Here is a 115343-nt window from a genome sequence, read left to right on the forward strand (position 1 = left end):
GTTCATATTATTATCCACTGGATTATGATCGTAACTGGGTATTACTCGCTCGTGGTCGTGTAGGTTATGGTAGTGGTTTTAGTGGTAAAGAATTACCATTCTATGATAACTACCGTGCAGGTGGTTCTTCAACTCTGCGTGGCTTTAAAGCTAATACTGTTGGTCCAAAAGCAGTTTATTTTAATAATAGTTGTAATCTTTCTAATACAACAGGTTGTACAGCATCTTCAGATGCCGTTGGTGGTAATGCAATGGCATTCGCCAGTTTAGAGATGATTGTGCCAACACCGTTTGCCAGTGAAAAATACTCTAATTCAATCCGTACGTCAGTCTTTGTGGATGCAGGTACTGTGTGGGATACAGAGTGGGACTTAAAAGGTCGTGATATTCCGGATTATAGTTCACCATCAGACATTCGTGTATCTGCTGGTGTGGCTGTGCAATGGATGTCACCACTTGGTCCATTGATCTTCTCTTATGCACAACCGATCAAGAAATTTGATGGTGACTCTGCGCAAGAGTTCCAGTTTAATATCGGTTCTACATGGTAGTAGTTTAGTTATTTGATGTTTTATCAATTAAGGAGTTTATGTGAAAAAGTTTATTTATGCAGCAGGACTTAGCGTTGCTTTATTATTCTCAGGTGTGGCAATGGCAGAGACTAAAATTGCTATCGTTGACGTGATCGCTGTTCTGCAACAAATGCCACAGCGTGAAACTGTTGCTAAAGCACTTGAAGCTGAATTTGCTCCAAAAGCAAAAATCTTAGAAGCTGAAGAATTAAAAGCTAACGATGCAGCGCAACGTTTAAAGAAAGATGCATTAACACTTTCTGCATCTGAAAAAGCGAAATTGACAGCGGTTATTACAGCATTTGAAGATAAAGCGAAAGAATATACTCAAGAATATCGTCGCAGAGAGAGCGAAGAAGCGAACAAATTACTGGTTAAAATTGAAGCCGCAGTGACTGCGGTTGCTAAAGAAGGCCAATATAACTTAGTACTTAAAGCTGAAGCGGCTTTCTATGCAGAAAAGTCAGTGGATATTACGGAACAAGTTTTACAGCGAGTTAAATAATGTTTGCATATCGTTTAAAGGATTTGGCTCAGCAACTTGAAGCAACTGTTCATGGTGATGGTGAAATTATTATCACAGGCGTTGCTTCAATGGGAAGTGCTAAAGCGGGTCAAATAGCATTTCTTTCTGATAGTAAATATCAGGAACAATTACCTGCGTGTCAGGCAAGTGCCATGGTACTTACTCAGGAAAGTCTACAGTACTGGACGGGTTCTGCGTTAGTTGTGAAAAATCCTTATCTAACGTATGCCAAATTAGCTCAGTTACTTGATACAACACCATTACCGGCTAAAGATATTGCGCCTTCGGCAGTGGTTGCGCAAGATGCTAAACTTGGAAATAACGTTGCCATTGGTGCCAATGCAGTAATTGAGTCAGGTGTTGAACTGGGCGACGGTGCAATTATTGGTCCGGGTTGCTTTATTGGTAAAAATACTAAAATTGGTGCCGGCACTAAGCTGTGGGCCAATGTTTCTGTTTATCATAACGTCACGATCGGAGCAAATTGTCTGGTTCAGTCCGGGACTGTGATCGGTGCTGATGGTTTTGGTTACGCCAATGAACGTGGTAACTGGATTAAAATTCCTCAGCTTGGTACGGTACGTATTGGTGACAATGTTGAAATCGGTGCCTGTACTACAATAGATCGTGGTGCGCTGGATGATACGATTATCGGTAATGGCGTCATTATTGACAATCAATGCCAAATCGCTCATAACGATATTATTGGTGATCACACAGCGGTGGCTGGTGGCGTTATTATGGCTGGCAGTCTGAAAATTGGTCGTTACTGTATGATCGGTGGGGCGAGCGTGATCAACGGTCATATGGAGATTTGTGATAAAGTGACTGTCACCGGTATGGGCATGGTAATGCGTCCGATTACTGAGCCTGGCGTTTACTCTTCAGGCATTCCGCTACAGCCAAATAAAGTCTGGCGTAAAACGGCATCTCTTGTTCTGCATATTGATGAAATGAATAAGCGCCTGAAAGAAGTAGAGAAAAAATTTAAATAGAATAAAATCACAAATACTCGACGTAGGCAGCAACGATCGGTATAATGCTCGCCTATTTTGTCAACTTTTTAGTGTGTTTAGTGGTCAGAGCCGTGAGCTTAATCAGAGTACATTAAACACTTTTTATGATTTTTGAGGTAGAAAAATGCAAGTTTCTGTTGAAACAACTCAAGGTTTAGGTCGTCGTTTAACAATTACAATTCCTGCTGCAGATATTAGCAAAGCTGTTGACGCTGAACTTGTAAAAACAGCTAAGAAAGTCCGTATTGACGGTTTCCGTAAAGGTAAAGTGCCTTTAAAAGTAGTTCAACAACGTTACGGTGCATCTGTGTTACAAGACGCATTAAGCGATCTAATGACACGTAACTTCATTGAATCAATCATTCAGGAAAAATTAAACCCAGCTGGTTCACCGACTTATCAACCAACTGAATATAAAGACGGTCAGGATTATACTTACCACGTTGAGTTTGAAATCTATCCAGAAGTTGAAGTGAAAGACATCGAGAAAATCGAAGTTGAAAGACCAGTTGCTGAAGTTCAAGAAGCGGATATCGATGCAATGATCGATACTCTTCGTAAACAACAAGGTGTCTGGAAAGAAGCTGCGCGCGAAGCGAAAGATCAGGATCGCGTAGTATTTGATTTCAATGGTACTGTTGATGGTGTTGAATTTGACGGCGGTAAAGCGAGTGACTTCGCTCTTGTACTTGGTCAAGGTCGTATGATCCCAGGTTTTGAAGAAGCTATCCTTGGTCACAAAGCCGGTGACGAGTTTGATATTGATGTGACTTTCCCGGAAGATTATCACGTTGATAACTTAAAAGGTAAAGCTGCTAAATTCGCTTCTAAACTGAAAAAAGTTGAAGAACTTGAGTTACCAGAATTAACGAAAGAAGTGGTTAAACGTTTTGGTATTGCTGACGGTTCTGTTGAAAAATTACGTGAAGAAGTTAGTCGTAATATGCAACGTGAGCTTAAAGCTGCACTACGTAACCGAGTAAAAGCACAAGTGATCGATGGTTTAGTTAAACATAACGAAGTTGACGTACCAGTTGCACTGGTTGATCGTGAAATTGACGTATTACGTCAACAAGCGGTAACTCGTTTTGGTGGTAACAATAAACAAGCGATTGAATTACCAAAAGAAATTTTTGAAGCTGAAGCTAAAAAACGTGTTACTATCGGTTTATTGTTCAGTGACATCATCGAGAAAAACAGCATCAAAGCTGAAGAGTCTCGAGTTAAAGCATTAATCGATGAAATCGCAACAGCTTATGAAGATCCTAAAGATGTGGTTGCTTACTATAGCAAAGACAAAAAAGCGTTAGAAAATCTTCGCGCAGTGGCGGTTGAAGATCAGGTGATTGATTTATTACTAGAGAAAGCGAAAGTAACGGATAAACCAGCTTCATTCTCTGAAATAATGAATCAAGCTCCAGCAGTATAATCAGAGAGTTATCTGCTGTAGTTCATAATCAAGAATTCATAATCAATTAAGATTATAGTCAATTTGATTGATGATAGCCCAAATAAGATAATATCTTTTTTGGGCTGTTTTCTTATAGTTAGGAGATAAATATGTCATACATTGAGCCAAATATGAGTGTGATACCAATGGTGGTAGAACAGAGTTCGCGCGGTGAGCGGGCTTATGACATTTATTCAAGATTACTTAAAGAGCGCGTTATTTTTCTGAGTGGTCAGGTTGAAGATAACATGGCTAATCTTATCGTTGCTCAGTTACTATTCCTTGAAGCAGAAAATCCGGAAAAAGATATTTTTTTATATATCAACTCACCGGGCGGTGTGATCACTTCTGGTATGTCAATTTATGACACTATGCAGTTCATCAAACCAGATGTCAGTACAATTTGTTTAGGGCAAGCGTGTTCAATGGGAGCATTCTTATTAACCGCTGGTGCTAAAGGCAAACGTTTTTGTTTACCGAATGCGCGTGTGATGATTCACCAACCGCTTGGTGGTTATCAGGGGCAGGCATCAGATATTCAAATTCATGCTCAAGAGATGATGAATGTAAAAAATCGTATGAATCAATTAATGTCTCTCCATACAGGTCAACCACTGGAAGTGATTGAACGTGATACCGACAGAGATAATTTTATGTCTGCTCAGCAAGCCGTGGAATATGGCTTAGTTGATGGTGTTTACACAAAAAGAGATTAATGATTCGTCGCCAAGTTAAGAATTTTAGGTAGGTTAACGTGGATAAAGAGAATTCAGGGAAATTACTGTATTGTACTTTCTGTGGTAAAAGTCAGCATGAAGTGCGTAAACTGATTGCAGGTCCATCATCAATTTATATTTGTGATGAGTGCATCGGTCTGTGTAATGATATTTTACATGAAGAAGGTAAAGATTTTCCGGCTAAAGATGAGTTTGAAAAAACGGCTTTGCCAACACCGCACGAAATCAGAGATCATCTTGATGAGTACGTGATTGGTCAGGAACATGCCAAAAAAGTGCTAGCCGTAGCTGTTTATAATCACTATAAACGTTTACGTAATAACAGAAATAACGGTGAAGTTGAGCTGGGTAAAAGTAATATTTTACTTATCGGGCCAACCGGTAGTGGTAAAACATTACTGGCAGAAACACTAGCACGTTTGCTTGATGTTCCATTTACTATGGCTGATGCGACAACGCTTACTGAAGCGGGTTATGTGGGGGAAGACGTTGAAAATATAATCCAAAAACTGCTGCAAAACTGTGAGTACGATGTTGAAAAGGCACAGCGTGGTATTATCTATGTGGATGAAATTGATAAGATTTCTCGTAAATCAGATAATCCGTCGATTACCCGTGACGTTTCTGGTGAAGGTGTGCAACAAGCATTATTGAAACTGATTGAAGGAACCATTGCAGCAGTGCCGCCAAAAGGTGGACGTAAGCATCCTCAGCAAGAATTTTTACAAGTTGATACTTCAAAAATTCTGTTTATCTGTGGGGGGGCATTTGCAGGTCTGGATAAAGTGATTGCTCAGCGTGTCAATACTAATGCCGGTATTGGTTTTGCCGCTCAGGTGAAAGGTGAAAATCAAAAAGCGACAGAAAGTGAGCTGCTGGCTCAAATTGAACCGCAGGATCTGATTAAATTTGGTCTAATTCCTGAATTTATTGGTCGCTTACCTGTCGTAGCCACGCTTTCTGAACTGGATAAAGATGCGTTGATTCAGATCTTAACTGAACCTAAGAATGCGCTGACTAAGCAATATAAAGCACTGTTTGATCTGGAAGGTGTTGACCTTGAGTTCTCAGAAGATGCACTGGTTGCTATCGCCGAAAAAGCAATGAAACGTAAAACTGGTGCTCGTGGGCTACGTTCAATTGTAGAGAATATTTTGCTTGATACCATGTATGATTTACCATCACTGAAAAATGTTAAAAAAGTGATTGTAAATAAAGATGTGATCGAAAAAAATGCCGCTCCTGAGTTGGTTTATTCTAAAAAATAACCCATCATTTCTACTAATGAGCCGTGATTAATTATCATTAAAAACGGCTCTAAATTTTCTGTAAATAAATCAAAGCATTACAAAATAAATTTTTATTTAATTATTTGATTTATTTGCAAAAACCACTAAAAAGCAGATAAAATATTTAACCTAAAAGAAATCAATTATCTGGTTTTGTATATCTGGTAAGTATCACTGTAATAGGTGAATATTAACTAATATATATAGTATCTTAAACTTGATTAATTTGTTATTGGCCTTATATATCTAACATAGCGTTACTTCGTATTAGAGAGAAATTTATGAGTATTAAACGAACGAAACAGATGACAACAATGCCAATACTGCCACTGCGTGATGTGGTGGTTTTCCCACATATGGTGATTCCACTATTTGTTGGTAGAGAAAAATCGATCCGTTGTTTAGAAAGTGCTATGGAAATGGATAAACAAGTCTTTTTAGTCACTCAACGTGACGCAACGAAAGATGAGCCAGCACTGGACGATTTATATGCGGTAGGGACAATCGCAAATATTTTACAATTACTGAAACTACCTGACGGAACGATTAAAGTTCTGGTTGAAGGTGTGAGTCGCGCAAAACTTATCGATCTGGTTGAACAGGATGAAGTAGGTTATGCGGTGGCTAAAATTGATCGTTACCCTGAATCAGCACTGCTGCATGATAATGAAGCGATGGTGCGTGTGGTAACGACTAATTTTGAAGAGTATGCCAAGTTAAATAAAAAGATCGCTCAGGACGTTATTGATTCAATTCGTCTGATTAAAGATCCGGCACAACTGGCTGATGCCATTGCTGCAACCCTTTATTTAAAAGTAGAGCAAAAACAGCAATTACTGGCTTGTGCTGATTTAATGGAGCGTTTTGAACTTCTGATGTCGATGATGGAATCAGAAATTGATCTATTGCAAGTTGAAAAGAATATTCGTCAGCGTGTGAAACAACAGATGGAAAAAGCGCAGAAAGAGTATTATCTCAACGAACAGATTAAAGCGATCCATAAAGAGTTAGGTGATATTGATAATAAACCTGATGAATATGAAGAGCTGCAAACTAAGATCAATCAGGCCAAAATGCCAAAAGAAGCTAAAGAGAAGACACTGGCTGAACTTAATAAACTTAAGATGATGCCGGCAATGTCTGCTGAGGCGACGGTTGTGCGTGGATATATTGACTGGATGCTTCAGGTGCCATGGCATAAGAAGAGCAAAGTGAAAAAAGATTTAGCGGCTGCTGAGCAAGTGTTAAATGCTGATCACTATGGTCTTGATCGTGTGAAAGATCGTATTTTAGAGTATTTAGCAGTTCAAGGTCGTGTGAATAAGATAAAAGGGCCTATCCTTTGTTTAGTAGGACCTCCTGGTGTGGGTAAAACGTCACTTGGTCAGTCTATTGCGCGGGCTACGGGTCGTGAGTATGTGCGTATGGCGCTGGGTGGTGTGCGTGATGAAGCAGAGATCCGTGGTCACCGTCGTACTTACATCGGTTCTATGCCGGGTAAATTGATTCAACGTATGGCAAAAGTTGGTGTAAAAAACCCGTTATTCTTACTGGATGAGATCGATAAGATGTCATCAGATATGCGTGGTGATCCGTCATCAGCTTTACTTGAAGTGCTTGATCCGGAACAAAATAACACATTTAACGATCACTATTTAGAAGTGGATTATGATCTGTCAGATGTAATGTTTGTCGCGACAGCGAACTCAATGAATATTCCTGCACCGCTGCTTGACCGTATGGAAGTGATTCGTCTGTCAGGTTATACCGAAGATGAAAAACTCAATATTGCTAAGCAACATTTAGTAGGCAAACAAGTTGAAAACAGTGGCTTGAAACCAAATGAGATCGTTATCGATGATAGCGCTTTAATCGGTATCATTCGTTACTATACTCGTGAAGCGGGTGTGCGTAGCCTTGAACGTGAGATTGCTAAAATTTGCCGTAAAGTAGTGAAACAGCTATCACTTAACAGCCGTCTGAAAAAAGTAAAAGTCACTAAGGATAACTTAAAAGAGTTCCTTGGTGTACAGCGCTTTGATTATGGTAAAACAGATAACGAAAATCGTATCGGTCAGGTGATCGGTTTGGCCTGGACAGAAGTAGGTGGTGACTTACTGACCATTGAAGCTGTAAGTATTCCGGGTAAAGGGAAATTAACTTATACCGGATCGCTTGGTGACGTGATGCAGGAGTCGATTCAGACTGCGTTAACTGTTGTACGTTCACGTGCAGAAAAATTAGGTATTAATCCTGATTTCTATGAAAAACGTGATTTACATGTGCACGTACCAGATGGCGCGACACCAAAAGATGGCCCAAGTGCAGGTATTGCAATGTGTACCTCATTAATCTCTGCCTTAACCGGTAATCCTGTCAGAGCTGATGTAGCGATGACTGGTGAGATTACTCTGCGCGGTGAAGTTCTGCCAATTGGTGGGCTGAAAGAAAAATTACTGGCTGCTCATCGTGGTGGCATTAAAACGGTGATTATTCCAAATGATAATAAAAAAGATTTGGAAGAGATCCCGGATAATGTAAAAGCCGAGCTTAAAATCCATCCGGTTAAATGGATTGATGAAGTGCTAACCATTGCACTGCAAAACAATCCATTTGGTATGGAAACGATTACGCTGGACGAGTTACATAAAGCAAAAGCACCAGTAAAACGTGCAGTGAAAAAGATTAAGAGTCGGGTTTCTATCGCTGATTCAATAAATTAATCATTCAGGCTTTCATTTCTCAATAGCACATCTTTATAGATGTGCTATACTTTTGCCCATTATTTTTGTAATCCGTTTATCGTCGATAAAGTTTATTGTGTGGAGAATCGCGACCTATGATGGAAAAAATTCGCGTAGCAGCAAATCATCTTGTTGTGAAGATTATTTTTGCGGTAATTATTTTGTCTTTTATTTTTGCTGGAGTGGGCGGTATTTTTAGCTTTGATTCAAGCGAAAATGATGCCAACATGTACATTGCTAAAGTGAATGGTGAAGGCATCAGCCGTCAGGCATTTGAGAATCAGGCTCGGGCAGCCGTTGATCGTGCGGCATCACTAAATTTAACGGGTAACTCTTCCTCTTTTGAAAGAGATATTCGTCGTGGTGTACTTGGACAACAAATTGATAACTATCTGGCTTATCAGTTCTCAAATGAAGTCGATGCTAAGATCAGTAATGATCAGGTAAAAGATGCGATTCGTCAGCAAACAGTATTCTTTGAAAATGGTCGTTTCAGTAATCGTGTTTATTTAGAAGTGTTAGCGGCTAACGGATATACGCCTGAAATTTATGGTAATGCACTAAGAACTGAAATCCAGCAAAAACAAGTGATGAATGCGCTGGTTACCAGTGACTTCACTTTGCCTGTTGATGAAAATATTGCCTTACTGGATAATCAGGTTCGTTCAGGTTATATAGCAACCGTTACACCAGATATCGTAAATTTGGATGATGTTGAAATCACAGAAGAAGACGCACTAAATTATTACAATACCAATCAGGATCTGTTCAAGCATCCGGAGAGAGCAAAAATCAAATTTATTGCTAACTTCCGTCCGGATATTGATTTCGCTGCTGAATCAATGGTAACTGAAGCAGACGCTAAAGCATATTATGAAGCAAATAAAACAACTTACACTGCACCGGAGCAACGTGCATTTAGCATCATTTATACTGCAGATATTGAAACAGCGAATGATGTTTACGCAGCTCTACAGCAAGGTAAAAATTTTGATGAGTTAGCTAAAGAAACAGCGGGCAGCTCAGTTTATGGTGCGCATAATGGTTCACTTGGCTGGTTTACTGTCGATGGAAATTTACCCTCTATTTTAGTGAGTGCTAACTTAACTAAGAAAGGTGAATATTCTAAACCAGTTCAGGAAGATGATGGTAGTGCTGCAATTGTTCGTTTAGATGATATTAAAAAGCCGGAAGCTCAGCCGTTTGCCCACGTGAAAGCGGATATCACGAAACAATTAATTGCAGAGAAGGCAGAACAAGTCTTTACAGCTAATAATGCTAAATTAGTTGAAGCACTGGCTAATAATCCGGAATCTATTGAAGCATTAGCTCAGACAACTGGTTTACCTCTGCTTGATTCTGACTGGAATACCCGTAATGAGAGATTCTCTCTGGCACGTTTCCCGGAAGTTCGTGATGTATTATTTGATAGCAGTATGATTGATGAGGGTAAACCAACAGGTAGTCTGTCTGATATTATTTATGTTGATCAGGTAGCAAGTACTTATGTTATTCAGGTGACTGCTTACGAGCCGGAAGGATTTGAAGCGTTTGATAGTGTGAAAGAGTCAATCATTGCTCAACTAAAAGACAGTACGGCTAAAGAGCGATTTGCTACCGCAGTTAAAGAGTTAGTGGCTAATTTACAGAATGGTACAAATAAACTAAATGTGAGCTTTGGACAACGTTTCAGTGTTAATCGTAGTTCTGATTCTTTAGATAAAGACGTCGTGAATATGATCTTTACACTTGTTCCTTCTGCAACAGGCAATAGCGTATATGGTGCTGCAATTTCTAAAGATAATGTAGCAACAATTGCTGCGATGACTAAAGTTGAAACTCCGGAAATAACGGAAGAGTCATCTGCAATGTCTGAGAAACTACTTTCACAGCGTATGCAGGATACCATTTACTTCTTATCTAACGATTTGCGTTCAAAAGCAAAAATTGAAATTATGCCAAACGCAAATATGTGATATATCTCGAAAGATTATCTCGTTATTTGAAATTTAGAAAGGTCACTTTGGTGGCCTTTCTTATTTTGGGGATTTATTCACATTATCTTTAAGACAATCTGGCAAATTGAGCGTGCTAATTCAGCATTTACTTAAGGATTGTTTTTATGAAAGTTATTCAGGCATCACTACTATTTTGTTCATTGTTTATTTCCGGTTTGGCAGTGACTTCTACTGCACTGGCAAATACTACAAATCCATCACAGCAACAGGAACAAGTCCAGCAAATCAGCATTAATAACGCATCAGCAGAAGAGCTGGCAGCAAAATTAAATGGTGTAGGACTTAGTAAAGCGCGCCGTATTGTTGAATATCGTGAAAAGTATGGCGCATTTACTACTATTGAACAGCTTAAAGAGGTTTCCGGGATTGGGCAGTCTATTTTAGATAAAAACCGAGCAATTATGACATTGTAATTATTCTTGTTATTCGCCGGAATGAAATTATTGGGCAATCCCAGCCCAATAATTGTTGAACTCATGTTATAATTTTTGCCATATTGTTTATTTATGGTAACTGTTTATGGCATCTTGGAATATCGCAATTGTTGGAGCATCAACTCTGGTTGGTGAAGCGATGGTTGAACTCCTGCAGGAAAGAGGATTTCCTGTTGAACAACTATTTTTATTAGATAGTGATGAAGGAGAAGGGGAATTTGTTCGGTTTAATGGTAAAAATCTGACGATTGAATCAATATCTGATTTTGACTGGTCATCGGCTAATCTGGCGTTTTTTGTTGGTGGTAATGAGCTTTCATCTCAGTACGCGGAGCAGGCAGCAAGTTCTGGTTGTCTGGTAATAGATTCCAGTAGCCATTTTGCGGATAACCCAAATATTCCGCTGGTTGTACCTTATATTAATAATGATGTACTGAGTGATTACCGTAATCACAATATTATCTCGATCGCCAGCGGGATTGTAACGCAGTTACTACGTGCGGTGTTTGCAGTGGCTCAGCCACATGAAATTACTCAGCTATCAGTCAGTAATTTAATCCCAGCTTCATTTTATGGTAAAGCCGGCGTTGATGAGCTGGCAGGACAAAGTGCGAGGCTATTAAATGGCCTGGCGGTTGAAAATGATCTGTTTACTAAACAGCTGGCATTTAATTTACTGCCTGCTTTTGAACAACCGGCTTATTTTATTAGTGAACAGGATATTGTTGATCAATGTCGTCGTGTTCTTGGTGATTATCAGTTGCCAGTCTCTGTTGACTCAGTGAATGTTCCGGTATTTTATGGTTTAGCACAAACCGTACGTATTATGACAACCTACCCAATTATGATTGATGATCTGGAACAACGGATTCCTGATAATTACTCAATTATGCTGGCTGAGAAAGATGATTATCCAACACCTGTGACAGAGCTGGACTCTTCATTAACACTTAAAATTGGTGATGTTCGCTATAGCTACGGAGTGCCGGAGCAACTACAGCTTTGGACTGTCTCTGATAATATTCGTTATTTAGGGGCGTTAATGGCAATTGAAGCTGCTGAATTATTGATTAATGAATATCTATAGAGTGTTTTTGTGAAGATTGCACTGGGAATTGAGTACGACGGTAGCCGTTTTTTTGGCTGGCAAAGACAGCAGGAAGTAGTTTCAGTACAGGCTGCGCTTGAAAAAGCCTTGAGTCAGGTGGCGAATGAGCCTATAGAGGTCTTTTGTGCGGGCAGAACAGATGCGGGAGTACATGCAACTGGTCAGGTGGTTCATTTTGAAACAAATGCTCCCCGGGCTGACGTAGCCTGGACTTTGGGTGTAAATGCTAATTTACCTGATAGTGTGGCTGTGCGCTGGAGCACAGAAGTCAGCGATGACTTTCATGCCAGATTTAGCGCTACGGCAAGACGTTATCGTTATGTTATTTGTAATCAGAAATATCGCCCAGCTATTTTAAGTCAGGGGATGTCACATTATTATCATCCCTTAGATGAACAAAAAATGCATCAGGCTGCACAGTATTTGCTGGGGGAAAATGATTTTACCTCTTTTCGGGCTTCTCAGTGTCAGTCTAAAACGCCATGGCGCAATATTCACCATATTAAGGTAACCAGACAAAATCAGTATGTTGTGGTCGATATTAAGGCAAACGCTTTTGTACATCATATGGTACGTAATATTGTCGGCAGTCTGCTTGAAGTTGGCTATGGTAATAAGCCTGAGTCATGGATTGCTGAGTTACTGGCGGCTAAAGATAGAACACTGGCGGCAGCTACTGCAAAAGCAGAAGGACTTTATCTGGTTAAGGTGGATTATCCGGAAAAATTTGCTTTACCTGATTGTGTTTTAGGACCATTATTCATTCAGGATATGGCATGATTTGATAAAAATCATTTATTAATCAAATTGTTATTAAATTAATTGAGAAATGGCCTGAAAGAAAAGAACAAATAGTTAAGTATTCATGGAAAATAATATACAATAGCGCAAGTCAATAGAGGCGATAAAAGGTTAACAATGAGCTGGATTGAGAAAATTTTAAATAAAAATACCATTTCTGCTGATCATAAAGCCAACATCCCGGGTGGTGTCTGGACTAAGTGTGACGGCTGTGGACAAGTTATTTATCAGGCGGAACTTGAGCGTAATTTAGATGTATGTCCAAAATGTGACCATCATATGCGTATTCCTGCCCGAGTTCGTTTATACCGTTTCCTTGATGACGGTTCAGAAGTTGAACTGGGCACGGATTTAGAACCAAAAGATATCTTAAAATTTAAAGATGCTAAAAAATATAAAGATCGCTTAACCGCAGCGCAGAAAGAGACGCGTGAAAAAGACGCGATGATTGCGATGCAAGGTACACTACATAATATTCCTGTGATTGCTGTTGCATTTGAATTCTCCTTTATAGGTGGTTCAATGGGATCGGTTGTTGGTGCGATGTTTGCGCGTGCAGCAGAAAAAGCAATTGAAGAAAAACGTGCATTAATTTGTTTCTCTGCCAGTGGTGGAGCGCGTATGCAAGAAGCGTTATTCTCTCTAATGCAAATGGCTAAAACTAGTGCGGTACTGGCTAAAATGCAAGATGCAGGCTTGCCGTATATTTCTGTTATGACGGACCCGACACTGGGTGGCGTATCAGCAAGTTTAGCAACGCTAGGTGATTTAAATATTGCAGAGCCTAAAGCACTGATCGGTTTTGCTGGTCCGCGCGTTATTGAACAAACAGTTAGAGAGAAGCTACCTGAAGGCTTCCAAAGTAGTGAATTCTTACTTGAGAAAGGTGCTATCGATATGATTGTGCATCGTAAAGAGTTAAGACCACGTATTGCAGCTATTCTCGCAAAACTCATGAATTTACCTGATCCATTTATGGAAGAGACTGCAGCAGAGAGCGAATCTCTTGACGGCTAAATGTTAGAACACTATGTCAGTAGATGAAATAATTAAACCAAATGCCATGTCGACACTCTCAACATGGCTTTGTTATTTAGAGCATATCCATACTCAAACAATTGAACTTGGGCTAACCCGGGCAAAATTGGTTGCAGACCGACTCAGCATTAATAAACCTGCCCCTTATGTGTTTACCGTCGCTGGAACGAATGGGAAAGGGACAACGTGCCACACGCTTGAAATGATCTTAATGGCTGCAGGTTATAAAGTTGGTGTATATAGTTCTCCGCATTTGATTCGTTATACTGAGCGTGTACGGATACAAAATAAAGAGGTTGCTGAAGCTGAGCATGTAAAAACATTTGCTGAGATTGAAAAAGCCCGTGGCGATACATCTTTGACCTATTTCGAATTTAGTACTTTATCGGCACTGTTATTATTTAAACAAGCAAATGTTGATGTGGCTATTTTAGAAGTTGGTTTAGGCGGCCGTTTAGATGCAACTAATATCGTGGATTCTGATGTGGCTGTTGTTACTTCCATCGCGCTTGATCATACTGACTGGCTTGGCGATAACCGGGAAAGTATTGGCCGGGAAAAGGCCGGCATTTTCCGTGCAGGTTGTCCGGCTGTTGTTGGTGAGCCAGATATGCCAATGTCTATTGCTAATTATGCAAAGCAGCTAGGAGCTCTGCTTTATCCATGTAAACCAAATTCGGCAGGCGTCTGGAGTTACCAGTTAGAGTCAGAGAGTAGCTGGAGTTTTACAGCACCTAAGCAGCAATATCAGCATCTTCCTGTTCCTACTGTTCCAGTGATGAATGCAGCAACAGCACTGGCTGCTTTAAGTTATTCAAGTCTCACTGTACCAAGAGAAGCAATTGATGCCGGATTACGTAATGCCAGATTGCCGGGACGTTTTCAGATTATTCAGCAAAAACCATGGCTTATTTTGGATGTGGCACATAATCCGCATGCCGCGATTTATTTAAATTCTCAATTAGATAAGATGTGTAAAAACCATTCTGTTGGAAAAGTAAGAATGGTGATTGGTATGTTGAAGGATAAAGATATCGCTTCCACGCTGAGTCACTTACAGGCAGATAAATGGTATTGTGCTTCACTTTACGGACCAAGAGGAGCGTCTGCAGAGCAGCTAACAAAATATTTAGCAGACAAAAAGGCTGATTTACAGGCTTTCTCTTCTGTTGTTGATGCGTGGCAATGTGCTATGCAAGAAGCACAGGATGATGATATTGTAGTCGTTTGTGGGTCGTTTCATACTGTTGCTGACGTAATGAGTCATTTAAATCATGAAGAATAAAACGCGTAATCAATTAATTGGATTAATTACAGTTATCCTGCTGGCGATAATTTTCTATCCTTATATTATTAAAAATAAAAAAGAATTTAATGAATCAACTATCCCGCTGGTTAATACCGAATTACCGGGTGATATCATCGTTGATGATACTCAGATTTCTATCTTACCAGATGAAATTGTAGGTACAGATACCACAACAGATAATCAGTCTGATGATATTCAGGATATCATTAACCGTGTGACGGTAGAATCGACGACAGTACAGATACCAAATTCTGGTTCGTCGGCTGCATCAGCTACAACATCAGGAACTACAACAAGTACAGCGATTACTCCAACGGCAACTAATGACAAGGGTTATAGTATTCAGCTTGCTGCATTAAAAAACCGCCAAAAGATAGAAGAATTGGTCGCGATGTTACGTCTGCATAATTATGATGTATACACTGATCCTGCTGTACCAAAACAAGATCAGATTATTCGCTTACTGGTCGGACCTTATCCATCTAAAGAGCAGGCTGAGCTTGTTTCCTTAGATTTAAAGAATTTAACTAAATTAAATGGATTTATTGTTTCTAAATAGGAATAGACAGATATGATGAACTGGATTGATTATGCCATTATTGGGGTGATTGTATTTTCTGCGATTGTGAGCATTATTCGCGGCTTTGTTAAAGAAGCCCTATCTCTCATAACCTGGATATGTGCATTTTTTGTTGCGAGTAAGTTCTATTTCTATATTACTGATTATTTAACTTATTTTCAGGATGAGTTTGTCCGTAATGCGGTGGCGATTGGCATTTTATTTATCGCGACATTGCTTGTTGGTGCAATTGTTAACTATATTATTGGTGAACTTGTTCATCGTACAGGACTCTCTGGTACTGATCGGGTTCTTGGTGTGTGTTTTGGTGTGTTGCGTGGTGTGCTTATCGTCGCGGCTATTCTGTTTTTTGTGGATACGTTTACACCATTATCAAAGAATAGTGACTGGGAAGAGTCAGTTTTAATTCCACATTTCCATTATATTGTGCGCTGGTTCTTTGACTATTTACAAAGTACATCTTCTTTCTTATTGCCAGCTTAAATCATTTGAGGTGAACCTATGTGCGGTGTTGTTGGGATAGTAGGACGTAGTTCTGTTAATCAGGCAATTTATGATGCCTTAACTGTTTTACAACATCGTGGGCAGGATGCAGCCGGTATTGTCACAATTGATGAAGAAAACCATTTTAAGCTCAGAAAATCAAATGGCTTAGTCAAAGATGTATTTTTAGAACATCATATGCAGCGTCTGCAAGGGAATATGGGTATCGGCCATGTTCGTTACCCAACAGCAGGTAGTCCGAGTGTGTCAGAAGCTCAGCCATTTTATGTTAACTCTCCTTATGGTATTACTCTGGCGCATAATGGTAATCTTACTAACACTGATGATTTACGTGAAGCTATCTTTAAATCAGCTAAGCGCCATGTAAATACCACCTCTGATTCAGAAGTATTGTTAAATATTTTAGCCAGTGAATTGGATAAGTTTCCTGATTACCCACTCACTGCGGATAATATTTTTACTGCGGTGAGTGCCGTACACAAAATTATTAAAGGTGCTTATGCTTGTGTGTCTATGATTATCGGGCATGGTCTGGTGGCGTTTCGTGATCCAAACGGAATTCGTCCTTTAGTTCTTGGTCGTCGTGCGCTTGCAGATAATCAGTTTGAGTATATTGTTGCCTCCGAAAGTGTAGCGTTAGATATTTTAGATTTTGAATTTATGCGTGATATTGCGCCGGGTGAGGCTGTTTACATCACTGAAGATGGCCAGCTATTTACCCGCCAGTGTGCAGAGTATCCAAAATATTCACCGTGTATTTTTGAATATGTCTATTTTGCTCGTCCTGATTCACTTATGAATGGGGTATCTGTTTATCAATCCCGTATCCATATGGGGCAAATGCTCGGGCGTAAGATTGCCAGAGAGTGGGCACACCTGGATATTGATGTAGTGATCCCGATTCCTGAAACATCCTGTGATGCAGCGCTTGAAATAGCCCGAATTTTAAATAAACCTTATCGACAAGGATTTGTAAAAAACCGTTATATTGGTCGGACCTTTATTATGCCAGGACAAGTGGCTAGACGTCAGTCAGTACGCCGTAAACTGAATGCTAATCGTATTGAGTTTGAAGGTAAAAATGTACTATTAATTGACGACTCAATTGTGCGTGGAACGACTTCTGAAGAGATTCTGGAAATGGTACGCTCTGTTGGTGCTAAAAAAGTTTATTTAGCATCAGCCGCACCAGAAGTGCGTCATCCAAATGTTTATGGTATTGATATGCCAAGTGTCAATGAATTGATTGCATATGATCGTAATGTTGATGAAATCGCTAAAAAGATTGGTGCAGATGCACTGATTTTTCAGGATTTAGATGATTTAATTACCGCAGTGAAAATGAGTAATCCAAATATTGAACATTTTGATTGTTCAGTTTTTGATGGCATCTATGTGACTAATGATATCACTCAACAGTATCTGGATGATTTAGATGCCAGACGTAACGACAAAAAGAAAACGCGTCAGGCACAAAGAGAAGCTGAAAATTTAGAAATCTATAATGAAGGACAATAGAGTATGAGTACCACAGACACTAATGCAAAAAAACGAATTATTGTTGGAATATCGGGAGCCAGTGGTGTTCTGTTTGCTATTCGTCTGTTGGAGATACTTAAACAACTCGATAATATTGAAACACATTTAGTCATTAGTAACTCAGCTAAACGAACGATTGAGCTGGAAACAGACTATACGCTCGACTATATTCATGCTCAGGCAGATGTTGTTTATGATATTAATGATATTGCAGCTTCGATTTCTTCGGGCTCATTTCCCGTCTATGGTATGATTGTTCTTCCATGTTCAATGAAAACCTTATCAGGGATCGCTAATAGTTATAGCGATAACTTATTAATCAGAGCCGCTGATGTCACGCTTAAAGAACGCAGACCACTGATCTTAAGTGTACGTGAAACTCCTTTACATTTAGGTCATCTACGTTTAATGACCGCTGCAGCAGAGATTGGTGCGATTATCATGCCTGCTGTTCCTGCCTTTTATCACACACCAAAATCAATTAATGACATGATTAATCAGACTCTTGGTCGTATTCTCGATCAATTTCATATTGAATCAAGCCTTTATCGAAAATGGACAAGTAGATAAAAAATTGATTTATATTAAATTTTTATAAAAAAACATTTGATCAACCTAGAGAATTAGATTACTATGTGTTCATTCGAAAAGTTTTGTAAAGATATGTTAGTTAAAACCAAGAAGAATTTGATGGTAACTTAACAGTATATTTTACAGTTATAAATTTTTTGATAAAAAACAAAACATTATATTTAGTTAAGAAAAATAATTGTTTTTTTGACTTAAATCATGTATATTTGCGACCAGTTTTGTAAAGAAATATTTATTTACGATAAGAATAGTGCAGCAGGGTTTAATTAGCGCACTGTTAGTTAAGCAAAATTTGAGAAAGCTGATAACAGCTTCAGGAATGGAAGAAGGAAGTAATTAAGATGACCAAGAGTCTTAATTTGTCAATAATTGCATCGTTTATTGTCGTTGCATTAAGTAGTTCGGTAGCTTACGCTAAACCAAGCGTAATCCCTACTACTAAAGCAGCTACAACAGAAGAAGATGCAGCTGAAAAAGTTAGGTTATACATTAACTCACAACAGCGTAGTTTGTACCAAATTGCGTTGCTTAGTGGCATTTCAGTCACCGAGCTTCGTGAATTAAATAAAGGTACATACGATAATATCGATGTGGTAAAGGCTGGTGAAAGTATTGTTCTACCTGCTTCATCTCCATTATTACCGCCAGAGCAAACAACTCTGAGTGCAAACGATAAATATGATTTACCTAAATTAGGTTCATCAGAAACAGTTACACCAACAGAAAGCGATAGCGATATTATTGATAAACATATTGCTCAGGCGTTAACCACAATTGGTCAACAAGACTGGGAAAATATGTCATCTGACAAGATGAAAGACCAATTACGTAACGATACACAACAATATGCAGAAAATTACGTACGTAATCAGGTGAATTCACAAATTATCGATCCTATTCGTGGTGCTGCTCAAGACTTCTTAGGTCGTTTTGGTACTGCACAACTTGGCTTTAATGTGAGTGACGAAGGTCGTCTGAACAACGTCTCTGTAAAATTATTTAGCCCTTGGTATGACTCTGAAAATACTTTAATTTTCTCTCAAATGTCATTCCAGGAGTATGAGAACGATCGTCGTATTGGTAACTTCGGTATTGGTCAACGTTGGGACGTTGCTGATAAGAGCTGGTTACTTGGATATAACGTATTCTTAGATCATGATTTCCAACGTGCGCATAACCGTTTAGGTTTAGGTCTTGAAGCATGGTCTGATTATATGAAGTTAGCGATTAACTATTACTATCCATTATCAGACTGGAAAGTATCTCGTGACTTTGATAACTATTTAGAAAGAGCGGCAAGAGGTTTCGACGTTCGTTTTCAGGGCTATTTACCATCTTACCCACACCTTGGTGGTTCATTAATGTTTGAACAATACTTCGGTGATGAGGTTGCATTATTTGGTAAAGATAACCTGCAAAAAGATCCATATGCAGTGACAATTGGTGTGGACTATACGCCAGTTCCATTGTTTACAATTCGTGGTGAACATAAACAAGGTCAGGATAGCCAAACTGATGCTAAGTTAGATGTTACAATGAATTACCGTATCGGTGTGCCGTTAAAAGATCAGTTAGATCCTGATATGGTTGCAGCAGCACGTTCATTACGCGGTAGTCGTTATGACCTTGTTGATCGTAATAACTTCATTGTTCTTGAGTATAAGGCTAACAAACTTAGTGTTGACTTAGCTTCAATCGGTGAACAAATGGAAGGTACCTTATTCCCAGTAGGCGTTATGGTAAGTAATGCTAAAGGTAATGTTCAGTCATTACGCTGGAATGGTGCGGATTTAAATCAGTTATTGGCTGATGGTGGTGACCTTTGTTATAACCGTGGTGTGGCGATTGTCCCAGGTGTAACAGCAGCGGTTGCGTGTCCAGCACCTAATTTGTGGAATGCAGTAACAACAACAGATTATAACAACTGGTCTGTAGCGATTCCTCCTTATGTTAACGCAACGGGTGTGCGTAACCCTGTAGCAGGAACAACATCAACAGCGGGTCGTTATACATTTAGTGTTACAGTTTCTGATAGTAAAAATGAAGCAACATCTAACTCCGTATATTTAGCGATTAAAACAAATCGTCGTATCCAGTTAGATAACATCACACCAGCTTCTGGCGGTACAACACTTGCTTTAGCGATTCCGGCAAGCGGTACACATGTAGCGACACTTGAAGGTACGCTGGTAGATGCAACAAATACTAAATTTAGTGATGCTTCGTTCTATAGTTTATTCCCGGGCACAACAACTGCTCCGACAGCAGCTGATGTTGCGATGATGAATGCAGTATGGAGTGCAAATGTAGTGTCAGACGGTAGTAAGATTACGTTTGTACATGATGATGGCACGAATGTTTGTCCAACATCAGCACCAAAATGTTTAATTGTTAAATCAATTACAACAACAACACCAACTGACTCATATAAAATTGATGTCGCGACTTCTGTTGAATTTGGTGCGATTGATGTGAAACTTGATGCAGCACCTTGTGGTGGTAACTCTGCTGGTAGTAATAAACAAACTGTTCACTTTGCAGGTTCTGGTGCAGCGATGGCGATTGAATTATATCGTCAGGATCCATCAGGTTTAACTCTACTTGGGTTTGATAATACAGGTTCTGGTATTGTAGGTGTTCCGGCGGGTAGTTTACGTGTAGGTAATACTTATGAAATTAAAGCTTACTATGATGCGGCACGTACATCGTTAATTCCAACGCCGACAGTAACATGGTCACTTGCGGGTAATAACGTAGCAGCATGTCCGTCACCAGTAACAACAACGATGCCTGCGTCAGCTCCGTTCTTTGAAGTAGCGACAGGTACTGATGAGACTTATACCTTAAAAGGTCGTCCAACAAGTCTGGCAAGTGTAGGTACAAGTATCAATAGTGTAACGGTAACGCCAGCAGCGTGTGCCGGTGACCAAGGGTTTAATTTACGCGTAGAAGTAAATTAAGAAAGAATTTAGGTAGTAGTTAGAATATGGCTGCTACCTAAACAAAACACCAATCTATGGTGTATTTATATAAATACAACATATAATGTTGAAAAATTAGGAAGATAAAATGAAAAAATTAACTATTAAGAATGTTGCATTAGCAATGGCTCTTGCTGGTTATGCAGCAAGCTCAGCTTTCGCTCTTGATGCAACAACGAATCAAACTATCGTAGGTAACGCACCAATTCTTAAAGGTTCTGCAGGTACGGACCATACTGTAAATATCGCACTTACTCGTTCTGGCGCAGCTGTTACTGACCAGGTTAAAGTTGGTGACGTAATTACTGTTAGCTATACTGTTGCTGACGCTGATGGCGATACTGAAAGTACAGCTGGTGAATCAGGTAAAACACTTGTAATGTATTATAAATTAGCATCTGCTCCGACTGTATGGGTTGCTGCTCCTACTACTACAACTGTTAGTGCATCAGGTAAAGCTGACTTTACTATCCCTGCTGCAATGATTGGCGCAACTGATATTGGTTTCAAAATTCAAGAAAATACTCAATATGGTGCTCCAGCAACAGGTCTATGGATCTATGTAGCAGATATCTGGAGTAATAATGGGCCAGGTACAAACGTGACTGATCCGGGCGATCCAGGTGATGGTGGTAACGGTACAGGTACTGAAGGTGGTGGTGGTGATAAACCAGGCGGTACAGGTCCAGTTACAGGTGATTCTGTTGTAGTTGGTATCTTCAAAGTTAATGCAGGTACAATCGATAAAACTGTGAACTATGCAGCAGCAGGCGCCCCAGCTCCTAAATATGGTGATGTATTTGAAGCTATCGTATGGAATGACGAAAACACTGATAACCAAATCACAGCAGGTGAAGCTGAGTTAACTGCAAGCTATACAACATTTGCTTGGAGTCTATCAGGTAACAATACTGCAGCTAACGGTGCAACAACTCTTGCTACACCAGTGGCAATTACAGGTGCGACAGCTGTTCAATATACCATTTCAACTGTTAACAGCGCATACAGTTCATCTTATGAAGCTGGTGCTCAAGGCTTTAATCTTAGAGTTGAAGCTTCACTATAATAGTAGTCAGACATTACTAAACATTATCAAACCATCCTTCGGGATGGTTTTTTTATGTCTAAGGCCAACTATAACGTTTTAACTTATGCTATGCTGGATGCAATATAATAATATGTTAAGGATAATACACTATGATTACCGATCCATTTTTTGATCGAGAAGCGGAGAAATATGAATCTCCTATCGCCAGTCGTGAACTGATTCTCGATTATCTACAAAAAACAGCCAAACCTGTTAATCTGGAAAAGATTGCAGAGGCCATGTCTATTACCAGTGACGATCAAAAGACCGCGTTACATCGTCGTTTACGCGCGATGGAGCGCGACGGGCAACTGATCTTTACCCGTAAACAATGTTACGCCTTACCTGAAAAATTTGACATGATCAAAGGTTCTGTCATCGGACATCGTGAAGGATACGGATTCCTGCGTGTAGAAGGTGAGAAAGAAGATTACTATTTATCACCGGATCAAATGAAACTGGCATTACATGGCGATGTGGTCATGGCTCAGCCAATAGGCAAAAAATTTAAAGGTAAGCAGGAAGCCAGAATTGTTCGTATCTTAGAACCACGTAATAATTTAATTGTTGGACGTTACTTTATCGAACAGGGTATTGGTTTTGTGGTACCTGATGATAGCCGACTCTGTTTTGATATTTTAATTGCTGAAAAACCAGAACAAACTATTCGTATGGGTTCTGTTGTCGTTGTTGAATTACAGCAAAGACCAGAACGTCGTCAACGTGCAGTTGGCCGTATCACTGAAATTCTTGGTGAGAATATGGAGACTGATCTGGCGATTGAAATCGCTATTCGTACCCATGAAATCCCTCATGTATTGCCTGATGCGGTTCTGACTCAGGTCTCTGGTTTTACTGAAGAGGTGCCGGAAGAGGCCAAACAAGGTCGCTTAGATTTACGCTCATTACCACTAATCACTATTGATGGTGAAGACGCTCGCGACTTTGATGATGCCGTCTATTGTGAGAAAAAAACTGGTGGTGGCTGGCGTTTATGGGTGGCTATTGCTGACGTGAGTTACTACGTCCGACCAAAAACAGCGCTGGATAAAGATGCCTGCCAGCGTGGTACATCAGTTTACTTCCCGTCACGGGTTATTCCGATGCTGCCGGAGGTATTATCAAATGGTTTATGTTCATTAAATCCACAGGTTGATCGTCTGTGTATGGTTTGTGAAATGACGATCTCAGCCAAAGGTAAGCTTACTTCTTACCAGTTCTATGAAGCAGTGATGAATTCACACGCTCGTATGACTTATACCAAAGTGGCTAAAATTCTTGAGGGTGATCCTGAACTGCGCGAGCATTATGCTGATTTAGTACCTCACCTGGAAGATATTTATAGTTTATATAAGACGCTTGACCGTGTACGTGAAGAGCGTGGTGCTATTGCGTTTGAATCACCAGAACCAAAATTTATTTTTAATGCCGATAAACGTATTGAAAGCGTTGAAGTTGCTGAGCGTAATGACGCTCATAAGATTATTGAAGAGTGTATGATTATGGCGAACGTGGCTGCAGCTAAGTTTGTTACTAAAGCTGGTATTCCGTCACTATTCCGTATTCATGATTTACCTGATAGCGAACGCTTAATGGGGCTTAGAGCCGTACTGGCTGAGCTTGGACTTGTTCTGTCTGGTGGCGATAATCCAAAACCTAAAGACGTGGCAGAACTGCTTACTTTAGTCGCTGATCGGCCAGATCGGGAAATGATTCAGACTTTAGTTTTACGCTCAATGAAACAGGCGGTTTACGATCCGGATAATCGCGGTCACTTTGGCTTAGCGTTACAGGAGTATGCACATTTTACTTCACCAATTCGTCGTTATCCTGATTTATTATTACACCGGGCAATTAAATGGATTATTGCACATGATAAACAGCAGGAGAGTCAAACTGGTGGCTGGCGTTATGATATGCCAGAAATGCTCTACTTTGGTCAACACTGTTCAATGACAGAGCGCCGTGCCGATGAAGCTGTACGCGATGTGGTGGACTGGCTTAAATGTGACTTTATGCAAGACCACGTGGGCGAAGTATTTAAAGGTATTATTTCCAGTATCACTAACTTTGGGTTCTTTGTTCGCTTAGACGATCTTTATATTGATGGTCTGGTACATGTGTCATCACTGGAAAATGACTATTACTCTTATGATTCAGTACGTCATCGCTTAGTGGGTGAAGCATCTGGCTATGCTTATCGGTTAGGCGACAGAGTGACTGTTAAAGTAGAAGCAAGTAATCCGGAAGATCGTAAAATCGATTTCTCATTAATTGAAAGTGATAAAAAACCACAACGAGCAGGTAAAACAGCTAAAGACAATCGTAAAAAATCCGCTAAAATGTCTGCTGCAAAAGATCAGCGTGGTGAATGGGATGCTGATAAACCGATGAAGAAAAAACGTCGCGGGCAAGATAATCCTTATGCACCAAAAAAAGCTGAGAAATCAGGCTCTAAACATAAAAGTGGAAAGAAGAATAAACGATGAGTGAAATAATTTATGGTATTCACGCTGTTCAGTCTTTACTTGAGCGCAATCCTGAAAGATTTTTAGAAATCTATATGCTAAAAGGACGTGAAGATAAGCGCTTAATGTCCTTAATTCAGCAAATAGAGAAAATGGGGTTAACGGTGCGTGTCACTACGCGTCAATGGCTTGATGAACAATCAGAACATGGTGTGCATCAGGGCATTTTGGCTAAAGTAAAAGAGAGCACGCAGTATCAGGAAGGTGACTTGCCAACACTGCTGGAACAGACTGAAAATCCATTTATTCTGATTCTGGATGGTGTCACGGATCCGCATAATTTAGGCGCCTGTCTGCGTAGTGCAGATGCTGCCGGTGCAAATATGATCATTGTTCCCAAGGATCGTTCTGCTCCACTAAATGGTATTGCTAAAAAGGTGGCTAGTGGTGCTGCTGATAATGTACCGGTGATTCGAGTAACCAATCTGGCCAGAACGATGCGTCTCCTGCAAGAGTATCATGTCTGGATTGTTGGGACATCTGGTGATGCTGAGCATACTTTATATGAAAGTCAGTTTAAAGGTGCACTTGCACTTGTCATGGGAGCCGAAGGGGAAGGTATGCGCCGTCTGACTCGTGAGCATTGTGATGAACTGATTAGTATTCCAATGGCAGGTACTGTATCTTCCTTGAACGTATCTGTAGCAACGGGTATCTGTTTATTTGAAATTGTCCGTCAACGACTGGCGACAAAGTAACGAAATGAAAATAACCCAATTATCTATCCGAGTGAACACGATTAAATTATAGGATAAATTATGTTTGGCCGATTATTACAGAAAATTTTACCGAAAAAGAAGCAAGCAAAAGAGTTAACAGCCAGAGAGTTAAGCGGACGTAATAATGTCGGATACCCAACCATTCAGCTTTCTCGTGAAAGTGATGAACTGGTTAAAAAATATTACAAAGGTATTCGCCCGGCAATTCAATTCTATAAAGAGACACTTTTCTTTAAATGGGGACCAACATTTATTGAAGAATCCCTGTCCGATGAGCAATTAGCAGCGCTTTCTGGTCGTAATGTGCAGATGGTCTATCTGCTTTTATTTCGGGATATGTTGCGTCATATTGCGCCTTATGTGCACCCTAAAAACGCTCATGATAATTGGGTAGAGACCCTGTCTCAGGAAATACTGGATAATTGTCAGATGCTGAGTGATGCTGATGACCATGATGTCGAGACTAAGAAAGCGCTGTTTGCTGGCACTGAAATTTATAATATTGAGACAGAAGAGCCACAAGCGTGGATTGAACCTCTGGTTGCTCTGGCTGCTTTCCCTGCTGATAAGCTGTATCGTGCTCATCGGGCACTGCTTACAACGATGCTTAAGAAGCTCAATAAAGATAATAAATAAAAACTGAAAATAAATCAAAGAGTTATAGATTTAACTCTTTGATTATATTCAGATTAATAATTAAGGTCTGACACCTAAAGTGTGGCACATTGCAAAGCTCATCTCGGCACGATTAAGTGTGTAGAAATGAAAATCGCGTACTCCCTCTCTGAATAAGACTTTCACCATATCCATCGCAACAGAAGCACCAACAAACTTACGTGTTTCCGGATCATCATCAATATTTGTAAACATATTAATCAACCAGTTGGGTACGTGGACGTTGGTCATCTGGGCAAACTTTTCCAGCTGTTTTAGATTTGAGACAGGTAAAATGCCCGGAATAATATCAACATTGATATTTTCTGCTGCACATTTATCACGAAAGCGCAGGTATTGTTCAATATCAAAAAAGAATTGAGTGATAGCCCGGTTAGCACCCGCATCAACTTTACGTTTCAGATTATCAATATCAGCCTGAGCACTTTTTGCTTCCGGATGGACTTCCGGATAAGCTGCGACTGAAATATCAAAATCAGCCACATCTTTAAGGAGCTTAACTAAATCAGCAGCATAGATTTGCGGGTTTGGCTGGCCAGCGGGAATATCCCCACGCAGAGCGACAATGTGACGAATACCGTTATCCCAGTAATCTTTAGCGATTTGTTTTAGTTGCTCTTGCGAGGCGTCAATACAGGTAAGGTGCGGTGCAGCAACCAGACCTGTTTTACTTTTTATCGCTTTTATAATGTCATGAGTACGATCACGTGTTCCAGAATTAGCACCATAAGTTACCGAGACAAATTTAGGCTTTAGTGTTGCTAAGCGAAAAATAGATTGCCATAAAGTATGTTCCATCTCTTCTGTTTTAGGTGGAAAAAACTCGAAGGAGACATTAATTTTATCCTGGACATCACTGACATATTGATTCAGTGTATGCAGTTGCCTTGCATGTGGAAAAGTACTCATAATTGATCTCTTATTGTTATTTGTTGCTGTTATCGAGTCTGGGATTAAAGATGCTGTAATGCATGATCAAGATCAGCAATAAGGTCGTCTTTATCTTCTAACCCAACGGAGATACGCAATAGCGAATCAGAAACACCGGCAACTTTACGTGCTTCGGCACTCATACCTGAATGAGTCATGGTTGCTGGATGGCAGATCAGACTCTCAACACCGCCTAGTGATTGAGCTAAAGTAAAGATTTTTAGATGTTTTAGGAAAACCGGTAATTTTGCTGCATCGCCTTTAAGCTCAAAGCTTAGCATTGCACCAAAGCCTTTTTGTTGTTTACGGGCAATATCATGTCCCTGGTTGGTTGGCAGTGAAGGATGATAAACACAATTAATTTTAGGATGATTCAATAAAAATTGAACGACATGTTGCGCGTTATCTTGCTGAATGTTCACTCGGGCAGATAAGGTTCGAAGTCCGCGTAATAATAGATAACTGTCAAACGATGAAGTCAAAGTCCCAATATTATTTGCCCACCAGTTAATATCTGTTGCTAGTTGTTGATCTTTAAAGACCAGAATACCGGCAAGTAGGTCAGAGTGACCATTAAGATATTTAGTTGCTGAGTGAATAACAATATCAGCACCAAGTTCTATTGGTCTTTGTAGAATAGGAGTCATAAACGTATTGTCTACCGCAACCAGTGCACCAACGTCATGGGCTTGTTTAGCAATCAGCTGGATATTGACCACACGCAGTAATGGATTACTTGGTGATTCAATGAGTACCAGTTTTGGTTTATGCATTAAAGCATCAGCCAGCGCTTTTGGATCTGACTGATCGACAAAAATTACGTTGAACTGACCACGTTGGCTCAAACTATTAAATAAACGGTAGCTACCACCATAGCAGTCATGTGGAGCAACAATGGTATCTTTTGGAGTAAGTAGTGATACACAAAGTAAATGAATAGCAGACATACCACAGTTAGTCAAAATGGCATCAACACCACCTTCGAGCTCTGCGACAGTTTCTTCCACCAAACGACGACTAGGATTACTTTTACGTGCATAGTCAAACTGGCGTGGTTTAGCAAACTCAGTAAAACCATAGCTGGTTGAAGGAGTAATGGGTGGAACAACACTACCATATTGAGTATCAGTATTAAGCCCACCACGTACTGCGATGGTACCAAGTTTTTTAGTCATTTTCTGCGTCATAATATTGCCAGCCTGTAAGTTAAGACAGAATAAATTTAGCATAACAGAAAAAATAAAGACGTCAATATGTCTGGATGTCTAAATATCTTGATGTGTAGATTGCGAAAAATCTAAATTACCGCTAAAATTAGCATAGTGAAAATAACCTGACTCAAAACAGGCTTTATTTGCAATGAACAATTATTATTTAATTATAGGTAATTAATATGGCCGAGTGGGACGGTGATTATGTCAGCCCTTATGCTGAACATGGTAAGAAAAGCGAACAAGTAAAAAAAATTACAGTATCAATTCCATTAAAAGTATTAAAAATTTTAACTGATGAACGTACTCGTCGTCAGGTAAATAATCTACGTCGTGCCACTAATAGTGAATTACTGTGTGAAGCATTTTTACATGCGTTTACTGGTCAGCCACTACCAAGTGATGAAGATTTACTAAAAGATCGTACTGACGGTATTCCGCAAGCGGCTAAGCAGAAGATGCGTGAACTTGGAATTGATCCGGATAAATTAGATTACTAATGAGTTTGGTGAATAACAGATAATAAAAAAGGCGCTTAAAGCGCCTTTTTGCATTCCACGGTACAGGTAATTATTTTTTACCGCCAACCATAGCAAAACGTTGTTTGAATTTATCAACACGTCCACCAGTTGCAACATCACGTTGTTTACCTGTATAGAATGGGTGACACTCACCACAAACGTCAAGATTGATATCGTGACCTAAAGTAGAGTGAGTTTTAATTACGTTACCGCAAGAACACGTTGCCGTAATCGCTGTATATTTTGGATGAATATCTTGTTTCATAGAAACCTCGGTTTTGTACGTATCGCTATACAAGCCACTTTGGTTGTACACCATACGAATGTTAGTAGAACATGGATTTAGGGCGCAGATTATATAGATCTGTTCCCTAATTGTCAAGTATAGTCTTAGTTTGGATGTCTTTCCACTGTAATTTTCAGCTCAAGCTTTTCACCATTACGCAGAACAGTGACCGGGATTTCAGTACCTGGTTTAAGCTCGGCAATTTCATCCATCGTTTCAAGAATTGAGGTAACAGGCTTGTTGTTTACATTGATCAGAATATCTTTTGGTTCAATACCTGCTTTTTCAGCAGGGCCATCAGCATTAGTCACTAAAATTCCCATCATTTTAGAAGGTTCATTATTTTGTGATGGATTAAACTCCAGCCCGTCAACACCAATATAACCCCGAATAATTTGCCCATCTTCGATTAGTTTATTCATAATTTTAGTGGCGAGAGTGGTTGGAATCGCAAAACCTAGTCCTTCAGGAATTTCGGTTCCCAGAGTCTTAGAAAAAGATAGCGTATTAATACCGACCAGTTCACCAAGAGTATTTACCAGAGCGCCACCAGAGTTACCGTGATTGATAGAAGCATCAGTTTGAATAAAGTTTTGACGACGATAAGGACTAAGACCATCGCGTCCAGTGGCACTGATAATACCCTGAGTGATTGTTTGTCCGATATTATAAGGGTTACCAATTGCCAGCACGACATCACCAATACCTGGTTCACGCTTCGGGTTAATAGGAATAACCGGCAGATTGGTTGCTTCGATTTTAACTACAGCAATATCAACCAGTTGGTCAGAACCAACTAAAATAGCTTCAAATAAACGTCCGTCTTGTAAAATCACAATAATCTGTTCTGCTTCAGCGATAACGTGATAGTTGGTGATGATGTAACCTTGCTCTGTCATGATTACGCCAGAGCCAATAGGCTGGATACCAGAATTTTGTTTTTGTGGGTTATTACTAATACTACGACTATAAATATTGACCACTGCCGGTGCAGCGGCTTTAACTGCATTGCGATAACTCAATGGCTGATCAGTGAAAATCGAATCAGGAATAATCGATTTATCATCACTTCTCAATGACGGAAACAGAATCAGTAAGACTATCGCAAGGACAGTACCAATAAATGCCGGCCAAAGAATTTTTTTTAGCATAGGTTAAGTGTCTTATTTATCAAGTGAAGGATAAGGTAATATCGCAGGAACAACCTGTCTCGTCAACTATAAAAGCGATATTTTAAAATCGGTAACTCAGTAAAATTACAGTAGAAATTTAATTAACGTCGCTTATTTAGTTTTTCAAGATCAATTACGGTTGCCAGCTGTCCTTGTACCTGCCAGCGAATATTAAAATCAAATAGTTGCATACCATATTGTTGTAGATCTGTATTTTTATGTTTATACGCCGGTCGGGGATCTTGTTGAATAACTTGCTCTATCAATGGTTGTAGTTGTGGGTAAGCATTTTGATATTGCTGAATTTGTTGCATAAAAACTTCTGAAAAACTGACCTGCAATTTATCATTTTCTGGTGCCAGCTGCGCATAACCGGCAAGTGCATCCGGATAGGAGTCCGCATAGGGAATATACGGTTTTATATCGATAATCGGAGTTCCATCAAGTAAATCTACACTGCCAAGTTGCAGAATGATGTTTTCTTTTTCAATGTGGATTCCTTTTAGTTCCACTGCAGATAAACCAAGATTGTTAGGGCGAAATGTTGAGCGGGAGGCAAATACGCCGATACGTTCGTTTCCTCCCAAACGAGGTGGGCGAACTGTTGGATGCCAGCCTTGTGCTGTGGTCTGATGAAATAAAAAAATTAACCAGAGATGACTAAACTGCTCAAGCCCTTTCACCATTTCCGGATTATTATAGGGTGCGAGTAAATGCAGTTCACCTGTTCCTGCTGGTGCAAGACTTGGCTGGCGCGGAATGGCAAATTTCTCTTTATAAGGAGAACGAATAATGCCGACAGGTGAAATTTTAGTTTCTGTCATCAGGAATGTTTTCTTAATTATCTGGCTGAGATCGCTTCGATTTCAACTTTAGCATCACGCGGCAGACGAGCTACCTGTACACAAGAACGAGCTGGGTAGCGTGCGTTATGTGTTTTAAAGAACGCCTCATACACTTCATTGACTGCGTTAAAATCATTGAGATCCGCTAAGAAAATGGTGGTTTTTACGATGTTACCAACCGATAAGCCTGCAGCACTTAAAATCGCTTTGATATTTTTTAGGCATTGTTGTGTCTGTTCTTTAATATCTTCAGGCATTGAGCCTGTGACCGGATCTAAAGGAATTTGTCCGGAAGCAAAAATTAGGTTACCTAAATCAACGCCTTGTACATAAGGGCCAATTGCTGCTGGAGCTTTGTCTGTACTAATTGTTGTTGCCATTGTTTGTTCCTTATATGAGTATGTATTTTATGTTGTTTTTATCAGAGATGGTTTAATCAACCAGATAAAATAGCAGGATATTATTTTTACATATTTTCATTATTTTAAATAGATAAGATAAAAATATCAGCTGAATAATCACAAAATCGTTTTATAATTCTTATGATTAAATAATTTCTACAAGGGAATCACATGAGTACGTGGCTGATTTATGCTTTGCTTTCGGCAGTATTTGCTGCTTTTGTGGCTATTTTAGGTAAAGTTGGACTGCAAAGTCTGGATGCCAATACTGCAACCGCTATCCGTTCTGTTGTTATGGCTCTGTTTCTGATTGGTGTGGTTTTTATACAGGGAAAAACTGGGCTAATTGGTGAAGTGCTTGCCAATAAAAAAGCGTTACTATTTATTGTATTAAGTGGTATTGCTGGCGCGTTGTCCTGGTTATTTTATTTTCTGGCTATCAAACATGGGCAAGTTTCTCAGGTTGTAATGATTGATAAATTGAGTGTTGTCTTTGCAGTTATTCTTGCTGTTATCTTACTGGGTGAGAAGATATCTTTGATGGGAATACTTGGTGTATTATTTATTACTGCCGGAGCATTACTGGTTGCTTTAGGTTAACCTGAAAAACAAAATCCCCAAACAATTGGGGATTTTGTCGTTAAAGAATAACAATTAGATGGTTAACAATTACCAACCTTTAACAGCGCCACCTTTGAAAATTTCATCAGCTTTAGCTGCAGTAGCATCAGTCTGGAATGCTTTCACAAACGCTTTGATGCTTGGATTATCTACATCAGCAGTACGTGCAACGATGATATTCACATATGGAGATTCTTTATCTTCAACAAATACACCATCTTTTGGTGTTAAGTTAACCTGGCTGGCATAAGCAGTATTGATGATAGCTAAATCAACCGTTGAATCATTTAACGCACGTGGTAATTGTGGTGCTTCTAACTCAATAACTTTATAGTTATGTGGGTTTTCAGCAATATCAAGTACAGTTGGCATTAAACCTTTACCGTCAGCTAATTTGATTAGACCTTTTTGTTGAAGTAATAGTAAAGCACGACCTAAGTTAGTCGGGTCATTTGGAATCACAATTGTTGCACCGTCTTGTAACTCATCAATAGTTTTGATTTTGTAAGAATATGCAGCAATTGGATAAACAAAGGTATTACCTACAATAGATAGTTCATAATGACGACCCGCGATTTGCTCATCTAAATATGGCTTGTGTTGGAATGCGTTAAGGTCAATAAGACCATCATTTAATGCCTGATTTGGTGTGACATAGTCGTTAAAAATAACAAGCTCAACATCTAAGTTGTATAAATCTTTTGCTTGTTGTTGTACAAATTCAGCAACTTCCAGTTCTGAACCTGCGATAACACCCACTTTAATTGGCTTTAATGCTTCTTCCTGCGCAGCTGGTGTATTTGCTGATGTTGTTGAAGAGCTATTATCACAACCCGCTAGCAGGAGTGAACCTGCCAATGTTGCAAGTAAAGCTAATGATTTGAATTTCATGGTTTACTACTCCTGATTAATTAATGATGTGTGACACGTTTAACTATCTTATTCCCAATAAACTGAATCATAAAGACAATAATGATCAGAATAACAAGAACAGTATTCATAACTGGTGGCTTATTCATAGTATAGCCATATTGATAAGCTAACTGACCAAGACCACCTGCACCAACCGCGCCCGCCATTGCGACATAACCAATCAACGTAATTAACGTAATGGTTGTACTGTTTACCAGCACTGGCAGCGCTTCTGGAATTAAAACTTTTCTGACGATTTGGAATGGTGTTGCACCCATTGAGCGGGCGGCTTCTATTAATCCGCGTGGTATTTCAAGCAGAGCATTTTCAACCATTCTAGCTATCAGTGGTGACACTCCGATACTTAATGGGACAAGTGCCGCGGTCAAACCGATAAATGTCTTTTTATTGATGACCACTTCCATTACCGTTTGAGTAAAGGGGATCATCCAAACCACTAAAATAATAAATGGAATAGAACGGAAGATATTGGTCAATATCGATAATAAGAAATGAATCGATGATGACTGTAAAATTTGTCCTGGTCTTGTGGTATATAATAAAACACCCAGTGGTAAGCCGATTAAAGTTCCCCAAAAGCCGGAGGCAATAGTCATCGCTAGCGTTTCGTCAGTTGCTTGTGCCATTTTGATGATCATCGCTCGAGAAATATCATGGGATGCGGCAAAATCAACAACAACTTGCCAAAATTCAAAGTTGAACATATAACGAATTAAAGTTTCAAACGGCTTAAAGTCAGGTAAAAAACTTAATAAATCAAACATAGCCTAGTACCTCAACTTTAACCTGATTGTCTTTCAAAAACTCAATAGCTTGATGAACATTATCATTTTCACCAAGTAGCTCTGTTAACATGATGCCAAATTTCACACCTCCAGCATAATCCATTTGTGCACTGATAATGTTGTTATCAATGCTGAATTTTTTAGCTGCAGTAGAAAGTAGTGGGGCATCAACAGATTGACCGGTAAATTCTAATTTAAGGATAGGATGACTACCTTCACGATACTCTGGTGTTAGTTTTTCCTGATAATCATCCGGAATGGCCAGATGCAAAGTCGAACGAATAAACTCTCTGGCGATATCAGTTTTAGGGTGAGAGAACATCTCACTCACTGATGCCTGTTCTACAAGTTTCCCCTGGCTAATTACTGCCACGCGATCGCAAATCTGTTTCACTACATCCATTTCATGGGTAATAAGTAAAATGGTTAAATTAAGTTTGCGATTGATATCTTTGAGTAATTCAAGGATAGAGCGAGTTGTTGCCGGATCAAGTGCACTGGTTGCTTCGTCACAAAGCAATACTTTTGGATTACTGGCTAGTGCGCGGGCAATTGCCACACGCTGTTTTTGGCCACCAGATAAATTAGCCGGGTAGACGTTGGTTTTATCGCTAAGTCCGACTAGTTCAAGCAGTTCAGTAACACGCTCTTTAATAACTTTTTTCGGTGTACGATCCAGTTCTAAAGGAAAAGCGACGTTTTCAAACACAGTGCGGGAGGCTAATAAGTTAAAGTGTTGGAAGATCATACTGATCTTTCTACGTACTTTTGTTAGTTGGCTACTGGAAAGTGTTGTCAGATTTTGCCCGTCAACAAAAACGTTACCAGAAGTAGGGCGCTCGAGCAGATTAATACAACGAATAAGCGTACTCTTACCGGCACCGGATGTACCAATAACACCAAAAATTTGTCCACTTTCAACATGTAAGTTAATCTCATCAAGAGCGTGGATAGGTTTCTTATCCTGATAAAAAACCTTAGATATATTGTCAAGTTTAATCATAGCTTATCTTTTTTTATAACTTTGCTCACGATATTAGGATGTCTAGACGTCTAAGTCAATATCTTAATGTCATAATATTGCAACAATAGTCAAATTAGATTAACCTTTCCTGCGATAATTCTTCCTTTAAGTGACAGAGATAACTTTCTACTATGAAACCAGCAATTTTTCTGGATCGTGATGGCACGATTAATATCGATTATAATTATGTACATACTATTGATAAGTTCCATTTCATTGATGGAGTGATAGACGCGTGTGCAGAACTGCAAAAGATGGGCTTTTTGTTGGTAATAACGACTAATCAGTCAGGCATCGGGCGTAAGATCTTTACTCAGGAACAATTTGATCAATTAACTGAATGGATGGATTGGTCACTTGCTGATCGCGGTGTCGAACTTGATGGTATCTATTATTGTCCTCATGCACCTGAAGATGGTGAGTGTGAATGTCGTAAGCCTGGTCCTGGAATGCTTTTAACTGCAGCTAAAGATTTAAAGATCGATGTGGCTAACTCTTATATGGTTGGTGATCGCGTGTCAGATTTAAGAGCAGGTCGTAGTGCCGGAGTAAAAAGAACGGTTTTAGTCAAAACCGGAGATGCGATTACACCAGAGGCTGAAAGTGAAGCTGACTGGATTATTGATAGTTTGGCAGATTTGCCGGCTAAAATTAAAGCATCTGGTAAATAATCGTCTATAATTACAATCGAAGATTCCCAAAAAGGCTTGTAGTTAATATTCACAAGCCTTTTTGCTTATTTTTATACTGGACAATTTACTCAATCAGACATCTTTCCTGATTAAACAATCGGCAGTTAAGTGTAAATTGCTACTTTTCATGTTGATCTTCATTAAAAGATATTTATAATGCGCCTCCACGTTATCGAGTTACCGAAAATGTTTTCGAAAGGAATAAATTTGAAGTAACAAATCAGTACATAAAAATATTTAAGATTTTTCTTAAAAATGTATTGACGATAGAAAACAAGGAGCGTAATATACGCAGCCCTTGGACAGCGAAAGTTGAGAAGACTTTGAATGCGCTGTCAGCTCTTTAAAAACTTGAACAGACAATCTGTGTGGGCACTTACAGGACGAAAAAATATAGTCTACGGACTTAAAAATTAAGTCTTGATGAGTGACACAAGAATCATTTGAAATGAAATTTATGTCAACATTCATTGAGCATCAAACTTTAAATTGAAGAGTTTGATCATGGCTCAGATTGAACGCTGGCGGCAGGCTTAACACATGCAAGTCGAACGGTAACAGAAGAGCTTGCTCTTGCTGACGAGTGGCGGACGGGTGAGTAATGTATGGGGATCTGCCGGATGGAAGGGGACAACAGTTGGAAACGACTGCTAATACCGTATAATGTCGCAAGACCAAAGCATGGGACCTTCGGGCCATGTGCCATCTGATGAACCCATATGGGATTAGCTAGTAGGTGAGGTAATGGCTCACCTAGGCGACGATCTCTAGCTGGTCTGAGAGGATGACCAGCCACACTGGAACTGAGACACGGTCCAGACTCCTACGGGAGGCAGCAGTGGGGAATATTGCACAATGGGGGAAACCCTGATGCAGCCATGCCGCGTGTATGAAGAAGGCCTTCGGGTTGTAAAGTACTTTCGGTGAGGAGGAAGGGTGTATATCTAATAGGTGTACACATTGACGTTACTCACAGAAGAAGCACCGGCTAACTCCGTGCCAGCAGCCGCGGTAATACGGAGGGTGCGAGCGTTAATCGGAATGACTGGGCGTAAAGGGCATGTAGGTGGGTCATTAAGTTAGGTGTGAAAGCCCCGGGCTCAACCTGGGAATTGCACTTAAAACTGGTGGTCTAGAGTACTGAAGAGGAAGGTAGAATTCCATGTGTAGCGGTGAAATGCGTAGAGATGTGGAGGAATACCGGTGGCGAAGGCGGCCTTCTGGTCAGATACTGACGCTGAGATGCGAAAGCGTGGGGAGCAAACAGGATTAGATACCCTGGTAGTCCACGCTGTAAACGATGTCAATTTGGAGTTTGCTGCCTTGAGTGGTGGGCTCCGAAGCTAACGCGATAAATTGACCGCCTGGGGAGTACGGCCGCAAGGTTAAAACTCAAATGAATTGACGGGGGCCCGCACAAGCGGTGGAGCATGTGGTTTAATTCGATGCAACGCGAAGAACCTTACCTGGTCTTGACATCCATAGAACTTAGCAGAGATGCTTTGGTGCCTTCGGGAGCTATGAGACAGGTGCTGCATGGCTGTCGTCAGCTCGTGTTGTGAAATGTTGGGTTAAGTCCCGCAACGAGCGCAACCCCTATCCTTTGTTGCCAGCACGTAATGGTGGGAACTCAAAGGAGACTGCCGTTGATAAAGCGGAGGAAGGTGGGGATGACGTCAAGTCATCATGGCCCTTACGACCAGGGCTACACACGTGCTACAATGGCGCATACAAAGAGAAGCGAACTTGCGAGAGTAAGCGGACCTCATAAAGTGCGTCTAAGTCCGGATTGGAGTCTGCAACTCGACTCCATGAAGTCGGAATCGCTAGTAATCGTAGATCAGAATGCTACGGTGAATACGTTCCCGGGCCTTGTACACACCGCCCGTCACACCATGGGAGTGGGTTGCAAAAGAAGTAGGTAGCTTAACCGCAAGGAGGGCGCTTACCACTTTGTGATTCATGACTGGGGTGAAGTCGTAACAAGGTAACCGTAGGGGAACCTGCGGTTGGATCACCTCCTTACTACGAGATTCTGTAAGTGTTCACACAGATTGTTTGTTTAAAAAATACGTTGTCGAGGTCCCCTTCGTCTAGAGGCCTAGGACATCGCCCTTTCACGGCGGTAACAGGGGTTCGAATCCCCTAGGGGACGCCATTATCTTGTGAATTATCAGAAATGATAAAGATAATGACATTGAGTAGTGATTCTGATGAATTTCAGGTATCTCAATGAGACTGACAACGGAACTTATCTCAAAGCACATTATGCATTACTAAGATGTCTAAGTGTGTTGTGAGATAATTGCTCTTTAACAATATGGAACAAGCTGAAAAAATAACGAGTTCTCGAGCTGGTTGTGCGGTGTGTATTGGTATTTTTATTGATACGTGCGGTATGACAGAGTAAGAGAGAAGACTTATAGCTGTTAGAGACATCTAAGAGTTGTAAGGTTAAGAAATTAAGCGTACACGGTGGATGCCTAGGCAATCAGAGGCGAAGAAGGACGTGTTAATCTGCGAAAAGCGACGGTGAGCCGATAAAAGGCGCTATAGCCGTTGATGTCCGAATGGGGAAACCCAGTGTATTTTATACACTATCCTTAACTGAATACATAGGTTAAGGAGGCAAACCGGGAGAACTGAAACATCTAAGTACCCCGAGGAAAAGAAATCAACCGAGATTCCCCCAGTAGCGGCGAGCGAACGGGGAGGAGCCCAAAGCGGGTAGTATGTTATGTTAGTGGAAGCGTCTGGAAAGTCGCACGACAGAGGGTGATAGTCCCGTACACAAAAATGTAGCATATGGAAGCTTGAAGAGTAGGGCGGGACACGTGATATCCTGTCTGAAGATGGGGGGACCATCCTCCAAGGCTAAATACTCCTGATTGACCGATAGTGAACCAGTACCGTGAGGGAAAGGCGAAAAGAACCCCGGCGAGGGGAGTGAAAGAGAACCTGAAACCGTGTACGTACAAGCAGTGGGAGCTGCTACCGTTGGGTAGTGGTGACTGCGTACCTTTTGTATAATGGGTCAGCGACTTATATTCTGTAGCAAGGTTAACCGAATAGGGGAGCCGAAGGGAAACCGAGTCTTAACTGGGCGTTAAGTTGCAGGGTATAGACCCGAAACCCGGTGATCTAGCCATGGGCAGGTTGAAGGTTGGTTAACACTAACTGGAGGACCGAACCGACTAATGTTGAAAAATTAGCGGATGACTTGTGGCTGGGGGTGAAAGGCCAATCAAACCGGGAGATAGCTGGTTCTCCCCGAAAGCTATTTAGGTAGCGCCTCATGTATAACCATTGGGGGTAGAGCACTGTTTCGACTAGGGGTCCATCCCGGATTACCAACTCGATGCAAACTCCGAATACCGATGAGTTTTAGCATGGGAGACACACGGCGGGTGCTAACGTTCGTCGTGAAGAGGGAAACAACCCAGACCGCCAGCTAAGGTCCCAAAGTCATAGTTAAGTGGGAAACGAAGTGGGAAGGCTTAGACAGCTAGGATGTTGGCTTAGAAGCAGCCATCATTTAAAGAAAGCGTAATAGCTCACTAGTCGAGTCGGCCTGCGCGGAAGATGTAACGGGGCTAAACTATGCACCGAAGCTGCGGCAGTATACGTAAGTATATTGGGTAGGGGAGCGTTCTGTAAGCCTGCGAAGGTGAATCGAGAGGTTTGCTGGAGGTATCAGAAGTGCGAATGCTGACATAAGTAACGATAATGCGGGTGAAAAGCCCGCACGCCGGAAGACCAAGGGTTCCTGTCCAACGTTAATCGGGGCAGGGTGAGTCGACCCCTAAGGCGAGGCCGAAAGGCGTAGTCGATGGGAAACGGGTTAATATTCCCGTACTGGTGTATATTGCGATGGGGGGACGGAGAAGGCTAGGTTTACCAACTATCGGATGTTGGGTTAAGCGTGTAGGTGTGTGGTTAGGCAAATCCGGCCACTGTAACACTGAGGCGTGATGACGAGGCACTACGGTGCTGAAGTAACTGATGCCCTGCTTCCAGGAAAAGCCTCTAAGCTTCAGGTATACACTAATCGTACCCCAAACCGACACAGGTGGTCAGGTAGAGAATACTCAGGCGCTTGAGAGAACTCGGGTGAAGGAACTAGGCAAAATGGTGCCGTAACTTCGGGAGAAGGCACGCTGATGGTAATTGAAGTCCCTTGCGGATGGAGGTGAAGTCAGTCGAAGATACCAGCTGGCTGCAACTGTTTAATAAAAACACAGCACTGTGCAAACACGAAAGTGGACGTATACGGTGTGACGCCTGCCCGGTGCTGGAAGGTTAATTGATGGGGTTAGCGTAAGCGAAGCTCTTGATCGAAGCCCCAGTAAACGGCGGCCGTAACTATAACGGTCCTAAGGTAGCGAAATTCCTTGTCGGGTAAGTTCCGACCTGCACGAATGGCGTAATGATGGCCAGGCTGTCTCCACCCGAGACTCAGTGAAATTGAAATCGCCGTGAAGATGCGGTGTACCCGTGGCAAGACGGAAAGACCCCGTGAACCTTTACTATAGCTTGACAGTGAACATTGAGCCTTAATGTGTAGGATAGGTGGGAGACTTAGAAGTGTGAACGCCAGTTTGCATGGAGTCGACCTTGAAATACCACCCTTTAATGTTTGATGTTCTAACCTAGCATGCTGAATCGCGTGTAGGGACACTGTCTGGTGGGTAGTTTGACTGGGGCGGTCTCCTCCCAAAGAGTAACGGAGGAGCACGAAGGTTAGCTAATCCTGGTCGGACATCAGGAGGTTAGTGCAATGGCATAAGCTAGCTTGACTGCGAGAGCGACGGTTCGAGCAGGTACGAAAGTAGGTCATAGTGATCCGGTGGTTCTGAATGGAAGGGCCATCGCTCAACGGATAAAAGGTACTCCGGGGATAACAGGCTGATACCGCCCAAGAGTTCATATCGACGGCGGTGTTTGGCACCTCGATGTCGGCTCATCACATCCTGGGGCTGAAGTAGGTCCCAAGGGTACGGCTGTTCGCCGTTTAAAGTGGTACGCGAGCTGGGTTTAGAACGTCGTGAGACAGTTCGGTCCCTATCTGCCATGGGCGCAGGAGAATTGAGGGGGTTTGCTTCTAGTACGAGAGGACCGAAGTGAACGCACCACTGGTGTTCGGGTTGTGATGCCAATTGCATTGCCCGGTAGCTACGTGCGGAATAGATAAGCGCTGAAAGCATCTAAGCGCGAAACTAGCCCCGAGATGAGTTCTCCCAGTGGAGACACTGTAAGGTTCGTTCGAGACCAGGACGTAGATAGGTTGGGTGTGTAAGCACAGCGATGTGTTGAGCTAACCAATACTAATGAACCGAGAGTCTTAACCTTACAACTCTGAGGTGTTTTTGACGATAAGTGAAGACGCTGAGGGTTGACTTGTTATGTTGATATGGGGTAGCGCAGGCTATCGAGAGTATCATGACTCAGCTTGTTTTATGTTGAAGAGACAGACGGAATATGTCTGGCTGCGATAACGCAATGGTCCCACCTGATCCCATGCCGAACTCAGAAGTGAAACGTTGTGGTGCCGATGGTAGTGTGGGGAGTCCCCATGTGAGAGTAGGGAACAGCCAGGCTTTTATAAAGTAAGAACTTGGATTAGACCGAGTTTTAATTAAGATCCAATTACCGCTTGTAATTGTTGATATGACCAGAATATGTCTGGATGCAATAACGCAATGGTCCCACCTGATCCCATGCCGAACTCAGAAGTGAAACGTTGTGGTGCCGATGGTAGTGTGGGGAGTCCCCATGTGAGAGTAGGGAACATCCAGACTTTTATATACGAATAGCCCAGTTATTTAGCTGGGCTTTTTTACGTCTGTATATTTTATTATTTTCCCACTTTCCATAGTTCTCTCTATGAAACAAATTAATGGAAAATTCTATAAAAATCAAAAGGTAACACTTAATTTTTGAGTAAATACTGAGTACAATAGAGATCTTTTATACAACTAATTTCAATCAATCTAATGGCTAAATGATGACCGACTATTTATATTGGATTATCCAGGGTATTGGTATACTCGGTTATGTTGTTGGCGTGAGCGCTTTTTTACAACGTAGCGATCAGGCTTTTCGTCGTCAGCTAACCGTTGTCAGTGTGATTTTAGCTATTCATTATATTATGCTTGGCGCTTATGCGGCCGGTATTACCAGTTTAATTAGTGCATTTCGTAATTTAGCTGCCTCCTATACCCGCAGTATTTGGGTTATGTTTCTCTTTATTGCGCTTATGTGGGGAATGGCATGGCCAACAATTTCTCATCCTTTGCAATATCTCACCGTTATTGGCACTTCTCTTGTAACATATGCTATTTTTCGTCTGAATGGAATGAAAATGCGCTTTGTTATCCTGCTTAGTAGTCTGATGTGGATTATTCATAATATCTGGGCTGGATCAATTGGTGGAGGCGCTGTTGAGATTACTTTTGCTATTGTTAATATTGTCACTATTTACCGACTGGCACGTCACTCTAAAGTCGCAAATGAAATCATCAAATAATTCTATTTAAGTAATTATTTTTGAATATTGGGTTTACCTCTTCCCTGTAGTATGAAACAATCTGTCCTAAATTAAAGCTTATCTTTTTTGAGGTAGTCAGTGATCGATAATGATGGCTACCGTCCGAATGTAGGAATTGTGATTTGTAATCGACATGGACAAGTACTGTGGGCTCGTCGTAACGGGCAGAATTCGTGGCAATTTCCTCAGGGCGGAATAAACCAAAATGAATCCCCTGAACAAGCGATGTTTAGGGAACTGAATGAAGAAGTTGGATTAACACCCAAAGACGTTAAAATTTTATCAGTAACAACAGGCTGGTTGCGTTATAAGCTGCCAAAAAGAATGATCCGTTGGGAAAATACACCAGTGTGTATTGGACAAAAACAAAAATGGTTTCTGCTTGAGTTAGTTTCTGATAAGTCAGCGATTAATTTAACTGTCAGCCCGACACCAGAATTTGATGACTGGCGCTGGGTGAGTTATTGGTATCCTATTCGTCAGGTTATCGCTTTTAAACGAGATGTGTATCGTAAAGCGATGAAAGAGTTTGCTGCGACTGTTTTTGGTATTCAGATTATGCAGAATATTGAAGATATTCCGGTTCAACAAGTCACTCAGCCGAGTAAACCATACGAGCAAAATAATCGTCAGAACCGTCCGACTAAACAGCGGTTGAATTTCTTTGCGCGTAAACGTCATAACCGAAACAGAAATACAGAGAAAGCATGACTAAATACCTAGATTTTCCTCAGATTGATCCTATCGCAATTCAAATTGGCCCTGTTTCTGTACACTGGTATGGACTTATGTATCTGGTTGGAATTGTATTTGCTTTATGGCTTTCTAAACGTCGGGCAAACAGGCCAAATAGTGGCTGGAAGGCCTCTGAAGCTGAAAATCTGCTCTTTTGGGGATTCTTAGGTATTCTGCTAGGTGGTCGAATCGGTTATGTACTGTTCTATAATTTTAAAACCTTTTTAAGTGAGCCTTCAGTGATGTTCCGTGTATGGGAAGGCGGTATGTCGTTCCATGGCGGTTTAATTGGTTCATTGGTCGTGATGGCTATTTTTGCTAAGAAAACCAACCGACTATTTTTTCAGGTAGCAGATTTTATTGCTCCTTTGATTCCTTTTGGACTTGGCGCAGGGCGCCTGGGGAATTTTATTAATGGCGAACTGTGGGGACGACCTACAGATTCAGCAATAGGGATGATCTTCCCTCATTCTGAAATGGCTGATTTAGGTTTTGTGAAGACACATACAGACTGGCTTTCTCTGTTTACTGAACTAGGCGGGCATCTGCCACGTCATCCCTCACAACTCTATGAATTAGTATTAGAAGGTGTCGTGCTGTTTATTATCTTAAATCTATTTATTCGAAAGCAAAGACCAATTGGTAGTGTCTCTGGTTTATTCTTATTATTATACGGAGTATTTCGTTTTGCCGTTGAGTTCTTCCGTCAGCCGGATGAACAGCTTGGCTTATTTGGTGACTTCATCAGTATGGGGCAAATTCTTTCCCTGCCGATGATTATTTTAGGTATAGTATTTATTTTCTATGCTTACAAATATCCAAATGGTTTTAAAATTCGAATTGGTTCTTGGTCATTTTAAACGCGTTTATAGGATTAAAAAATGAAACAATATTTAGCACTTATGCAAAAAATTTTAGACGAGGGAACACCAAAGTCTGATCGTACAGGTACTGGTACATTGTCTATTTTTGGTCATCAAATGCGTTTTAACCTACAGGAAGGTTTCCCGCTTGTGACCACTAAAAAATGTCATCTGCGTTCTATCATTCACGAACTATTATGGTTCCTGAAGGGTGATACTAATGTTGCTTATCTGCACGATAACAAAGTTACTATCTGGGATGAATGGGCTGATGAAAATGGCGATTTAGGTCCTGTATATGGTAAACAGTGGCGTTCATGGGGTGCGGCAGATGGTCGTAAAATTGACCAGATTTCACAAATGATCGACCAGATTAAAGGCAATCCTGATTCTCGCCGTATTATTGTTTCTGCCTGGAACGTCGGTGAACTTGATCAGATGGCTCTGGCTCCTTGTCATGCCTTCTTCCAGTTCTATGTGGCTGATGGAAAACTATCATGTCAGCTATATCAACGTTCTTGTGATGTATTCTTAGGTTTACCATTCAATATTGCCAGTTACTCATTACTGGTTTATATGGTGGCACAGCAGTGTGATTTAGAAGTCGGAGACTTTGTTTGGACTGGTGGTGATACCCATCTTTATTCTAATCACATGGAACAGACTCATTTACAATTAACTCGTGAGCCACGCCCGTTACCAAAACTGGTGATTAAGCGTAAGCCACCTTCAATCTTTGATTATACTTTCGAAGATTTTGAAATCGTTGGCTATGATCCACATCCTGCGATTAAAGCACCAGTAGCAATATAAAATATTCAATAAAATCAAAGGGTTATAAATCCCTTTGATTTCTATATATCCTCATATTTTTCAAATAATTAGCTAATTAACTGTGCACTTTGTAGTGTTTGTCTTTGTATCTGATTTGATTGTGGCTCTAAACGAGAGAATAGGCGTTTGGTCATCATATAGTTAATAAGTATCGTCACAATAAATGAGAGAATTACGATAGCCAGAACTGCTACCAGTATAGCTGGATCAATACCATAGTAGATTGAATACCTGAAATTATTGATGAACATGAAGAAGAGCAATATTGCCAGTATAATGTTAATTAGGAATTGTAGAAGAAATGACAGTAGTACACCGCCCACAATCTTACCACTATAAACTTTAGTTAATCTGCCCGGGAACTGAGTGTAGGTAACGGCAAAGATAATAAGGCCACAGATAACATTACAAATCATTGAATAATAAACATATTCTGTATTATTTGCACTGCTATTATTATAGCTATAACCATAGTTATAACCTAATATAGAAATAAGGTTAATAGTGAACTGAGAGATACAGAAATATATAGCAACTGTAAGCAACAAGTACAGAAAACGATTCTTAGCTGCTGCACTGCTGACAGTAGAATTATTACTTTGTCCCGCATGGGTGAGTGGCAGGAAGATTAGGCATAAGAAAACAGTAATAATAATTGATGGAATAAAACTAATTGCAGAAAAGCCTATTAGCACACTTATTGCTTGTTCCGTATCTCCTGACTCCAGTATTTGGCTAAATACGATCATTTTTCCATAGTTAACCAGACGATATAATAAACCCTGAATTACACCTATGATAAGTGCTGTAATGATATTAATCGAACTTAATGTATATCGTCTGTATTGATTGAAGAATAAGCAGCAGATGATAAAGATTAATAAGTTGTGCAGTATTGTGCCGTAACCAGACAAAAATCTTGCAATGCTGGTTAAACTAAGCGGATTGTTCAATCCCATCATGACGAGATTGGTAACGATATAAGCAATATTAACCAGTATTGGCAGTTTAAATATTGAATTAGTTTGTTGCATGAGTCACCCATCATTGATGCTTAAAATGGCAGGGAACAGTGCCTGCCATATTGGTTATAATTATTATTTTATTAATACATTAAATATTGTTATGCAGCTTAATCTATTAAGGTATTAATAGACTTGAACCGCTGGTTTTTCGATTTTGCAGCATTGTGTGTGCATGTGCTGCGTCTTTTAAAGCAAACTTCTGGTTTTCATTCACATCCACTTTAATTGCACCTGAAGCGATTAAAGCAAAGAGGTGATCGGCTGCTGCCTGTAGCTGTTGTTTACTCGTAATATAGCCATAAAGAGAAGGGCGCGTTACATATAAGCAGCCTTTTTGGTTTAAAATACCTAAATCAACTCCAGTCACTGCACCTGATGAGTTACCAAAGCTCACCATCAGCCCACGCACTTTTAAGCAATCCAGCGAAGTTAGCCACATATCCTTACCGACTGAATCGTAAACGACATTCACCTTTTGGTTATCGGTGAGTTCTAGCACACGTTTAACCACATCTTCCGTTTTATAGTTAATCACTTCCCAGGCACCAGCTTGTTTAGCCAGTTCTGCTTTTTCTGCTGAACCGACAGTGCCGATCATTTTAGCACCTAATGATTTTGCCCATTGGCTGGCAATCAAACCAACACCACCTGCAGCTGCATGAAACAGGAATTTTTCATCTTTTTTAACCTGATAAGTCATGGTTAACAGATAATAAACAGTTAAACCTTTTAAAAGTGAAGCCGCGGCTTGTTCAAAGCTAACATTTGCAGGCAGTATGACGACTTTAGTTGAGTCAACAGTATGATACTGCGAATAAGCACCAAGCGCTGACTGACAATAAGCCACCCGATCTCCTACTTTTAAATCAGTCACATTCTTACCCACTTGCTCAACAATACCGGCAGCTTCTGTTCCAAGCCCCGATGGCAGACTTGGTACCGGATATAACCCTGAACGAACATAAGTTTCAATATAATTTAAACCAATCGCTTTATTTTGAATAAGGACTTCATTATCCCCTGGCACTCTGGGTGTAAAGTCAACATATTGTAATACATCCGCTGTACCATAATTAGAAAACTGAATGCGTTTAGCCATGATCCTTCTCCTGAATGTCTGTGACTTGACTGGTAATTACGCCGTGAGCAATCTGAGTGGTTAAGGTATCGCCTACGGTAACTTGTTGCATATTTTGAATAACATGATTTTTGGTCGTTGTGATCGAGTAGCCACGATCAAGCGTGGCAAGCGGGCTCACGCTATTAAGTTGAGAGCTGAGCAGACCAAACTTGTGTTTTGCCTGAGTCATTTTACTGGTCAGTGCTGCACTCAGTTGATGTTGTCTTTGTTGTAATCGTTGTTGATATTGTGATAACTGGCGCTGTGGTGAGAGTCGTTTTAGTTGTGACTCATAACGATTAAAGATATTTTTTTGCTGATTAATTCTGGTCTGAACGATCTCTGTCAGACGGGTTTGCAATTTGAGTAAACTGGTTTGCTGACGGGCTAATTTCACCTGTGGATGTTGTTGCTGTAAACGGTGAAAGATTTTAGTTAACCTTTCACGTTTTTGCATCAGGTAATAATCCATTGCCATAGATAGATGTTGTTGTTGCACGCGCAGGCGTTTTAGTTGTTCCTGTTTATCTTTACTGACCAGTTCTGCTGCAGCTGATGGAGTTGGGGCTCGTAAGTCGGCAATAAAATCAGCGATGGTAAAATCGATCTCATGCCCGACAGCACTAATGATTGGCAGCTGGCTGGCAAAGATAGCTCTGGCGACAATCTCCTCATTAAATGGCCACAGGTCTTCGAGCGAGCCACCACCCCGCCCGACAATCAGTACATCACATTCGTTACGCTGATTAGCCAGCTGAATCATTTTAGCAATTTGTGGAGCGGCTTCATTACCTTGTACCAGCGTCGGATAGATAATGACATTCAGGCTCGGGTCTCTTCTTCTTAGAATCTGTAAAATATCGTGTAAGGCAGCACCGGTTGCAGAAGTGACTACACCAACAGTTCGAATGAGCTCAGGTAAAGGCTTCTTATGGTAAGTTTCAAAAAGACCTTCATCCTGTAGCTTTTGTTTTAGTTGTTCAAAACGCTGTTGCAGCAGGCCGGTACCTGCGGCTTGTAACCTATCAACCACCAGTTGATATTCACCTCTGGCTTCGTACAATGTGACCGTTGCTCTGATTAAGACTTGCTGACCATTAGCAGGGGTAAAACCAGTACGGAAATTACTATTGCGAAACATGGCACAGCGTACCTGAGCTAAATCATCTTTTAAGGTAAAGTACCAGTGTCCGGAAGAAGGCTTAGAAAAGTTAGAGATTTCCCCAATCAGCCAAATTTGGCCAATGGCATCGGCAAGCAGATCTTTAACCATCTGGTTAAGATCTTTAACGGACAGGATATTACTGTTTTCTAAAGCCATAATAATTTTATTTCGTCGCTATAATTTAAATTCAGCCCAGATTGGTGCATGGTCTGACGGTTTATCAATTGCTCGTAACTGGTAGTCTATTCCTGTATCAATACAAGTGGAAGCTAATTTCTGACTAGCCAGAATCAGATCAATACGCAGACCAGTATTGGTATCAAAGCCTTTAGAGCGATAATCAAACCACGAATATTGACCGCCGGTAGTTGGATTAGCTTCTCTAAATGTATCAATAAAGCCCAGACCAAGCAGTTGATCCATCCACTCTCTTTCTTCTGGCAGGAAAGAGGTCTTACCGGTTTTTAACCAGCGTTTTTTGCTCTCTTCAGGTAAGCCGATATCCAGATCTGTTGGACTGATATTCATATCACCCATCACCAGAACTTTATCATCTGCTGAATAGTGAGTTTGTAAATAATGATGTAAATCCGCATAAAACTTACGTTTAGCAGGGAATTTTATAGGATGATCAAGGCTTTCACCTTGCGGAAAATAACCATTAATGACAGTCAGCTTACCTTGGGACGTCGGTAAATCAGCAATAATTAAGCGTCTTTGCGCTTCTTCATCATCGGTTGGAAAGCCTTTTTGTACAATAATGGGAGCCTGTTTAGTTAACAAAGCTACACCGTAATGGGCTTTTTGACCATAATAATTGAGGTGATAACCAAATTGCTGCATCTCCTCTAGCGGGAACTGCTCATCATGAACCTTGGTTTCTTGTAGACCAATAACGTCAGGATTATGTTTTTCGATCAGTGCCGCAAGTTGATGTTGTCTGGCGCGTAACCCATTAATATTAAAAGAGATGAATTTCATAAGTTTATCGTAATTTGATGGAATTTATTTGATCCTATCAGAGATATGGGGAGTTGTTAAGCGGTAATCAAATAACCTATAGGTGAATATTTAAAAGGTTTTGAAGAGTATTTTTTGTAGCAAGAATCATGAATAAAATTTATCTTCTGAGATTGTTTATTGATATGTGTTAAGCACAAATATGGTATGATATTAGCCATATTTTTTTCGTTCTTCTGAGCTACTATGGACATTCAAATTTTTTTACAATTTTTTATTGGACTTTTTGCCTTAGTTAATCCGATAGGAATTCTGCCTGTTTATATTAGTATGACAGACAGTGAAGATAAAATTCAGCGAGCTAAAACCAATAAAATGGCTAACGTTTCGGTCGCTATTATTTTGATTGTCTCTTTCCTTGTTGGTAGTGTAATTCTGAATTTTTTAAGCATCTCTATCAACTCCTTTAGAATTGCCGGTGGTATTCTGGTTGTCTCTATTGCGATGAGCATGATCAATGGTAAATTAGGTGAGCATAAACAAACTAAGCAAGAGTTAACCGAATCGATTGTTAAAGAGAATGTTGCTGTTGTACCTTTAGCATTACCGCTTATGGCCGGACCGGGTGCTATTAGTTCAATGATTGTCTGGAGTACTAAATATAATACCTGGGATTATATTGGTGGCTTCATCATTGTGATTATGTTGTTTAGTTTTTGTTGTTGGTTGTTGTTTAAATCTGCTCCGCTGATCATTCGTATTTTAGGGCAAACAGGAATTAACGTTGTAACGCGTATTATGGGCTTGCTACTAATGGCGCTTGGTATTGAGTTTGTGGTTTCAGGATTACGCGCCATCTTCCCGGGTTGGTTATAATTATACAAATATATTCATAAATTTTTGAAAGGTTATTGGACATGGTTGCTGAATTAAACGAATTGCGTGGAAAAATTGATGAGATCGATCAGACATTATTGCAATTATTGGCTAAACGCCTGAGTTTAGTGGCTGAAGTAGGTAAAGTTAAGCACCAACACGGCATTCCAATTTATGCTCCCGAGCGTGAAGCAAACATGTTGGCCGCTCGTCAGAAAGAGGGCGAGCAGTTAGGATTATCACCAGAACTTGTTGAGGATGTATTGCGCCGTTTAATGCGTGAATCTTATATCCATGAAAATGATTCAGGTTTTAAAAAGACTTTTAGTGGTAAAGGCGTGATTGTTATTGTTGGTGGTAACGGTCTGATGGGGCGACTATTTAGTCGTTTATTCAAACTGTCAGGTTATGAGGTCAGAGTACTTGGTTCACGTAACTGGGATGAAGCACCAAAACTTGTTGCCGATGCTGATGCCGTGATTGTTACTGTGCCAATTAATAAGACTTTGGATATCATTAAACAATTACCAGAATTGCCAAAAGATTGTGTTCTGACTGATTTCACTTCGATTAAACAACTACCATTACAGGCGATGCTGGACAAACATCAGGGGCCGGTCGTTGGTCTGCATCCAATGTTTGGTCCGGATGTACCAAATTTAGCGAAGCAGTTAGTGGTTTATTGTGCGGGAAGATATCCGGAAAAATACCAATGGCTTTTAGATCAAATTGCTATTTGGGGCGCTAATGTATACGCCATTAGTTCTGCTGATCACGATAAAAACATGTCATTTATTCAGGCATTACGTCACTTTACCTCTTTTGCCTATGGTGCCAATCTGGCACGTGAAGGTGCTAATATTGATCAGCTGATTGCTTTATCATCACCAATTTACCGTTTAGAGTTGATGATGGTTGGTCGTCTGTTTGCTCAGGATCCACAGCTATATGCTGATATCATTATGTCATCTGACCAAAATATTGATTTAATTAAACGTTATCATGCCTGTTTGGGTGAGATGATCAAACTGCTGGAAAAGCAAGATAAGTCTCATTTTATTGAAAACTTTAATCAGATTTCTGACTGGTTTGGTGATTATGCTGATCGGTTTATGGTTGAGAGCCGTGGGTTACTTAAATTTGCCAATGATAATCGGGTGTGAGTTGTTAGTTGCGCGACGTAGTCGCGCTTTGTAGTGCTTAGAACAGTGAAAATCATTAGCCTGTGTGTGAGCTTAGCGGTACTATTCCGATGCGCTGAACATGCAAGCCATGTAACGCTTACTTCATAGCACCGCTAAGCTCAGTCTGCATCCAATAAACTTCATTGAACCAGCAACAACACCAGAAAACACGCTAAGTGGGTGTGCTCCCGCCTAAACACCCTGCTAATGCCAGCACAACCTTTAAGTTACGTAACAGAATTAAAATTTTAAAGAAAAGAATTGTGATTTTAAGCAAAAACTAGATCTTTCTAAGTTTTATATAACCTTTAATGCCATCTAAAATCGCTTTAGCGACCTGATTCTGGAAAGCTGCAGTTTTTAACTTACGTTCTTCGGCAATATTACTGATAAATGCTGTTTCAACGAGTACAGACGGGACATCTGGTGCTTTTAATACAGCAAACCCAGCTTGTTCAACAGTCTTTTTGTGCAGTGGATTGATCTTTTTCATCTGTGCCAGAATTTGAGCGCCAAGCACCAGACTATTGGAGGTGGTGGTTTTTTGTACCAGGTCTAGGATTGTATGATCCAGATATTCGTCACCACTACGACTCACACCACCGATTTCATCTGACTCATTTTGAGTCTGTGCCAGATAACTTGCTGCCGAACTACTTGCTCCACGAGTTGAAAGCGCGTAAACAGAAGACCCTTTAGCTTCACGACGATTGAAAGCATCCGCATGGATAGAGATAAACAGATCTGCATGTAAAGCACGTGCTTTGGCAACGCGAACTTTTAATGGTAAGAATACGTCTTCATTGCGAGTCATATAGACAGTCATTGTCGGTTCTTTCTTAATTAAGTCCCTTACACGACGCGCTATTTGCAGCACAATGTCTTTTTCTCTGGTTTTGTTGTAGCCAATTGCACCAGGATCTTCACCACCATGACCCGGATCAAGAACAACAATTACTGCATTGTTACTTCTGGCTGGTGGCGGTGTGTGATCGGTTTGACTCAGTTCACCTTTATTGTACTCTTCAAGTAAGGCCAGTAGCGGGTCATCATCTATACTGGATGGTCTGGCTGGATAGAGATCAACAACCAGACGGTTCTTAAATTCTGCAATTGGTTTTAGTGTGAACATATTTGGGTTCACACCTTGCTTAAGCTCAATAACTAACCGGACTGTCTTTTTATCAAACTGGCCAACGCGTAGTTGTTTAATATAAGGGTCATCAGCCTGCACCAGAGTATTAATATTACTCAATACAGAGTTAAGATTGAGATCATCAATATCGATAACAATGCGATCTGGAGAAGTTAAAGCAAACTGGCGATATACCAGTGGAATGTTTGATTCAAGTGTAATCCGAGTATATGAGGAAGCGGGCCATACGCGTACAGCTACCATCTGTGCTTGAGCGGTAAATCCTACACGACTAACAGAAAGCAGGCAGACTGCTGCAATACCTTTAATTAGTAAACGACGTGATGGACTAAACGAATCCGACATAACTCAAAATATCTCTAACACTTAATACAGTAATGAAATTTGAGTAATCATATCATCATTTTTATAAAATCTCCTAGCCTGATTGACAGTTAATTCCAATCAATTTCCTAAAAAATTTATAAACAAGACTTATCAAGCATGTAATCTATAAATAATTTGTTATCGCCCTTGTATTATCAGCGTATTTTGTTTTAATAGACGAATTAGTCAGCAAAATGGAAAAATAGCATGAAAAATGTTGGATTTATTGGTTGGCGTGGCATGGTGGGTTCAGTCCTTATGCAACGTATGGTTGAAGAGCGTGATTTTGATTTAATTAATCCGGTTTTCTTTTCCACTTCGCAAACTGGTCAGGCAGGTCCATCTTTTAATGGTAAGACCAGCATTCTGCAAGATGCAAATAATCTCGAAGCATTAAAAGCGCTGGATATTATTATTACCTGTCAGGGTGGAGACTACACCAGTGATGTTTATCCAAAACTTCGTGCGGCCGGCTGGCAGGGCTATTGGATCGATGCTGCGTCAACACTGCGTATGAAAGATGATGCCATTATCATTCTTGACCCGGTCAATAAAGCACATATCCACGCGGGTATTGATAAAGGAATTAAAACCTTTGTTGGTGGTAACTGTACAGTTAGCTTAATGCTGATGTCACTTGGTGGGCTTTTTGCGAGTAACCTTGTGGAATGGGTCTCTGTCGCGACTTATCAGGCTGCTTCTGGTGGTGGTGCTCGTCATATGCGCGAATTACTCACTCAAATGGGTATTTTGCACGATAAAGTTGCGACTGAGCTTAGTAATCCGGCTGCTTCTATTTTAGATATTGAACGTAAAGTGACTCAGGCTATGCGTGATGGTTCACTGCCAACCGATAACTTTGGCGTGCCACTGGCTGGCAGTTTGATTCCGTGGATCGATAAGCAACTTGATAATGGACAAAGCCGTGAAGAGTGGAAAGGTCAGGCTGAGACTAATAAAATTTTAGGTAACAGTTCAATTATCCCTGTAGATGGTTTATGTGTCAGAATCGGTGCGCTGCGTTGCCACAGTCAGGCGTTTACTATCAAACTGAAAAAAGACATTTCCATTCCGGAAATTGAACAATTATTAGTGTCTCATAATGAATGGGCTAAAGTGATTCCAAATGATCGTGAAATCAGTATGAAAGAACTGACTCCGGCAGCAGTAACTGGGACTCTTTCCACTCCGGTTGGACGTCTGCGTAAGTTAAATATGGGCTCTGATTATTTGTCTGCATTTAACGTTGGTGACCAGCTACTTTGGGGTGCAGCTGAGCCTCTGCGTCGTATGCTTAGAATTCTGTTGTAGTTATGATTTTAGAGTATAAAAAAAGCCATCATTTGATGGCTTTTTTGTCGATTGTCAGTTAGTCAATTACTCTTTCTCTTCCGATAAGAGTGTCATCAACAGAGAACCATTAAACATCGCTTGCTGTACAAGGGCAAAAGCACCAATTGCACTGGTATCATCTAAAACGGAACGGCCAATTTTCAGATTGTCTCTAAACGTTTTTAAGGCTTGAGAATTAAGTACACTGTTTAAGATTGGAAACAAAACTTTTTCTGCAACAGTAATCTCACCTGCGATCACGATCTTTTGTGGATTAAATAAATTCACCAAAATAGCAATCGCTCGTCCCAGATTATGACCCGCCTGCTGAATTAAATGAACAGCAAGTTCATCGCCTTCATTTGCTAACCGACTAATTTCTTTAATGTTACAATTTTCAAGAGTTAGTTTTGATGGGTAGTTCTGTTCCAGCAGTTGTCTTGCTCGTTGCTCGATTGCTTTATTAACGACGGTGTTTTCCAGACAACCAAAATTACCACAGTGACAGCGATCACCAAGTAGCTCAACCTGAATATGTCCGACTTCACCAGTACTTTGGTTATGATTTTGGAAGAGTTGCTGGTTAATCACGACACCAGAACCCACACCACGATGAACACGAATTAAAATCGAGTCATCCACATCTTGCGTTGAACCAAAATAGTTTTCAGCCAGTGCTAAACTCTGTACATCATTACCAATAAAAGCAGGTACGCCAAATTTAACACTTAGCACATCAACGAGTGGCCAGTTATCTACTTTGACATGAGGAGTATATCTGACAACTCCACTTTCTGAATCGATGAGTCCTGGCATAACGACAGATATCGCGACCAGTTTTTTAATTTTCTTACTATTTTCCTGTAGGAAAAGCTCAATAACAGAAAGTAAATAATTTTCAGCCAGACGCTGAGTAAAATCATTAAGAGGATAATATTCACTGGCAAGCAGTTCTCCACCTAAATCATATAACCCAATGGTGATACGTGAACGACTAAACTGAATCGCAATTGCCTGAAATGGTGCTGTTCTGGCAACGATAGAGACCGCCGGGCGACCACCTGTAGATTGTTGAACGTCGATCTCTTTAATGAGTTTATGCTTAAGAAGCTGGCGCGTAATTTTAGTAATACTCGCAGGAGCAAGATGACTGACTTCCGCTAGTTGAATTCGAGAAATTGGACTTTGTTGTACAATTAAACGATAAATCATGGCGTAGTTGAGCTGTTTAACCAGCTCAGCATTTCCCACAAGATTAAGATAATTAAATGCCATTATTAACCTATTATTATAATTATTATCAATAAATTAAACGGAATGGGCATCCTACCCATTCAACCGACCATTGACAATGGTTTTTAAGATAGTGAAATCCTGATCAAAAACCACCAGATTAGCAATTTTTCCTTCTTGTATTGAACCGAGTGTATCATCAACACCAATTGCTCTGGCTGGATATAATGTCGCCATGCGCAGGACTTCGTCTAATGCTAAGCCTACGTGCTTAACACTATTTTCAACTGCTTTGATCATAGTCAAACCAGAGCCACCTAATGTACCATTTTCATCAGTACATTTACCATCTTTATAATAAATTGTTTTGCCAGCAAATGTTGCCTGTGTCATGTTAGTCCCAACCGGTAAAATCGCGTCAGTAACCAGCACTAATTTATCTTGTTTAATGCGATGACTGTTACGGATATTAGCCCAGTCGACATGGAATCCATCAGCAATAATTCCGGCATAAACTTCTGGTGCATCATAAATAGCGCCAACGATACCCGGTTCTCTGCCTGAAATGGCAGGCATTGCATTAAACAGGTGAGTCGCTAAACGAATTCCGGCATTAAATCCACGACGACAATCAGCATATGTCCCATTAGTATGGCCGACAGAGACATGAATACCCGCAGCTGAAAGCTGTTTGATAATTGCTTTATCCACTTTTTCAGGTGCTAACGTGATCACTTTTACCACGTCGGCGTTTTGACAGATAAAATCGATCATTTCATGGCTTGGGGAACGAATAAACTTCTCATTGTGAATGCCTTTCTTTTCAAGGCTGATATAGGGACCTTCAATATGTAAGCCAATAGCCTGATTACTATGCGTTTTTAAGTATTCACGCATGGTCTCAATCGCTTTACGGATGAATTCATCCGTTGACGTAATCAGTGTTGGTAAATAACTGGTACAACCTGTTCTTAGGTTGGTTTCTTGCATAATTTCAAGCGTTTCAATGCTTAACGAGTCAAGGGTTTCATTAAACTGTACGCCACCACAGCCGTTTAATTGGATATCTAAAAACCCAGGGGCTAAAATCGCACCTTTTAAGTCTTCAACGTCCATATTTCGTGGCATTTCACTCTTTGGACAAACCTGAACAATTTTATCGCCATCGATGATGACAACATGTTTATCTAAGATTTCAAATCCGGTATAGATTCGGCAATTTGTTAATGCATACATAATGATAATCCTTCTAAAGCTGTGAAAAGCATTGATGCAGAATATCTCTGCATCAATGCTTTGATTATAGAACTTTAACTTTTAAGTTATCAGCTTCAAGTTGTTGGAAATATTTCAGGGTCTTTACTTTGAGTTCAGATGTGCTTGGCTCATCACAAACAATAATTGATTTACGATGTTGCTGTAGTGCGGTCACTGTCCATAAATGGTTAACAGAGCCTTCGACAGCCATTTGTAACGCTAATGCTTTATTATGACCAGAAACGAGTAATAGCACTTCTTCTGCATCCATCAATGTACCAACACCAACGGTTAGCGCATATTTAGGTACTTTATTCACGTCATTATTAAAGAAACGGGAATTGGCAATACGTGTATCCATCGTTAATGTTTTAATACGGGTACGAGAAGCGAGGGAAGAGCCTGGTTCGTTAAAAGCGATATGACCATCCTGACCTACGCCACCAACAAAGAGTTTTACGCCGCCATATGACAGCATTTTCTCTTCATACTTTTTACACTCTTCATCAATATCTTTAGCATTACCATCTAAGATATGAATATTCTTTTTATTGATATCAATATGGTTGAAAAAGTTGTTATACATGAACGAATGATAACTTTCTGGATGATCTTTTGGTAAACCGACGTATTCGTCCATATTAAATGTGACAACATGCTTAAAACTGACTTTGCCAGCTTTATGTAATTTAATCAGTTGCCCATACATCATCAGTGGCGAGCTACCGGTTGGTAGGCCTAAAACAAATGGACGTTTAGCTGTTGGTTTAAATGCATTGATTTGAGCAACAATATAATTAGCAGCCCATGCGCCAACTTGTTGTGCAGATGTAACAGGGATCAATCTCATGGAATACTCCTTAAATTTATATTCTTTTTTTATACTATGAAATATGTAAGTATAAATTAGCACTTTTAAAGCGATAAAGCCACAATAAATAGTGACCATTATCACAAATTACAGATAATTAATTTGCATTGCAAAATATTATTGAGTTGAATAAGACTGATGGTAGTAAACTTTATATACCTATTCTATGGAGAATGGAATAGCTAAGGAGATAGAAATGGGAATTTTAGCGTATTTACAAAGGATTGGACGCTCGTTAATGGTACCTGTAGCAGTGTTACCAGCAGCAGCTATTTTACTTGGTGTGGGATATTGGATTGACCCAAATGGTTGGGGTGAAAACAGTATAGTTGCCGCTTTCCTGATTAAATCAGGAGCAGCGATTATTGATAACATGGCCATTCTTTTTGCTATTGGTGTGGCATATGGAATGTCCAAGGATAAAGATGGTGCTGCGGCGCTTAGTGGTTTAGTCGGGTTTTTGGTTGTTACCACATTACTTTCTCCGGGATCTGTTTCATTACTTACTCATGAAACAGCCCCGGCAGCCTTTAATAAAATTAATAATCAGTTTGTCGGAATCATCATCGGGGTTATTTCGGCGGAGCTGTATAACAGATTCAGTCATATTGAGCTGCATAAGGCCTTGTCTTTCTTTAGTGGACGTCGTTTAGTACCGATTATTGTGTCGTTCGTGATGCTGTTTATCTCGTTCATTTTACTTTATGTATGGCCAGTTATTTATAATGCGCTGGTAGTATTTGGCGAATATATTAAAGATTTAGGTCCTATAGGTGCTGGTATTTATGGCTTCTTTAACCGCTTACTTATTCCTGTTGGTTTACACCACGCACTAAACTCAGTGTTTTGGTTTGATGTGGCAGGGATTAATGATATTCCTAACTTCCTGGGTGGTCAAAAATCAATTCAGGACGGTCTGGCAACAGTTGGTATCACCGGAATGTATCAGGCTGGATTCTTCCCGATTATGATGTTTGGTTTACCGGGCGCAGCGCTGGCTATGTACCATACCGCTAAGAAAGGGAATAAAGATAAAACTGCTTCTATTATGCTTGCGGCATCTTTTGCTGCCTTTTTTACAGGTATCACAGAACCTCTTGAATTTGCCTTTATGTTTGTAGCGCCGGTACTTTATGTCATCCATGCTATTTTAACGGGTATCTCTTTATTTATTGCCGCCAGTATGCACTGGATTGCCGGATTTGGCTTTAGTGCTGGTTTTGTCGACTTAGCTTTATCAACACGTAACCCTCTGGCTGTTGACTGGTATATGTTAATTGTACAAGGTCTGGTGTTCTCTGTTATTTACTATGTCGTTTTCCGTTTTATGATTGTGAAGTTTAACCTCAAAACACCGGGCAGAGAAGATACAGTAGCTGTAAATGACGCCGCGGAACAAAAAGTCACACCAAAGATTACAGATAATGTTGTGCTGGCAAAACAATATATCGATATTGTAGGTGGTAAATCTAATTTAACCAATATCGATGCCTGTATTACAAGATTACGCCTTGGTGTTAAGGATGCGGATCAGGTTGACCCGGAAGCAGCAAAAGCACTGGGTGCGATGGCTGTAATTAAACTTAGCAAACAAAGTGTGCAAATTGTGGTTGGCACACAGGCTGAGAAAATTGCTAATGAAATGAAGAATCAGGTTCAATAGCAATTATGTGTTGCGCGACATAGTAGTGCAACTGAAGATTGGTGCTGATGTTAGCATGGTGATTAGGCGGGGAGTACTCCCCGCTGGCATTTTATCAGCACGGTGTTTGGATGGGGAGCACACCCCACTGGTGTGTTTTTAATCATTTACTGGTTCTGTGGGTTTGATGGCCTACCGTACACCATAGGCGCCCGCTCGTCAGGCTCTCTAAGGCCTATGGAATACGCTCTCCATCAAATTCAACTTCTGCTGATATAAAGACCAGACAGAACAACCGTACAGTGCAATAGGCACCAAGGAATTACATCACTATTCTAAGACCTGCAAAGTGCGGCAGAGACATATAATCTAACAACCCTGATATATTCACCAACTAAAAACTTTAATAAAATCAAATAGTTATTATTTTATAAGTATTTGATTTTATTGTGTTTTTATTTTAACTTTTCTGTTTCTATTCAAAATTTAAAAGATCACTTATTAATCTTTTGACCTTTTCTTTTATCAGTGAAGTTTATTGGATGCATACTGAGCTTAGTGGTGCTATGAAGTAAGCGTTACATGGCTTGCATGTTCAGCGCATCGAAATAGTACCGCTAAGCTCACACCCGGGCTAATTACATCACGGCTCTAAGATCTACAAGCACGACAGTGTCGCCACACATACTATCTAGTGGCTTCACTATTCTAAGATCGATAAAGCGCAATGGTGTCGTGCAACACATACAATCGAATGGTTTCACCGTTCTAAGATCTATAAAGTGTGACTGTGTCGCGCAAAACATACAATCTAATGATTCCACCATTCGAAGATCTACCAATCGCGACGATGCCGTGCAACCCTAAACAGTAAACAAAGCGGAACTATAGCTTTAAATAAAAACTTTAATTAAATCAAATGGTTGAATTTGTGTGAATATTGGTAAAACTTAGGAGAAATAGAAACAAAAGGAAATTGGTTGCGGGGGCAGGATTTGAACCTACGACCTTCGGGTTATGAGCCCGACGAGCTACCAAGCTGCTCCACCCCGCGTTAGGAGGAGGACATCATATAGGAAAACCTTGAGTTTGCAAACAAATAATCTAAATTATTTCATCTTTTCATTAGATTGCTTATAAATCACTCGAATCAGGTTTATTTTCTCTCTCTAATCGTTATCACTTATTGGTATAATCTATTGTCAGCCTTGTCAGTACTGGACATAATGTGCGGTAATTTGTAATTAATACTTATAAAATAGTACACACATGATAAAGTATATAGGTTGTAAAAGAGTTTAACTAAGGATGGTACCCTGTGTTTGGAGCATTATTAAAAGCAACTGGTGTAGTTGGGCTGGTTGCCAGTTTGTGTTCGTACAGTTATGCGAGCACTTCACTACATGATTTAAGAGAGCGTTATCGTACATGGAATACGACACACGCTAAACTCGAGCCGGCAGAACAACGCAAACTCCTCGATTCCTTGAAAGAGTATTCTTTGTACCCTTATGCCCAGTATCAGTATTTGTCAGCCAATATTAAAACTGTGACTCCTGCTGAAGCACAATCTTTTATTAAAACCTATAGTGATATGCCCCTCTCTTTAGATTTACAGCGTTTGTATATAAAAGAGCTAACGGCTCGTGCAGACTGGAAAACACTATCTACATTTCCTGTAGATAGTTCAATTGATTCTCAGTGTCGGGTTATCTATGCCAAAGTGCAGCTGGATCCAAAAACGAAAGCGTTAGAACAAATGAAAGATTTGTGGCTTCTGGGGAAAGACTTACCTTCTGTTTGTGATGACGCCCTAAAAGCATGGGATGATGCCGGATTAAAAACACCAAATTTAATTTTACTACGGACCGACAAGGCGCTTTCCAGTGGTAATGTTAAACTTGCCAGATACCTTGCAAAGCAATTACCTGATAGCTATAAAACTACTCGTGGAGCATTACTAAACGTCATTGATCATCCGGAAAAGTTAGCTGATTTTTCTCGTGCAATTAAACCAAGTAATTTTACCCGTGACATTACAATGGCATCTTTTTTACGATATGCCCGAATCAATGCCGATAAGGCTTTGGCTTTATTACCAACCTTGGTTAAACAACAAAGTTTAACGACAGAGCAGGAACAATCGCTGACTGAATATATTGCCGGCCGATACTTTGGTACTGATGCAACACCAGCACAGGTTAAATGGCGTGATAACGTTATTTCTGACAGCAAAAATGTCTCTTTAATTGAGCGCCGTATTCGACTGGCTCTGCTTGGTGGAGAGAAAGAAGAATTAGCCAAATGGTTAAATGTACTGCCAACATCAGCCAAACAAAAAGATGAATGGCAATACTGGCAGGCGCAGTTGCTTTATCGGGAGAGTAAAACTAGCGAAGGTGATACTATTTTGAAAAAACTCGCTCAGGGTAGAGGCTTTTACCCTATGTTGAGCGCTGAACATTTAGGCATTAAATATAATTTTGATTTTAATTATTCCGTTACTGATAGTACATCTCCTCAGGTTGAGCAGACACTACTTAAAGACCGCTACAGTAAAGAACCTGCGATTCAGCGTATCAAAGAGTTACGTTATTGGGGGAACTATAAAGAAACTGGACGCGAATGGCGTTTCTTCCTGAATAAAGATCCCAATGAAAAACGGATGGCAGAGCTGGCGCGCTATGCTTATAGTGAAGGCTGGGGAGCGCACAGCGTGCAAGCTACGATTGCCGGAAAACTCTGGAATAACTGGGTTGAACGTTTCCCGGTGGTTTATTCTGACATCTTTAAAGATGCGATGAAAAATCATGACATTTCATTATCCTATGCGATGGCAATTTCTCGTCAGGAGAGTGCGTTAGAAGCGAATGTACAATCACCGGCTGGTGCCAGAGGACTTATGCAACTCATGCCAGGCACGGCAAAGGATACAGCTCGTAAACTGACGGATATTAATTATCAATCAGCGGAGCAACTTTTTGAGCCATTGGTTAACATTCGTCTGGGAACACAATTTTTAGAGCAGGTCTATCAACAATTTGATAAAAACCGTGTTTTAGCTTCTGCGGCCTATAATGCCGGCCCAACACGAGTGAAGCGCTGGCTGGATGAAAGTCAGGGGAAACTGGATGTTGCAGCATTTATTGAAAGTATTCCTTTTACTGAAACGCGAAATTATGTCAAAAGTGTGCTAGTGTATGACTACATTTATCAACTCATTATGAATAATAAAGCATCGGGTATTCTGACTGAAAGTGAATTCACCCGACTATACTAAAGATAAAGGGATCTGCTATGCAACAAAGCGACTGGCAAGATACAGTTGAGCTATTAAAAAAAGCCTTTCAAGATGATATGCATTTTGATCTTTTAAGGTTATTACTGACACTTGATGAACGTGATGCACTGGTCACACGAGTTAAAATTGTTAAATATTTATTGGAAGGTGCAATTAATCAGCGTGAGCTTAAAGAGCGATTAGGGATTGGAATTGCAACGGTGACGCGTGGTTCTAATAGTCTGAAAGAAGCACCGCCGGAACTAAAAAGCTGGTTACAGGAAAATTTATTAACTCATTCTAAAGATGAAAAAAATCGTAGTTAGAAGCTACGATTTTTTTGGCTGTAATTCTTCCAGTTCATGTTGAGTGATAACCGGAATATAGTAATCACATTCAATGACTTTTGGTGGCTCTTTTTGTAGATCTTTTATCTGATATTGATAACGATTGTAATGCACTTCGATATCACTGCCATTGCGTCGTTTTATTCTTAGTGCAGGTAAGGCTGCCAGATAAATCTGACTAATAAAATTTGAGAAGTCTTCCGGTCTTCCATTAAATCTAAAACAGACATACAGACCTTCCGAATGATGGTATTCAGTAATGTTCTCTAGATCTTTCTTTTCATCTAACGCGATGGTGTAGATAATTTCTTGTTCATCCAGACTATCTTTATTTTGTTGCGGGCAACTAAATGCATATAGCTTAGCAGGTAATTCGAAATTAACCTTTTCATATTTATCCAGATAATTTTTAAAAAACTCACGACGAAGAAGTAATTTCTCTCTTAATAAATCATTTAGACTGCAGGTATTTTTATAGGCAACACCCCAGAAAGTCTTATCTGGTAGAGTAACAAATTGAGGCTCTGGTAACATTAATGGTGTTTTATTCAGGTCAATTGGTGGCGTAAGTCCACTTGGATCCCAGAATTCAGCACGACGGTAACTTGCCGGCGTTAATTTGAACTGCTTTTTAAATGAGCGAGTAAATGTTTGCTGCGAATCAAAACGATATTGCATAGCAATATCTAAAATGGGTTTACTCGTCAAATGCAATGCTAAGGCAGCATGAGTCAAACGTCTATGGCGGATATAAGTCCCCAAAATTTGACCTGTTACTTCCTTAAACATGCGTTGTAAGTGCCATTTAGAGTAACCGGATTTTTTTGCTACATTATCGATAGATAGCGGTTGCTCAAGGCTTTTCTCAATCCATTTTATTAGATCAGAAATAATATTCTGTTGATTCATAACTCTCATACCATCTTAAAAGCTAAACATACCACTTTCATGATATACACGGGTAAGCAGTATAATCTAAAACAGATGAAAAGGCATCAATTAATAGTAAGAGTGCTCGCCTCGTTGGTGCTCTGTAAAGTCCTTAACACCAGCAATTTCAGGGAATTCTTTCATCAACTCTTTTTCAATACCTTCCTTGAGAGTTACGTCGATCATTGAGCAGCCATTACACCCGCCACCAAACTGTAACACAACGTAGTTATCATCAGTGATTTCCATTAAAGTAGCATAACCACCATGCCCTGCCAGTTGAGGATTAATTGTGGATTGTAGGATATATTGGATTTTATCAATCAGTGGTGCGTCATCGGCGACTTTACGCATTTTAGCATTAGGTGATTTTAAGGTTAACTGTGAACCTAGTTCATCAGTTACAAAGTCAATAAATGCTTCTTCTAAAAATGGTGCACTAATCTCATCGATATAGGCTGAAAAGTCATCAAATTTTTGTTCGATATCTTTTTCTTCAATACTATCAGGCGGACAATAAGATACGCCACATTCAGCCGATGGTGTACCCGGATTGATAACAAACACGCGGATTTGTGTACCTTCGGGTTGATTAGCTAAAAGTTTTTTGAAATGCGCCTGTGCAGGCTCTGTAATAGTAATAATAGACATTATTGCTCACCGATAAATAGTTGAGTGTATTTGTCAATTATTATAGGGACTGTTATGGCATTCTACAAGGTACGGCATAAACAAATTATCTGTATTGAACCCGCGCCTTGTTGTTTCAAAATATAACTGATTTCATTGATAGTACTGCCTGTTGTCACAATATCATCCACTAACATAATGTGTTTACCAGCCAAATTCTGATTGCAATGAAAGGCCGAACGAAGGTTTGAACGCCGGGCTCGTGCGTTTAGCATTTTTTGTTCTAAAGCAGGTTTAATTCTGGTTAATAAATCATCAGAATATGCACAATTGAGCCAATGCGCTAATGGTTTTGCCAGCAGCTCTGTTTGATTAAACCCCCTTTTCAGGTAACGAGTTCTGTGCAAAGGAACGGGTAAGATCAGTTCTGGTTTTATTAAAGCTCTCTGGCGTCTCTCTTTAAGCCATGACAGTAGTAATAATCTTGCCAGAGGTCTGGCCAGTTGATATTGCTGATAAAATTTTAACCGGGCAATGAGACTCTTCAATGGTTCACAATAGTCAGAAACCGCGATCAGTGTTTGCCATTTAGGTTTAAGAATCCGGCAATGGTAACAAGGTGCTTTTGGGCCTGGAACAGGAAGTCCGCAGCGCAAACAACAGACAGGTAAAGTTGTCATATGTTTAATACACTGGCTACAAATACCGTGGGGACTCAGTGTTAAAGGCAACTTACAAAGTAAACATAAGGTATTACGCCACATTAAATACTCTTACCTTGGCTAAAAAACGATTATCGTAATTATGATAAGGGGCAAAAATAAGTAAAAAAGAATAAGTAAATCTGTGAGGTAAAAAGCATAACTTTATATTCGCACAACAATTTTTCAGTAGTGAAAATTTTCAATCAATGCTAAAGTTTAGTCATAGTAATTTTACATGTCATTGAAAAGGTATTGTTATGTTTAAAAAATTCGTATTACTTGTTGTGGCTGCAACGTTATCTGTAGTATCAATGTCTTCATTTGCAGATACTAAAGTTCGTCTGGAAACGACTATGGGTGATATCGTGGTTGAGCTGGATAGTGAACATGCGCCAATTACAACCAAGAACTTTTTAGATTATGTTAATCGTGGCTTTTATGATGGTTTAACATTCCACCGCGTTATCCCTAATTTTATGATTCAGGGCGGTGGTGCTGATGATCAACTTGAGTTTGTACAAACAAGCCCAGCGATTAAAAATGAAGCGAACAATGGTTTACTTAATGAACGCGGTACAATCGCAATGGCAAGAACTAATGTTGTGGATAGTGCAACTAGCCAATTTTTTATTAATGTCGTCGATAATAAATTCTTAAACTACCAGTCTCCACAAAACTATGGCTATGCTGTGTTTGGTAAAGTAATTGAAGGAATGGATGTGGTAGATAAAATTGTTGCAGTAAAAACGCAGCGAGTTGGTGGTCACCAAAACGTTCCTGTTGAGCCTATTTATATTACTAAAGCAGAAGTGATTGCAGAATAGACATTAATCATTACTAATAAAAAAGGCATCTTATGATGCCTTTTTTATTATCTCAAATATCTATTTAGAGAGTAGTAAATTTGCAATTGTTCGCACCCCAATGCCTGTTGCACCAGTTGCCCAGAGATCGACTGCACTTTTTCGATAAGTCGCAGAACAGTCAATATGCAGCCAGTTTTTTTGATAATTTTTCAAAAAGTATGACAGGAAAGCTGCGGCAGTACTTGCGCCGGCAGTATTGGCAGAACCACTGTTATTGAGATCAGCAAAAGGTGATGGGATTTGTGAACGGTGGAATTCTGCCAGTGGTAAACGCCAGAATGGTTCATTCTCTTCTGCTGCACTGGTAAATAGTTTACCAGCCAGTTGATCATCAAACGTGAGTAAAGAATGGTAATCATTACCTACCGCAATTTTAGCTGCACCAGTTAGTGTAGCACAATCAAGAATCCAACCCGGATTGTCATGTTCAGCATCAATTAAACCATCAGCAAGCACTAAGCGGCCTTCTGCATCAGTATTTGTTACTTCAACAGTTTTACCATTCCGGTAATGAATGATATCGCCTAAGCGGAATGCATCCCCGCTGACCATATTATCAGCACAGCAGATAAAGAGTTTGACTCGTTTTTTCAGGCCTCGGGTTATTGCCAGAGCTAGCGAGCCGGCAACAGTTGCTGCACCACCCATATCAGATTTCATCGATTCCATAAAACTGGTTGGTTTTAAACTATAACCACCTGAATCGAAGGTGATCCCTTTACCAACCAGACTGGCGAAAATAGGTGCCTTAGGATCCTGGGTTGGATTATAGTCAAGAACGAGTAAGGCAGGAGCATGACTTGAACCACGTCCAACAGTATAAATACCCATGTAGTTTTTATCTTTAAGCTCTTCACCTTTGATAATTTTGTATTCAAAACTGTCAGTAACCGAAGCGATTAAGCTAACACAGCGCTGTGCCAGCGTTACAGGTCCCAGCTCTTCTGCTGGCATATTAATCGTGTCACGTACCCAGTCAATGATAAGCAGGCGGTCAGTTAACTCTTTTTGATGTTTTTTAGAGAGCTCCGGCCAGGTGATAACATTATTGCGCTTTGGACTACGAAATCCTTGCCAGAAGTGCCAGGTAGTCTCCAGATCCCAACCTTTACCGATAAGTGTTACACTTTTAATACCCTGAGAATCCAGTTTACGACCTGCACGCTGGGCAGATTGCAATTTATTGTCTACCTGATAATGGATTTGCATTCCGTCGTCTTTAGCACTGAGTAAGGCGTTTTTGCCCCATTGTAGTGAAGCAGGGCGATTGGTTAAGGATATTGGCATAGCAGTCATGGTTGTCTTCCTAAGCAGTTAACTGATATTGATAAGAGCAAATTTTGTTACTGGCCATCTGACCATAAAATGTTAGCATATCATTAATTGTAGGTTAAAATCTCTTATTGTTGTGATTAAGAAAGGATAGGTTATGGCGATTGTACCCATTAAAAATGGCATTAATTTTCGGGATCTAGGTGGAATTAAAGCACAAGATGGTCGTAAAGTTAAATCAGGTTTGTTGTTTCGTTCTGGCGCTTTAAGCCAGCTGAGTGAAAATGAAACACAATTTTTAGGCGATAAGTTCCCGGCTGCTGCGATTTTAGATTACCGTGATCAGTCAGAAATCGACATGCGTCCGGATGTGTTATGGCAAAGTGCCCGTTATTATCATTTTCCTGCTAATCCTGTTTTGACTGATGTTAGTGCAGACTTAGAAAAAGAGCTTAACAATAATATTAAAGGCACAGATCTGAAGAAAAGTTACCCTAGCGATTTTATGGTGAAACTTTACCGTTTACTACCATTTAATAATCCAGCTTATACTCAGTTAGTCAGCCTGTTAAAAACAGATGATCATTCAGCAGTCATTCAACATTGTGCTGTAGGTAAAGACAGAACAGGTGTCGGTGTGGCACTGACTCTTTTTGCATTAGGTGCGGATGAAGTGACTGTGATGGATGATTATCTTTATACTGAAAAAGCACTGGCAGAATTTAGAGAAAAGCTGTTGAAAGAGTTTGCAACTCAGCTGACAGAAGAAGAGTTGGAAAGCCACCGTAATCTTTTTGCAGCTAAAGAAGAATATCTGGATGCTGCTCTGGTCACCATCAAAAATAAATACCAAACGATTGACCGCTGGTTGGAACATGAGTATGGTTTGAATCAATCAGCCAGAGAAAAGCTACAAACTAAATACCTTGATTAAAAACTGATTATAAATCAAAGGGTTAAATTTTAATAAATTGAATATTATCAATGATCTGGCTACAGCTTACAGCTAAGTGAGTGGTGTCAAGTCGTTGATAATGGCAATAAGCTGAAGTAATAAAGGGTGCGGTAGCTTTTTGTTTCTCAATGTCTATCTCAACGTCCTTCATCTGCCAGACACCTTTAGCATAAAGTTTCAGTGCTGCTTCATGCAGAGTCCAGAGTTGCCAAAAGGCGGATAGCTTTTCTGGTTGTGATATTAGCCACCGATTTTCCTGCTCTGAAAAGAAAGATGTTGCCACTTTAACCAGATTCTTACGTTCCCGATGGAACTCGATATCCAGCCCAACTTGCCCTTTAGTTGCGATCGCCACAGCAACATGATTATCGCTATGACTGATATTAAAATCAGGTAGTGTTGTATCAATAAAAGCCGGGCGACTGTTATCGCTAATCATAATAGAAGGTAATTGAGGCTGACCAAAATATTGATGTAACAGCTCGGCTAATATTACCCGACAGGCTAAAAACTGCTTTTTTCTGTTTTCAGAAAAACTCTGAGTCTGAGCGATTACTTCAGGAGATAAACGCGGGTGGCTTAGGAGCTCTGTTAAAGAGTAATTATTTAGACTCGCAAGCTGTATAAATAGGGTATTGGATTGCATCTTTATCACCAAAATCATTATTGGCGATAGTTTACCACTTTGTCATAAAAATGGCTTTAGTCTTTATGAAAAAGGCGCCGATTGGCGCCTTGGAATACTCAAATATATTATTTGGCAAAGATCATTTGTGATGGTGCCGGCACTGCTACGTAGTTTTCTACAAAGGTTAATTTACCTGTTTGTGCATCAACAGAAAAACGTACCATATTGTCACTACGCTGATTCATCGCATAGATAAATTTACCATCTGGTGAGAAGGTGATGGTACGAGTGTAATCACCACGTGTCCAGACGTTATCCACTAAAGAAAACTCACCATTTTTATCAATTGCAAACTGGGAAATACTGTTATGTAAACGGTTAACTGTGTACAGAGAAGTCCCTGTTTCATTGATAATGATGCCCGAAGCATAGCTGGTTCCTTCATACCCGACTGGCAGGATAGAAATACTTTGTTTTTCAGTTAATGTGCCTTTGTCTTTATCAAAATTATAAGACGTTAGAATCGACGCTTCCTCGTTGATGAGATACATCATATTGGCTTTTGGATGGAAGACAAAATGACGCGGTCCAGCGCCTTCAGATGATGCCATAATAAAAGCTGGTGTATTAGGCGTTAGCTCACCGGTTTCAGTATTAAATTTCCATTGATAGATACGATCAAGGCCTAAATCAGTCGAAAACACAAATTTACCTGAAGGATCACTGCTAATCATATGAGCATGTGGGCCATCATGATCACTCAGAGCAAAACTACCCGGAGCTGCAGCTTTAGGGTAACTTAGGCCTGGTTCACCGGTACTTTGTTTAACAGATACTGCTTTTTCCAGACTACCATCTTTATTGATTGGATAAACAGCAATTGAACCACTGATATAGTTGGCAATCAGTAAGAATTTACCGGAAGGATGAATAGATAAATAAACCGGACCAGCACCTTCTGAATTAACCTGATTAAGCTCAGTCAGAGTACCATTTTGGGCAACGCTATAAGCCACGATAGCACCGTTGGTTGTTCCCTGATAATTATTGATTTCACTGGCAACATAAATCACGCTTTGATCAGCATTATAAACGAGTTGTGCACCATTAGTGATAGTGGCTGCCAGCGTCGGTTTATTCATTGCTCCGGTCTGACTATCGATTTGAGTGAGGTAAACGCCTTCTCCTTTTGGTGCATAGGTGCCAATATAAGCATTAAGCATTTCTGCCTGAGTAGGGAGGCTAAGCATGAGTAATGCTCCTGTAGAGATGAAAAGCGACTTCTTTTGAACCATTTTTAGTAAATGCTGCATAGTCTTTCTCCAAATAAAAATAGCTTAATAATTGGTTAAATCAATGTTGCATAATCACTATAGCACTGACTTAATGTGATGAATATCTCAAGAAGTGTAAAAATTTTATTCACATATAAAGGCGTAAAGAATATATAAGGTGAATGAAACGGTTAGAGCAAAAGATTATTTCCGTTATAATAAGCGAAATTTCTAACCAATAAACGAAGACTATGCAGCAGACAGAGCCATTAACTAAGTCCGTTATTCAACGCCTAGAGCAAGCTGTACAAGACTATTCAGCCATTTTAGTCGCTTATAGTGGCGGTGTTGATTCTTCTGTTTTGTTACATGGCTTAGTTCTGCTACGTAATACTAAAAGGCCTGATCTTAAACTGAGAGCAATTTATATCCATCATGGTTTAAGCCAGCAGGCAGATAACTGGGCAAGACATTGTGAACAGACTTGTCAGCAGTCTGGTGTTGAGTGTCTGATTCGTTATGTTAATCTCGAACCTTCTGGGAATATTGAATCTCAGGCCAGAGAGGCTCGTTATGAATCTATTGAACAAGTGCTTTTACCTCAGGAAGTGCTTTGTACTGCTCAGCATCTTGATGATCAATGTGAGACATTTTTACTGGCGTTAAAACGAGGTAGCGGCCCGACAGGTCTGTCATCTATGCCGGTAGTTACCTCATTTGGGCAAACGCAGCTTCTTCGGCCATTGCTCTCTTTTTCCCGTCAGCAAATTGAACAGTATGCGCAGGAAAACGCATTAAGCTGGGTTGAAGATGAGAGTAATCAGGATGATAAATATGATCGTAACTTCCTGCGTTTAAGAGTATTACCAGTTCTTCAGCAGCGCTGGCCACAATTTACACAAATGGTGAGTCGCAGTGCACAGCTCTGCGCTGAACAGCAGCAGTTATTGGATGAGTTATTATCAGAGCATCTGTCTACATTAACGGGTGAGCAGGGATGTCTACTGATAGAACCACTTTTAAATGATTCAGAAGCTAAACGTAATGCATTATTACGTCTTTGGTTTAAATTCCATAATGTGCCGATGCCTTCCCGTCAGCAGCTAACGATTATCTGGCAGGAAGTGGCACTGGCCAGAGAAGATGCAACACCACAATTTATTCTTGATAACCATCAAATCAGACGTTATCAGCAATGTCTTTACTTATTACCCGCGATGCGACCAATTGAGAACATCCGGATTAGCTGGGACCTTAAAACGCCGATTAATTTACCCGATAATTTAGGTGTGCTGACTGCAATTTTAGAGCAACATATGGGTCAGCTACGTCAGCCAACAGAGCAGGAAACTGTGTCTATTCGCTTTCAGGCACAAGGTAAGTTTGCTATTGTCGGTAGAACAGGTTCCCGTTCTCTGAAGAAAATCTGGCAGGAGTATCAAATCGCTCCATGGCTGCGTCAAAGAACACCGTTAATCTACTATAACGATACCCTGATTTGTGCTGTTGGTGTTTTTGTGACACTGGAGGGCCAGGGGACTGAATTATCTATTTCTTACCAATAAAACTTGGTTATATTCAAAAATTTGTGATCAATAAGTCAATATTTAACTTTTCTTTTGAAAATTGTTGAGAATATCTCTTTCTGAGGTATAAAATTGAGTCCTTAAAGATAGTTAGATGTATTTTGAGGAAAACCATCAAAGCATCTTAGCTCTTTTCTGAATGACACGAATGCAAGTAAAACTAAAATGAATAAATTTTGCAGTTCAATCAGCTTAAGATATCTAATAGTTTCATTCTTTTTATCTTAATTTTGGAGGTTTTATAATGGCTGAGCGTCCTATTGGTCTTGCCGCGTTAACGGTACTCGATGTTTCTCCGGCAAATCAGGTAATTGTAGCAGCAGAAGCAGGTTATACTCATGTGGGATTACGTTTAATTCCGGCTACACCGACCGAGCCAGTTTATCCAACGGTAGGCGATACTCCGATGATCCGTGAAGTGGAACGTCGCTTGAAAGAAACTGGGGTTAAAGTACTGGATATTGAAATTTTCCGCTTAAAACCAGATACTCGTGTGATTAATTTCCTGCCAGTACTTGAAACGGGTGCTCGTTTAGGGGCTAGTCAGGTATTACTTGCTGGTAATGATCCTGATCCTAATCGTTTAGCTGATAACTTTGCATTACTTTGTGAAATTGCGGCACCACTAAAAATTGCTATCAATATTGAACCGATGCCTTGGACGAATGTTCCAACTGTTAAATCAGGTGTTGAATTATTGAAAAAAGCAAATCAAAACAATCAGGGTTTAATTATTGATCCATTACACTTCGATCGTGGTGGCGATACACTTGAAGATTTAAAATTAGTGCCTAAAGATTGTTGGCGTTATATGCAGCTATGTGATGGTACTAAAGAAAAACCAAAAGATACTGAAGGTTTATTATACCAGGCACGTAACTATCGTTTATCACCAGGTCGTGGTGGTATTGATTTAGTCAGCTTATTAAAAGCATTACCAGAGATGCCTATTTCAATTGAATGCTGTAACGATGAGTTAGCTCTATCTAAATCACCAATTGAACGTGCTAAAATGTATATCGAAGATGCGCGTCGTTTACTTGAAGCAGTTAAACACGCTTAATAGAGATTATGTCGTCATAATAAAAAAGCCCGCTATTGCGGGCTTTATATTTTTGATGAGCTTAAACTAATCTACAATTTACGCTTCAATTGCAGTACGTAGTTTTTTCATCGCATTCTTTTCTAACTGACGAATACGTTCAGCAGAGACATTATATTTGCTTGCCAATTCTTGCAGTGTCGATTTGCTGTCATCAGCATCTAACCAGCGCGCTTTAATAATATCCTGACTACGCTCATCTAAAGACTCTAATGCTGAGTTTAATTTATCAGCAGCATCGTTATCCCAGTTGTCGTTTTCAATTGTTTCAGAGAAATTGGAACTTTCATCTTGCAGATAAAGTGCTGGTGCAACAATTGAGTTGTCATCATCGTCATTATCGATATCAAATGACATATCTTGTGCAGCCATTCGAGATTCCATCTCCATGACATCTTTTCTGCTCACACCAAGTTCGTCAGCAACAATACCGATTTCTTCGTTATTAAACCAACCTAAACGCTGTTTAGATTTTCTCAAATTAAAGAATAGTTTACGTTGTGCTTTAGTCGTCGCCACTTTAACAATACGCCAGTTTTTAAGAACGTATTCATGGATTTCTGCTTTGATCCAGTGCACAGCAAACGATACTAAGCGTACCCCCATTTCCGGATTAAAACGACGAACCGCTTTCATTAAACCGATGTTACCTTCCTGAATAAGGTCGGCTTGTGGTAATCCATAACCAGAATAATTCCGAGCCACATGCGCAACAAAACGCAAATGGGATAAAATTAGTTGTTTTGCGGCTTCAACATCATCATGATAATAAAGACGCTCACCAAGCTCTTTCTCTTCTTCAGCAGTTAGCATCGGGTAGGTATTGATCATACGAACATATGCTTCAATACTTCCCTGCGGAACTAAAGCAACTGTTGGCATTTTTACTTGTGCATTCATCAATGTTTCCCCTTACTTAACAATTCAATTTATATCATGCTTATGACAATTTGTCATGGTAACTCTGTGCTGCTGTGAGTTATAACGCGATACATTATTGCTTACATGTTAATTTAGACTACAAAAATGTGATTTAGTTCACAGTTTTAAACCATCAATTAATAAATGTCAATTATTTTGCTGTGTGATTTGCAGGTACTTTTTAGTCGCAACCCACGCAGAGAGCCAGCCAATCATGGTTGACAGTAAAATAATAAACAGGCTTTCATCCCAACTTAGACCACGTATATGAAAGACAGTTCCAAAAACAGAAGAGACATCTAATATGATGGAGTCTATTTGATAGATAAATATTTCTGATAAAACCAGTGCAAAAATAGCACTAATCAGTCCATTAAACATACCACTATACAGAAACGGCCGTAATATAAAGCCTTCGGTAGCCCCGATAAGCTGCATAACCTGAATAGTTTGACGGCGAGCAAAAATCATCAGCCTGATACTATTACCAACAACCAGAGATACAGCAATTACCATCAGAATTGACAAAGTCCAGACGATAGTTTCAACCATTCCTGTCAGAGCTGTAAGCCGTGTGAACCAGCTATCATCTAAACGTACATCATCGATCCCTTTTAGAGTGAGTAACTGTTTTTGCAGTTCGTGCAGAATAACTGTCTGCTTAGCTTCTTCTTTTGGTACGACAATCGCAACTGCGGGTAATGGATTTTCTTCCAATAGTTCCAGCGCATCACTAAAACCAGACCAGAGTCTGAATTCTTCCAATGTTTCATCGCGGGACAGATACGTTACGCTTTCTACTTCATCATAAGATTTAATTTTAGCCACTAACTCTTCTGTTTCTGTCTGTGTTAAATCTTTTTGTATGTAAGACGTTAAATTGGGTGTCGGGTACCATTGATGCGCTGCTTCATTGACGTTTTTCCACAATAAATAACAAATTGTGGGCAAAGTAATGGAGATAGCAATTACAGTAACAGTGAGTAATGAAGCAAAAATATGTTGTCTGAAATCATTAAACACATTTTGCCAGGCATAACCAATTTGTCTTTTCCAGCGCGGGAAAAAGCCCTGATTGTCACGTTGCTTAGGTTTAGCCGACATATTGAGAATCTCCGGCTAAACGGCCCTGATTAAGATTTAATACCCGGTGATGTTTACGACGAATCAGCCCCATATTATGGGTTGCCATCAGGACGGTAACACCGGTTTGGTTAAGTTCTTCAAACAGTTTAAGGATATCTTTTGATAGCTTATCATCCAAATTACCAGTCGGTTCGTCCGCCAGAAGTACCATTGGCTTATTAACAATTGCCCGGGCAATACCAACGCGTTGCTGTTCACCACCAGATAGTTGGATTGGATGGAATTTCATCTTATCGATTAAGCCAACCTTATCTAAAGCTGCAGATACACGACGGCGAATCTCTTCCGCCGGTTTACCTAAAATAATCAGTGGAATTGCCACGTTATCGTACACCGTATGATCCATCAGTAATTGGTGATCCTGAAAAATCATGCCGATATGCCGACGGATAAAAGGAATATCTTGTTTCTTGAGTTGAGTAATATCGTAATTATTGAGCAGGATTTTGCCATCATTAGCGCGATCCAGACCACAAATAAGCTTTAAGAGGGTGCTTTTCCCTGCACCGGAATGACCAGTCAAAAAAGCCATCTCGCCACTTTCCAGAGCAAAACTAATATTTTGCAAAGCAGGGCGACCACCGGAATAGACTTTACTGACATGTTCAAAATGAATCATCAAATTAACTCTCTGTTTCCTCATTACTTGCAAATAACGCTTCTATAAAGTCATTTGCCACAAATGGTCTTAAATCATCGATCTTTTCACCCACCCCAATATAACGAATTGGAATGTTAAATTGATCCGCAATACTAAAAATAACACCGCCTTTAGCCGTGCCATCTAATTTGGTTAAGGTAATTCCTGTTACACCAACAGCTTCATTAAACAGTTTTACCTGACTAATTGCGTTTTGTCCGGTACTGGCATCAATTGTCAGCATAATCTCATGTGGGGCTGTTTCATCATGCTTTTTCATGACGCGGACAATCTTTTTCAGCTCATCCATTAAATGCGATTTATTTTGTAAGCGACCCGCGGTATCAGCAATTAACACATCAACTTTTTTGGCGCTGGCGGCTTGCATAGCATCAAAAATAACTGAGGCTGAATCTGCATTAAGGTGCTGTGCAATAACCGGAATATGATTACGCTCACCCCAGACCTGTAATTGTTCAACAGCAGCAGCCCTGAACGTATCACCAGCGGCCAGCATAACTGATTTACCTTCAGCCTGAAACTGTCTGGCCAGTTTACCAATAGTTGTGGTTTTACCGACACCATTTACACCAACCATTAAAATGACATACGGTTTATGTGTTTCAATGTTTAGTGGTTGATCAACAGTTGCAAGGATAGATCCCATCTCCTGTTTGAGATGTTCATGTAATGCACCTGCATCTTTAAGTTCTTTACGAGAAGCGTGTTGAGTCAGTGACTGGATAATACGTTGTGTGGTATCGACCCCAACATCAGCAATGAGTAGCTGTTCTTCCAGCATTTCAAACAGTTCATCATCGATTTTTTTACCGGAAAACAGACCTAAGAAACCAGAACCAATATTTTGTTTTGTTTTGAATAATCCATTCTTAAGACGGGCAAAAAAACCAACTTTTTTTTCTTCATTCATGTCAGTGACTAACTCCGGTTCCATACGAACATCATTAATAGGTCGAACTCATTAATTATTATTCTAATCATTTGCAGCAAAATGTTGAACGATTATACCAACTTTTTATCGGATTATTGATCAATACTTGCTAACTATTGTATGAGTATTTATTTACCGAGATCCAGCGATCTTTTTGCTTAACCAGAAATATTTTAACTATTTCGTTTTAAGCACGATTTTTACACTTATTTTAGGACATCGGTCGCAGAGATATATTGCCATTGGCCAAGTGGTAACTGTATATCAAAAACATTAATGTTACCGATCTGGACCCGGACTAAACGTAAACAGGGGAATCCTACATGAGCACACATACGTCTGACTTGACGGTTTTTGCCTTCTTTAATAGTCAGGCTAATCCATGAGGTTGGAATACTTTTTCTTTCTCGGATAGGAGGATCTCGTTGCCAGAGTTTTGCTGGTTCAGGAATGACACTGGCTTTAGCTGGCGCTGTAGTGAATTCTTTGAGGGCTATCCCCTTTTGCAGCAGAGAGATTGCTTCGTCTGTTACAATCCCCTCTACCTGAGCCCAGTAAGTCTTTGCCTGTTTAAATTTAGGATCGGCAATCTTAGCCTGCAATTTACCATCATTAGTGAGTAATAATAGTCCCTCACTGTCAGTATCTAAACGTCCGGCAGGGTAAAATCCCGGTAAATCTACATAGTTTTTTAAGGTTGGATGTTTTTCATGTTCTGAGAACTGGCTGATCACACCAAAAGGCTTGTTAAGCGCAATAATTGAAGACATATTTCTCACATCTAAAAATCATTTTCAGTCATTATACTATATAAGTGACAAGCAGGTCTTAATTTCTCGTGATAACCATTCTTTTGCCTTGCCTATCAAAGGGATAACTAATACCCTACTAAAATACTCAACTAAATACTTGACTAAAATCAAAGGATATATAAAATAACACCATCTACTCGGAGGATGTGTATGAAATTAACATCAAAAGGGCGTTATGCCGTGACTGCAATGCTTGATGTTGCACTTAACTCACAGTCTGGTCCTGTTTCTTTAGCGGAAATTTCTGAACGACAGGAAATTTCTCTCTCTTACTTAGAACAGTTATTTGCTCGTTTACGTAAACACGGTTTAGTAGCAAGTGTCAGAGGACCTGGCGGTGGTTATGTGTTAAATCACAGTATGGAACATATTGCAATTAGTTCAATTATTAAAGCGGTTGATGAATCAGTCGATGCCACGAAATGTAATGGTGAAGGCTGCTGTCAGGGCGGAGTTCGTTGTTTAACGCATTCACTTTGGAATGATCTTAGTGAACGTATCGATGAGTTCTTAACCAACATCACGCTTAGTGAGCTGGTACAAAATAAAGAAGTGAGAGAAGTGGCTCACCGTCAAAGTAACTTTATGCGTATCGCAGTAAATTAACTATTGAATAAATAGCCAAATTTATCAGGTGAAATGGTATAATTTAAAAGATTAAGTCAGTTTTGGAGTTATAAATGAAATTACCAATTTATATGGATTACGCAGCAACCACACCAATGGATAAACGTGTGGCAGAGAAAATGATGCAATTCATGACTATGGATGGTGTGTTTGGTAATCCGGCTTCTCGTTCTCACCGTTTTGGGTGGCTTGCAGAAGAAGCTGTTGATATTGCCCGTAATCAAATCGCCGATTTAATTGGTGCTGATGCCAGAGAAATCGTATTTACGTCTGGTGCGACAGAAGCGGATAACTTAGCAATTAAAGGTGCCGCCCACTTTTATCAGACTAAAGGTAAACATATTATTACCTGTAAAACTGAACATAAAGCAGTATTGGATACTTGTCGTCAGTTAGAGCGTGAAGGCTTTGAGGTGACTTATTTAGCACCAAAAGCAGATGGTTTAATTGATTTAAAAGAATTTGAAGCAGCGCTACGTGATGATACTTCTGTAGTATCAATTATGCATGTAAATAATGAAATCGGTGTAATTCAGGATATTGAAAAAATGGGCGAAATGTGCCGTAGCCGCGGTATTATTTTCCATGTCGATGCAACTCAAAGTGTTGGGCGTCTACCGATTGATTTATCTAAGTTAAAAGTAGATTTAATGTCATTCTCTGGCCATAAAGTTTATGGTCCAAAAGGAATTGGTGGTTTATATGTACGTCGTAAACCACGTGTGAGAATTGAAGCTCAAATGCACGGTGGTGGTCACGAACGTGGTATGCGTTCTGGTACTTTACCGGTACACCAAATCGTGGGTATGGGTGAAGCTTATCGTCTGGCTAAAGAATCAATGACAGAAGAGATGGCACATCTGCAAACACTTAGAAATCGTCTGTGGGATGGTCTGAAAGATATTGAAGAAGTTTATCTCAATGGTTCTTTAGAACACAGCGTTCCAAATATTTTAAATATCAGCTTTGCTTATGTGGAAGGTGAGTCACTGATGATGGCGCTAAAAGATTTAGCGGTATCTTCTGGCTCAGCATGTACTTCTGCAAGTTTAGAACCATCTTACGTACTGCGTGCACTTGGTCTGAATGATGAGCTGGCTCATAGTTCAATTCGTTTCTCTATCGGTCGTTTTACGACAGAAGAAGAGATCGATTATGCGATTAAATTAATTCATGATTCGATTGGTCGTTTACGTGAACTATCGCCACTTTGGGAAATGTTTAAAGATGGTGTTGATTTAAGCCAGATTCAGTGGACGAACCACTAAGTTAATGATCTGATAAGGAGTTAGAAAATGGCCTATAGTGAAAAAGTTGTCGATCATTATGAAAACCCTCGTAATGTTGGATCATTTGATAATAAAGATCCAAACGTAGGTAGCGGAATGGTAGGTGCGCCTGCCTGTGGTGACGTAATGCGTCTACAAATTAAAGTAAATGATAATGGCATCATTGAAGATGCTAAATTCAAAACTTATGGTTGTGGTTCAGCGATTGCTTCAAGCTCACTGATTACTGAGTGGGTAAAAGGTAAATCACTGGACGAAGCACAAGCGATTAAGAATACTGATATTGCTGAAGAACTTGCTCTGCCACCAGTGAAAATTCACTGTTCTATTCTGGCAGAAGATGCAATCAAAGCAGCAATTGAAGATTACAAGAGTAAAAATCATAAAGCATAGTTAGGAATTATTATGTCTATCGTATTAACAGATACAGCAGCTAACCGGGTTCAAACGTTTCTTGCCAATCGAGGCAAAGGTGTTGGTCTGCGCCTTGGTGTGAGAACGTCTGGTTGTTCCGGTATGGCATATGTTATTGAGTTCGCAGATGAAATTCGCGATGATGATAATGTTTTTGACGATAAAAATGTGAAAATTATCGTAGATAGAAAAAGTTTAGTTTACCTTGATGGCACAGAGATTGACTTTGTTAAAGAAGGTCTGAATGAAGGTTTTAAATTCAATAACCCTAATGCCGATAATGAGTGTGGTTGTGGTGAAAGTTTTAATGTGTAAAATGTCTATCTTATAGTTTTATTGTATAACTACAGTATTCATATCTGGAATATTATTGATGGACACACATTCAAACTACTTCGACCTGTTTCACTTACCTGTTCAAATACCTGTTGATATTCAAAAGTTATCGACTGAATATCAACAGCTACAGCGCATGTATCATCCTGATAATTTTGCGACAGCACCAGAAGCTGAAAAGATGATGATGCTACAAAAATCAGCTACGATTAATGATGCGTTTCAAACTTTAAAAGATCCAATTTTAAGCGCCAGTTATTTTTTGACGCTCAAAGGTATTGATGTCTCTGCTGAACATAATATCATCAATGATACTGATTTTTTGATGGAACAGTTTATTTTACGTGAGCAATTAGATAGGATTGAGCAGCAATTAAATCAGTCTCAGAAAGAACAGGAATTAGAAGCGTTCTCTCTGGAAATTAAGCAAAAATATCAAGATACTTATCAAGAATTATTAGACTGCCTTCAACAAAGTGAATGGCAAAATGGATTGAATGTCGTAAATAAACTACGTTATTTGACGAGACTACGACAACAAATCGATCAACTGGAAGATTCATTATTTGCTTTATAGCCAGTTCTTAGTACAAAATAATGCGGATAACGATGATCGATAACTACAATTAACGAGAATAACAAACGCCATGGCTCTATTACAAATTAGCGAACCAGGTCTGTCTCAGGCTCCACATCAGCACCGATTAGCGGTGGGCATTGATTTAGGAACAACTAACTCTCTGGTTGCAACTGTTCGCAGCGGTAAAGCAGAAACTCTGCCTGATCCGGATGGGCGCCATCTATTACCTTCAGTGGTCAATTATGGTCAGGATCATGATGATAATACATTGATTTCAGTTGGTTATGCAGCACAAAAAAAAGCAGCCAAAGAGCCACAAAATACCATTAGTTCTGTAAAACGTTTTATGGGACGCGCATTATCTGATATTGATACCTCCCACTTTCCTTATGTCTTTTCTGCCAGTGAAAACGGTGTTCCTCTTCTACATGTTGAACATGATTTAGTGGTCAGCCCGGTTCAGGTTTCAGCAGACATTTTACGTGCGCTAGCTAATCGCGCTAAAGAAACACTCGATGGTGAACTTGATGGCGTGGTCATTACCGTTCCGGCCTATTTTGATGATGCACAAAGACAAGCTACTAAAGATGCTGCAACTTTGGCAGGATTGCATGTACTACGATTACTTAATGAACCAACGGCAGCGGCAATTGCTTATGGTTTAGATTCCGGTCAGGAAGGCATTATTGCCGTTTATGATTTAGGTGGTGGTACGTTTGATATCTCTATCTTAAGACTTTCGCGTGGTGTCTTTGAAGTGTTAGCCACTGGCGGTGACTCTGCTTTAGGTGGTGACGATTTTGATCAGCTGATTGCTGATTATTTCCGTACACAACTAGGTCTTTCTGAACAAAATGATCCTTATTTAACTCGTCGCTTACTTAACGCGGCAAGCAGTACAAAGATTGCGTTAAGTGAGCAGCAATCTGTAACTGTGGAAGTTGAAAACCAAAATATTATTTTCACCAGAAATCAGCTGGATGAGTTAATTCAGCCGCTGGTGAAACGAACGTTGCTTGCCTGTCGTCGTGCACTGAAAGACGCGAATGTCAGTGTTGACGAAGTGGTTGATGTGGTGATGGTTGGTGGTTCGACTCGTGTTCCTCTAGTTCAAACCATGGTGGGTGAATTCTTTAAACAGCTACCACTTACCTCGATCGATCCAGATCGTGTCGTGGCAATTGGCGCAGCTGTTCAGGCTGATATTTTAGTTGGTAATAAACCTGATGCTGAGATGTTACTGCTTGATGTGATTCCATTGTCTTTAGGAATTGAGACAATGGGTGAGTTAGTGGAAAAGATCATCCCGCGCAATAGTACTATTCCTTGTGCCAGAGCGCAGGAATTTACAACATTTAAAGATGGTCAGACATCAATGATGATTCATGTTTTACAAGGTGAACGTGAAACTGTTTCAGGTTGTCGTTCTCTGGCGCGTTTTACTCTACGTGGAATTCCACCGATGGCGGCAGGTGGTGCTCATATTCGGGTGACTTTTCAGGTAGATGCAGATGGTTTGTTAAGTGTGACTGCGATGGAGAAATCAACTGGCGTTCATACCTCAATTCAGGTTAAGCCGTCCTATGGTCTGACAGAGACAGAAATTGCCGGTATGATTCAGGATTCCTTTACGCACGCTGAAATTGATAAACAGGCTCGTATGCTGGCAGAACAAAAAGTTGACGCCGCCAGAGTGCTTGAAAGTTTACACAGTGCTTTAGAGCAGGATAAATATCTGCTTTCTGATAATGAGCTGGCACAAATTTTACAAGCGAAGCAAGAACTTGAGCGAGTAATGAAAACGACTAATACTCAAGAGATCAGCGCTAAGATTAAACAACTTGATCAGGTTACGCAGGATTTTGCTGCAAGACGTATGGATCATTCAGTACAACAAGCGTTTACCGGGCATACAGTAGACGATATACATAAATCATAACATATTGATTTATTTGAATAAATTATTGAGGTGAATTATGCCAAAGATTACATTTCTTCCTAATCCAGATCTTTGCCCGGAAGGGGTAACAGTTGAAGCTGAGTCAGGTGAATCTATTCTGGAAGTTGCACTACGTAATGATATTGAGATTGATCATGCCTGTGAAATGTCTTGTGCGTGTTCAACTTGTCACTGTGTGGTACGTAAAGGTTTTGATTCTTTAGAACCAAGTGATGAGCAGGAAGATGATATGCTGGATAAAGCATGGGGTGTTGAGCCACAAAGCCGTTTAAGCTGTCAGGCGAGAGTAGCGGATGAAGATTTAGTGATTGATGTACCACGTTATACGTTAAATCATGCGAAAGAGCACTAAGGTTTTTAGTTTTTACTTAATAAAATAAAGAGTATTTTTATGTGAAACCACCATATAACTGGTGGTTTTTTTATTGGGTAGGTGTGGGTTGCGCGACACAGTCGCGCTTGTAGATCTTAGAGCTGTGAAGGAATTAGCCTGTGTGAGCTTAGCGGTACTATTCCGATGCGCTGAACATGCAAGCCATGTAACGCTTACTCCATAGCACCACTAAGCTCAGTCTTCATCCAATAATATTCACTGATAAAAGAAAAGGTCAAAAGATTAACGGATAATCTTTTAGATTTTAAATAGAAACAGAAGAATTAAAATAAAAAACACAATAAAATCAAATAGTTAAATATTTTTTTAAGTGTTTGATTTTATTATGGTTTTATGTTGTAAATATATCAAGGTTGTTGGGTTGCGTGACGGAGTCGCGCTTGTAGATCTTAGAATAATGACGTAATTAACTAATATATATTGTTCTATGTCGTCACGCTGTTAGGTCTTTAGAGTAGTGGGATTTGAATTTGATGGAGAGCGTATTCCATAGGTCTTAGCGAGCCTGACGGGTGTACGGTAGGCCATCAAACCCACGGAATAAGCCAGCATCACCAAAGATATTAGGCGAGGGCGGCGCAGTCCGCACCAACCCCAATGCTAATAACAAACAACAACACTAAGAAACACGTTAGCGGGGCGTGCTCCCCGCCAAATACTCTGCTAATAACAAGACAGGAGCTACTCTTTTACTCCATACAACTCAATCACTTCCATAGCTGTTTTATTATTGAGTTTTTCTGTTAAAAACTGATAACGTTGAATTTGACTGCCTTTGGCATAAGCAGAAGCTTCAAACCCTAGTTTTGTTAGTGCATGCTCAAAAGCTGTTTTATCCTCTGTGTTCAGATCATTTGCTACGGCCAGAATAGATTGCTGAAAACTTTCTTTGGTTGAAGTATCAATCCGTTTCTCTCCACAGGCACTTAAAAAAACGGTACAAAGTAAAACAATCAGTAATTTTTTCATTTCTATTCCTACAAACCAGGTAACGATATATCCGCTTAGTTTAGCATTTTATAAAGCTCCTGTAAGGAGGTCACTCGTCCAACCGGATCGCAATCAATAGCTGCTATTGTGGCATAACTGGCGTTCATCGTTGTATCATAGTGAACTTTATACTGAATAGCACTACGACGCAGAATCTTTGATGACTCAATTGCAGCCCGGCCTGACGTAGTATTTAGCACATAAGCATATTCACCATTTTTCATATGGTCGTGAATATTTGGTCGTCCTTCAATCACTTTATTTACCTGACGGCATTCAATACCAGCATCCTGCAATACTTTAGCGGTACCAACTGTGGCATCAATAGTAAAACCATGAGCAATAAGTTTTTTACCGATTTCAATCACGCGCTTCTTATCCTGATCACGTACTGAAACCAGCGCTTTCCCTTGTTTTTTCATATTGGTCAGACTACCAAGCATTGATTTTGAGAATGCTTCAGCAAATGTTTTACCAATTCCCATGACTTCACCAGTTGAGCGCATCTCAGGCCCAAGGATTGGGTCAACACCACTAAATTTATTAAAAGGTAATACGACTTCTTTGACAGAAAAATAAGGCGGAATAATCTCTTTACTGACATTTTGCTCGAGTAAAGTTTGTCCTGCCATTACTCTGGCCGCGATTTTAGCCAGCGGTAAACTGGTGGCTTTAGAGACAAACGGAACAGTTCTTGCGGCTCGCGGGTTAACTTCAATTAAATAGATTTCATTGTTTTGTACAGCGAACTGAGCGTTCATTAAGCCTTTTACATTTAGCTCCAGAGCAAGCTGTTTAGCCTGCTGGCGTAATTTATCCTGAATCTGAGAACTTAGAGAATAGGCAGGAAGTGAACAGGCAGAATCACCAGAGTGTACACCAGCTTGTTCAATGTGCTCCATAATGCCACCAATCACGACGTTTTCACCATCACTAATGACATCAATATCAACTTCGATAGCATCATCTAAAAAGTGGTCAAGAAGTACTGGTGCTTCATTTGATTCGCTCACTGCAGTTTTAAAGTAACGACGTAAATCTTGTTCGTTATAAACAATTTCCATTGCTCGGCCACCCAGAACATAAGAAGGTCGCACGACAAGTGGATAACCAATTCTTTCTGCTTCAAAAATTGCTACTTCCAGATCGGAAACGGTAGCATTTACTGGTTGTTTAAGTTGAAGTTTATCAACCACTTCCTGAAAGCGCTTACGATCTTCTGCTTTATCAATCGAATCTGGTGATGTACCAATGATAGGTACGTGATTGGCTTCAAGTGCTCTGGCCAGTTTCAGCGGAGTCTGCCCGCCATATTGCACAATCACACCTGTTGGTTTTTCGACATGGACAATCTCAAGCACATCTTCCAGTGTCACAGGTTCAAAGTAGAGACGATCAGAGGTATCGTAATCTGTTGATACAGTTTCTGGATTACAGTTTACCATAATCGTTTCAAAGCCATCTTCACGTAGTGCCAGGGAAGCATGTACACAGCAATAATCAAACTCAATACCTTGCCCGATCCGGTTTGGTCCACCACCCAGAATCATAATTTTTTTACGATTAAACTGTGGGCTCGCTTCGCACTCATCTTCATAGGTAGAATAGAGATAAGCTGTATCTGTTGAAAACTCGGCAGCACAGGTATCCACACGTTTATATACCGGGTGGATATTATATTGATGACGTAGCTGACGTATGTTTTGCTCTTTTACCTGAAGTAATTTTGCCAGACGAGCATCGGAAAAACCTTTACGTTTAAGTTGCCATAATGTTTGCTCATTAAGTTTATCTAAAGATATCTTTGTAACCTGTTGTTCCAGTGTAACGAGCTCCTGTATTTGTACTAAGAACCAACGATCGATATTGGTCATGGTGAAGACTTCGTCCAGCGTTAAGCCTGCTCGAAATGCATCCGCGATATACCAGATTCTGTCTGAGCCGGCTTCCTGTAGCTCCCGTCTTAGAGTAATCATTGATTTATCATCGAAGTTTGATAATTTAGGATCAAAACCTGTTGCACCAACTTCAAGCCCGCGTAGGGCTTTTTGTATGGATTCCTGAAAGGTTCGTCCAATCGCCATGACTTCCCCGACTGATTTCATCTGGGTGGTCAATCTGTCATTACAACCAGCAAATTTCTCAAAATTAAAACGTGGAATTTTGGTAACAACATAATCAATGGATGGCTCAAACGATGCTGGAGTTCGTCCTCCGGTAATATCGTTGGAGAGCTCGTCCAGTGTATAACCAACAGCTAATTTGGCCGCAATCTTGGCGATAGGAAAACCGGTTGCTTTAGAGGCTAGCGCAGAAGAACGCGAAACCCTTGGATTCATCTCGATTACAATCAGTCGTCCGGTTTTGGGATCGACAGAAAACTGTACATTCGAGCCACCTGTTTCGACACCGATTTCTCTTAGTACTGCCAGAGAAGCATTCCGCATGATCTGATATTCTTTATCGGTCAGAGTTTGTGCTGGTGCAACGGTAATTGAGTCACCGGTATGAATACCCATTGGGTCAAAGTTTTCAATTGAGCAGACAATGATACAGTTATCATTTTTATCACGGACAACTTCCATTTCATACTCTTTCCAGCCAATCAGTGATTCGTCAATTAACAGCTCATTAGTTGGTGAGAGGTCTAAGCCCCGCGTACAGATCTCTTCAAACTCTTCCCGATTATAGGCAATACCACCACCGGTTCCACCCATGGTAAAAGAGGGGCGAATAATACACGGAAAGCCCACTTGTTCGGCTACGGCATAGGCTTCGTCCAGAGTATGGGCAATACCTGAACGGGCTGTTTCCAGCCCAATTTTTTTCATGGCTTTATCAAAACGCTGGCGATCTTCTGCTTTATCAATCGCGTCAGCGGTTGCGCCTATCATCTCTACATTAAATTCTTGCAAAACGCCGTGCTTTTCTAAATCTAAAGCGCAGTTCAGTGCAGTTTGTCCACCCATGGTTGGTAAGACTGCATCAGGACGCTCTTTTTCAATAATCTTTCTGACGGCCGTCCAGTGAATAGGCTCGATGTAAGTGGCATCAGCCATATCAGGGTCAGTCATAATGGTGGCCGGGTTTGAGTTGACCAGAATGACGCGATAACCTTCTTCGCGTAGTGCTTTGCAGGCCTGAGCACCAGAGTAGTCAAATTCACAGGCCTGACCAATGACAATTGGGCCAGCACCAATGATAAGAATGCTTTTGATATCTGTTCGTTTTGCCATTGGAACTACCCCTTATAAGCCTGAATAAGTTTAATAAAATGATCAAAAAGTGGTGTTGCATCATGTGGGCCTGGGCTTGCTTCCGGATGACCCTGAAAACTGAAGGCCGGTTTTGTATTATGGTGAATACCTTGCAGTGAACTATCAAACAGTGATTTATGGGTGACGCGCAATGTGGTGGGAAGTGTCGCTTCATCAACGGCAAAGCCGTGATTTTGAGCTGTAATCATTACGGTATTGTCTTCCAGATTTTTGACCGGATGATTACCACCATGGTGACCAAATTTCATTTTGATGGTTTTAGCATCACAAGCCAGAGAAAGTAGTTGATGACCAAGACAGATTCCAAAGATAGGAATTTCAGTTTGTAGAAATTGCTTAATAGCGGCAATGGCATAATCACAAGGAGCAGGATCGCCCGGGCCATTAGAGAGGAATATTCCATCAGGGTTTAAAGCAAGTACTTCGACTGCCGGTGTTTGAGCAGGAACAACGGTGAGTTTACAACCTCGATCAACAAGCATTCTTAAAATATTGCGTTTAATACCAAAGTCATAAGCGACCACATGATAAGGAAGCTGGCTTGCAGGTTCAGGCTCTGGAAGTTCACCTTTAAGTGTCCAGCAACCTTGGGTCCATACATATGTCTTTTTACAAGTTACTTCTTTAGCCAGATCGAGACCATTTAAACCTTTGAAGTTTTTTGCCTCATTAACTGCCAGATCAGCTTTCGCAATAAGCTCTTCTTTATTCTCACCTGTTAAAATACAGCCATGCTGTGCGCCTTTTTCACGTAAGATGCGCGTTAGTTTACGGGTATCGATATCGGCAATAGCTACGACACAGTGTTGTTTGAGATAATCTGAGAGATTTTCTTCGTTACGGTAATTACTGGCAAGTAGTGGTAGATCACGAATAACCAAACCTTTGGCGTAGATATTACCTGATTCAGAATCAGCTTCATTAGTACCGACATTACCAATATGAGGATAGGTCAGGGTAATGATTTGTTCAGTGTAAGAGGGATCAGTTAGTATTTCCTGATAGCCGGTCATTGAAGTATTAAAAACGACTTCTCCGACAGTCTGTCCGGTTGCGCCAATAGATTTACCTAAGAATAATGTACCATCTTGCAGGGCCAGCAGTGCGTATGTGTTTTGCATAGTATATTCACAGACCTCGGTTAGCTATTTAATGAATATTAAATCATTAATATTGAATATAAATTCAAATAATTCTATCGTGATTATTTATTTTATCCAAGTCTTTTTTATTAAAATAACTGAATAAATATTTAAATTTTCTAATATTTGAAAGATTAATTCATCTCTTTTTTGAGACTGAAGTGTAAATTAACAACCAGACTATTGAGATAAAAATATTTTTACTTGAAATTGAATAATTATTCAAATAAAATCAGTTTTATTTCATGCTAACAAGAGGCCTGTTCTATGTATGGTTTTTATCAACGTCATTTCTTGCGGTTACTGGATTTTTCCCCGGCAGAAATTAATCAATTACTACAACTTGCCATTGAATTAAAGAGAGCCAAAAAAGCAGGTCAGGAAAAGCAGTATCTGGCTGGTAAAAATATTGCGCTCATTTTTGAGAAAGATTCAACTCGTACGCGTTGTGCCTTTGAGGTAGGTGCTTTTGATCAGGGTGCGTGTGTGACTTATCTTGGGCCAAGTGGTAGTCAAATCGGTCATAAAGAATCAATTAAAGATACGGCTCGCGTACTTGGGCGTATGTATGACGGGATTCAATATCGTGGTTATGGACAAGAGATTGTTGAAACACTGGCTCAATATGCAGGTGTGCCGGTCTGGAACGGTTTAACCAATGAAGCTCATCCCACACAGATTCTGGCTGATTTTATGACGATGCTTGAACACGCTCAGGGTAAAGCGCTGTCTGAGATCAAATTCGCTTATCTGGGCGATGCGCGTAATAACATGGGTAATTCCCTGATGGAAGGTGCTGCGTTGATGGGCATGGATATTCGCTTAGTCGCCCCTAAAGCCTGCTGGCCAGAAGAAGGGCTCGTAGCTAAATGCCAAAGCATTGCCGAAAAAACAGGCGCTAAAATTACCTTAACTGAAGATGTAATAATAGGTGTTAATCAGGTTGATTTTCTTTATACTGACGTCTGGGTTTCTATGGGAGAACCTAAAGAAGTGTGGGACGAACGTGTAAAACTATTAACGCCATATCAGGTTAATCAGGCTGTCATTAAACAGACACAAAATCCACAGGTGAAATTCTTACACTGCTTGCCTGCTTTCCATGATATGCAAACAGCTGTAGGTAAGCAGATGGCAGATCAGTATGGTCTAACCAATGGGCTTGAAGTGACCGATGAGGTGTTTGAGTCAACACATAGTGTGGTGTTTGATGAGGCGGAAAATCGTCTGCACACCATTAAAGCCGTTATGGTTGCAACGTTAAGTAAAGATTAATGGAAGCAAAATACAGAGAAAAAATCAGACTGACCAACCCAACACACCTGCTTGCTGTAGGGCTGGGCAGTGGGTTATCACCAGTATCTCCGGGAACGATGGGTTCTCTGGTGGCTATTCCTATTTGGCTACTGTTTTATCATGTAGCCCCTGTCTATTACTGGATTATTATTGCGGTAGCGACTATTTATGGCTGCTGGATCTGTGATAAAACAGCCAAAGATATGGGAACTCATGATCACGGTGGTATTGTATGGGATGAGTTTGTTGGTATGTGGATTACGCTATTTTTTATCCCACAATTTTCTGTATTTTGGATAGTGATCGCTTTTGCTGCTTTTCGTTTGTTTGATATTGTCAAACCATGGCCAATTCGTTGGTTTGATCGCCATGTACATGGTGGGATTGGGATTATGGTTGATGATATTGTTGCTGCGGTATTTTCGTCTGCCGTGGTATGGGCATTAGGCGCGTTTTTCTAGGTTCTCAGATGAATCATCTCAACAGGGGCGGAAGCATCCAGCCCCAGAGAGATAACAGGATTAAAACTCGAGCTTGTCACCTACATTAATAGTAGGAAACACTTCCGGTATAACCTCAATGGCTCCAGGCAGTAAACCATGCTCGTTTTGTTTGAAATAGATTGAGATATGTCCTAGTTCTTCCAGGTTTTTATTCGCCTCTGAACCAACTTGTTGAATAGTATATTTCTGACCTGCAATAACGATCTCTTTACCTACCTCAAGTGTTTGATTTGGATGCTTTTCAAATTCATGAATAACACAAATTTCACGTAGTTCAGCGGTTGCTTTAGGTCCAAACAGGATCAGTACTTTTTCAGGTTCAAACTCAGGAACCAGGGCACCTACTTCTACAATAATACTGTGAGCCATAATCTTAACTACTCCTAATGATTTTAATACATGCCAATACTAAATACCCAGGCAATGACTACAGCCAGAACACCTGTAATCATACGACTATAGAGTACGGCAGGAACACCATATTGTACGGTTTTCGGTTCTGCTTCTCCTAGTGATAGACCAACAGGAATAAAGTCACAACCGGCTTGTGCGTTAATAGCAAAAAGAGCGGGTAATGCATAAGCAACAGGAATAGCACCAATAGCAATTTGACTACCAATTAGTACACCAATGACCTGAGCGATAACTGCACCCGGCCCTAGTATAGGGGATAAAAACGGTAAACTACAAATAAATGCAATAATCATCATGCCCCATAATGAACCTGCAAGTGGTGATAGTGTATTGGCAATGACAGTCCCGATACCGGTATAGTTAATAATACCAATTAACATACTGATAAAAGCCATAAACGGAATGATATTCTTAATCAGCATATCAGTGGAATCACGCCCTGCCTGATAGAAGATTCCCATTGCTTTACCAATACCACGCGAGAGCGTTACTAAAAAGCCATCTCTCTGATTTGACTTATGCTCAGCTTTTACTTTGGCGTACTTCTCTTTGAATTTTTCACGATCCAAAAGATCATTGCTACTTTCTTCTTTTGCTGTTTCTTGAGCTGGGATCGCTTGCGATACTTCATTACTTCCCTCTATTAGTCTGATATTGTCAACTTTTACGCCAGATACAAACAGATCTTCGGTAATAAATTTAGACAGCGGGCCAGATGGCGCAGAAGGGATAACATCAACTGTTGGGATCTTTTTCATTGGATAGACACCAATACGGGCAGTTCCTCCGCAATCAATAATAGCACACAGAATTTCATCTTCCGGGACTGAATTTTTAAAACCATCGATAACTTCTGCACCTGAAAGTTCAGCAATTTTAGCTGCTACAGGATGAATACCACCACCAGTAACAGAGATAACTTTATGACGTTTTTCTGTTGGAGTAAGTGTTAAGCCTGAACCCCAACCATTTGATCCTTTTTCGACAAAAATTGTTTTAAACATTGCATGACTCCTTGATTATAGGCTTTCTTTACGCATTAAGAAGCGAGTGATGTATTCAGTAATTACACCACGTAAGAATATGATGACGATACCTGCTAAAAAGTAGCGAACAGAAAGGCTGGACATACTGTAACCGGCTTCCATAACACCATTAGCAATACCAAGGAAGACAAATAACTCACCTGCATTGGCATAAGGGAACAGGCCTGTTACAGGATGTAGGAATGAAACAACAGAATCGTAGAATGCCGGTTTTTGTTCCTCTTTTACGAAACGCCCAAAAGTATAAGCCATCGGGTTTGTTAGCATAAGAACAGAAAGTACCGGCATTAAGGTGTAGCGTAAAAAGATACTTTTAGCCGAGAATTGAATCGCACGTGTAACACGTTGCTCTCCAATAAAGGCAATAAGTGAATAAGTAAATGTGAGTAAGACAATTAATAGCGGTACAATACCAGTCATGAAGCCCATAAACTGTTTTCCACCGGCTTCAAATAAGCCAATGAAATGAGTACCAAACCACTCAATATATTCCATTGTTATCTCCTTTTTGTTTTTCTGACAAAAATTTAAAGAATAAAAGGTTGCGACAAATGCTTAAAACTTCACACTATTTGCCGTTTTTATGATTGCTCTTTCCGAAATGGAAAGTTTTCTGATTGCTTCTTCTCCCGCAAAATGACTTAACATTTGCGATAGATTCTGATTCTTGAAATTGGGCAGATCTCTAAATTTGGCAAAAATAGATTTGCCTTGCATGATCTGACATTCCTGGATGACTTTATCGTCATTGATAACAAGTAGTGCAATAGCACTGGAACCAAAGCGTTTACGTTCCATTGAAGAGTAAAGATGATGACCTGATTTGCCAGTATATTGTTGAGCTATTTTATGCATATGTTTTTGGTAATAGCGCACTTGCATGAAGCTCAACACTGATTGAGCAACAAAAATCGTACAAGCAATAAGAACAAGATTCATGGTAACTTTACTCCGTATAATTATTTTTTATAAAATCAAATGCTTATGTGATTTAGGGTAAAATTGGCTACACATTGTGTAGCCATGATTCAAAAAGTAAGTCGTACGGTAAATTAGGCAAAGACTTCGTCTTGTAGTTTACGAAGTTTCCATACTGTTGTTGACTCATCAAGTGTTACGTCATCTTCAGTCAGGAAAGTGCCTTTAGCAATGTCACGTGTCGCGATAACTTTGCCGCTAATTAAACCAATTGGGATATGGCGTTTTGTTTTCATCTCTTTATTGGTTTCAATCACACCACGTACACAGAAACCACCGATCCCATCCAGTCTTTCACCGGCTTTGATATCTTTTTTAGCGACCGCGACAGTTTCAGATACCGGCGCACCTTGAGGAACAATTGAAGCCTCATGATTTAACACTGCTTTAGCGATAGTCATTGGTGTTTCAAGACTCGCTAAATGGAATGGACGATATAAGATGTGGTGATCACGATCGCCTTTCTTCATCAGGTAGCTGAGTTCATGTTTAACGTTGTCGTTTTGGCCTTTAACAATCGCAAAAATACCTGGGGCTAAACCGTCAACATATTCCACAACACCAAATTTACTTAAAATACCGCCGTTTTCTTTGGTGTTAAGATCTTTAAGTACTGAATCTAAATCACCTTTGATACCGTGCATTCCAACAACATCAGGAACAAAGCCCATTGCATTTGACAGTAGGTTCATCTCCGCCATAGTTTTAGTGCCATCCTGGAAGGCTGCCAGCATATGGTCTGCCATGCCTTTTTCTGTTGCTTCTTTTCTAGCGGTATCTGGGTTTGCTTCAATTTGTAGTTTGTTGTTTTTACCTTTACCAACAACGAGTACTTCCATTCCCATGGTTTTGGCAAACTCGTACATTTCAAGTGTTGCAGCAGGTTCGTCACCATCAGAACCACTATAAACCAGACCGGCATTGTTAAATAATTTATGCATTAGTGGCCCGATCGTAATATCGATTTCAACGTTTAGCAGAACGATATGTTTTTTAGCCAGTAATGTTGCGAGTGCGATTTTGGCACCGACTTCCGGTACACCTGTCGCATCAACAATGATCTCGACTTTTTCTGAATTAATGACTTCGTTAAAATTATTAGAAATTAAGATATCGGTTTTTTTCTTTGCACTGGCATTATAAGCATCTGCGGCACGTTTAGCGGCGTCTACATTAATATCACTAATACCCGTTACACACATACCCGGGATTGTTGCGATTTGCGCAATCATTCCAGACCCCATTTGACCCGCGCCAATAACACCTACGCGAATCGGGTTATCATTTTTTTCTCTTTCTAACAATTGTTTGTAAATGGACATTTGATGGATCTCCTGTTTCATCTTAAGAAATATTTGGGTAAAAAGACTTATTGGTCAGAAAGATAGCGTCATTTTTATGTGTTGGCTATGACAAAATATCAAATTTATGACATTTGTCACATATATCGACAAATGTCATAAAAGTGAGGAGGAGGATCTTGATATGTAGTTTTAAAATGATTTAGTGATAAAAAAAAGCTGCATCAAGCAGCTTTTAAAAAATTTTGAATATTAACTAAACATTATTTTTTAGTGTTAAGAATATACTCTGCCATTTTGTCAGTAATCACAACAATATTGAGTAGTTTGGCTTTTAATGCCGCCATCAGTGCTTCTTCTTTATTATTTCCGCCAACGATAGCAACTACTGTTGGGATCTTGCGTAGTTCTTCCAGACTAAGCCCTATAACGTGCTCATTGATTGGGCATTTCGCTTCTTTACCATCTGCGGTATAAAAGCGTGAGTTAGAATCACCCACCACGTCATAATAACGTAGCTCTTCAATATCTTTGTCAGTGATATAGCCGATCTCTTTCATGGTATTTTTATTATAAGGGCTGGAGATACCCACAATAGCCATTTCAACCGTTTTACCTTCATTTAGCACTTCGCTGATATATTTGTTTTTACACAGATCTTTCTTCATCTCAGTATCATCCACCAGAGCCGGGGCATACAGATATTTACAGGTACATTGCATTTTCTTTTTCAGGTCATAGCAAATTTGGTTGGAATGTAGATCAACGTCATCAACGCCCATTCCGCCAATCAGAGGAACGATAGTCAGTTCTTTGTGAGTAATATAAGGATATTCGTTGGCAAATTTTCGAATAGTATTACCCCATGAAATACCCAGAGTTTTTACTTTAGCGATTCTTTTACTTAAAGAGTAAGCGGCCTTTTTAGCCAGTGAGTTGGTTGCTTCTTCTTCAGAGAGGTTATGAGTCGAGATGACAAGGGCTTCTTCCAGACCAAAGCGCTCTTCCAGTTGTTGCTCTAGTTCAACGGTGTGGGCGGTTTCATCTTTTATAAAGATTTCGACAATACCTAAATCTTTAGCTTCTTGTAGTTTTTTGGAAATTATCGAGCGTGAGATACCTATCTTTTGTGCTATTTGAGCTTGTGTCCAGCCGTATTGGTAGTACCAGGTAGCAATTTTTACCAGATCGCGTTTTTCTTCCCACTTCATCATTAATTTCTCCTGTATAGAGATATTGACAATCGTTCCTGACGATCACAAATGTAGGTTATGTTAGCATATCTGGAGAATATAAAGAAATAGAGGAATACAATGGAGGGGAAGCTCCATTGTATTCCTCTATTATAATTAATAAGTTACGTTAAATAACTTAGTGCGTTGATTCTGATTTTTGGTGTGCACGCATCTGCTGAATATCAATTGCATCAAAAATATAGTGATTGCCACAATAATCACAATGCATATCAATATTACCGTCCTCTTCCAAAATAGTGTCAATCTCTGTCGCAGGTAGTGTTGCTAAAGAAGCCTCACAGCGTTCACGAGAACAGGTACATTTAAATTGAACTGATGTCGCATCAAATAAACGAACATCTTCTTCATGATAAAGACGATGCAGAACCTCTTGTACCGGTAACGAGAAAAGCTCGTCAGCTGTCATGGTGTGAGTCAGCATCGCCAGATGTTCAAAGGAATCTGGTGAGGCATCACTTGCCGGCAGAACCTGTAATAATACGCCTGAAGTGACCGGCTGACCATGATAGACACCAGTATGTACAAATAAACGTGTTGGCAGTTGTTCTGACTGCATAAAATAACCCTCAATACATTCAGCTACAGTTTCATGCTCAAGACCGACAATACCTTGATAGCGCTCACCTTGACTCGGCATGATGGTGATAACTAGATATCCGTTACCGACCATCTCTTTTAACGTCATCTTATCTGTGATTTCACCTGTAACGCGAGCAACACCGCGCATATCCTGATGATTATTACCATTAATAACCGCCAGTGATAGCGGTCCATCTCCCTGAATCTGTACTGCAATATCGCCTTCAAATTTGATAGTTGCTGTCAGTAAACAGGTTGCAGTAAGCAGGTCACCTAGCAACTTTTGTACTGGTGCCGGGTAATCATGTCCATCTAACATAGCCTGATAGGTTTTATTTAACGTCACCATCTCACCACGAACGGAATGTTCTTCAAACAAAAAACGTGATAATAAGTCGTGATGGTTCATTGGGTTGTTCATACTTTACTCCGAATGAAGAATTACTCTTCACCATATTTAAATTTAATTAAGTTACGACGTTCTTTCTTATCTGGCCTACGGTCGGGATGGGGCATAGTCAGTGCATTCATTTTACGAGCTTCAGCGATCTTCTCGCGCTTGGTGATGCTCTCTTGTGTTTCTTGATAAAGTTGTTGAGCTTCTGTCGCTGTTCTGCGTTGACCACTGAGTTCAAGTACTTTGATCTCTTTCTCGTCACTGCCCTGGCGCAGTTTCAGCATTGCTCCAACTTCAACGATTTTACTAGGCTTACTGCGTTGTCCATTATAGTGAACTTTGCCACCATCCACCATTTCACGGGCCAGTGCTCGTGTTTTATAGAAACGTGCAGCCCACAGCCATTTATCAAGACGAATTTGATTATCTGATTGCTCCATCTGCTTTCTCCGTTAGCTGTCAGTATATATGGTGCTGGTTAGCTAAATTTCAATTGGTGACACGGTGATTCTGCTTAACCTGATAGAGTAGCGTTCTGTTGAGTTGTTTTAGCGCCAGTGTACCATTTAAATTCAGCGGGGAAATTTGTCCATCTACTCTTAAAATAAAGTTGTTGTCAGATGGTGGATTATCAATCAATTTCCAGCGTGATAATAAAACCGGATCAACAGAATAACCACTCAGTTCTGCATTAGATACTTTGTTCTCAGCAAGATTAATTTTACCACTGGCATCTAAAAGTCCATCAGTAGTTAATGCATTCATACTGACTAAAATATCTGGTGTCGTATCACCTTTTGGTTCCTGTATATCTAGTGAAGCCGCCATATGTCTTAAGGTCACTGTATTTACTGTCGAATGTTCTGCTTTTAGTGATAACTTACCTTGCCACAATCCCCACTGATTGTTAGCGGCCAGTTGTAAGTTATTACCACTTGCCTCTAAATAGGTATATTGCATAGGAAATTCAGGCTGAATATCAATTAAAATACTTGGCATGACACGGAAGTTTTTTATATTAATGGTCTGTAACGTATCCGGTAGCTTGTGATCAGACAGATAGGTTTGCCAGCTTTCCGGTAGGGTATAATTGATTCCCATAATAGCCACTTGATCAAGGCTTAGCTGATTATCTTGCCACTGACCGGATAAATTAATAATGCCTTTTTGCCATGAGGTGATCAGTTTATCGATATTTAGCCGTTGATCTTGTCCCGATAGTTGTATCACTGGCTGAGTAAATAACTCTTCCTGCCAGACCAGGTTATCAGCGTTAAAAGTAATATTACCGTTATTGAGTTGCCATTTATCTTCATTGTGTTGCAGCCGGCGCACAACAAGATTCGCGCGTTCTATTTTCAGCTCCGGCGAATCCAGCGTGCTATTTAAGAGGGCTAAATAGTTGATATTCATTTTTGGCCAGTGGCTGGTGACATTCTGTAATTCTTGCAGCGATAAAGATGTTTGTAAATTAAGGTGATTAAGTTGTAGCTCATCTATCAGCCAGCTGTTGTCAGGTAAATAGCGTGCTTTACTGGTAAAAAAGCCTTTATTGATATTGCCACCAAAGCTGTTAAAGAAGACAGTTTGATTTTTTTGCAGGCCTTCAATGACAACTGATTGAGTGGTGAACTGATCTAAGGTTAACGATTCAATGGTGAAATGGAACTGAAAATCTTTATTTCTATCGATTAACTCTCCCAAAGACCAGGGCTTAATACCTCCATTGACTCTTTGCATTGAAAGGGTGTGTTCATCCTGAAACATCACCTCAACATTTAATAGTTGTAATAAATTAGCTTGAATGGCCTCTGTTGCTTTTATTGTTTGTGGATAGTTAATTATGCCATCTTTGATTAAAATATAATCAAATGATTTAAGTTGTAATGGATTACTTTTATTAAGAGCCAGAACAACCTTACCGGCCAGTAACAAATGCTGCTGGCTTTCTTTATCAAGGATAGATACGTTATTTAGTGTAATCTCGTAAGGGTTAGCAAACGAGTGGTCGATATTTTTAATCAAAAATTGATAAGGGCTTTGCTGACTGAGCAAAGAATCAGCAACAAAGTTTGCACCAAAAGAAGTCTGGAGTAAAAAATAAGGAATGAGGATCATAAACCAAATAATGGCAATCAGTAGAATTAAACATTGCTTTAAATGTCTCATTGATCGTTAAACTCATTAATAGATATAAAGGTATTCATTTGCTGCTATTTGAAAACAGTATAAGTGATTTATTCAATTTAAAACAGTTGTAGTTCCGCCAAATTATGGCTAAGATACAAAGAGTGCTCCCTGCCATTGGTAGGGAGTGTTTTTTTATTGGTATTTCGTGTCAATTATAGCTTTCAACGGCAGTTTGGAATTAGGGAAAAGGGAGAGATGTAGGTAATGAAACAGATCCCAATGACAGTAAAAGGCGCAGAATTATTACGTGCAGAACTTGAAGAGTTAAAAACGGTTCAGCGTCCTAAAATTATAAATGCAATTGCAGAAGCACGTGCACACGGCGACTTAAAAGAGAACGCAGAATATCATGCCGCTCGTGAGCAACAGAGTTTCTGTGAAGGTCGTATCAGTGATATAGAGGGTAAACTTTCTAATGCACAAATTATTGATGTGACGAAAATGGTGAGTACCGGGCGCGTTATCTTTGGTGCCACCGTCACAGTGATTAACACCGATACAGATGAAGAAGTCACTTACCGCATTGTTGGTGATGATGAAGCTGATTTTAAACAAAACTTAATTTCAGTAAATTCACCGATCGCGCGTGGCTTAATTGGTAAAGAAGAAGATGATACTGTACGAATTTCCACACCGGGTGGTGAAGTCGAGTTTGATATCATTAAAGTAGAATATCTATAACTATTTGATTTAATTAAAGAAATTTATGGCGCTATATCAAGGCTGATATTAGCGCCATTTTTATTGGATTTTTACCGTGGATTTAGTTTTTTGGTAAAGTGATTTTTTTCGCTTCACTGGTACGGTAAATCGTCAGGATTGAACCGATTTGCTGCACTTGTTCAGCGCCGGTTTCTCTGACAATGGCATCACAAATTAATTTTTTAGTCTCACGCTCTTCTGCTGATACTTTTACTTTAATTAATTCATGAAAGCCTAAAGCGTTTTCAATTTCCACTAAAACGCCTTCTGTTAATCCATTAGCACCAATCATCACAACAGGTTTTAAGTGATGGGCTAAACTTTTTAAATGCTGTTTTTGTTTATTCGTTAAACTCATTATAAATTTACTATTAATTAGGGGTTGTAATTCTGCTATTCTAACGCCATATGATAGAAAACAGCAATCAGGAATATTGTCTGAATTCATTTTATTAACATTTCCCTGGAATAATAATGAGTAAAAATAAGCGTTCAGCGAGTTCTGCTCGTTGGCTGGATGAACACTTTAGTGATCGATTTGTACAACAAGCACAGAAAAAGGGACTTCGTTCCCGGGCGTGGTTTAAATTAGAAGAGTTACAACAGAACGATAAACTATTTAAACCAGGCATGACAGTTGTTGATTTAGGGGCTGCTCCGGGTGGGTGGTCTCAATATGTTGCGTCAATTATTGGTCAAAAAGGGCGAATTATCGCCTGTGATCTACTCCCGATGGATCCAATTGTAGGGGTTGATTTTCTACAAGGTGACTTTCGGGATGAACAGGTTTTAAGCACATTACTTGAACGGGTAGGTTCAGAAAAAGTTCAGGTAGTGATGTCGGATATGGCACCGAATATGAGCGGTCAACCCGCGGTAGATATTCCCCGTGCAATGTATTTAGTTGAACTGGCACTTGAGATGTGTAAGGACGTTTTAGCACCAGGTGGTAGTTTTATTGTTAAAGTTTTTCAAGGTGATGGCTTTGATGCGTATCTGAAAGAAGTGAGAGAGATGTTTACTAAGGTTAAAATTAGGAAACCTGAGGCCTCACGCGCTAGATCGAGAGAAGTTTACATCGTGGCAACTGGTTTAAAGTAGGTAGCAACAGGGATATTTTTATAGTACTATTTACCAGTTTTGGATTATGTAGTATTTATCTATGAGAGGTTAAGCTTTTGAGTGACATGGTAAAAAATTTGCTTATTTGGGGCATTATTGCAGTTGTTCTAATTGCTGCATTTAATCATTTTGGTTCCGTCAGTAATACCGGTCCCCAGGTAGATTACACTACATTTAATTCTGATATTACCGGTGGTAAGCTCAAGGAAGTTCGTATCAACGGACGTGAAATTGTCGCAACGACTAAAAACAATGATAACTATGTGACCTATATTCCTTATTTAGATGATAATCTAATGAGTGATTTAGTGTTAAACAAAGTAACTGTTTTTGGTTCTGCTGACGAGAAACAAGGCTTATTAACCACTATTCTTATTTCCTGGTTCCCAATTATCTTTCTGATCGGTTTCTGGATCTTTATCATGCGTCAAATGCAAGGCGGCGGTAAAGGCGGTCCGATGTCTGTTGGTAAAAGTAAAGCTAAAATGCTGACACCTGAGCAAGTTAAAACCTCGTTTGCTGATGTGGCTGGTAATGAAGAAGCTAAGCAGGAAGTGACAGAAGTTGTTGATTTCTTAAGAGATCCAAGTAAATATCAAAAATTAGGCGGACGCATTCCAAAAGGTATTCTGATGGTAGGTCCTCCAGGTACAGGTAAAACGTTGCTGGCAAAAGCGATTGCTGGTGAAGCGAACGTACCATTCTTTACTATCTCTGGTTCTGACTTCGTTGAGATGTTTGTTGGTGTGGGTGCGTCACGTGTACGTGATATGTTTGAACAGGCGCGTAAACATGCACCATGTATTATTTTTATCGATGAGATCGATGCCGTTGGTCGTAAACGTGGAGCTGGTTTTGCCGGTGGTCACGATGAGCGTGAACAAACATTAAACCAAATGCTGGTTGAAATGGATGGTTTTGAACCAAATAGCGGCATCATTATTATCGCAGCAACAAACCGTGCTGACGTCCTTGATCCTGCGTTACTGCGTCCAGGTCGTTTTGACCGTCAGGTTGATATTGGTCTGCCAGATATGAAGAGCCGTGAACAAATTTTAGCTGTTCATATTCGTAAAGTACCTTTAGCATCTGATGTGAATATCTCTGTTCTTGCTCGTGGTACACCAGGTTACTCTGGTGCTGATTTAGCTAACTTAGTTAACGAAGCTGCGCTATTTGCGGCAAGACGTAATAAACGTGTGGTATCGATGGCTGAGTTTGAGGATGCTAAAGATAAGATCAACATGGGTACTGAGCGTCGTTCACTAACTATGAAGCCGGAAGAATTAATTTCAACCGCTTATCATGAAGCAGGGCACGCGATTTTAGGATATTTATTACCAGAACATGATCCTGTACATAAGGTGACAATTATTCCTCGTGGTCGGGCACTTGGTGTGACTTTCTTCTTACCTGAAGATGATAACACCAGTCGTTCTAAAACCTGGTTTGAAAGTCGTATCACTTCTGTTTATGGTGGCCGTGTTGCAGAAGAGATTATCTACGGTAAAGAGAAGATCTCAACCGGTGCGGGTAGTGATATTCGGGTTGCAACTAATCTGGCCCGAGCAATGGTGACTGAGTATGGTTTCTCTGACAAATTAGGTATCTTGTTCTATGATTCTGAAGAAGGTAGCTTTGGTAAAACGCGTGAGATTTCTGACAGTACAGCTCGTATTATTGATGAAGAAATTCAGCATATTAGTTTATCTAACTATGACAGAGCAAGAAATCTGTTAACTGAAAATCTGGATATTTTGCACGCGATGAAAGATGCATTATTAAAATATGAGACAATTGGAGCTGAGCAGATCGCAGAACTAATGGCACGTAAACCAATTACTCCACCAGCTGACTGGACTCCGCAGGAAGAGAAGGCTGCAACAACGCCTCAGCCTGAAAGTAAACCTACGCCAGAAGATGCAGAAGTAGACATTGCTCCGGAAGATGACGCAAATAAATAATCTGCTAAAAAACGCGCTAATTAGCGCGTTTTTTTATGACGCATTGAAATACGGATAATTCGAGATGGAAATTAAATTTAATCAATCAGTCATGGATCTCTCTTACCCACAAGTAATGGGAATTTTAAATATGACACCAGATTCTTTTTCTGATGGTGGTAGATATAATCAATTGGATGCAGCGCTGCGCCATGTTGATGAGATGATTCAGGCTGGTGCAACATTTATTGATGTAGGCGGCGAATCGACTCGTCCGGGAGCTTTAGATGTATCGGTAGATGAGGAACTGGAAAGGGTCGTACCAATTGTCGAGAAGATTGCACAATATTTTGATGTCTGGATCTCAGTTGATACCTCTAAACCGCAGGTTATTACTGAATCAGCAAAAGCAGGCGCACATTTAATTAATGATATTAGGGCATTGTCTGAAGAAGGTGCATTAAAAGCAGCGGCGGATACCGGGTTGCCTGTATGTGTTATGCATATGCAGGGCGATCCTAAAAGTATGCAAGTAGCACCTTTCTATGCAGATGATGTCTGCCTTGCTGTGGAGAAATTTTTTGAAGAGCGCATTGCCAGCTGTGTTAATGCCGGGATTGAACGGCAGAAGATCGTTCTCGATCCGGGATTTGGATTTGGTAAAACACTGCAGCATAATTATCGTTTACTGGCTAAGCTTGGTGATTTTCATCGCTTTGGTTTACCGCTACTGGTTGGGATGTCGCGTAAATCGATGGTCGGGCAGATTTTAAATATTCCTCCAACTGAACGTGTGATTGGTAGCGTCTCCTGTGCTGTTATTGCAGCAATGCAAGGAGCTCAGATTATTCGTGTACATGATGTGAAAGAGACCTTTGATGCTCTCAGAATTGTGCAGGCAACTTTAGCAGAACGGTAGTTTGGACTGTATTATCTGAGCATATTATCAGGAATAGTTTATTGGTTTATTCCTGATAAAAATGTAAGTGCCTACCAACGCCCTGACGAACCGCCACCACCACTGCGTCCACCTCCACCACTAAAGCCGCCACTACTACGGCTACCACTGGAGCCACTTCTACCTCCGGAACCTGAGTTTCCATTGCCAGCAGTGCCATTTTTAGCACTATAAATGAATAAGGCGATCATCCCTATAAAACAGATCAGAAATTTAATAATGCCAGGTAGTAGAATGAAGATTCCTAAAGAAATTATGCTGATAAAAATAGTCGATCTTCCAAAAAGCTTAAACTCCAGTTTTTTATCCGATTTTTTGTAAAAAAGCTTATTGATTAGGCTTAATACAGGAAAACCCATAAATATTTGTACTATGACTGCAGTAAATATACACATCAGACTGGAGCTGAAACTAATGACCAGAAATAGCCCCCAGCCTTTAAGCATAGTCACTAAATCAAACAGATAGTTGTAGCTGATGTAAGCACCTACTAACAAATATACAAGGATAAACATTTTAAAGTAATGCTTTAGGCATTTTTTAAATGATGCGGGTTTGATAGCATAGACCAGAATGCTAAGAGCGATCATTGCTGCAGCACAAAGAACACCAAACTGAACAAATTCAGAATACATCTGATCAATTTTTACATCTGTCTCAAGCAGATTATTGACCGGATCAGTAATCACACTATCGATAGCCTTAATAGCCTGAGAGATCCCTTCTGTATATTCAGCATTAGTAAAATTGGGAACCAGATAACGGTCAATAATTTGTTTGGATTTTAGATCGGTTAATTGTCCTTCCAAACCATAGCCAACTTCGATACGTAGTACCCGGTCGTTTAAGACTATAAGTAATAATACACCATTATCTTTACCGCCTTGCCCCAGCTGCCAATCTTGAAATACACGAGCGGCATAATTTTCAACTGTTTCTCCGGCGAGTGTAGAAACAATTAACACCGCCAGTTGGCTGCCGTCCGGGTGATTTTTCTCAAATTGAATTATCTCTTGTTCAAGTTGATATGTTTCATGGTTATCTAAAGTATGAGTTAAATCGGTAATACGTTGTGTAAGTGTTGGTATGGCGAGTGCTGCTGCATTTGTTGGGATCAGTCCGACAAAAGAAATGAGAAATGTGAAAAGCCACAAAATTGGATATTTTTTCATTCTAGTTAGTAATATTATGGTTATTATCATCGAAGATAATAACCTAAAAAAAGTTACATGACTATATACGTATCTAAAGGCATATAGGGTATAGTAATTGTATTTTTTGACGTATAATCACGAATGTATTTTTATATCATCAATAATGAATAAGAAAAGGAGAATCAGGTGTCCGAACGAAAATATTTTGGTACAGATGGAATCCGTGGTCATGTGGGCGATTATCCAATCACACCTGATTTTGCATTAAAACTAGGCTGGGCTGCTGGTCGTGTTCTCGCTAAAGAAGGTGTTGGGCGAGTTCTGATTGGTAAAGATACGCGTATTTCTGGTTATATGCTGGAGTCAGCACTTGAAGCAGGATTGGCTTCAGCTGGTGTTGCTGCTGCATTTACCGGACCAATGCCAACACCGGCTATTGCCTATTTGACTCGTACATTTCGTGCTGACGCTGGGATTGTTATTTCTGCATCACATAATCCTTTTTATGATAATGGTATTAAATTCTTCTCAACTGAAGGTAAAAAGCTACCTGATCACATTGAACTTGCTATTGAAGCAGAGCTTGAAAAACCAATCAGCTGTGTAGAGTCTGCGCTACTAGGTAGAGCCAGCCGTATTACTGATGCCGCCGGTCGTTATATTGAATTTTGTAAGGGAACATTTGATCATGACTTGAGTCTGGCAGGTCTTAAAATTGTAGTGGACTGTGCTAATGGTGCAACTTATCACATTGCCCCAAATGTATTAAGAGAGCTGGGTGCTAAAGTGATCAAAATTGGCTGTGAGCCAGATGGTATGAACATTAACGAGAAATGTGGTGCTACTCATATTGAAGCATTACAAGCTAAAGTTGTAGCAGAAAAGGCAGATTTAGGCTTTGCGCTGGATGGCGATGGTGACCGTATTATTATGGTTGATCATACTGGAGCTCCGGTTGATGGTGATCAGATTATCTATATTATCGCTCGTGAAGCACTGCGTCAGGGGCAACTTAAAGGTGGTGTTGTTGGCACCCTGATGAGCAATCTGGGACTAGAAGTGGCTTTAAAACAACTTGGTGTCCCTTTTGCCCGGGCCAAAGTGGGTGACCGCTATGTCCTTGAGAAACTACAGGAAAATAACTGGTCACTGGGGGCGGAGAATTCAGGGCACGTGCTCATTTTAGATAAAACGACAACAGGTGATGGGATTATTGCTGGTTTGCAAGTTTTAACGGCGATGGTGCGTAATAAAATGTCACTGGCAGACCTATGTAGTGGTATGAAGTTATTCCCTCAGGTACTGATTAATGTGCGTTTCTCAGGTGATAATAATCCACTGGAAAGTGATAACGTTAAGCAGCTAACTGCTGCAATTGAAGAACGTCTTGGCGAAACAGGACGCGTATTATTACGTAAATCAGGTACAGAACCTTTAATTCGTGTCATGGTTGAAGGTGAAGACAGGCAACTGGTTTTACAGTATGCAGAAGAAATTGCTGCGTTAGTCAAAGCGGCTTAGTGTCTGTTGGTCAAGGCTTTATCTCCTTGACCTAGGTTTTTTTCTAATAAATTATTTATTGGTTAATAAGAAACAAGGAACGATATAAACTGTGTCAATCCTATTCCTAAATTGTTTTTTTATTAATCAAGTAAATGACTTAGCGGATAATTATAGTTTTAACAAAATGTGTTTTATTACATCTTTTGGTGTGATAACAGTTGACTGATTAGTGGTAAATCGGTTACAAATAACGGTCACGACAATTAAACCAATTGCTTATACCTAATATAGGAATAAGTGATCTTTTCTTTATTTTAATTTAGAGGTTAAGAGGTATCATGTCAGTCTCTTCTCCAGGTGAGTTAACAACACAAGCATATATAAAACACCATTTAGAAAATCTACAAGTTGGTTCAGGTTTTTGGACTTTGAATATTGACTCGTTGTTCTTTTCTGTGCTTCTTGGTGTTTTATTCTTGTGGATCTTCCGCTCAGTTGCTAAGCGTGCCACTAGTGGAGTACCAGGGAAACTTCAATGTTTTATCGAGATTTTGGTCGGTTTTGTTGACAATAATGTTCGTGAAATCTTCCAGGGTAAAAATCGCTTAATTGCACCTTTAGCATTAACGATCTTTGTCTGGGTCTTCTTGATGAATCTGATGGATCTTATCCCCGTTGACTTTTTACCATACTCAGCACAATTACTTGGTATTCCTTATTTAAGGGTTGTACCATCTGCTGATGTTAGTGTCACTATGTCAATGTCGATCGGTGTATTCTTACTAATCATTATCTATACCATCAAATACAAAGGTGGTCTTGGTTTTGTGAAAGAGTATACTCTGCATCCTTTCAATCACTGGATATTTATTCCGGTTAACTTAGTCCTTGAAACAGTAACTTTGGTGGCAAAACCAATTTCACTGGGACTTCGTCTATTCGGAAATATGTATGCAGGGGAATTAATATTTATTTTGATTGCCGGGTTATTGCCTTGGTGGTCTCAATGGTTGTTGTCTGTTCCATGGGCAATCTTCCATATTTTGATTATTACGTTACAAGCGTTTATTTTCATGGTTCTGACCATTGTGTATTTATCAATGGCCTCAGCAACTGAAGAACATTAATTTTTATTTATTTAATATCAATATTTAACTGGAGTATATAATGGATAATGTAAGTATGTTGTATATGGCGGCAGCGATTATGATGAGTTTAGCTGCAATTGGCGCTGCAATTGGTATTAGCTTATTAGGTGGTAAGTTCCTGGAAGGTTCTGCTCGCCAACCTGAATTAATGCCAATGTTACGTACACAATTCTTTATCGTAATGGGTCTGGTTGATGCTATCCCAATGATCTGTGTGGGTATTGCACTTTATATTATCTTTGCCGTTGCGGCTTAATAGGTTCATTAGTCCATACTCAATGAATATAAAATACTGAGAGGAATTGTCTCATGAACATGAACGCAACAATCCTCGGCCAGGCAATCGCATTTATACTGTTTGTTTGGTTCTGCATGAAGTTTGTTTGGCCTCCAATTATTGGCGCAATTGAAAAACGTCAAAAAGAGATCGCCGATGGACTTTCATCAGCAGAATTAGCAAAAAAAGACTTAGAACTTGCTAAAGCAAATACTTCTGAGTTAATGCAAGATGCTAAAGCTGAGGCTAGCGCAATCATCGAACAAGCGAATAAACGTAAAGCGGTTATCCTTGAAGAAGCGCAACAAGAAGCTATTCGTGAAAGAGAAAAAATTGTTGCTCAAGGTCTGGCTGAGATCGAAGCAGAACGTAAACGTGCACGTGAAGAGTTAAGACAACAAGTTGCAACTCTGGCTATTGCTGGTGCAGAGAAAATTATCGAACGTTCTGTGGATGAAGCCGCTAATAGTGACATCATTGATAAACTTGTAGCGAAACTGTAGGGAGGTGGGGCAGATGTCAGAATTTATCACAATTGCTCGCCCCTACGCAAAAGCAGCTTTCGATTTTGCTGTTGAACGTGAACGTACTGATAATAACAGTATGGAACATTGGCAACAGATGCTGACTCTTTCAGCTCAAGTAAGTTCAGATAGCCAGATGATGGCGATTCTGACTTCTGATATGAAACCTGAAGCACTCGCAAAATTATTTATCTCTGTCTGTGGAGATGCTCTTGATGAATATGGTCAAAATTTCATTAAGATCATGGCTGAAAATAAACGTCTGTCACTTCTTTCTGATGTACAGGCACTATTCATTCAATATTGTGCAGAGCGTAATGCTATTGCTGATGTTGATGTGGTTTCAGCAACTGAATTGACTCCAGAGCAACGCGATAAGATAACAACAGCAGTCGAGAAACGTTTATCACGAAAAGTAAAACTGAATTGTAAAATTGATAAGTCAATTATTTCTGGTTTTATTATTCGCGCGGGTGACATGGTTATTGATAGTAGTATCAAAGGACGTTTAGAGCGATTGACTGACGTCTTACAGTCTTAAGGGGACTGATAATGCAGCTAAATTCAACTGAAATAAGTGAACTAATTAAAGAGCGTATTGCTCAGTTCAATGTTGTGAGTGAAGCTCACAATGAAGGTACGATTATTTCTGTTAGCGATGGAATTCTTCGTATTCACGGTTTAACAGATGTAATGCAAGGTGAAATGATTGCATTACCTGGTAATCGCTATGCAATGGCGTTAAACCTTGAACGTGATTCTGTTGGTGCGGTTGTAATGGGACCTTACGCCGACCTTTCGGAAGGTGTAAAAGTTAAATGTACTGGTCGTATTCTTGAAGTGCCAGTTGGCCCTGGATTACTTGGTCGTGTAGTAAATACACTTGGTGAACCAATTGATGGAAAAGGAGCTATCCAAAATGATGGCTTCTCTCCGGTTGAAATGGTTGCTCCTGGTGTAATCGAACGTAAATCTGTTGATCAACCAGTACAGACTGGTTATAAAGCGGTTGACTCCATGATTCCAATCGGGCGTGGTCAGCGTGAGTTAATCATCGGTGACCGTCAGACGGGTAAAACAGCACTTGCGATCGACGCTATTATTAATCAACGTGATTCAGGTATTAAATGCGTCTATGTAGCGATTGGTCAAAAAGCATCAACCATTGCTAACGTAGTACGTAAACTTGAAGAGCACGGTGCTCTGGCAAATACTATCGTGGTTGTTGCATCGGCATCTGAATCAGCAGCATTACAATATTTAGCACCATATGCTGGTTGTGCGATGGGTGAGTACTTCCGTGATCGTGGTGGTGATGCACTTATCGTTTATGATGATTTATCTAAACAAGCTGTGGCATATCGTCAGATTTCTTTATTACTTCGTCGTCCACCTGGGCGTGAAGCTTATCCTGGTGATGTGTTCTATCTTCACTCACGTCTACTTGAACGTGCATCACGTGTTAATGCTGACTATGTTGAAGCATTTACTAAAGGTGAAGTAAAAGGTCGTACAGGTTCTCTAACTGCTCTACCAATTATTGAAACACAAGCTGGTGACGTATCTGCATTCGTTCCAACTAACGTAATTTCGATTACTGATGGCCAGATCTTCTTAGAATCTAGTCTGTTTAACTCTGGTATTCGTCCAGCGGTTAACCCTGGTATCTCGGTATCTCGTGTAGGTGGTGCAGCACAAACTAAGATTATTAAAAAGCTATCAGGTGGTATTCGTACTGCTCTTGCTCAATATCGTGAGCTGGCTGCGTTCTCTCAGTTTGCGTCAGATCTTGATGAAGCAACCCGTAAACAACTTGACCATGGTGAGAAAGTTACTGAGTTATTAAAACAGAAACAATATGCGCCAATGTCAGTAGCTGAACAATCATTAGTATTGTATTCGGTTGAGCGTGGTTACTTAGAAGATGTTGAGCTGAAAGATGTATTATCTTTTGAAGCTTCACTACTCGAGTTTGCACATCGTGAGCATGTTGACTTCTTAAAACAACTCAATGAGAAAGGCGATTATAACGATCAGATTGAAGGGAAATTGAAAGAGCTTCTTGAGACTTTCAAATCTACTCAAACATGGTAAGTTTAATTTCCGGTGATGAGGAGTAAACAATGGCTAATGCAAAAGAGATAAGAACCAAAATTGCTAGTGTGCAGAGCACACAGAAGATCACTAAAGCAATGGAAATGGTGGCGACATCTAAAATGCGTAAAACGCAGGATAGAATGGCTGCCAGCCGTCCTTATGCTGAAACTATTCGTCAGGTGATTGGACATTTAGCATTGGCTCATCTTGATTTTAAACATCCGTATCTTGAAGAGCGTGATGTGAAACGAGTTGGCTACTTAATTATCTCTACTGACCGTGGGCTATGTGGTGGTTTAAATATTAACCTATTTAAAACCGTACTTTCAGATATGAAAGAGTGGAAAGATAAAGGTGTAGATACCGATATGGCACTATTAGGTAGCCGTGGTGTCTCATTCTTTACTTCTCTTGGTGGGAATATTGTGACCCAGGTAACAGGGATGGGGGATAATCCAACCATTTCTGATTTAATTGGTCCGGTTAAAACCATGTTGAAAGCATATGATGAAGGTCGTTTAGACAGATTGTATATCGTGAATAATAAATTCATTAATACGATGACGCAACAACCGCAAATTATGCAATTATTGCCATTACCACCGTCAGATGATGAAGAGTTAAAAGCGAAGTCTTGGGACTATATTTATGAGCCTGATGCTAAATCGCTATTAGATATTATGTTACGTCGCTATATTGAGTCACAAGTATACCAGGCTGCAGTCGAAAACCTGGCAAGTGAACAAGCAGCGCGAATGGTAGCGATGAAAGCCGCTACAGATAATGGTGCGAACCTGATTAAAGATCTGCAAATTGTTTATAACAAAGCTCGTCAGAGTGCGATTACAAATGAATTGATTGATATTGTTTCAGGTGCTTCGGCGGTTTCAGGTTAAAGATTGATTACGTAGAGGATTAAAAATGGCTACTGGAAAAATTATCCAGATTATCGGCGCTGTTGTTAATGTCGAGTTCCCTCAAGATGCTGTGCCAAAAGTATATGACGCTTTAGAAGTGAATACTGGCTCAGGTAAACTAGTGATGGAAGTTCAGCAACAGTTAGGTGGCGGTGTGGTATGTTGTATCGCCATGGGCTCTTCTGATGGTTTAAAACGCGGTCTTGAAGTAGTAAATACGGGTCATGCGATTGAAGTGCCAGTTGGTACAGCAACTCTTGGACGTATCATGAACGTTCTTGGGGATCCGGTAGATAATGCTGGTGCAATTGGTGAAGAAGAGCGTTGGGCTATCCACCGTCCGGCACCAAGTTATGAAGATTTAGCAAACTCAACTGAGTTACTTGAAACAGGTATCAAAGTTATCGACTTAATTTGTCCATTTGCCAAAGGTGGTAAAGTTGGTCTGTTCGGTGGTGCTGGTGTAGGTAAAACAGTTAATATGATGGAATTAATTCGTAATATCGCGATTGAGCACTCAGGTTACTCAGTATTTACTGGTGTAGGTGAGCGTACTCGTGAAGGTAATGACTTCTATCATGAAATGAAAGAATCAAACGTTCTTGATAAAGTATCACTGGTTTATGGTCAGATGAATGAGCCTCCTGGGAACCGTTTACGTGTTGCATTAACTGGTTTAACCATGGCGGAAAAATTCCGTGACGAAGGTAAGGATGTTCTGTTATTTATCGATAATATTTATCGTTATACCTTAGCCGGTACAGAAGTGTCAGCATTACTTGGCCGTATGCCATCAGCGGTAGGTTACCAACCGACTCTTGCTGAAGAGATGGGTGTATTGCAAGAGCGTATTACTTCAACTAAAACAGGTTCTATCACATCTATTCAGGCCGTGTATGTTCCTGCCGATGACTTAACAGACCCATCGCCAGCAACAACGTTTGCTCACTTGGATGCGACAGTTGTACTTAGCCGTCAAATCGCGTCACTTGGTATTTATCCTGCGGTAGATCCACTTGATTCGACGAGTCGTCAGTTAGATCCATTAGTTGTTGGACAAGAGCATTATGATTGTGCACGTGGTGTTCAGTCTATTCTACAACGTTACCAGGAATTAAAAGATATCATTGCAATTCTTGGTATGGATGAGTTATCTGAAGATGATAAACTTGTTGTGGCGCGTGCTCGTAAGATTCAACGTTTCTTATCTCAACCATTCTTCGTTGCAGAAGTATTTACTGGTTCAGCGGGTAAATATGTTTCTCTTAAAGATACGATTAGTGCTTTCAATGGCATTATGAATGGTGATTATGACCATATCCCGGAACAAGCCTTCTACATGGTTGGTTCTATTGATGAGGTTATTGAGAAAGCGAAATCGCTATAATCTAATTACTGGGCGGAGATAAACATTATGGCACTAACTTCCTATCAACTTGAAGTCGTTAGTGCTGAATCTCACCTTTTTTCAGGTGTTGTTCAGCGAATCAGAGTCACCGGTATTGAGGGTGAATTAGGGATTTATCCTGGTCATACGCCATTATTAACAACGATTAAACCAGGAATGGTTGGAATTGTTAAGCCTAATGGCGATGAAGAGTTTATTTATCTTTCAGGTGGTATTTTAGAAGTTCAACCAACAGCAGTGACTATTTTAGCCGATACAGCGATTCGTGGTGAAGATCTGGACGAAGCTAAAGCACAAGAAGCGGTTCGTATGGCTCAGGAACATATTAATAATCCTGCTGGTGATATGAACTTTGCTCAGGCATCGGCTGAACTTTCTAAGGCTCTGGCAAAATTACGTGTTATTGAGTTAACCAGAAGAATTTCAAGGTAACATAGTAGGTATTAATAAAAAAGCGAGCTAATCAGCTCGCTTTTTTGATCCCGAAGAAAATTATCCGGCTTGTCGTGCTTTTAATACTTCAATCATTTGACCAAGTACTTCATCACGCTGCGCTGCCGCATCCAGAACGTGGTGAGCTGCATCAAGATACAGTGCCTGGCGGTCAGTTAAGACTTTTTCCATCTCATCGACAATTGACAAACCTGTTAATGAAGGGCGCTGTGCAATGTTTGGATCAGCCGCTAAACGACCGGCCAGAACTTTTGCCGGAGCACTGAGGTAAAACACGGTACCTTTTGATTTCATAAAGTCACGGTTATGATCAGCAAGTACCATACCACCACCAGTGGCAATAACACGATCTGCCTCAACAACATCACGTAGAACCTGACTTTCACGTGCTCTAAAGCCTTCCCAACCTTCTTTTTCAACAATTTCTGCTACTGTTTTTTTAGTGGTCTCTAGTAGATGAACATCTGTGTCAACAAAGGAAAATCCGAGTTGTTGTGCGAGTAATTTGCCCATTGTTGTTTTTCCGGCAGCTCTGGCGCCTACTAAGAAAATAATTTTACTCATCTTTGTTTCCTTTAGAATTCTTTCGAGCTTGATATAAACTCATACTCTTTTAATGTAATCAATTATTCTGATGAAAGATAGTTTATTGTGTTATAACGTATGCTATTCATTTTACGTGCTAAATGCAATTATTATTTTACATTTCAGCTATTTTATTTTTAATTAAAATTAACCATTTGATATTAATCATTTTATTTATAATTAAATGTAAATATTTATTTACATTTATGGTTAATTTATTTCCATTAAAAGATATGAAATAGAAAAATATTATTTAATATCCATAATTAATGTCAGCTTTTATTGAATAATGGTTAATTTTTGCATATAATTCGTCGCTTCTTATCACTCCCGTGACTCTCAATTATGTCAACCAATACTAAATCTGAGTTAATTTATCGTTTAGAAGATCGTCCACCCCTGCCTCAAACAATTTTTGCCGCCTTACAACACTTACTTGCTATGTTTGTTGCTGTTATTACTCCGGCTCTTATTATTTGTCAGGCATTAGGCTTACCTGCACAAGATACACAACATATCATTAGTATGTCGCTTTTTGCATCTGGTGTCGCATCACTTTTGCAAATCAAAACCTGGGGGCCTATTGGTTCGGGATTACTCTCTATTCAGGGAACAAGTTTTAACTTCGTTGCACCGCTTATTGCCGGGGGATTAACCCTTAAAAATGGTGGCTTTGACGTACAAACAATGATGGCTACACTGTTTGGTACATTGATGCTTGGCTCGTTTACTGAAATGATTTTGTCTCGTGTATTACATCTGGCACAAAGAGTAATAACGCCGCTGGTATCTGGTATTGTGGTTATGATTATTGGTCTGTCACTGATTCAGGTTGGACTAACTTCGGTTGGTGGTGGATATAGTGCGATGGCTGATGGAACGTTTGGTGCGCCGATTAACTTAATCCTTGCCGGGACAGTACTTGCTGTTATTATTGTCTTAAATATTCAGAAAAACCCTTATTTGCGTGTATCTTCTTTAGTCATTGCAATGGCTATTGGGTACGGACTGGCATGGTATTTAGATATGCTTCCTGCTTCAACTGAAGCGTATGAAGGCTGGTATATGGTTCCAATGCCTTTGTATTATGGTTTGCGTATTGACTGGGGATTATTATTACCATTGATGTTAGTGTTTTTAATTACTTCACTTGAGACAATTGGTGATATTACGGCAACATCTGATGTTTCAGAGCAACCAGTATCAGGACCAGTATATTTAAAACGCCTGAAAGGTGGTGTGCTGGCAAATGGTTTTAACTCGTTTGTTTCAGCCGTATTTAATACTTTTCCTAATTCATGCTTTGGTCAAAACAATGGTGTTATTCAGCTAACTGGTGTTGCCAGCCGCTACGTCGGCTACTTTGTTGCTGGCATGCTAATACTGCTCGGTTTATTCCCGGCAGTCAGCGGCTTTGTACAGCATATTCCAGAACCTGTACTTGGTGGTGCAACACTTGTCATGTTTGGTACTATTGCGGCGTCAGGTGTTCGAATTGTATCACGAGAAGCGCTTAATCGCCGTGCTATTATGATTATTGCCCTGTCACTTGGTATTGGGCTTGGTGTTTCTCAACAGCCGCAAATCTTCGCTTTTATGCCTGACTGGGTTAAATCACTCTTTTCTTCAGGAATTGCAGCTGGTGGTTTAACGGCTATTTTACTGAACTTTATTTTCCCTGCGGATAAACCGATTAATCAATAATTATAGTAATAATCTGATAAAAAACGCGATCTGGCATCGCGTTTTCTTTATCAATAAAATATTATTAATCAACTGGTTATGATTTGGCGAATATGTGGTTTTTAAGAGCTACTAAGACGATATTTCTTCATTAGAAAATACAGCTTGTTTGATTTTTTCTACATCCACACTATTGATGTAGTTAATAATATTGCCGTAGAAGCTCTCATGATATCCGTATTGTGGTGAGCGGAGTTCCTCAATCACGGCTTCTTTAGTCCAGTTTTGGAATACTAAGCGATACATGGCAATCGAGGCGCCTGTTCTGTCACTACCATGCCAACAGTGAATAAGAATGGGTTTTTGTGACTGGTTAATCGCTCGCAGTACTGCAATCATATTTTTGTCATTAATATTTCCTGCACGCATCGGGATCCAGACCAGATTAAGATTAGTTCCTTCCGCCTCGTCGCGATCACTATGAGTGAGCCTTAAGTTAATCACTGTCTTAATACCAAACTGTTCTAAATACAGCATATCTTTTGCTGAAGGTTGATCAGAACGGTAGATAACATCTGAAACCTGATAGAAATTAGTTAATGAAGTATCAGGTAGAGTTGGTTGCTTTGAGCTACAGCCATTAAGCAAAAATATAGAGATTAGTAGTATTGGCATCCATTTATGGATAGAGAATAAATGTAATGTCATGTGAGTTCCATGTTAATAGACAAAAATAATGCCAATCAGGTAATTGACTGGCATCTATATTTATAAAATCTAAATTAGAAATTATTCGTAAATACCTAATTTCTTCTCTAGATAGTGGATATTAGTACCACCTTTTTGGAAACTTGCATCATTCATAATCAGAGTCTGTAACTCGATATTGGTTTTGATACCGTCAATAACCAGTTCAGATAAGGCATTTTTCATACGTGCGATAGCAATTTCACGAGTTTCACCATAAGCAATTAATTTGCCGATCATTGAGTCGTAATGAGGTGGAACGGTATAACCTGCA

General features: G+C 40.0%; 104 protein-coding genes, 2 tRNA genes, 4 rRNA genes and 3 pseudogenes (2 of these 113 cut by a window edge). 67 read left to right on the top strand and 46 right to left on the bottom strand.

The genetic code is table 11. From position 1 onward, the window contains the following. The 22 genes and pseudogenes from bamA to IPMB12_RS02455 form a co-directional block, all read left to right on the top strand. Positions 1-551, top strand: partial view of an outer membrane protein assembly factor BamA gene (gene bamA / locus IPMB12_RS02350; RefSeq protein WP_166914578.1) — the 3' portion only. It extends 1861 nt beyond the left edge of the window; 551 of the gene's 2412 nt are visible here — the last part of the coding sequence; its start codon lies off the left edge, out of view; its stop codon occupies positions 549-551. Positions 552-591: 40 nt separating this feature from the next. Further along, on the top strand, positions 592-1077 hold the full coding sequence (locus IPMB12_RS02355; RefSeq protein WP_166914580.1) for an OmpH family outer membrane protein: 486 nt from the start codon (positions 592-594) through the stop codon (positions 1075-1077). Next, positions 1077-2093, top strand: a complete 1017-nt coding sequence (lpxD, locus tag IPMB12_RS02360) for a UDP-3-O-(3-hydroxymyristoyl)glucosamine N-acyltransferase (RefSeq protein WP_166914583.1) — start codon at positions 1077-1079, stop codon at positions 2091-2093. Before IPMB12_RS02355 ends, lpxD begins: the two co-directional genes overlap by 1 nt. Positions 2094-2238: 145 nt before the next feature. Next, positions 2239-3543, top strand: coding sequence for a trigger factor (gene tig / locus IPMB12_RS02365; protein WP_166914585.1), 1305 nt, complete (start codon positions 2239-2241; stop codon positions 3541-3543). A gap of 131 nt (positions 3544-3674) precedes the next feature. Next, positions 3675-4280, top strand: coding sequence for an ATP-dependent Clp endopeptidase proteolytic subunit ClpP (clpP, locus tag IPMB12_RS02370; protein WP_208293529.1), 606 nt, complete (start codon positions 3675-3677; stop codon positions 4278-4280). Between the two features lie 38 nt (positions 4281-4318). After that, entirely contained in the window at positions 4319-5569 is a 1251-nt protein-coding gene (clpX, locus tag IPMB12_RS02375; RefSeq protein WP_166914587.1) for an ATP-dependent protease ATP-binding subunit ClpX, read from the top strand. A gap of 326 nt (positions 5570-5895) precedes the next feature. After that, positions 5896-8223: pseudogene (gene lon, locus IPMB12_RS02380) on the top strand (endopeptidase La); the annotation flags it as partial. A gap of 206 nt (positions 8224-8429) precedes the next feature. Continuing rightward, the gene (locus IPMB12_RS02385; protein ID WP_166914591.1) at positions 8430-10310 is read left to right on the top strand and encodes a SurA N-terminal domain-containing protein; all 1881 of its coding nucleotides are present in this window, start codon (positions 8430-8432) and stop codon (positions 10308-10310) included. Between the two features lie 146 nt (positions 10311-10456). Next, positions 10457-10765 (top strand): ComEA family DNA-binding protein, encoded by a 309-nt coding sequence (locus tag IPMB12_RS02390; protein WP_166914593.1) that lies wholly within the window; start codon positions 10457-10459, stop codon positions 10763-10765. A 106-nt stretch (positions 10766-10871) separates the two neighbouring features. Then, positions 10872-11873, top strand: a complete 1002-nt coding sequence (locus tag IPMB12_RS02395; RefSeq protein WP_166914596.1) for an aspartate-semialdehyde dehydrogenase — start codon at positions 10872-10874, stop codon at positions 11871-11873. Positions 11874-11882: 9 nt separating this feature from the next. After that, positions 11883-12674 (top strand): tRNA pseudouridine(38-40) synthase TruA, encoded by a 792-nt coding sequence (truA, locus tag IPMB12_RS02400; RefSeq protein ID WP_166914598.1) that lies wholly within the window; start codon positions 11883-11885, stop codon positions 12672-12674. Between the two features lie 138 nt (positions 12675-12812). After that, a complete protein-coding gene (gene accD / locus IPMB12_RS02405; RefSeq protein WP_166914600.1) occupies positions 12813-13712 on the top strand; it encodes an acetyl-CoA carboxylase, carboxyltransferase subunit beta in 900 nt (299 codons plus the stop codon). 13 nt (positions 13713-13725) lie between these two features. Beyond that, positions 13726-15018: a bifunctional tetrahydrofolate synthase/dihydrofolate synthase gene (gene folC, locus IPMB12_RS02410; RefSeq protein ID WP_166914608.1), complete on the top strand. Its 1293-nt coding sequence runs from the start codon at positions 13726-13728 to the stop codon at positions 15016-15018. Beyond that, positions 15008-15601, top strand: coding sequence for an SPOR domain-containing protein (locus IPMB12_RS02415; protein WP_166914610.1), 594 nt, complete (start codon positions 15008-15010; stop codon positions 15599-15601). Before folC ends, IPMB12_RS02415 begins: the two co-directional genes overlap by 11 nt. 15 nt (positions 15602-15616) lie before the next feature. Further along, the gene (gene cvpA / locus IPMB12_RS02420; protein WP_166917663.1) at positions 15617-16105 is read left to right on the top strand and encodes a colicin V production protein; all 489 of its coding nucleotides are present in this window, start codon (positions 15617-15619) and stop codon (positions 16103-16105) included. A gap of 18 nt (positions 16106-16123) precedes the next feature. After that, positions 16124-17644: an amidophosphoribosyltransferase gene (gene purF, locus IPMB12_RS02425; RefSeq protein WP_166914612.1), complete on the top strand. Its 1521-nt coding sequence runs from the start codon at positions 16124-16126 to the stop codon at positions 17642-17644. Positions 17645-17647: 3 nt separating this feature from the next. Further along, positions 17648-18235, top strand: a complete 588-nt coding sequence (locus IPMB12_RS02430) for a UbiX family flavin prenyltransferase (protein WP_166914614.1) — start codon at positions 17648-17650, stop codon at positions 18233-18235. 362 nt (positions 18236-18597) lie between these two features. Then, positions 18598-21216, top strand: a complete 2619-nt coding sequence (locus IPMB12_RS02435) for an inverse autotransporter beta domain-containing protein (protein ID WP_166914617.1) — start codon at positions 18598-18600, stop codon at positions 21214-21216. A gap of 109 nt (positions 21217-21325) precedes the next feature. After that, positions 21326-22303 carry a hypothetical protein gene (locus IPMB12_RS02440; protein ID WP_166914619.1) on the top strand — a complete coding sequence of 326 codons (978 nt, stop codon included), beginning with the start codon at positions 21326-21328 and terminating at the stop codon, positions 22301-22303. 131 nt (positions 22304-22434) lie between these two features. Then, positions 22435-24813 (top strand): ribonuclease R, encoded by a 2379-nt coding sequence (rnr, locus tag IPMB12_RS02445; RefSeq protein ID WP_166914621.1) that lies wholly within the window; start codon positions 22435-22437, stop codon positions 24811-24813. Next, complete coding sequence (gene rlmB / locus IPMB12_RS02450; protein ID WP_166914623.1) at positions 24810-25550, top strand: 23S rRNA (guanosine(2251)-2'-O)-methyltransferase RlmB; 741 nt, start codon at positions 24810-24812, stop codon at positions 25548-25550. The genes rnr and rlmB overlap by 4 nt, the downstream gene beginning before the upstream one ends. A gap of 60 nt (positions 25551-25610) precedes the next feature. Then, a complete protein-coding gene (locus IPMB12_RS02455; RefSeq protein WP_166914625.1) occupies positions 25611-26207 on the top strand; it encodes a hypothetical protein in 597 nt (198 codons plus the stop codon). 60 nt (positions 26208-26267) lie between these two features. On the opposite strand, the gene metF is transcribed toward IPMB12_RS02455, so the two are convergent. Both metF and metB read right to left on the bottom strand, forming a co-directional pair. After that, positions 26268-27155 carry a methylenetetrahydrofolate reductase gene (gene metF, locus IPMB12_RS02460; RefSeq protein ID WP_166914627.1) on the bottom strand — a complete coding sequence of 296 codons (888 nt, stop codon included), beginning with the start codon at positions 27153-27155 and terminating at the stop codon, positions 26268-26270. Positions 27156-27199: 44 nt separating this feature from the next. Continuing rightward, positions 27200-28351, bottom strand: a complete 1152-nt coding sequence (metB, locus tag IPMB12_RS02465) for a cystathionine gamma-synthase (RefSeq protein WP_166917664.1) — start codon at positions 28349-28351, stop codon at positions 27200-27202. Between the two features lie 218 nt (positions 28352-28569). Between metB and metJ the strand changes: the two genes are divergently transcribed. Next, positions 28570-28887: a met regulon transcriptional regulator MetJ gene (gene metJ / locus IPMB12_RS02470; protein ID WP_166914630.1), complete on the top strand. Its 318-nt coding sequence runs from the start codon at positions 28570-28572 to the stop codon at positions 28885-28887. 70 nt (positions 28888-28957) lie between these two features. Here the strand turns inward: metJ and rpmE are convergent, their stop codons facing one another. The 4 genes from rpmE to IPMB12_RS02490 all read right to left on the bottom strand — a co-directional run bounded on the left by rpmE (position 28958) and on the right by IPMB12_RS02490 (position 31591). Then, complete coding sequence (gene rpmE / locus IPMB12_RS02475; RefSeq protein WP_166914632.1) at positions 28958-29173, bottom strand: 50S ribosomal protein L31; 216 nt, start codon at positions 29171-29173, stop codon at positions 28958-28960. Between the two features lie 125 nt (positions 29174-29298). Further along, positions 29299-30345, bottom strand: coding sequence for an outer membrane-stress sensor serine endopeptidase DegS (gene degS / locus IPMB12_RS02480; RefSeq protein ID WP_166914635.1), 1047 nt, complete (start codon positions 30343-30345; stop codon positions 29299-29301). Between the two features lie 122 nt (positions 30346-30467). Next, on the bottom strand, positions 30468-31190 hold the full coding sequence (gene tsaA / locus IPMB12_RS02485; RefSeq protein ID WP_166914637.1) for a tRNA (N6-threonylcarbamoyladenosine(37)-N6)-methyltransferase TrmO: 723 nt from the start codon (positions 31188-31190) through the stop codon (positions 30468-30470). A 17-nt stretch (positions 31191-31207) separates the two neighbouring features. After that, on the bottom strand, positions 31208-31591 hold the full coding sequence (locus IPMB12_RS02490; protein WP_166914639.1) for a RidA family protein: 384 nt from the start codon (positions 31589-31591) through the stop codon (positions 31208-31210). 192 nt (positions 31592-31783) lie between these two features. On the opposite strand from IPMB12_RS02490, the gene IPMB12_RS02495 reads away from it, so the two are divergent. Next, complete coding sequence (locus tag IPMB12_RS02495; RefSeq protein WP_166914641.1) at positions 31784-32212, top strand: EamA family transporter; 429 nt, start codon at positions 31784-31786, stop codon at positions 32210-32212. 69 nt (positions 32213-32281) lie between these two features. Here IPMB12_RS02495 and metQ read toward each other — a convergent pair whose 3' ends face one another. The 3 genes from metQ to metN form a co-directional block, all read right to left on the bottom strand. Further along, positions 32282-33124: a methionine ABC transporter substrate-binding lipoprotein MetQ gene (gene metQ / locus IPMB12_RS02500; protein ID WP_166914643.1), complete on the bottom strand. Its 843-nt coding sequence runs from the start codon at positions 33122-33124 to the stop codon at positions 32282-32284. Positions 33125-33144: 20 nt separating this feature from the next. Continuing rightward, positions 33145-33816: a methionine ABC transporter permease MetI gene (gene metI, locus IPMB12_RS02505; protein ID WP_166917665.1), complete on the bottom strand. Its 672-nt coding sequence runs from the start codon at positions 33814-33816 to the stop codon at positions 33145-33147. A gap of 106 nt (positions 33817-33922) precedes the next feature. Next, positions 33923-34954 carry a methionine ABC transporter ATP-binding protein MetN gene (metN, locus tag IPMB12_RS02510; protein ID WP_166914645.1) on the bottom strand — a complete coding sequence of 344 codons (1032 nt, stop codon included), beginning with the start codon at positions 34952-34954 and terminating at the stop codon, positions 33923-33925. A 152-nt stretch (positions 34955-35106) separates the two neighbouring features. Here metN and gmhB point away from each other — a divergent pair, with 152 nt between their 5' ends. From gmhB to thyA, 10 genes are all read left to right on the top strand, one after another. After that, the gene (gene gmhB / locus IPMB12_RS02515) at positions 35107-35646 is read left to right on the top strand and encodes a D-glycero-beta-D-manno-heptose 1,7-bisphosphate 7-phosphatase (protein ID WP_166914647.1); all 540 of its coding nucleotides are present in this window, start codon (positions 35107-35109) and stop codon (positions 35644-35646) included. A gap of 507 nt (positions 35647-36153) precedes the next feature. Next, positions 36154-37692 (top strand): 16S ribosomal RNA (locus IPMB12_RS02520). Positions 37693-37749: 57 nt separating this feature from the next. After that, positions 37750-37825: transfer RNA gene (locus tag IPMB12_RS02525), tRNA-Glu, on the top strand. Between the two features lie 294 nt (positions 37826-38119). Then, positions 38120-41016 (top strand): 23S ribosomal RNA (locus IPMB12_RS02530). 132 nt (positions 41017-41148) lie between these two features. After that, positions 41149-41264, top strand: a 5S ribosomal RNA gene (gene rrf, locus IPMB12_RS02535). A gap of 84 nt (positions 41265-41348) precedes the next feature. Next, positions 41349-41464 (top strand): 5S ribosomal RNA (gene rrf, locus IPMB12_RS02540). Together the 16S, 23S and 5S rRNA genes with 1 tRNA gene alongside form the textbook arrangement of a ribosomal RNA operon. A 207-nt stretch (positions 41465-41671) precedes the next feature. Next, the gene (locus tag IPMB12_RS02545; RefSeq protein ID WP_166914649.1) at positions 41672-42193 is read left to right on the top strand and encodes a YgjV family protein; all 522 of its coding nucleotides are present in this window, start codon (positions 41672-41674) and stop codon (positions 42191-42193) included. 99 nt (positions 42194-42292) lie between these two features. Then, positions 42293-42925, top strand: a complete 633-nt coding sequence (rppH, locus tag IPMB12_RS02550) for an RNA pyrophosphohydrolase (protein ID WP_166914651.1) — start codon at positions 42293-42295, stop codon at positions 42923-42925. Beyond that, on the top strand, positions 42922-43809 hold the full coding sequence (gene lgt, locus IPMB12_RS02555) for a prolipoprotein diacylglyceryl transferase (RefSeq protein ID WP_166914653.1): 888 nt from the start codon (positions 42922-42924) through the stop codon (positions 43807-43809). Before rppH ends, lgt begins: the two co-directional genes overlap by 4 nt. Positions 43810-43830: 21 nt before the next feature. After that, positions 43831-44625: a thymidylate synthase gene (gene thyA, locus IPMB12_RS02560; protein ID WP_166914655.1), complete on the top strand. Its 795-nt coding sequence runs from the start codon at positions 43831-43833 to the stop codon at positions 44623-44625. Between the two features lie 68 nt (positions 44626-44693). Here the strand turns inward: thyA and IPMB12_RS02565 are convergent, their stop codons facing one another. From IPMB12_RS02565 to xthA, 4 genes are all read right to left on the bottom strand, one after another. Then, positions 44694-45680, bottom strand: a complete 987-nt coding sequence (locus IPMB12_RS02565; protein WP_166914657.1) for a hypothetical protein — start codon at positions 45678-45680, stop codon at positions 44694-44696. A 106-nt stretch (positions 45681-45786) separates the two neighbouring features. After that, a complete protein-coding gene (locus tag IPMB12_RS02570; RefSeq protein WP_166914659.1) occupies positions 45787-46770 on the bottom strand; it encodes an NADPH:quinone reductase in 984 nt (327 codons plus the stop codon). Continuing rightward, positions 46763-48112 carry an exodeoxyribonuclease VII large subunit gene (gene xseA / locus IPMB12_RS02575; RefSeq protein WP_166914661.1) on the bottom strand — a complete coding sequence of 450 codons (1350 nt, stop codon included), beginning with the start codon at positions 48110-48112 and terminating at the stop codon, positions 46763-46765. The genes IPMB12_RS02570 and xseA overlap by 8 nt, the downstream gene beginning before the upstream one ends. Before the next feature lie 18 nt (positions 48113-48130). Continuing rightward, entirely contained in the window at positions 48131-48937 is an 807-nt protein-coding gene (gene xthA / locus IPMB12_RS02580; protein WP_166914664.1) for an exodeoxyribonuclease III, read from the bottom strand. Between the two features lie 225 nt (positions 48938-49162). Here xthA and IPMB12_RS02585 point away from each other — a divergent pair, with 225 nt between their 5' ends. Both IPMB12_RS02585 and tyrA read left to right on the top strand, forming a co-directional pair. Then, positions 49163-49792 carry a YchE family NAAT transporter gene (locus tag IPMB12_RS02585; protein WP_166914666.1) on the top strand — a complete coding sequence of 210 codons (630 nt, stop codon included), beginning with the start codon at positions 49163-49165 and terminating at the stop codon, positions 49790-49792. A 41-nt stretch (positions 49793-49833) separates the two neighbouring features. Continuing rightward, positions 49834-50955 (top strand): bifunctional chorismate mutase/prephenate dehydrogenase, encoded by a 1122-nt coding sequence (gene tyrA / locus IPMB12_RS02590; protein ID WP_166914668.1) that lies wholly within the window; start codon positions 49834-49836, stop codon positions 50953-50955. Positions 50956-51256: 301 nt separating this feature from the next. On the opposite strand, the gene IPMB12_RS02595 is transcribed toward tyrA, so the two are convergent. Further along, positions 51257-52477, bottom strand: coding sequence for an N-acetylmuramoyl-L-alanine amidase (locus IPMB12_RS02595; protein ID WP_166914670.1), 1221 nt, complete (start codon positions 52475-52477; stop codon positions 51257-51259). Positions 52478-52705: 228 nt separating this feature from the next. Here IPMB12_RS02595 and asd point away from each other — a divergent pair, with 228 nt between their 5' ends. Continuing rightward, positions 52706-53809 carry an aspartate-semialdehyde dehydrogenase gene (asd, locus tag IPMB12_RS02600; protein ID WP_166914672.1) on the top strand — a complete coding sequence of 368 codons (1104 nt, stop codon included), beginning with the start codon at positions 52706-52708 and terminating at the stop codon, positions 53807-53809. Positions 53810-53875: 66 nt separating this feature from the next. Here the strand turns inward: asd and IPMB12_RS02605 are convergent, their stop codons facing one another. The 3 genes from IPMB12_RS02605 to nagB form a co-directional block, all read right to left on the bottom strand. Then, positions 53876-55105 (bottom strand): ROK family protein, encoded by a 1230-nt coding sequence (locus IPMB12_RS02605; protein ID WP_166914674.1) that lies wholly within the window; start codon positions 55103-55105, stop codon positions 53876-53878. A gap of 51 nt (positions 55106-55156) precedes the next feature. Then, a complete protein-coding gene (nagA, locus tag IPMB12_RS02610) occupies positions 55157-56299 on the bottom strand; it encodes an N-acetylglucosamine-6-phosphate deacetylase (protein ID WP_166914676.1) in 1143 nt (380 codons plus the stop codon). 64 nt (positions 56300-56363) lie between these two features. Then, positions 56364-57170 (bottom strand): glucosamine-6-phosphate deaminase, encoded by an 807-nt coding sequence (nagB, locus tag IPMB12_RS02615; protein ID WP_166914678.1) that lies wholly within the window; start codon positions 57168-57170, stop codon positions 56364-56366. A gap of 217 nt (positions 57171-57387) precedes the next feature. Between nagB and nagE the strand changes: the two are divergent. Next, a pseudogene (gene nagE, locus IPMB12_RS02620) lies at positions 57388-58842 on the top strand (N-acetylglucosamine-specific PTS transporter subunit IIBC); the annotation flags it as partial. A gap of 968 nt (positions 58843-59810) precedes the next feature. Here nagE and IPMB12_RS02625 read toward each other — a convergent pair. Beyond that, a tRNA-Met gene (locus tag IPMB12_RS02625) sits at positions 59811-59887 on the bottom strand. 264 nt (positions 59888-60151) lie between these two features. Between IPMB12_RS02625 and sltY the strand changes: the two genes are divergently transcribed. Together sltY and trpR are read left to right on the top strand one after the other, a co-directional pair. Beyond that, positions 60152-62113 carry a murein transglycosylase gene (gene sltY / locus IPMB12_RS02630; protein WP_166914682.1) on the top strand — a complete coding sequence of 654 codons (1962 nt, stop codon included), beginning with the start codon at positions 60152-60154 and terminating at the stop codon, positions 62111-62113. Between the two features lie 17 nt (positions 62114-62130). Next, a complete protein-coding gene (trpR, locus tag IPMB12_RS02635; RefSeq protein ID WP_166914685.1) occupies positions 62131-62439 on the top strand; it encodes a trp operon repressor in 309 nt (102 codons plus the stop codon). A gap of 3 nt (positions 62440-62442) precedes the next feature. On the opposite strand, the gene robA is transcribed toward trpR, so the two are convergent. The 3 genes from robA to IPMB12_RS02650 form a co-directional block, all read right to left on the bottom strand. Next, positions 62443-63369, bottom strand: a complete 927-nt coding sequence (gene robA / locus IPMB12_RS02640; protein WP_166914687.1) for an MDR efflux pump AcrAB transcriptional activator RobA — start codon at positions 63367-63369, stop codon at positions 62443-62445. Positions 63370-63459: 90 nt separating this feature from the next. Continuing rightward, entirely contained in the window at positions 63460-64041 is a 582-nt protein-coding gene (nfuA, locus tag IPMB12_RS02645; RefSeq protein ID WP_323811315.1) for a Fe-S biogenesis protein NfuA, read from the bottom strand. Between the two features lie 62 nt (positions 64042-64103). Continuing rightward, complete coding sequence (locus tag IPMB12_RS02650) at positions 64104-64784, bottom strand: phosphoribosyltransferase family protein (RefSeq protein WP_166914689.1); 681 nt, start codon at positions 64782-64784, stop codon at positions 64104-64106. Positions 64785-64981: 197 nt separating this feature from the next. Between IPMB12_RS02650 and IPMB12_RS02655 the strand changes: the two genes are divergently transcribed. Beyond that, positions 64982-65548 carry a peptidylprolyl isomerase gene (locus IPMB12_RS02655; protein ID WP_166914691.1) on the top strand — a complete coding sequence of 189 codons (567 nt, stop codon included), beginning with the start codon at positions 64982-64984 and terminating at the stop codon, positions 65546-65548. Positions 65549-65608: 60 nt separating this feature from the next. Here IPMB12_RS02655 and pepB read toward each other — a convergent pair whose 3' ends face one another. Next, entirely contained in the window at positions 65609-66877 is a 1269-nt protein-coding gene (gene pepB / locus IPMB12_RS02660; protein WP_166917667.1) for an aminopeptidase PepB, read from the bottom strand. Between the two features lie 142 nt (positions 66878-67019). On the opposite strand from pepB, the gene IPMB12_RS02665 reads away from it, so the two are divergent. After that, a complete protein-coding gene (locus IPMB12_RS02665) occupies positions 67020-67796 on the top strand; it encodes a tyrosine-protein phosphatase (protein ID WP_166914693.1) in 777 nt (258 codons plus the stop codon). A gap of 22 nt (positions 67797-67818) precedes the next feature. On the opposite strand, the gene IPMB12_RS02670 is transcribed toward IPMB12_RS02665, so the two are convergent. Together IPMB12_RS02670 and IPMB12_RS02675 are read right to left on the bottom strand one after the other, a co-directional pair. After that, positions 67819-68463, bottom strand: coding sequence for a 4'-phosphopantetheinyl transferase family protein (locus tag IPMB12_RS02670; protein ID WP_166914695.1), 645 nt, complete (start codon positions 68461-68463; stop codon positions 67819-67821). Positions 68464-68570: 107 nt separating this feature from the next. Then, positions 68571-69758 carry a lactonase family protein gene (locus IPMB12_RS02675; RefSeq protein ID WP_208293532.1) on the bottom strand — a complete coding sequence of 396 codons (1188 nt, stop codon included), beginning with the start codon at positions 69756-69758 and terminating at the stop codon, positions 68571-68573. Positions 69759-69970: 212 nt separating this feature from the next. Between IPMB12_RS02675 and tilS the strand changes: the two genes are divergently transcribed. After that, positions 69971-71284 carry a tRNA lysidine(34) synthetase TilS gene (tilS, locus tag IPMB12_RS02680; RefSeq protein ID WP_166914697.1) on the top strand — a complete coding sequence of 438 codons (1314 nt, stop codon included), beginning with the start codon at positions 69971-69973 and terminating at the stop codon, positions 71282-71284. A gap of 265 nt (positions 71285-71549) precedes the next feature. Further along, entirely contained in the window at positions 71550-72368 is an 819-nt protein-coding gene (locus tag IPMB12_RS02685; RefSeq protein ID WP_166914699.1) for a sugar phosphate isomerase/epimerase family protein, read from the top strand. A 78-nt stretch (positions 72369-72446) separates the two neighbouring features. On the opposite strand, the gene rpoH is transcribed toward IPMB12_RS02685, so the two are convergent. The 5 genes and pseudogenes from rpoH to IPMB12_RS02710 form a co-directional block, all read right to left on the bottom strand. After that, positions 72447-73307 (bottom strand): RNA polymerase sigma factor RpoH, encoded by an 861-nt coding sequence (gene rpoH / locus IPMB12_RS02690; protein ID WP_166914701.1) that lies wholly within the window; start codon positions 73305-73307, stop codon positions 72447-72449. 168 nt (positions 73308-73475) lie between these two features. Continuing rightward, positions 73476-74432: a permease-like cell division protein FtsX gene (gene ftsX / locus IPMB12_RS02695; RefSeq protein ID WP_166914703.1), complete on the bottom strand. Its 957-nt coding sequence runs from the start codon at positions 74430-74432 to the stop codon at positions 73476-73478. Beyond that, positions 74422-75093 (bottom strand): cell division ATP-binding protein FtsE, encoded by a 672-nt coding sequence (gene ftsE / locus IPMB12_RS02700; RefSeq protein WP_166914705.1) that lies wholly within the window; start codon positions 75091-75093, stop codon positions 74422-74424. The genes ftsX and ftsE overlap by 11 nt, the downstream gene beginning before the upstream one ends. Before the next feature lie 4 nt (positions 75094-75097). Continuing rightward, positions 75098-76030, bottom strand: a pseudogene (ftsY, locus tag IPMB12_RS02705) (signal recognition particle-docking protein FtsY); the annotation flags it as partial. Positions 76031-76272: 242 nt separating this feature from the next. Then, positions 76273-76836 carry an rRNA large subunit pseudouridine synthase E gene (locus IPMB12_RS02710; RefSeq protein WP_166914707.1) on the bottom strand — a complete coding sequence of 188 codons (564 nt, stop codon included), beginning with the start codon at positions 76834-76836 and terminating at the stop codon, positions 76273-76275. Positions 76837-77028: 192 nt separating this feature from the next. Between IPMB12_RS02710 and iscR the strand changes: the two genes are divergently transcribed. From iscR to fdx, 7 genes are all read left to right on the top strand, one after another. Continuing rightward, a complete protein-coding gene (gene iscR / locus IPMB12_RS02715) occupies positions 77029-77484 on the top strand; it encodes a Fe-S cluster assembly transcriptional regulator IscR (protein WP_166914709.1) in 456 nt (151 codons plus the stop codon). A gap of 74 nt (positions 77485-77558) precedes the next feature. After that, positions 77559-78773 (top strand): IscS subfamily cysteine desulfurase, encoded by a 1215-nt coding sequence (locus IPMB12_RS02720; RefSeq protein ID WP_166914711.1) that lies wholly within the window; start codon positions 77559-77561, stop codon positions 78771-78773. 27 nt (positions 78774-78800) lie between these two features. Next, positions 78801-79187, top strand: coding sequence for a Fe-S cluster assembly scaffold IscU (iscU, locus tag IPMB12_RS02725; RefSeq protein WP_166914713.1), 387 nt, complete (start codon positions 78801-78803; stop codon positions 79185-79187). A gap of 12 nt (positions 79188-79199) precedes the next feature. Beyond that, a complete protein-coding gene (gene iscA, locus IPMB12_RS02730) occupies positions 79200-79523 on the top strand; it encodes an iron-sulfur cluster assembly protein IscA (RefSeq protein WP_166914715.1) in 324 nt (107 codons plus the stop codon). A gap of 58 nt (positions 79524-79581) precedes the next feature. Further along, positions 79582-80121: a Fe-S protein assembly co-chaperone HscB gene (gene hscB / locus IPMB12_RS02735; RefSeq protein WP_166914717.1), complete on the top strand. Its 540-nt coding sequence runs from the start codon at positions 79582-79584 to the stop codon at positions 80119-80121. A gap of 70 nt (positions 80122-80191) precedes the next feature. Continuing rightward, a complete protein-coding gene (hscA, locus tag IPMB12_RS02740) occupies positions 80192-82063 on the top strand; it encodes a Fe-S protein assembly chaperone HscA (protein ID WP_166914720.1) in 1872 nt (623 codons plus the stop codon). A 37-nt stretch (positions 82064-82100) separates the two neighbouring features. After that, entirely contained in the window at positions 82101-82436 is a 336-nt protein-coding gene (gene fdx / locus IPMB12_RS02745; RefSeq protein WP_166914722.1) for an ISC system 2Fe-2S type ferredoxin, read from the top strand. Between the two features lie 723 nt (positions 82437-83159). Here fdx and IPMB12_RS02750 read toward each other — a convergent pair. Genes IPMB12_RS02750 through carA form a run of 3 tightly spaced genes read right to left on the bottom strand, consistent with a single transcriptional unit; the run spans position 83160 to position 87867 of the window. Continuing rightward, the gene (locus tag IPMB12_RS02750) at positions 83160-83447 is read right to left on the bottom strand and encodes a DUF6694 family lipoprotein (RefSeq protein WP_166914724.1); all 288 of its coding nucleotides are present in this window, start codon (positions 83445-83447) and stop codon (positions 83160-83162) included. A gap of 35 nt (positions 83448-83482) precedes the next feature. Beyond that, on the bottom strand, positions 83483-86704 hold the full coding sequence (gene carB, locus IPMB12_RS02755) for a carbamoyl-phosphate synthase large subunit (RefSeq protein ID WP_166914726.1): 3222 nt from the start codon (positions 86702-86704) through the stop codon (positions 83483-83485). Positions 86705-86709: 5 nt separating this feature from the next. Further along, complete coding sequence (gene carA / locus IPMB12_RS02760; protein ID WP_166914728.1) at positions 86710-87867, bottom strand: glutamine-hydrolyzing carbamoyl-phosphate synthase small subunit; 1158 nt, start codon at positions 87865-87867, stop codon at positions 86710-86712. 288 nt (positions 87868-88155) lie between these two features. Here carA and argF point away from each other — a divergent pair, with 288 nt between their 5' ends. After that, complete coding sequence (argF, locus tag IPMB12_RS02765) at positions 88156-89163, top strand: ornithine carbamoyltransferase (RefSeq protein ID WP_166914730.1); 1008 nt, start codon at positions 88156-88158, stop codon at positions 89161-89163. Further along, positions 89163-89645, top strand: coding sequence for a phosphatidylglycerophosphatase A family protein (locus IPMB12_RS02770; protein ID WP_166914732.1), 483 nt, complete (start codon positions 89163-89165; stop codon positions 89643-89645). The genes argF and IPMB12_RS02770 overlap by 1 nt, the downstream gene beginning before the upstream one ends. Positions 89646-89705: 60 nt before the next feature. Here IPMB12_RS02770 and IPMB12_RS02775 read toward each other — a convergent pair whose 3' ends face one another. The 9 genes from IPMB12_RS02775 to IPMB12_RS02815 all read right to left on the bottom strand — a co-directional run bounded on the left by IPMB12_RS02775 (position 89706) and on the right by IPMB12_RS02815 (position 97827). After that, positions 89706-90056 carry a PTS glucitol/sorbitol transporter subunit IIA gene (locus tag IPMB12_RS02775; protein ID WP_166914734.1) on the bottom strand — a complete coding sequence of 117 codons (351 nt, stop codon included), beginning with the start codon at positions 90054-90056 and terminating at the stop codon, positions 89706-89708. Positions 90057-90079: 23 nt separating this feature from the next. Then, on the bottom strand, positions 90080-91105 hold the full coding sequence (srlE, locus tag IPMB12_RS02780; RefSeq protein WP_166914736.1) for a PTS glucitol/sorbitol transporter subunit IIB: 1026 nt from the start codon (positions 91103-91105) through the stop codon (positions 90080-90082). 15 nt (positions 91106-91120) lie between these two features. After that, positions 91121-91642, bottom strand: coding sequence for a PTS glucitol/sorbitol transporter subunit IIC (gene srlA, locus IPMB12_RS02785; protein WP_166914738.1), 522 nt, complete (start codon positions 91640-91642; stop codon positions 91121-91123). Positions 91643-91702: 60 nt separating this feature from the next. Then, the gene (locus IPMB12_RS02790) at positions 91703-92086 is read right to left on the bottom strand and encodes a transcriptional regulator GutM (RefSeq protein ID WP_166914740.1); all 384 of its coding nucleotides are present in this window, start codon (positions 92084-92086) and stop codon (positions 91703-91705) included. Positions 92087-92199: 113 nt separating this feature from the next. Then, on the bottom strand, positions 92200-93447 hold the full coding sequence (locus IPMB12_RS02795) for an NAD(P)H-dependent oxidoreductase (protein WP_166914742.1): 1248 nt from the start codon (positions 93445-93447) through the stop codon (positions 92200-92202). A 242-nt stretch (positions 93448-93689) separates the two neighbouring features. Further along, positions 93690-94637: a sugar-binding transcriptional regulator gene (locus IPMB12_RS02800; protein WP_166917669.1), complete on the bottom strand. Its 948-nt coding sequence runs from the start codon at positions 94635-94637 to the stop codon at positions 93690-93692. A gap of 160 nt (positions 94638-94797) precedes the next feature. Beyond that, complete coding sequence (hslO, locus tag IPMB12_RS02805; protein ID WP_166917670.1) at positions 94798-95670, bottom strand: Hsp33 family molecular chaperone HslO; 873 nt, start codon at positions 95668-95670, stop codon at positions 94798-94800. A 32-nt stretch (positions 95671-95702) separates the two neighbouring features. Continuing rightward, positions 95703-96098, bottom strand: coding sequence for a ribosome-associated heat shock protein Hsp15 (hslR, locus tag IPMB12_RS02810; RefSeq protein WP_166914744.1), 396 nt, complete (start codon positions 96096-96098; stop codon positions 95703-95705). Positions 96099-96147: 49 nt separating this feature from the next. Next, on the bottom strand, positions 96148-97827 hold the full coding sequence (locus IPMB12_RS02815; protein WP_166914747.1) for an AsmA family protein: 1680 nt from the start codon (positions 97825-97827) through the stop codon (positions 96148-96150). 225 nt (positions 97828-98052) lie between these two features. Here IPMB12_RS02815 and greA point away from each other — a divergent pair, with 225 nt between their 5' ends. Continuing rightward, the gene (gene greA / locus IPMB12_RS02820) at positions 98053-98529 is read left to right on the top strand and encodes a transcription elongation factor GreA (RefSeq protein ID WP_166914749.1); all 477 of its coding nucleotides are present in this window, start codon (positions 98053-98055) and stop codon (positions 98527-98529) included. A gap of 82 nt (positions 98530-98611) precedes the next feature. Here greA and yhbY read toward each other — a convergent pair whose 3' ends face one another. Further along, positions 98612-98908, bottom strand: coding sequence for a ribosome assembly RNA-binding protein YhbY (yhbY, locus tag IPMB12_RS02825; RefSeq protein ID WP_166914751.1), 297 nt, complete (start codon positions 98906-98908; stop codon positions 98612-98614). Between the two features lie 116 nt (positions 98909-99024). Here yhbY and rlmE point away from each other — a divergent pair, with 116 nt between their 5' ends. From rlmE to folP, 3 genes are all read left to right on the top strand, one after another. Next, positions 99025-99651: a 23S rRNA (uridine(2552)-2'-O)-methyltransferase RlmE gene (gene rlmE, locus IPMB12_RS02830; protein WP_166914753.1), complete on the top strand. Its 627-nt coding sequence runs from the start codon at positions 99025-99027 to the stop codon at positions 99649-99651. Between the two features lie 77 nt (positions 99652-99728). After that, the gene (gene ftsH, locus IPMB12_RS02835) at positions 99729-101636 is read left to right on the top strand and encodes an ATP-dependent zinc metalloprotease FtsH (protein ID WP_166914755.1); all 1908 of its coding nucleotides are present in this window, start codon (positions 99729-99731) and stop codon (positions 101634-101636) included. Between the two features lie 64 nt (positions 101637-101700). Then, positions 101701-102534, top strand: a complete 834-nt coding sequence (gene folP, locus IPMB12_RS02840; protein WP_166914757.1) for a dihydropteroate synthase — start codon at positions 101701-101703, stop codon at positions 102532-102534. A gap of 71 nt (positions 102535-102605) precedes the next feature. Here folP and IPMB12_RS02845 read toward each other — a convergent pair whose 3' ends face one another. Further along, a complete protein-coding gene (locus tag IPMB12_RS02845) occupies positions 102606-103745 on the bottom strand; it encodes a TPM domain-containing protein (RefSeq protein WP_166914759.1) in 1140 nt (379 codons plus the stop codon). A gap of 168 nt (positions 103746-103913) precedes the next feature. Between IPMB12_RS02845 and glmM the strand changes: the two genes are divergently transcribed. The 9 genes from glmM (at position 103914) to IPMB12_RS02890 (ending at position 112033) form a co-directional block, all read left to right on the top strand. Next, the gene (gene glmM, locus IPMB12_RS02850; protein ID WP_166914761.1) at positions 103914-105248 is read left to right on the top strand and encodes a phosphoglucosamine mutase; all 1335 of its coding nucleotides are present in this window, start codon (positions 103914-103916) and stop codon (positions 105246-105248) included. Positions 105249-105568: 320 nt separating this feature from the next. Beyond that, entirely contained in the window at positions 105569-106357 is a 789-nt protein-coding gene (gene atpB, locus IPMB12_RS02855; protein ID WP_166914763.1) for a F0F1 ATP synthase subunit A, read from the top strand. A 40-nt stretch (positions 106358-106397) separates the two neighbouring features. Continuing rightward, positions 106398-106634 carry a F0F1 ATP synthase subunit C gene (atpE, locus tag IPMB12_RS02860; RefSeq protein ID WP_166914765.1) on the top strand — a complete coding sequence of 79 codons (237 nt, stop codon included), beginning with the start codon at positions 106398-106400 and terminating at the stop codon, positions 106632-106634. Between the two features lie 53 nt (positions 106635-106687). Further along, the gene (atpF, locus tag IPMB12_RS02865; protein WP_166914767.1) at positions 106688-107158 is read left to right on the top strand and encodes a F0F1 ATP synthase subunit B; all 471 of its coding nucleotides are present in this window, start codon (positions 106688-106690) and stop codon (positions 107156-107158) included. A gap of 13 nt (positions 107159-107171) precedes the next feature. Next, a complete protein-coding gene (atpH, locus tag IPMB12_RS02870) occupies positions 107172-107720 on the top strand; it encodes a F0F1 ATP synthase subunit delta (RefSeq protein ID WP_166914769.1) in 549 nt (182 codons plus the stop codon). A gap of 11 nt (positions 107721-107731) precedes the next feature. Further along, positions 107732-109273 (top strand): F0F1 ATP synthase subunit alpha, encoded by a 1542-nt coding sequence (atpA, locus tag IPMB12_RS02875; RefSeq protein ID WP_166914771.1) that lies wholly within the window; start codon positions 107732-107734, stop codon positions 109271-109273. A 29-nt stretch (positions 109274-109302) separates the two neighbouring features. Next, the gene (gene atpG / locus IPMB12_RS02880; protein WP_166914774.1) at positions 109303-110172 is read left to right on the top strand and encodes a F0F1 ATP synthase subunit gamma; all 870 of its coding nucleotides are present in this window, start codon (positions 109303-109305) and stop codon (positions 110170-110172) included. A gap of 25 nt (positions 110173-110197) precedes the next feature. After that, a complete protein-coding gene (atpD, locus tag IPMB12_RS02885; protein ID WP_166914776.1) occupies positions 110198-111580 on the top strand; it encodes a F0F1 ATP synthase subunit beta in 1383 nt (460 codons plus the stop codon). Between the two features lie 27 nt (positions 111581-111607). Continuing rightward, positions 111608-112033: a F0F1 ATP synthase subunit epsilon gene (locus IPMB12_RS02890; protein ID WP_166914778.1), complete on the top strand. Its 426-nt coding sequence runs from the start codon at positions 111608-111610 to the stop codon at positions 112031-112033. A gap of 60 nt (positions 112034-112093) precedes the next feature. Here the strand turns inward: IPMB12_RS02890 and aroL are convergent, their stop codons facing one another. Next, positions 112094-112618 carry a shikimate kinase AroL gene (gene aroL / locus IPMB12_RS02895; RefSeq protein WP_166914780.1) on the bottom strand — a complete coding sequence of 175 codons (525 nt, stop codon included), beginning with the start codon at positions 112616-112618 and terminating at the stop codon, positions 112094-112096. 366 nt (positions 112619-112984) lie between these two features. Here aroL and IPMB12_RS02900 point away from each other — a divergent pair, with 366 nt between their 5' ends. Next, positions 112985-114343: a uracil-xanthine permease family protein gene (locus tag IPMB12_RS02900; RefSeq protein ID WP_166914782.1), complete on the top strand. Its 1359-nt coding sequence runs from the start codon at positions 112985-112987 to the stop codon at positions 114341-114343. A 111-nt stretch (positions 114344-114454) separates the two neighbouring features. Here the strand turns inward: IPMB12_RS02900 and IPMB12_RS02905 are convergent, their stop codons facing one another. Both IPMB12_RS02905 and accC read right to left on the bottom strand, forming a co-directional pair. Next, positions 114455-115030, bottom strand: coding sequence for a tyrosine-protein phosphatase (locus tag IPMB12_RS02905; protein ID WP_166914784.1), 576 nt, complete (start codon positions 115028-115030; stop codon positions 114455-114457). 81 nt (positions 115031-115111) lie between these two features. Next, positions 115112-115343: the 3' portion of an acetyl-CoA carboxylase biotin carboxylase subunit gene (gene accC / locus IPMB12_RS02910; RefSeq protein WP_166914787.1), read on the bottom strand. The gene runs 1115 nt beyond the window's last position; only the last 232 of its 1347 coding nucleotides appear in the window; the start codon falls outside the window, past its right edge; it ends in the stop codon at positions 115112-115114.

Origin of the sequence: Zophobihabitans entericus (assembly GCF_011745665.1) — a bacterium.
GTDB classification, from domain to species: Bacteria; Pseudomonadota; Gammaproteobacteria; order Enterobacterales; family Orbaceae; genus Zophobihabitans; species Zophobihabitans entericus.

Coding starts and splice junctions, on each gene's coding strand:
- lpxD (WP_166914583.1), top strand. CDS start 1,077: ATGTTTGCATATCGTTTAAAGGATTTGGCTCAGCAACTTGAAGCAACT.
- tig (WP_166914585.1), top strand. CDS start 2,239: ATGCAAGTTTCTGTTGAAACAACTCAAGGTTTAGGTCGTCGTTTAACA.
- clpP (WP_208293529.1), top strand. CDS start 3,675: ATGTCATACATTGAGCCAAATATGAGTGTGATACCAATGGTGGTAGAA.
- IPMB12_RS02385 (WP_166914591.1), top strand. CDS start 8,430: ATGATGGAAAAAATTCGCGTAGCAGCAAATCATCTTGTTGTGAAGATT.
- IPMB12_RS02390 (WP_166914593.1), top strand. CDS start 10,457: ATGAAAGTTATTCAGGCATCACTACTATTTTGTTCATTGTTTATTTCC.
- IPMB12_RS02395 (WP_166914596.1), top strand. CDS start 10,872: ATGGCATCTTGGAATATCGCAATTGTTGGAGCATCAACTCTGGTTGGT.
- accD (WP_166914600.1), top strand. CDS start 12,813: ATGAGCTGGATTGAGAAAATTTTAAATAAAAATACCATTTCTGCTGAT.
- folC (WP_166914608.1), top strand. CDS start 13,726: ATGTCAGTAGATGAAATAATTAAACCAAATGCCATGTCGACACTCTCA.
- IPMB12_RS02415 (WP_166914610.1), top strand. CDS start 15,008: ATGAAGAATAAAACGCGTAATCAATTAATTGGATTAATTACAGTTATC.
- cvpA (WP_166917663.1), top strand. CDS start 15,617: ATGAACTGGATTGATTATGCCATTATTGGGGTGATTGTATTTTCTGCG.
- purF (WP_166914612.1), top strand. CDS start 16,124: ATGTGCGGTGTTGTTGGGATAGTAGGACGTAGTTCTGTTAATCAGGCA.
- IPMB12_RS02430 (WP_166914614.1), top strand. CDS start 17,648: ATGAGTACCACAGACACTAATGCAAAAAAACGAATTATTGTTGGAATA.
- IPMB12_RS02435 (WP_166914617.1), top strand. CDS start 18,598: ATGACCAAGAGTCTTAATTTGTCAATAATTGCATCGTTTATTGTCGTT.
- IPMB12_RS02440 (WP_166914619.1), top strand. CDS start 21,326: ATGAAAAAATTAACTATTAAGAATGTTGCATTAGCAATGGCTCTTGCT.
- rnr (WP_166914621.1), top strand. CDS start 22,435: ATGATTACCGATCCATTTTTTGATCGAGAAGCGGAGAAATATGAATCT.
- rlmB (WP_166914623.1), top strand. CDS start 24,810: ATGAGTGAAATAATTTATGGTATTCACGCTGTTCAGTCTTTACTTGAG.
- IPMB12_RS02455 (WP_166914625.1), top strand. CDS start 25,611: ATGTTTGGCCGATTATTACAGAAAATTTTACCGAAAAAGAAGCAAGCA.
- metF (WP_166914627.1), bottom strand. CDS start 27,155: ATGAGTACTTTTCCACATGCAAGGCAACTGCATACACTGAATCAATAT.
- metB (WP_166917664.1), bottom strand. CDS start 28,351: ATGACTAAAAAACTTGGTACCATCGCAGTACGTGGTGGGCTTAATACT.
- metJ (WP_166914630.1), top strand. CDS start 28,570: ATGGCCGAGTGGGACGGTGATTATGTCAGCCCTTATGCTGAACATGGT.
- rpmE (WP_166914632.1), bottom strand. CDS start 29,173: ATGAAACAAGATATTCATCCAAAATATACAGCGATTACGGCAACGTGT.
- degS (WP_166914635.1), bottom strand. CDS start 30,345: ATGCTAAAAAAAATTCTTTGGCCGGCATTTATTGGTACTGTCCTTGCG.
- tsaA (WP_166914637.1), bottom strand. CDS start 31,190: ATGACAGAAACTAAAATTTCACCTGTCGGCATTATTCGTTCTCCTTAT.
- IPMB12_RS02490 (WP_166914639.1), bottom strand. CDS start 31,591: ATGGCAACAACAATTAGTACAGACAAAGCTCCAGCAGCAATTGGCCCT.
- IPMB12_RS02495 (WP_166914641.1), top strand. CDS start 31,784: ATGAGTACGTGGCTGATTTATGCTTTGCTTTCGGCAGTATTTGCTGCT.
- metQ (WP_166914643.1), bottom strand. CDS start 33,124: ATGAAATTCAAATCATTAGCTTTACTTGCAACATTGGCAGGTTCACTC.
- metN (WP_166914645.1), bottom strand. CDS start 34,954: ATGATTAAACTTGACAATATATCTAAGGTTTTTTATCAGGATAAGAAA.
- gmhB (WP_166914647.1), top strand. CDS start 35,107: ATGAAACCAGCAATTTTTCTGGATCGTGATGGCACGATTAATATCGAT.
- IPMB12_RS02545 (WP_166914649.1), top strand. CDS start 41,672: ATGACCGACTATTTATATTGGATTATCCAGGGTATTGGTATACTCGGT.
- lgt (WP_166914653.1), top strand. CDS start 42,922: ATGACTAAATACCTAGATTTTCCTCAGATTGATCCTATCGCAATTCAA.
- thyA (WP_166914655.1), top strand. CDS start 43,831: ATGAAACAATATTTAGCACTTATGCAAAAAATTTTAGACGAGGGAACA.
- IPMB12_RS02565 (WP_166914657.1), bottom strand. CDS start 45,680: ATGCAACAAACTAATTCAATATTTAAACTGCCAATACTGGTTAATATT.
- IPMB12_RS02570 (WP_166914659.1), bottom strand. CDS start 46,770: ATGGCTAAACGCATTCAGTTTTCTAATTATGGTACAGCGGATGTATTA.
- xseA (WP_166914661.1), bottom strand. CDS start 48,112: ATGGCTTTAGAAAACAGTAATATCCTGTCCGTTAAAGATCTTAACCAG.
- xthA (WP_166914664.1), bottom strand. CDS start 48,937: ATGAAATTCATCTCTTTTAATATTAATGGGTTACGCGCCAGACAACAT.
- IPMB12_RS02585 (WP_166914666.1), top strand. CDS start 49,163: ATGGACATTCAAATTTTTTTACAATTTTTTATTGGACTTTTTGCCTTA.
- tyrA (WP_166914668.1), top strand. CDS start 49,834: ATGGTTGCTGAATTAAACGAATTGCGTGGAAAAATTGATGAGATCGAT.
- IPMB12_RS02595 (WP_166914670.1), bottom strand. CDS start 52,477: ATGTCGGATTCGTTTAGTCCATCACGTCGTTTACTAATTAAAGGTATT.
- asd (WP_166914672.1), top strand. CDS start 52,706: ATGAAAAATGTTGGATTTATTGGTTGGCGTGGCATGGTGGGTTCAGTC.
- IPMB12_RS02605 (WP_166914674.1), bottom strand. CDS start 55,105: ATGGCATTTAATTATCTTAATCTTGTGGGAAATGCTGAGCTGGTTAAA.
- nagA (WP_166914676.1), bottom strand. CDS start 56,299: ATGTATGCATTAACAAATTGCCGAATCTATACCGGATTTGAAATCTTA.
- nagB (WP_166914678.1), bottom strand. CDS start 57,170: ATGAGATTGATCCCTGTTACATCTGCACAACAAGTTGGCGCATGGGCT.
- trpR (WP_166914685.1), top strand. CDS start 62,131: ATGCAACAAAGCGACTGGCAAGATACAGTTGAGCTATTAAAAAAAGCC.
- robA (WP_166914687.1), bottom strand. CDS start 63,369: ATGAATCAACAGAATATTATTTCTGATCTAATAAAATGGATTGAGAAA.
- nfuA (WP_323811315.1), bottom strand. CDS start 64,041: ATGTCTATTATTACTATTACAGAGCCTGCACAGGCGCATTTCAAAAAA.
- IPMB12_RS02650 (WP_166914689.1), bottom strand. CDS start 64,784: ATGTGGCGTAATACCTTATGTTTACTTTGTAAGTTGCCTTTAACACTG.
- IPMB12_RS02655 (WP_166914691.1), top strand. CDS start 64,982: ATGTTTAAAAAATTCGTATTACTTGTTGTGGCTGCAACGTTATCTGTA.
- pepB (WP_166917667.1), bottom strand. CDS start 66,877: ATGCCAATATCCTTAACCAATCGCCCTGCTTCACTACAATGGGGCAAA.
- IPMB12_RS02665 (WP_166914693.1), top strand. CDS start 67,020: ATGGCGATTGTACCCATTAAAAATGGCATTAATTTTCGGGATCTAGGT.
- IPMB12_RS02670 (WP_166914695.1), bottom strand. CDS start 68,463: ATGCAATCCAATACCCTATTTATACAGCTTGCGAGTCTAAATAATTAC.
- IPMB12_RS02675 (WP_208293532.1), bottom strand. CDS start 69,758: ATGCAGCATTTACTAAAAATGGTTCAAAAGAAGTCGCTTTTCATCTCT.
- tilS (WP_166914697.1), top strand. CDS start 69,971: ATGCAGCAGACAGAGCCATTAACTAAGTCCGTTATTCAACGCCTAGAG.
- IPMB12_RS02685 (WP_166914699.1), top strand. CDS start 71,550: ATGGCTGAGCGTCCTATTGGTCTTGCCGCGTTAACGGTACTCGATGTT.
- rpoH (WP_166914701.1), bottom strand. CDS start 73,307: ATGAATGCACAAGTAAAAATGCCAACAGTTGCTTTAGTTCCGCAGGGA.
- ftsX (WP_166914703.1), bottom strand. CDS start 74,432: ATGTCGGCTAAACCTAAGCAACGTGACAATCAGGGCTTTTTCCCGCGC.
- ftsE (WP_166914705.1), bottom strand. CDS start 75,093: ATGATTCATTTTGAACATGTCAGTAAAGTCTATTCCGGTGGTCGCCCT.
- IPMB12_RS02710 (WP_166914707.1), bottom strand. CDS start 76,836: ATGTCTTCAATTATTGCGCTTAACAAGCCTTTTGGTGTGATCAGCCAG.
- iscR (WP_166914709.1), top strand. CDS start 77,029: ATGAAATTAACATCAAAAGGGCGTTATGCCGTGACTGCAATGCTTGAT.
- IPMB12_RS02720 (WP_166914711.1), top strand. CDS start 77,559: ATGAAATTACCAATTTATATGGATTACGCAGCAACCACACCAATGGAT.
- iscU (WP_166914713.1), top strand. CDS start 78,801: ATGGCCTATAGTGAAAAAGTTGTCGATCATTATGAAAACCCTCGTAAT.
- iscA (WP_166914715.1), top strand. CDS start 79,200: ATGTCTATCGTATTAACAGATACAGCAGCTAACCGGGTTCAAACGTTT.
- hscB (WP_166914717.1), top strand. CDS start 79,582: ATGGACACACATTCAAACTACTTCGACCTGTTTCACTTACCTGTTCAA.
- hscA (WP_166914720.1), top strand. CDS start 80,192: ATGGCTCTATTACAAATTAGCGAACCAGGTCTGTCTCAGGCTCCACAT.
- fdx (WP_166914722.1), top strand. CDS start 82,101: ATGCCAAAGATTACATTTCTTCCTAATCCAGATCTTTGCCCGGAAGGG.
- IPMB12_RS02750 (WP_166914724.1), bottom strand. CDS start 83,447: ATGAAAAAATTACTGATTGTTTTACTTTGTACCGTTTTTTTAAGTGCC.
- carB (WP_166914726.1), bottom strand. CDS start 86,704: ATGGCAAAACGAACAGATATCAAAAGCATTCTTATCATTGGTGCTGGC.
- carA (WP_166914728.1), bottom strand. CDS start 87,867: ATGCAAAACACATACGCACTGCTGGCCCTGCAAGATGGTACATTATTC.
- argF (WP_166914730.1), top strand. CDS start 88,156: ATGTATGGTTTTTATCAACGTCATTTCTTGCGGTTACTGGATTTTTCC.
- IPMB12_RS02770 (WP_166914732.1), top strand. CDS start 89,163: ATGGAAGCAAAATACAGAGAAAAAATCAGACTGACCAACCCAACACAC.
- IPMB12_RS02775 (WP_166914734.1), bottom strand. CDS start 90,056: ATGGCTCACAGTATTATTGTAGAAGTAGGTGCCCTGGTTCCTGAGTTT.
- srlE (WP_166914736.1), bottom strand. CDS start 91,105: ATGTTTAAAACAATTTTTGTCGAAAAAGGATCAAATGGTTGGGGTTCA.
- srlA (WP_166914738.1), bottom strand. CDS start 91,642: ATGGAATATATTGAGTGGTTTGGTACTCATTTCATTGGCTTATTTGAA.
- IPMB12_RS02790 (WP_166914740.1), bottom strand. CDS start 92,086: ATGAATCTTGTTCTTATTGCTTGTACGATTTTTGTTGCTCAATCAGTG.
- IPMB12_RS02795 (WP_166914742.1), bottom strand. CDS start 93,447: ATGTCCATTTACAAACAATTGTTAGAAAGAGAAAAAAATGATAACCCG.
- IPMB12_RS02800 (WP_166917669.1), bottom strand. CDS start 94,637: ATGAAGTGGGAAGAAAAACGCGATCTGGTAAAAATTGCTACCTGGTAC.
- hslO (WP_166917670.1), bottom strand. CDS start 95,670: ATGAACCATCACGACTTATTATCACGTTTTTTGTTTGAAGAACATTCC.
- hslR (WP_166914744.1), bottom strand. CDS start 96,098: ATGGAGCAATCAGATAATCAAATTCGTCTTGATAAATGGCTGTGGGCT.
- IPMB12_RS02815 (WP_166914747.1), bottom strand. CDS start 97,827: ATGAGACATTTAAAGCAATGTTTAATTCTACTGATTGCCATTATTTGG.
- greA (WP_166914749.1), top strand. CDS start 98,053: ATGAAACAGATCCCAATGACAGTAAAAGGCGCAGAATTATTACGTGCA.
- yhbY (WP_166914751.1), bottom strand. CDS start 98,908: ATGAGTTTAACGAATAAACAAAAACAGCATTTAAAAAGTTTAGCCCAT.
- rlmE (WP_166914753.1), top strand. CDS start 99,025: ATGAGTAAAAATAAGCGTTCAGCGAGTTCTGCTCGTTGGCTGGATGAA.
- folP (WP_166914757.1), top strand. CDS start 101,701: ATGGAAATTAAATTTAATCAATCAGTCATGGATCTCTCTTACCCACAA.
- IPMB12_RS02845 (WP_166914759.1), bottom strand. CDS start 103,745: ATGAAAAAATATCCAATTTTGTGGCTTTTCACATTTCTCATTTCTTTT.
- atpB (WP_166914763.1), top strand. CDS start 105,569: ATGTCAGTCTCTTCTCCAGGTGAGTTAACAACACAAGCATATATAAAA.
- atpE (WP_166914765.1), top strand. CDS start 106,398: ATGGATAATGTAAGTATGTTGTATATGGCGGCAGCGATTATGATGAGT.
- atpF (WP_166914767.1), top strand. CDS start 106,688: ATGAACATGAACGCAACAATCCTCGGCCAGGCAATCGCATTTATACTG.
- atpH (WP_166914769.1), top strand. CDS start 107,172: ATGTCAGAATTTATCACAATTGCTCGCCCCTACGCAAAAGCAGCTTTC.
- atpA (WP_166914771.1), top strand. CDS start 107,732: ATGCAGCTAAATTCAACTGAAATAAGTGAACTAATTAAAGAGCGTATT.
- atpG (WP_166914774.1), top strand. CDS start 109,303: ATGGCTAATGCAAAAGAGATAAGAACCAAAATTGCTAGTGTGCAGAGC.
- atpD (WP_166914776.1), top strand. CDS start 110,198: ATGGCTACTGGAAAAATTATCCAGATTATCGGCGCTGTTGTTAATGTC.
- IPMB12_RS02890 (WP_166914778.1), top strand. CDS start 111,608: ATGGCACTAACTTCCTATCAACTTGAAGTCGTTAGTGCTGAATCTCAC.
- aroL (WP_166914780.1), bottom strand. CDS start 112,618: ATGAGTAAAATTATTTTCTTAGTAGGCGCCAGAGCTGCCGGAAAAACA.
- IPMB12_RS02900 (WP_166914782.1), top strand. CDS start 112,985: ATGTCAACCAATACTAAATCTGAGTTAATTTATCGTTTAGAAGATCGT.
- IPMB12_RS02905 (WP_166914784.1), bottom strand. CDS start 115,030: ATGACATTACATTTATTCTCTATCCATAAATGGATGCCAATACTACTA.